Here is a 115343-nt window from a genome sequence, read left to right as displayed (position 1 = left end):
AATTTATTTATAATATTAAATCTCATAATTATATCAAAGCTTTTAATGAATTTTATCCTTTAATTAGACAAAATAATAAGGAGGCATTTTCGTTGATTGCTGAAGTTTATCAAAGCAATTCTTATGGTATAGAAATGGATTTGATAAAATCTAAAATATGGAATGAGAGATATAGGGTAGGTAGTTTTGATACAGGAGTTTTAGAATATAATCAATATCATCATTTTTTGAAAAAAGGGGACCTTAGTATGGCATCTGTCTTTTTACAAAAATCAGCAGAAAAGGGAAATAAAAATGCAATTGATATTTTAAAAAATAAAGATTTTATAAATAAAAATAGTTTATATGTAGATATTAGGTGGAGTAAATACTGGGAACAATTTGATTATGATGAACTATATCCATTTTGTATGAAAATAAAAGAATGTAGTTAGTAAGTAATTTGGGGATAGATATGGGTAGGAAAGAATTATTAGAACTTTTTAATAAATATCAAAAACACCCTGATTTCTTAGAAGAAATTTCAGATATTAATCAAAAAAATATAGATGGCGATAATATGTTACATATAGCAACAAGAAAAAAAGATATTCATGATATTAAAGTTCTTATTGAGTATGGAATTAATATTGATGACCAAGGGGATTTAGGTTATACAGCTATTCATTATGCTTGTATTAATGGATATCAAGATATTGTTGAATTGTTATTATTTTATGGAGCAAATCCTAACATTAAAGATGAATTTGGGCAAACAGCCTTAGATATTGCATTTTCATCAAATGAACATAATAAAAAGAAAATTATTTCTATATTAAAGAAAAACATAAAAAATAAAAAGTATGGGGATAAATCTTATTAATCATAGTATTACTACAAGGCTATGAAGATTGCAGGATCTCATTAATAACTTGGTTAAGTAGATGTAACAAATATTAAAAGAGAAACCTATATAAACAAGGTTTCTCTTGAACCTTTAGAGAGATTTTACTTTTCTATTCTAGTTATTTGTTAGAACGGTTGTTTCTATATTTATATAAAGTGTAAATTATAAAATAAATTTATATCAAATAGTTAAATGAAGAATATCTAATTTTTTATGTAAATATGTAAAAAATAAAAATGCAAAAGGTTAGATTTCAGATTTTATTTTTACACAATGTACTTACTATGAAACATCAAGCAGACAATATTTGTCCATAAAGTCATTGAAAGCACGAAAAAATTGGCATCTGTCGCGTTCATCCCTATAAGAAGTATCACTAAATTTGATTATGCCGTTTTTACACTTATTGATCATGTTTGTTTAATCTTATCATCTGCCTTATTCTACCTCTACCCGTTTCCCAATATCCTTCAACTTCGACAATTCTTCCATCAATCTTGGTGATAGGCTAATAGCGAAAGTCCAAAGATAGATAATCACCGCATAAATATGCCCTGCGGTTATACCTTGTTTTAGGGTTAAAACCGTCAATGTTACGCCAAACAGCAGGCACATCGCGACGCCAATACACAAAAAGCTTAATGCCTCTTGGTTGGAAATCAGAATACGGAAACGTTCCACCAAGCGATAATGTTTAATCAGTTCACTGTTTTTAGCACGTTCCACTCGGTCTACTTCTTTTTCTAGGCAGTTATTGAGTTGAAATAATGACGGTCATTGACCTTCACATAACTGGGTAACAGAAAGCCAAATTCCACCACAATCAGTAACGCCACGACGCCCGACCAAAATTCAATCAACAGCAACATCAGTACCGCCCCAATAATCGAAAACGCAGATGTGATCAAGGTCGGCAAATGGTGTTCAAAGAAATTAACGAACTCACGGGATAGAGCCACGCGTGCGGTGCTAGTTGAAGTATCAACGCCTTTAACCCGCTGGGTCAAAATCACTGGCACGGCAAGTTCTGTGTAAATACGAGTGAAGGCACGAGTATCCACCGCACGACGAGCTGAACCTACCCCAAAAATAATCAGTACTATTAAGGCATAAGCTAGTGCGGAAAGCAGTTTCCCGTTTAACACCGCATCCACCGCAAAACTACCCATCAAAGGATAAACCAACAACAATAAATTTTCCGCCGCTACCAAGCCGAATGTATCAAACAGGCGCTTTTTATGTTGTAAAGCAAGAGTTTTGAGCGAACGGAGCATTGTCGGTTCAATATTTTCTAAGGACATCACGCCCCCTTATCCGTTACACCAATTTTATCAATTTGCTCACGGCAAACCATGCAGAACTCCACCAACAAAGCAAACAGTTGAGCGGTCTTTTTCTCGTCTAATTTTGTAAAGGTTTTATCCGCCAACTGCTGTGTTGCCTGCCAAACAGGTTCCTCTTTCGCCTTGCCGTCTGCGATTAAACACATCATTTTCCCCATTTATCCACCGCACTTTCGCTAAATTCAATCCAGCCTTTTTTCTTATATTCCTTGCAAACGTTGAATACCGTCCGATTCGGCAACAGACATTCATCGTAAATCTGCTTTTGCGTACACGCCCATTTTCCGCCGCTGCCAACGAATATAGCATCACAAAATAGTTATAGCCCAAGCCTAATTTAGCGATCCAAGCGTCCTTGTGGCATCCACTTCACTGATTTGTTGCCTAATTTGTCGAAGTTGCTTATATTTAAAGTCCTAAAATTTACTAAATTAAGTGCTGTTTTAGGTGTGATCAAGAGAAAAGGTAAGGGATATTGGCATTAAAATTTACTTTTTTGATTTGGTATAGCCAGTATTATCAAGGGGTATGCTGATATTCTCTTATTTGTGAGACAAAGTATTCAATAAAAAAGTGCGGTCGTTTTTACCTCACTTTGTAATGTGATTTATTTTTAACGCAGGTTGCCAAAAACTATCTTGATACCACATAGCCGGCATCCCCATATTAAAGAGAGAGATTTTTGGGTGTTTGTCCATTAATGCTTTTAATCGTTTTGCCCAGCTAGACTTTGGACTGACAGCATAAAGCATAGTCTGCAATGCTACGAGAATAGAATAAATACGGCGTTCGAACTGAACGTTATTAAGCTGCGAACGTTGTGGTGTTGCCGAAAGCCATTTAATTTGTGTTGATTGAGGGATTTTTATAGCAATGCCTAACTCTCTATTCCAAAGACGGCTATGATGAGCGCAAATATTGCGAATACTGTTAAATGCTTTTAACCAAGATTCTAAAATTTCAGCATTTAATCCTAAATTTGTAGCGATTTGTTTCTTTAACGCAGAAGATTGCAAATTGGCATATAAATGACTTAATTCTCCCCAAGTTAGCATTTCCATCATCATCCAGCAAGGTGGAAGTCTAGGTTCATCGTATTGGGATAAATAATGACGCAAGAAGTTTTCTTTTTGGGCGTTTGAAATGAGTGTTTGTCGTTGTGTTTGTGACAGTTTTTTTCTTTGAGATATATGATGAATATCTTGCTCAAGCCTCTCTTTTTCTTCTAATAGCTGTTTTTCAAGGTTGGCTAAAAATCGGAAATGTGGAAATTTACGAAGAAAATGTTTTCCGTTAAGATACCAAAATGCACCGAAAGCATTGTTATTTTGATCTTTTGCGAGAGAAATGACATTACAAATTTGTGTTCTGATCGCAACTTCAATACGTTCAATTGCATCCATAATAAGTAGGCGCAACTCTCGGTCAAAAATATATAAATCTAAAATATCGTCAAAACTCGTATTTGTTCGAAATTGATGTGATTCTGAAATTTGAAAAGGAATAGAATAAGCAGAAAGGCAGTAATAGCTGATAAAATCCAAATAGCGTTGCGCTCGTTGTTTATCAGGAATGAATAAACCTCGCTTTTTCCACTCAATAATGAGTTCTGAATTACTTTTTTCTGGTTTGTTAAAAGTCGTCATTTCAACCCTCAATATAAAAAACTCGCCGATTTGTGCATTATCACAGAACAGATAAGAGGCATGGCGAGTGTGTTGCTCGGAATTCTACAGGAATCCGTGATAATTTGCAAGCATTGATTTTTAAACTGCTTGCCCCTTCCTACATGCAATCTTATTTTTCGTTTACAATCAAATATTACCCTTGTGAATGCATGTACTAATCGGTAATTGTGTTAGCTTGAAAATCCACAATTGTTGTACTGTCAGAGTTGTTCGGGATTTCAGATGATTTTGTAAAACGACTCCTATTGAATGTAGAGGAAAAAGATTATTTTGATTATGTAGAGAAAATTGAATAGGGTTGTAGTGGTATTCAACAATGATAAAAAATAATCGAACATCTCACCGTATTTTTGCTTTTTATACACTTTATTGATGGCGTATGAACAGGATTTTTCTAAACATATTTCCGATGGGCAAACGGTGAAAAAAGTGCGGTCAATTTTGGCATCCATTCCTGAAAAATTGGAGAAATAAAACAAAAAATTTATGTGTGCACAAATGCAAAAAGGCGAGAAGTAAAGATTATGAAATTGCCTTGCAATGGCTGAAAGGCAGCGGTTTAGTTCAGGTTGTACCGCGAGTGAAAAAGCCACATTTGCCTTTGTTTGCCTCTCAAGGTAACGCCTTTAAATTATATGGTTTGGATGTCGGTTTACTTGCCGACCAAAGTTATTTAAATGCAACTACGCTATTGGAAGGCAATCGCATTTTTACCGAATTTAAAGGTTCTTTAACTGAGCACTATGTATTGCAACAAACTGATTGAAACCCAAGAAAACCCTATATTTTACTGGACAACGGAAAAAGGTACAGCAGAAGTGGATTTTGTGCTACAATGCAAACAAACAGTCATTCCGATTGAAGTCAAAGCCAAAGAAAATCTGAAAGCGAAAAGTTTGAAAGTGTATGTAGAACAGTTCCAGGCTGAATAGGCTTTTCGTTTCTCTATGGCGGATTTTAGGGAACAGGACTGGATAGAGAATGTACCGTTGTATGGTTGTGTATAAAGGAGAATATATGTTTAAAAATGAAATTAGAATTTATACGCCATTTTTGGAAGATGATAACATTAATTCTTTAATTTCCTATGCAAAGTCAAAAAATATACAAAGAGAAGCTATTCAGATAAATTTAGATAATTGTAGCATTCAACGAATGGAGCAATTAAATGAATATTCCACTTTAGATGATGTAAGAGAAATGGGATTATATCCATTATATAGATTATTAAATGAATGTCCCAATATGCTTATGTCTGCATTGGGCATAAAGGAAATGCCAGGAATTTATATTCCTAAGGCAAGAAAAGCATATAATTTATTTTGTAAAAAATTCTGGAAAACATCATCAGATGATCCTTTGGCAACAAATAAAGAAATCGTTGAAAATGAACAAGTATTTAGTTTTCATGAATTATCTGAAATTTCTAAAAAGGCATTAGGCTGTTTTTATTTACCTTATTTACTTATTCAACAAATCTATAAGTCGGATAAAACTATATCAGGTGCTAAAAAATTCGAGAAATATTTATATGGAATAGCTTACTATTTAGATATGGTATCTGGTTTTGAAATGGAAATTGCTAAATATGCTTTTTGGGATATAAGCGAAAAAGAAATCCATTCATTACCCGAGAATATACGAGAACGTCGCCGACGAATTAGAAATAATTTTTGTAAAGAAAGAAATTCCTTACAAGCTATTCGAGTAGCAAGCATGAATGCTGCAATGGATACATATTGGATTAGAAGCATTGGGTTTGGCACAGAAAAAAAGGAAGTGCTAAGTAATGGCTATACGATATCTGAGCATTGGCTAGCAACTAATGATGACAAACTCTATGTTATAGCAAATGATATAAAGCCCAAGGAAAAATCTGGACAATTTGGATATTTTTTAGAAACTGTTAGAGAGTCTGAACTATTAGCATTTCAATACTGGAAAGATGTTGATTTACTATCTGATACAGTTTTGGAATATAGGAAAAATAAAATAAACAAATTTAATGACAAGATCGAAGATATTGAAAGAGCAATATTAAAAATAGAAACTGAATTGAAGAAACACATTGATTAATTTGGAGTATATTCCACAATTTATCTAAAATTTATTACTGATAAAAAATAATTTAAGAAAAATATTATGATTGATAACACATTTATTGTATCAGCATCGGCTATTTTAGCTGATACGAATGAAGGACTAAGCGGGAATGAAATATGTAAATATTTATCGAACTATGCAATGGAATATGGGGTTGATATTCCATATTCATCTTATCCGTTTCCTAAAACTCTCCCAAATAAAAGAACCGCATTAAAAGAAAATTTAATGTGCTTTTCTCCCGAACAGCAATATAAAATTATTAAAGATTTATGTAGTTTGCCAAAATTTACTGATAATGAGAAAGCTAAAGATATACAGAATAAATTAGCCAGCAGATATTATCAATACTCTAATGGAATTGATGATATACCAGAAGTCGCAATAGAAACAAAAGAGTGGCTAGATAACTATCCAGAAACTAAAAAGCATTATGAAAGTGCTTTAGCCAAAAAATCTAATCAAATTTTCACAAGAAATTTATTAGACGACTTGAGATGTGCATTCGAATCGTTAATTCAACAGATTTTGCGTAATCCTAAATCCTTAGAAAATCAAAGAAATGAATTAGGTAACTTTCTTGATAATAAAGGAATTTCAAAAGAAATAAAAAATTTTTATAATGATAAAGTTATAAAATTTTTTACTACATATCAAAATAATAATGTCAAACATCAAGATAATTATAAAGAACAAGAGGTTGATTATATACTTGAGCAAACAACTGTGTTGATGAGATTTCTCATACGACTTTACGAATCAAAATAAAAAAACACCGTTTGAACCCAAATTTCAGATAGTATTTAATTTTGGAGCTGTATTAGATTAGCAGTTATGATAGACTGCAAAAATGAAGATAACTCATTGTAAATTAAAAAGAAAAGTACAACTAAAACTTCTTGAGTTTTTTGTTCTTGAAGTGACGGCAAGAGCAGCAGCTAATCTATTAGGAATAAACCCTAATTCTTCGGCACTTTTTTACCGTAAAATTCGCCAAGTGATTGGCTATCATCTTGCCCTACAAGCTCATGAAGTTTTTGAGGGCGAAGTTGAATTAGATGAAAGTTATTTTAGTGGTGTTAGGAAAAGAAAACGAGGACGCGGTACAATAGGTAAAATTGCTGTATTCGTGCTTTTAAAGCGTCATGGTAAAGTTTATACCGTTTGCCCCTAATACAAAATCAGCGACATTACGGCCCATTATTCGAGAAAAAGTAAAACCTGATAGTATTTTACACCGATACTTATCGCAGTTATGATGTACTTGATGTGAGTGAATTTAGTCATTTTCGCATCAATCATAGCACACATTTTGCTGAACATCATAATCATATTAATGGCATTGAGAATTTTTGGAGTCAAGCAAAACGTTATTTGCGTAAGTTTAATGGCATTCCTAAAACCCATTTTGAGCTATATTTAAAAGAATGTGAATGGTGTTTTAATCACAGTAACATAAAGTCTAAAATTTCCATTTTAAAACAATGAGTTAAAAGTAATTTGCTCTAGTTATCTAGTACAGCCCCTAAAATTATGTATAAATACTGCTCTTTAAGGTTAACTATGTCAATAAAAGTGTAAAAAAGAGAAACTTTATTTTGTAATGTTTCCCTTTGAGTTTTATGATGTATTTTTACAGAATTTATGTATATAGAATTCAGAACGGAATATCATCATCAAAACCATTCATATCAGGTTCTGCTGGCGTTGATGGTTTTTGAGGTGCCGATCTGGTAGGTTGTGCTTGATAGCTTGGTTGTGGAGATGATTGTTGTGGTGCATAACCTGTTTGTGCTCTGTCGCTGCGACTATCTAGCATTTGTAATACGTCACCTTGAATTTCTGTGGTATAGCGATCTTGTCCATTTTGATCTTGCCATTTTCTTGTTCTTAAACGTCCTTCTACATAAACTTTGGAGCCTTTACGTAGGTATTCGCCGACAATTTCGGCTTGGCGACGATAGAATACAATTCTATGCCATTCAGTGATTTCACGACGTTCACCAGTATTTCTATCATTCCAACTTTCACTGGTGGCAACGCTAATGTTTGCGACAGCTTCGCCGTTTGGCATTGTTCTAATTTCTGGGTCGTTGCCTAAATTTCCTACAATAATAACTTTATTTACTCCAGCCATAATATCCTCTTTATTTGAAAGTTAATAACTGCGTTATTTTGCCTGAAAAAGAAAAAAAGATCTATTAAAATCCACTGGATATTTGAACAGTCGTTGCAAAAATGCGATAATTATTCCAATTTTTAAATTTTTTTGTCAAAAGGTTTAGCTGAAAATGGATAAAATTGAGATTCGTGGGGCGAGAACACATAATTTAAAAAATATTAATTTAACTATTCCAAGAGATAAGTTAATTGTGATTACAGGATTATCAGGTTCTGGTAAGTCTTCATTAGCTTTTGATACGCTATATGCAGAGGGGCAACGGCGTTATGTAGAGTCTTTGTCAGCTTATGCACGTCAGTTTTTGTCTTTAATGGAAAAACCTGATGTTGATCATATTGAGGGGCTATCACCTGCCATTTCTATTGAGCAAAAATCAACTTCACATAATCCTCGTTCTACGGTGGGGACTATTACGGAAATCTATGATTATTTACGTTTGTTATTTGCTCGAGTTGGAGAACCTCGTTGTCCTAATCATCATATTCCATTAACTGCTCAGACGGTAAGTCAAATGGTGGATAATGTGCTTACTTTGCCTGAGGAAAGTAAAATGATGTTACTTGCGCCAGTGGTTAAGGCTCGTAAAGGAGAGCATGTTAAATTATTAGAGCAAATTGCCTCTCAGGGGTATATTCGAGCAAGAATTGATGGCGAAATTTGTGATTTATCTGATCCGCCGAAGTTAGAATTACATAAAAAGCATACTATTGAGGTTGTGGTTGATCGTTTTAAAGTGCGGTCTGATTTAGCACAACGTTTAGCCGAGTCTTTTGAAACCGCTTTAGAGCTTTCTGGAGGAACGGCGATTGTGGCAAGTATGGATAATTCTCAAGGGGAAGAGTTGGTTTTTTCTGCTAATTTTGCTTGTCCTCATTGTGGTTATTCTGTGCCAGAACTTGAACCTCGTTTGTTTTCTTTTAATAATCCCGCCGGAGCTTGTCCTACTTGTGATGGCTTGGGTGTTGAACAATATTTTGATGCAGCAAGGGTAATACAAAATCCGTCTATTTCTTTAGCAAATGGGGCAATAAAAGGTTGGGATCGGCGTAATTTTTATTATTATCAAATGCTTACTTCATTAGCAAAGCATTATCATTTTGATATTGAAACACCTTTTGAGGAACTTCCTAAAAAAATTCAGCAAATTATTTTGCAGGGGTCAGGTAAAGAAGAAATTGAATTCCAATATGTGAATGATCGTGGTGATGTAGTGCTACGTCGGCATAGTTTTGAAGGTATTTTGAATAATATGGCACGCCGTTATAAAGAAACGGAATCTATGTCAGTGCGTGAAGAATTGGCAAAAAATATTAGTACACGTCCTTGTGCTGATTGTTTAGGATCGCGTTTACGTCCTGAGGCTCGTAATGTATTTATTAATGAAATCAATTTACCTGCTATTGCGGAGATGAGTATTGGTGGAGCATTAGATTTTTTTGGGATGTTAAGTCTAGAGGGACAACGAGCAAGAATTGCGGATAAAATTTTGAAAGAAATTCGTGAGCGGTTGGCATTTTTGGTCAATGTTGGACTCAATTATTTATCCTTATCTCGTTCTGCTGAAACCTTGTCTGGTGGAGAAGCACAACGTATTCGCCTTGCTAGTCAAATAGGGGCTGGGCTTGTAGGAGTAATGTATGTATTAGATGAACCTTCTATTGGTTTGCATCAACGTGATAACGAAAGATTATTAAATACCTTACTCCATTTACGTAATTTAGGTAATACCGTTATTGTGGTTGAGCATGATGAAGATGCTATTTTAGCCGCCGATCATATTATTGATATTGGTCCTGGGGCTGGTGTGCATGGTGGGTCTGTGGTTGCTCAAGGTAATGCTCAAGAAATTATGCAAAATCCAGCGTCATTGACAGGGAAATTCTTATCAGGCAAAGAGAAAATAGAAATTCCTGAAAAACGCACCGCACTTGATAAAAAGAAAATGTTAAAACTTATGGGAGCAACGGGAAATAATTTAAAAGGGGTAAATCTTGAAATTCCAGTAGGATTATTTACCTGTGTAACAGGGGTTTCTGGTTCAGGAAAATCCACTTTAATTAATGATACTTTATTTCCTTTAGCTCAACATAAGTTAAATCGTGCGGAACAAGGGCAACCAGCCCCTTATAAAGAGATTAAAGGTTTAGAATTTTTTGATAAGGTAATTGATATTAATCAAAGTCCTATTGGTCGTACACCCCGTTCTAACCCTGCCACTTATACAGGGTTATTTACCCCTATTCGAGAATTATTTGCAGGTGTGCCTGAAGCTCGAGCAAGGGGCTATAATCCTGGACGTTTTAGTTTTAATGTGCGAGGTGGACGCTGTGAGGCTTGTCAGGGCGATGGGGTAATTAAGGTTGAAATGCATTTTTTACCTGATGTTTATGTGCCTTGTGATCAATGTAAAGGTAAACGCTATAACCGAGAAACCTTAGATATTCGTTATAAAGGAAAAACCATTGACCAAGTATTAAATATGACAGTGGAAGATGCACGAGAATTTTTTGATGCTATTCCCGCTATTGCACGTAAATTACAAACATTAATTGATGTTGGTTTGTCTTATATTCGTTTAGGGCAATCATCAACAACCTTATCTGGTGGTGAAGCTCAGCGTGTAAAATTGGCGACAGAGCTTTCTAAACGAGATACAGGAAAAACCCTTTATATCCTTGACGAGCCTACAACAGGGTTGCATTTTGCCGATATTAAACAATTATTAGAAGTATTGCATCGTTTACGTGATCAGGGCAATACCATTGTTGTGATTGAGCATAATCTTGATGTGATTAAAACCGCTGACTGGATTGTGGATCTTGGACCCGAAGGGGGAAGTGGTGGAGGACAAATTATCGCCACTGGTACACCTGAACAGGTCGCTAAAATTGAGGGGTCACATACGGCGAGATTTTTAGCGCCGATATTGCAGAAAAAATAGGTTATAGTTGTTTATTATAAAGTGGCTGTTATTGCCACTTTTCTTATGATAAAACTTTAGGTGTAATGGACAAAATGGTTGCTAATAATAATTTTCTTAAATTGTTAGCAACTCTTTTTGTTAAAAAATCCTTTATAAACATGATATTACGTTTTTTCTTAATCCATTGTGATTAATTAATTTGGGGCTGAAGTAGATTAGGTCCTAAATTTCATACTATTTTCGTAGGATTTTAAGTTGCTGAGAAGGTTTCCCAAAGTTAAACCGCACATTCAAGAATCAAGAGAAATATTTTCGGCTAATACATGATATTTTCTTAATATACGTTTTTCTTGATTCTACAAATTTTTAATGCTATTGATGTGATTTTTTAATTTACAATGAGTTATTTTCATTTTTACAGTCGATCATAACTGGCTCATCTACTTCAGCTCTAATAATTTTTTCATAAAAACTTCTCTATTTGGTTAAAAGGAAAGATTGTTGTACAAAAAAACAATTTGCAATCTAATTAAGGAATTGACATAAAGTAAATCGTTTCCCCACTAAATTTCTTTTTTAGCCAGAAAATGCAAATGGATTTGATTAATTAACAAAATACCTAGCACAATCAAACTTGCACCAATAAAAAATTGATGATTAGGTATTTCTTGTAAAAACCACCAAGCAAGTAAAACCGCAAAAATAGGTTCAGATAATTCAATCACTTGTACCTTAGTCGCCGTTAAATAAGATAAGGCTTTGGTTGTGCAATAGAAACCTAAAATGGTGGGTAAAATAGCTAAAGCAACAAGGTAAATAACAACTTCTAAATGCCACTGAATGTGATTTCCTTTCCACCAATAAGGAAAAAATAAATATAAACTCCCGAAAAACAATAAAAAACTTGTTAAATGCCAGCCACCGCGTAAACCAAATTTTCTTAAGCAGACGGAAAATAAACCATATCCAGTCCCCGCAATAACGGCATTTAAAATCATAAAAATATGACTATCACTACCACCTGCCCAAGAAATCACAAAAATACCCATGACCGCAAATAACACACCCAGTACGGAAGTCATTTTTAACGGTTCTTTTAACAAGAATACTTCAAAAATTAATGCGGAGATGGTGGCTGACGCCATTAAAATAACCACAACATTAGAAGCAAACCCATAGCCATAAGCCAGAGTTTCAAAGAAAAACAGGACAAAAATACCAAGAAAAGCACAAATTGCCACTTTCCATAACCAAGCTCGAGAATGTAATGGCGTTTGAATGATTTGTTGTTTTTGATAAGCAAGCGGTTTACGCCAACATAAACTGCTCAAAACAAAAAAAGCTATTAAGGTCTTAAAAAATGCAATATCTTGTGCATTTAATCCATTCTGCATTAGAATTTTGCTAAAAATACCAATAGAACTATTTAGCAATGCCGCAAACAAAGCAAGGATAATGCCTAAGAGTAGGTTATTGGTTAGCATATCATTGTGTCCTTTCATTAATTTCTTATCAATTTTACATTACTTAACAATTCTATAACAAATAAAAATTACTCACAATATAATGAATTTAATCTCGCTAATATACTTAATTTAGTAACAAAGTGCGGTTTATTTTAAGATTTTTTTGCTGTTAATTCTCCGCCTTGGTTAACAGTTTTTTCCCGTTGGACGACTTACTTTCTTTGCTTATCAGAGGACAGAGGACAGAGAACGGAAGACAGAGGACAGAATAATAAAAACGCTAATTTATTGATATTAAAAGTGAATACTGTCTTCTGTCATCAGTCCTCTGTTATCTGACCAGCAGAAATATGCCTATGGTTCTAAGTTTTACACAGGGAATTTTTAAGGAGGAAAGATCGGAAAATTAAGATTTTTGGAAAATTATGCTAAATTTGACCGCACTTATTAACAAAACTAAAAATTGAAAAATAATTTATTGCCTAAAACATAAAACGCCTCCTTGCAAAGAGGAGGCGTTACATGAAATAAAATGCTCAAAACATTGACAATTATTCCTCAATATCCGCTATTCCCCCAGTATTAAATAGCTCCATATAAATTTGCGTTGTTGGAATACCTAATTTGCGCAGGGCTTGATATTGTTGTTGCATAAAGGCTTTTGGTCCACAAATATAGTAATCTGCTTGAGCGGGTAAATATTTGCGATCAATTTGGCTTAGATCTAAACGTCCTACGCAATCTATGTTTACTTGATCGGAAGCAGTTTCACAAGCTAAATAAGTATATAAATTATTATGTTGTGCTTGTAATTGTTCAATATGTTGGTGCATTGCCAAGGCTTCAACATTACGGCAAGCATGTAAAAAACTAATTTGCATAGGATTATGATGAGCTAATAAGGTATTTAGCATAGCAATCATTGGTGTTACGCCCACACCTGCACTGATTAAGACGGTATCTTTATCTTGATGTTGTAACACAAAATCCCCCGTAGGGTGCGTAACCTCTACAATATCGCCAATATGATAATCACGATGTAAGGTGGTGGAAACATAGCCTTCTGCTAAACCATCGTGAGCTACTTCATTTTTGACTGAAATACGGAAATAATCAGGATGATAACGATCAGATAAGCTATATTGGCGAGGTTGTTTTAAGCCTAATTCTGGCACAGAAATACGCAATGAAATATATTGCCCTGCTTGATATTGTGGCAATTTTCCGCCATCTACGGGAGCAAGGTAAAAAGAGGTAATTTCATTGCTTTCTGCTTGGCGATCAATAATTTTAAAGGCTTTCCAACCATTCCAGCCGTAAGGGGTTTGCTGTTGCTGACAATAAAGTTCTGCCTCCGCATTAATTAAAATATCCGCTAATTGTTGATAAGCCGCTGCCCAAGCGTCAATTAATTCATGCTCCATTGGAATATTTAACACTTCGCTAATGGAATGTAATAAGTTTTCGCCCACAATCGCATATTGCTCTGGTTGAATGTTTAGACTCACATGCTTATGTGCCATTAAGCTCACCGCCGAACCTAATCGCTCTAAATGTTCAATATTTTCTGCATAAGCAAGTACCGCTCCAGCTAAAGAACGAGCTTGTGCACCACTGCGTTGATGACCTAAATTAAAGGTTTCTTTTAACGCTGGATTATTACCTAACATTCTTTGGTAAAAATAAGCGGTAAGATCTGCACCATTTTCTTTTAACACAGGAATAGTAGATTGAATAAGCTCAATTTGATGTTTATTTAATGCCATAATAAGACTCCATTTATTATTAAAAAATATTGCCATTTGGTAGCAAATGGCAATAAATTAGCAAGTAAGTATTCGCTTGTTAATACCTAAAAATAATTAAAAAAGAGACCGCACTTTTTCCAATTTTTCACTAGATTATTCAAGGGTACGCCGCCCTAAAAAGGAATGGGTTAGAGTTGTGCCATCAACCATTTCTAATTCGCCACCAACAGGAATACCATGGGCAATACGGCTAACTTTTATGCCCTGTTGTAAACATAATTCCGCAATATAATTTGCCGTTGCGTCCCCCTCAATGGTGGGATTGGTGGCTAAAATGACTTCGTTAAACTGTTCTTGTTGTAAACGCTGTTGCAATAAATCAAGCCCAATTTCTTTTGGCCCTATGCCATCTAGGGGCGATAAATGCCCCATTAGGACAAAATAACGTCCAGAAAATTGCCCTGTTTGTTCAATGGCTTGAATATCCGCAGGCATTTCCACAATACAAAGCAAGCCTGTATTTTGTCGGCGTGGATTGTTACAGATATTACAAATTTCTTGTTCAGTGAAAGTACGACAATGTTCACAATGTCCAATTTGCGACATGGCTTTGGTTAACGATTGAGCAAGATTCATACCACCACTGCGATCACGTTGCAATAAATGATAAGCCATACGCTGTGCCGATTTCGGTCCGACACCGGGCAAGCAACGTAACGCTTCAATGAGATTTTCAAGTAAAGGACTAATTTGCATAAAATTTTAAAATAAATGACCGCACTTTAACAAACAGCTAAAAAGTGCGGTGAGATTTTGTATTATTTTTTTGTTGAAAATGACGAATTAGAATGGCATTTTAAAACCCGGTGGTAATGACATACCTGCGGTAACTGATGCCATTTTTTCTTTTTGTAACTCTTCCGCCCGGCGAACCGCATCATTAAATGCTGCTGCAATCAGATCTTCTAACATTTCTTTATCGTCTTCCATTAAAGAAGGATCGATTTCAATACGGCGGCAATTATGTGCTCCATTTACCGTTACTTTCACTAATCCCGCACCAGATTCCCCTGTTACTTCCAACTGTGCAATTTCTTCTTGCATTTTTTGCATACGATCTTGCATCTGTTGTGCTTGTTTCATTAAATTGCCTAAGCCACCTTTTCCAAACATAATTTTTCTTCCATTGTTGTTAATTAAATTAAAACGACTATAAATGATTAATCGAGCTATTGTAACGAAAATTTTAGCTTGTGCAACGCCTTTCTTTTTATGAGCTTACACTGGGCGAATACTTTCAAGATCTAATGTGCCATCAAATTCCTTAATCAGCAATGCCACCTTTTCATCGGCTAACAAATGTTGCTTCGCTTGCTCTTGCAATTCACGATAAATCTGCTGACGATGTTCCATAGGGGTTAATATTTCCATTTCTTCATAGGGTTGCACTATTAAGCGAAGATCCCGTTGATAATAATGAACAACTATTTGTTGCAACTGCTGCACTAATTTTTCTTTGTTTAAATGTGCTTGTACAGGACGAATACCTAAGGTAATTTGCTGATCCTGTTGCTCCAATAATACCGAATGTAACGCTAATTGCTTAACAAAGCCCTCTAATTGTAAATCCTCAATCATTTTTGCCCAAGGATCACGTTGTGCAGTTAAATTAACCACTTTATCAATCAATTCTTGGGTTTTTTCCTGTAAAATCGCTCGCTTAATTTCTGAGGGGCGCATACCCTCATCAACTTGTGCCATTTCTGGATTAATCCATTCCCAGCGATAATCTTGCTCAAGCTGTGTTTCGTTATCTAATTCTTCATCTTGTTGATTTATCTGTACATCTTGTTTTAATAATGCCTGTTTGGAATTGAGATTATTGGTTTTATGATTTTTGGCTTGCTCCGCTAAATGACTTAACCTTGCCACTAAATCATTTTTTGCAGTAGATTGCCCCACATCGATCACAGGCACATCAAGCAAAGCCTTATCATTTATAGGAGAGTTACTGTTTTTTTTTTCCTTTTGTGCCATATTCCTTGATAAACCACGCAGGCTTTCTATGGCTGATAACGCAGGATTAGAGGGGCTATCTTGTAACGCTTGTTGATTAATAACGGGAACATCAGGCATCTCAGACTTTTGCATCGTTGCAACTTGGTTATTTTCTGTTGCTATCTGCTTTGTAGATGAAGAAGTTGGATTTACCGCTGAGATTGTTGTTTGCTCAAGGCTACTCTCCTGTTGAGGTGAAGATTGATAAGCAAGATATTTTGGGTGAAAAGCTAAAGCACGCAATAGCGTCATTTCAACCCCTGTACGATAATCAGGGGCTAAATTTAATTCCTTACGCCCCGTAATAATAATTTGATAGTAAAATTGTACATCTTCAGGGGATAACTGTTTTGCCAATAAAATTAACTGATCTTGAGCCATATAATCACTGTTCGGCAATAATTGGCACAATGCGATCTTATGCAATAATTCACTAATCTCTATTAAAAACTGCTCCCAATCTCCCCCTTTTGAAGCAACCTCTTGCACCACTTGCATAAGTTCATCACCCGCCGCACGATGTAAGGCACGAATTACATTTAATGCTTGATTTTCATCAAGTAAACCAAGCATTTGATTGACCATATCAAGGCGTACTTCACCATTCCCCATAGCAATCGCCTGATCAGTCAAACTCAAACTATCACGAATACTGCCTTGTGCTGATTTGGCAATTTTTTCTAGGGCTAACATATCAAAATCAATATGTTCTGCGGTAAGAATTTTTTCTAAATGCAAGCTAATTTGTGCAGGTTCTAAGGCTTTTAAATGAAACTGCATACAGCGGGAAAGGATCGTAATGGGTAATTTGTGGGGATCAGTGGTCGCCAATAAAAATTTGACATATTCAGGCGGTTCCTCCAAGGTTTTTAACAACGCATTAAAAGAATGACGAGAAAGCATATGCACCTCATCAATCAAATAAACCTTATAACGCCCCTCTACGGGTTTATATTGCACATTGTCAAGCAATTCCCTGGTATCTTCAACCTTAGTGCGTGATGCCGCATCAATTTCAATTAGATCGATAAAACGCCCTTGTTCAATGGCTTTACAATGCGCACACTCGCCACAAGGCTCTGCTGTAACCCCTTTAACGCAATTTAACCCCTTGGCAAATAAACGAGCAATAGAGGTTTTTCCCACCCCTCTAGTGCCTGAAAAAAGATAAGCATGATGTAACCGATTTTGTTTTAAGCCATTTGCTAACGCTGTTAAAATATGCTGTTGTCCCACCACCTCGGCAAAGGTTTTTGGACGCCATTTTCTTGCTAAAACTTGATAACTCATGCCTATCCTTATTTAAGAGTAATAATTAATGCCCTGCAAAATTGACCAAGACAAAAGGTTCAATCCCCATATTACGCAAACGTTGTTCGCCACCTAACTCAGGCAAGTTAATCACAAACGCACAATGTTTTACTTCGCCCCCTAAACGTTGCACCAATTTCACCGTTGCCTCAACCGTTCCCCCTGTTGCTAATAAATCATCAATAATTAGCACATTATCACCTGCTTGAATGGAATCCGTATGAATCTCCAAAGTATCTTGCCCATACTCCAATTCATAGCTTTGTGATAGGGTTTCTCTTGGCAATTTATTTGGTTTACGCACCAATACAAAAGGACAATTTAATGCTAAAGCCACAGGTGCACCAAAAATAAAGCCCCTTGACTCCGTACCAATTACTTTAGTAATGCCCATCGATTTAAATTTCGCCACAAATAACTCCACCACACAACGAAATGCCTCAGGATTTTCCACTAAACTGGTAATATCACGAAAAATTATCCCTTTTTTAGGGTAATCAGGAATGGATTTAATTGAAGATTGAATCAAACTTAATTGTTGTTCTGTCATATTCTTTGCCTAATGTCAGAGTAACTGCCAAAACACGAAGTTTAGCATAAATAGGCGAAATACACAGTATTATTTTTTATGGGCAAAGCAAATAGAAATATCAAATAATTATGATAATGTTAAATTCTTAATTAAGCATGAATACTGTCCTCGGCTAGGGATATTTGTTAGAATAATTATATTTTATGACATCAAATTTCGCTTGTTTGGTATAAACAGCTCTTAATAAAAGGCAATATATGGCATTAATTCATCTTAGCAACGCTTATCTTTCCTTTGGCGATTACCCTTTATTAGATCATTGTGAACTTTATATTGAAAAAGGCGAACGGGTTTGTTTAGTCGGACGTAACGGTGCGGGTAAATCATCATTACTCAAAATTCTTGCTGGTGAAATAAAGCTTGATGATGGACTGTTACAATATGAAAAAGAAACCGTTATTGCTCGTTTAGAACAAGATCCACCGCGTCATAGTAACGGAACGGTATTTGATTATGTAGCAGAAGGGATTGGACATTTAGCTGAGTTACTCAAACAATATCATTCCCTTTCGCTTCAATTAGAACAACAATATAGCGAACAAAAATTAAATGAATTAGCTTCATTACAAAGTCAATTAGATCATCTTGGTGCTTGGCAATTTGAAAATAAAATTCATGATGTACTAACTAAATTGTCCTTATCCGCTCAAACCCCATTATCAGCACTTTCTGGCGGTTGGTTACGCAAAGCCGCTTTGGCTCGTGCTTTAGTTTGCGATCCTGATGTATTATTACTTGATGAACCTACTAACCATTTAGATGTTGCCACCATTGAATGGCTAGAAGAGTTTTTGCTGACGTTTAAAGGAGCGATTGTGTTTATTTCTCACGATCGTGCCTTTATCCGCAAAATGGCAACTCGTATTGTGGATTTAGACCGAGGCAAATTAGTTTCTTATGCAAGTAATTATGATGATTATGTACAAAGCAAAGAAGAAAACTTGCGAGTTGAAGCCTTACAAAATGAATTATTTGATAAAAAACTTACTCAAGAAGAAGTCTGGATTAGACAAGGCATAAAAGCACGCCGTACTCGCAATGAAGGGCGTGTAAGAGCATTAAAAGCTCTACGAGAGGAAAGACGCCAGCGGCGAGAAGTGATGGGCAATGCCAAAATCCAATTAGATCAATCTCCCCGTTCTGGCAAAATTGTCTTTGAATTGGATAAAGTAAATTACCAAATTAATGATAAAGTCTTACTTAAAGATTTTTCTACCACCATTTTACGTGGCGATAAAATTGCCTTAGTGGGCGAAAACGGCTGTGGAAAAACTACCTTTATTAAATTGTTATTAGGACAATTAACCCCCACCAGCGGTACAATTCGTTGTGGTACTAAACTGGAAGTGGCTTATTTTGATCAATATCGTGCCGAATTAGATCCTGAAAAAACAGTGATGGACAATGTGGCTGATGGCAAACAAGATATTGAAGTAAATGGGGTTAAACGCCATGTATTAGGTTATTTACAAGACTTTTTATTCCCACCAAAACGTGCAATGACCCCGGTAAAAGCTTTATCAGGTGGCGAGCGTAACCGTTTATTATTGGCAAAACTCTTGCTAAAACCCAATAATTTATTAATTCTTGATGAACCAACCAACGATCTTGATGTGGAAACCTTAGAGTTATTAGAAGATATTCTAACCCATTATCAAGGTACATTATTGATTGTTAGCCACGATCGTCAATTTATTGATAATACCGTAACTGAATGTTATTTTTTTGAGGGCGAAGGTGTAGTTAATCAATATGTTGGTGGCTTTGCTGATGCCAAACAGCAACAACAGCAATATTTTGCTCAAAAACAAACTACTTCCGTAACAAATTCAGTAACAGATAAAGACAAAGAAAAAATAAGTGCGGTCAAAAACAAAAAAGTTTTCTTACAAGAGAAAAAAGTTAAACTAAGTTATAAAGAACAACGAGAATTAGAACAATTACCGCAATTATTAGAACAATTAGAACAACAAATTACCGTATTACAACAAGAAGTAAGCCAAGCCGAATTTTTCCAACAGGAGCATCAATATACTTCGGCTAAATTACAACAGCTAGCCGATTTAGAAACGGCGTTAGAGCAAGCCTTTGAGCGTTGGGAATACTTAGAGGAAAAAAATAGTCAGGCAAAATAAGAATATTATTTAGGCAGATTACAATCATTTTATGGTTAATTAAAAATAGCCCTGTTTTTTTGTTCTCAATTCTTTGATTCCATGCTTATGTCTCTAAATTTTCAGAGTATTTTTTTAGGAAAATAATCGGAAATACTGAGTTTACGGAAAAAAATTATTTCAAAACTGACCGCACTTTGCTGTTTGAGGGGGGATTGCTTTACCTTATTTCAACATGAAACGATGATAAATTAGTGAATTTCCTGAATAATGTCAATTTCTAACGTTTTAACCTGATAAGAAAATTGTTAGAATAACTGTTCGTTTGACTTGAGAGGAGTGGCTATGTATTGTCCATTTTGTTCTGCCGAGGAAACTAAAGTTATTGATAGCCGTTTAGTGGCGGAAGGTTATCAAGTTCGCCGTCGTCGTGAATGTACTCAATGCCATGAGCGTTTTACTACCTTTGAAGAGGCTGAGTTAATTATCCCGAGAATTATCAAGAATAATGGTACAAGAGAACCTTTTAATGAAGACAAATTAAGAGGGGGTATGCAACACGCTTTAGAAAAACGCCCTGTTAGTGCCGATGATATTGAACAAGCTATTGGGCGAATTATTCATCAATTAAGGACGTCAGGCGAGCGTGAGGTGCCGAGTAAATGGGTTGGGACGTTAGTGATGAATGAATTAAAACATTTAGATAAAGTGGCTTATATTCGTTTTGCTTCCATTTACTTGAGCTTTGAAGATATTAATGAATTTAGTAAAGAAATTGAGAAATTAAAGGATTGAGATGACATTTCGTCAGCAAGATTATCAATTTATGCAACTGGCTTTGGATTTAGCTAAGCAAGGGGAGTTTACGACAAGCCCAAATCCTGCGGTAGGTTGTGTGATTGTGAATAAAGATGAGATCGTTGGACAGGGTTTTCATGTAAAAGCTGGTGAGCCTCACGCAGAAGTCATGGCATTGCGTATGGCTGGGCATAAAGCTAAAGGGGCGACTGCTTATGTTACTTTAGAGCCTTGTGCCCATTTTGGGCGTACACCGCCTTGTGCTATGGGGTTAATTGGGGCTGGGGTAAGCAGGGTAATCGCGGCAATGCAAGATCCTAATCCACAGGTTGCAGGCAAGGGATTAGCGATGTTAGAAAAGGCAGGGATTGCAACTCAAGTGGGGCTATTGGCAGAGTCTGCGGAATGGTTAAATCGTGGTTTTTTAAAACGTATGCGAACAGGCTTGCCCTATGTGCGATTAAAAATGGCGATGACCATTGATGGTAGGACGGCGACAGCCACAGGGGAGAGCAAATGGATTACGGGGCAACAAGCACGAGCTGATGTGCAAGTGGAACGTGCGAAAGCGAGTGCTATTCTTTCTACTAGCCAAACTGTTTTAATGGATAATGCTCAGTTAAATGTACGTTGGCAACAATTACCTGAGGGGGTAAAACAGGGGTATCCTGATAAAACTTTACGCCAACCTATTCGTATTATTATGGATCGTCATCATCAATTAAGTGCTGATTTGGCATTATTTCAAACTAATTCGCCCATTTATGTGGTTAGCCAAACGGAAAAAAAATCGCAAAATCTACCGCACTTTTGTCAAGCCATTTCCTTACCAGCGCTATCTGGCACTCAGCAGTTAGTTTATTTAATGGAGCAATTAGGGCAACGACAAATTAATTCTGTTTGGGTTGAGGCAGGGGCGACTTTTGCTGGGGCTTTAGTTGAAGCCGATCTTGTTGATGAATTAATTGTTTATATTGCCCCGAAATTATTGGGGGATCAGGCGAGGGGATTATGCCATTTACCTCACTTAACCCAACTTGCCCAAGCACCACAATGGCGTTTGCAAGAAGTAAAACAATTCGATCAGGATCTCAAGTTAATTTATGTTAAGGATAAATTATGTTGAAAAAACTCTTGCAAGCCGCTGGTATAGGATTAGCGGTTGCTTTGCTCATTTTATTTGTATTGCCACAATTAAACGTTAACCGAAATAGTGAGCCTATGAGCTTTAAAAATGCGGTGAGAAATGCTTCGCCTGCGGTGGTTAATGTATATAGCCAATCCTTTTCATTACAAAATAATGCACGTCAAGGATTACAAATTAGTAATTTAGGCTCAGGTGTGATTATGTCAAAAGAAGGCTATATTTTGACTAATCGCCATGTGATTAATAATGCCGATCAAATTGTGGTGGCATTGCAATCAGGGCAAATTTTTAATGCTAATGTGATAGGTTCGGACAGTTTAACGGATTTGGCAGTATTAAAAATTAAAGCCAATAATTTACCGACCATTCACTATAATCCTGCACGTCAAGTTTATGTGGGTGATGTGGTGTTAGCCATAGGTAATCCGTATAATCTTGGGCAAAGTGTTTCACAAGGCATTATTAGTGCCACTGGGCGTAATGCGGTGGGTGATGCCATTGGGCGACAAAATTTTATTCAAACTGATGCTTCTATTAATCGGGGTAATTCAGGGGGGGCGTTAATTAATTCTCTGGGAGAGCTGGTTGGGATCAGTACTCTAAGTATTGGCAAGGATAGTAATGAAATTGCCGAGGGGTTGAGTTTTGCCATTCCTACGGATATTGCCATTGATGTGATGAATAAAATTATTCGTGATGGACGTGTTATTCGGGGCTATATTGGGATTGAAAGCGATTTATATACCCTTGGGCAGCGAGCGAGCAATGCGGGGGTATTGGTTACCAATGTTGCCACAAATGGTCCAGCCTATAAGGCAGGAATTCGTCAAGGCGATATTATTTTAAAATTTAACGGTCAACCTGTTACATCGCCAACCAATTTAATGCGTTTGGTGTCGGATATACCACCGAATACTCAAGTTAAAGTGTTAGTGGCACGTTTAGCACAACAATTAGAATTTAATGTTACCTTGGCAGAATATCCGAACTAAAAGAGGGAAATTATGCTACAACAAATAAAACCCAGTCATTTTTTTGCCTGCCTTGACCGTTTGCGTTTGATTTATCGTTGGTCATTAATGCGAACCATTGAAAAAGAAAATCTCGCTGAGCATAGCCTACAAGTGGCTTTTGTTGCCCATGCATTAGCGATTATTAAAAATAAGTATTATGCTGGTAAGGTAAACCCTGATCGTATTGCGGTTATGGCAATGTATCACGACAGTTCTGAAATTTTTACAGGCGATTTGCCTACCCCTATTAAATATTTTAATCAAAATATTACCCAGGCTTATAAACAAATTGAGGAAGTGGCAGAAAAACATTTACTCAGTTTTTTACCTCAAGAATTACAACAAGATTTTGCCCCTTATTTAGATAGTGGGCTGTTTAGCGAGCAAGAAAAAAATATTGTCAAACAAGCTGATATTTTATGTGCTTATATTAAAGCAAAATTTGAATTAGAGCAGGGTAATCTTGAATTTTCTTCAGCCAAAGCACGCTTAGATCAACTTATACAGCAATGGTATAGTGAAGAAATGCGTTATTTTCTAGAGGTATTTGTACCAAGTTTTGGACGAAGTTTGGATGATATGACCTTATAGTGATGATAGATAATGCTATGGTCGTTTCAATTTAAAATAAGGCGAGGCGTGCCAACACTTTATTATTTTATATATTTGATTTCAATCTCTATATCCTGTTCAACAAGACAGCAGCAAAGTAAGATTTCATTAGGTTGTAAAAAGGCAAGGGGCGTTTCTTGATAGGATACCTTGCCTTTAATGAGTTTTGCTCGACAAGCACCGCAATAGCCGCTGCGACATTGGTATTCTGGATATATGCCATGTTGTTCCAAATTTTCCAATAGGGATATTTGGTTATTATGTTGCAAGGTTATTTTTTGTGGTAAAAGAGAAATTTTGGGCATAAGGGTAAATATATAGCAAACCACAGAACGGATTTGCTATTTTCTTGCGAATACTAAGGATTAAACCTTGTCTTTGGTTTTTTTATTCCAAACAAATAAAGCGAAAAACAGCACCACAAAAGCTAAAGCGATAATTGACGTGATAAGATAGCCTGGGTGGTTATCTAGAACTTCAATGACAATAAATATTTCGGCTAAAACAGCGATAACTAACCAAACGCCGAGAAAAGAAATGAGAAATTCTTTGGTATGGCGTTTTTGTTGGCGTTCTAATTTGCTGAGTTTATGTTGTTTGTTCATATAGCTTTACCTTTGTATTTGTTCAATATGTGTGTTGTCTAAACTATGCGATTTAGTCTAAATACGCAAATACTTTTACCACTTTTTGTACACCTGCAATATTTCGTGCAATTTCTGCGGCAGCATTGCCTTGTTGTTGAGTAACATTCCCCATTAGGAAAACCTCGCCATTTTCGGTAATCACTTTAATATTAGAGGCTTTTACTTCAGCACTCACTAGCATTTTAGATTTAATTTGGGTAGTGATCCAGCTATCTTTGCTGATTTGTCCAATGGTAATGGGGTTACCAATGCGGATTTCATTGTAAACATCGGTTACGCCATTTACGCCCATCGCAAGATTCTTAGCCATTTCTTTTAGGCTTTCCTGAGGAACTTGTCCGATTAATAAAATGCGTCCATTATAGGATACCACTTGAATACGTCCCTCTTGTTTAATTTGTTCATCAGAGCGTATTTGTGATAATACCCGTTCTTCTAAAGTTTCATCATCAATTTGAGTGCCTAATGTGCGTGGATCAGTGGCAACTTTGGTGGCAACGGCAGCGGTTGTACCAACTACGGCGGCGGTTACACAAGCCTGTAAGGCAAAAATACTGCCAATAATAACAGTCAGTTTGAGCAAATTGCTTTTTTTCATGATAACTCCTTGGCAAATAGGGAATTGAGATAAATTGCGATAATTTAGTGAGCTAGTATATAACAAAAACCCTTTTACCGCATTATCATCTTTTAACTTGTTAGTTGTTATTCTTTAATCTATTAAAATAGAATGGCTATATTAATGGCTATAATGCTCTGATGAAAATAAAATACCATGATCGATAAGTTCACAAAGCACATTAATCACAAAAGTATGGCTTTCTATAATTCGGCTTTCTTTACTTGTTGGTGGGGCGATTTCTACATCATCATCAGCCAATAGCCCTTGAATATGGTCATTTTGGGCGCTGGTTAGGGCGATAACCATAATGTCTTTACTGGCGGCGTTATGGATAAGGTTTAAAATCATCTCTTCTTTTCCATAGGGCGAAAAAACCACCAAAATATCCCCTTGTTGAATGACGGCGTTAAATTGGCGTTGATATAAACAACTTGGATCGCTATCAAAAATAATTGCAGAACCAACCGCACTTTCTAGTGAAAGTAATACCGCTGGAAAACTTGGGCGTTCTAATTCGTATCTATTGAGGAGGTTTGCTACCAGTAATTGAGCATTGATATGTGAGCGTCCATGACCACAGACAATAATTTTATTCCCACGAATAAGGCAATTTACCATATTTTGGGCGGCTTGCTGAATTTTTTGCGGAAGTAATTCAGCTGCCGAAATTTGGGTTTGTAGGCTTTCTGTATAAAGATCTTTAATTTTTTCTAACATAAAACTAATTGTTTAATTCAATAAAATTTTGCAACCATTGTAGTTGTTGTGGATTTGCACCAAAAGCAACTAAATCAAAACGACAATCGGTATCTTCAAGGCTACGTTCATATTGAGCAAGCCAAAGATTAGCAGCTTGGATCCATTTTTGCCGTTTACGATAGTCAATACTTTCAACGGCATTACCAAATTGGCTGGTGGAGCGTTGGCGTACCTCAACAAAAACAAGGGTATGCTGATCTTGCATAATGAGATCCAATTCACCACATTGAAAATATTGGTTCGCTGCAATGAACGTTAATCCTTGAGATTCTAAAAAGAGGCGAGCTTGATATTCAAACTCTGCCCCTTGTTGTCGTTTATTGATTTTTTTCATTAATTAAGAATACGAATATCGCCATTGACATATTGGAACCAAGTCATACCACGCTCAATATTACAATTTGGACCTGCACTTAGTACGCCTGTTAAGCCATTAATGCTATAACCTGGAATTTGGCGTAATTCGTTAAATTGATTAATCAACAACCAAGCATCAGAACCCATGGCATATAAACGCATAAGAGAATAGTCGCCATGGGTTAAATTATCAACTTTTTTGTATTGTTCCGATTGTGTATCTCGGAAAAATGGAATATCGCTGAATGTTAATCCGTCCATAATCATACGATATTCAGGCCCATTGTTGCCGGAATGACTTCTTGAACTCGCATAAAGTTTAACCTGACGATTGCTATTATCCACCGCATTTTTGATCATTGGTAAGCTGTCACTTAATGCCACAATATAGAGGGCTTGTACATTTTCGCCACTTTGTTCTAATAATGGCAATATATCATCAGGATTGTTATAGAAACGAGTATTGGCATCGGTGGCCGCCAGTTGTTGCCAACGTAAGTTAAAGGCGGAGGCGGTACGTTGTCCTAAGTCATTTTGCGGCACGATCACCAAAGGTTCACGAATACCATCATTCCACATTTTATTTGCTGCTGATTGCGCTTCATCTTCAGGGGCTAATCCATAATAACAGACTTGGCTCAAGGCACGCGAGTTTGGCGTTGAATTTAAGGCAAGAATATTAAAACCTTGTAGATTATTGCTGTTAAGTAAATTATCTACATTGCTTTTGATTAATGGACCGATTAATGTAGTAATACCTGCTTGTTGTGCTTGGGCAATGATTTCAGGCATAGTATTTGTCATCGTGTCAAAGATACGCACATTTTCAGGGCTATTGCCTTTGGCATCATCAAAGCCTGCTTTTACGGTAGAACCAATTAATTGGGCATTGCCACTTAATGGCAAGAATAAACCGATATTCCCTAAATGAGTTTGTTGGAAGTTGAAAATACCTTGCAATTCAGTAGGTAATAAATAAGCGGCACTGTGGTTTGGATAAGAAGCTCGCCAATTTTGTAATGCGGTAGCAAGGTAACTCGGATTAGAGAGATTATCATTATAAGCTCGGGCTAAATCTAACCAGCCAGCTAAACCAGCATTGCCTTGTGGGTTAGTATTATTGATCATTCCACGATTAGCATTGCGTAATAATGCCCAAATACGATCATTATTTTCTTGTTTTCGTTGGGTATCTGATAATTCGGTATCCATTTTAATTCTGGCTTGGATCGCCGCTAAAATATCATATTGGTTTTCAGCTATGCGAGCTTCTGTTTGATAATAGCGTGATTTTTGTGATGGGCTAAGTTGAGATAAATCAAGGGTTCTTAGTAAGTTTGTGGCTTTACTGTTTTCTTTTTTCGCTGCTGCGATTTCTGCTTCCACAAGGTTTTTATCCATTAATTGTATTTTGTCAGAAATAGCACCTAATTCGGTTAATAATGCTTCTGCTTGAGGAATTTTGTTTTCGCTGACTAATACTCGTGCCGCTAAAAGTTGATAAGTGATTTTGTCTTCAACATTTTGTTGGCGTTGAATTTGATTGAGATAAAATTCAGAATTGTAATTAGCATCATTTTTTAGTAGGTTACTGCTATTGTTGCCAAAAATGCCATTTGCAGTACAACCAGCAAGTAAAAGTGCGGATAAAAAAAGCATTAATAGATTTTTAAAATTAATGCGTTGTAATAAAATAGCGAACATAATTACTCCATAAGGATTGTTAAATCAATGATTATGTTTATAACTAATTGTTAGCAAAATATGGTCGTTTTAAGTTGAAAGAAGATAAGGCGACAAGCCGAAAACAGTACAATGGGTACGGAGAGGCTTATCAACACAGTATTATTTCAAAATATAACGACTATAATATGACCTTATTTTGTTGCTAATTAGTTATAATATCACTAAATTTTTTAGAATTTCCAGAATTGGTGGAAATTTTAGCAAATTGAGTGGCAAAATCATCAGTGATCTTAACTTTCTCAATGATTAAAAGCAAATTAAAGACAAAAATATGATGAATAATTCAACAGGAACACTTTATATTGTGGCTACCCCTATTGGGCATTTACAAGATATTAGCCAACGAGCCTTGCAAGTTTTACAGCAAGTGGATTTAGTTGCCGCAGAAGATACTAGACATTCAGGTTTATTACTTAGCCATTATGGTATTGATAAAAAATTTTTTGCTTTGCATGATCATAATGAACAACAAAAAGCGGATTTATTAGTGGAAAAACTTAAACAAGGACAGCATATTGCCTTAGTATCTGATGCGGGAACACCATTAATTAGCGACCCCGGATTTCATTTAGTGCGCAAATGCCGACAAGCAGGCATTACTATTGTGCCTATCCCGGGGGCTTGTGCCGCCATTGTTGGGCTTTGTGCCTCGGGAATTGCCTCTGACCGTTTTTGTTTTGAGGGATTTTTACCAGCCAAAAGCAAAGCCCGTTGCGATAAATTAAAAAATTTAGCCAAAGAAGACCGCACTTTGATTTTTTACGAATCTACGCATCGTATTTTGGCTTGTTTACAGGATATGATGAATATATTTGGTGGCGATCGTTATGTGGTATTAGCGAGAGAATTAACCAAAACTTGGGAAACCCTTTATGGCGATAATTTGGCAAATTTGCTTAATTGGTTGCAACAAGATCCTTATCGTACAAAAGGCGAAATGGTGTTGATTGTGGAAGGTTACCAACAGACGGAAGAACAAGCGTTTTCTAATCAAGCTATTCAAGCTTTGCAGTTAATTAGTGAAGAATTGCCGTTGAAAAAAGCGGCCGCCATTGTGGCACAATTATATGGATATAAGAAAAATGCTTTATATCAATTTGGGTTAGAACATTTTTGAATAATTTATTGTGGTTTCAATTTATAGTCATTCCACTTTAAAATGATACAGCGTTGGTACGCCTCGCCGTACTACTTGTACTGTCTTCGGCGTACCGCCTTGTCTCATTTTAAATTGAAACGACTATAAAATGGAATGAGGATATTAGCAAAATCATTGAGGAAAGTATGACAATTCAACGTTTTCAAGCAAATTCACGTTTATGTGAAATGACAGTTTATCAAGACATTGCTTATTTGGCAGGACAAGTACCAGAAGATACAACGGCAGATGCTTATGGGCAAACCCAACAAGTGTTACATTTGATTGATGGTTTATTGGCTTCGGTGGGTTCAGATAAAGGAAAAATTTTATCCGCACAAATCTTTTTAGCGGATATGCAAGATTATGCTTTGATGAATCAGGCTTGGGATCAATGGGTTGATCCTACTTCTCCACCAGCTCGAGCTTGTGTCCAAGCGGCTTTAGCCGATCCAGCTTGGAAAGTGGAAATTGTGGTAACTGCCGCAGTATAAATGGGGTTTGCTGTGACGATGATAAACAAAAGTGCGGTGCTTTTTACCATTATTTTTACTCTATTAACCGCTTGTGAGCCGGTGTCGCAATCTTCTATTGAGCATCAGGAACCGCAATCCGCTCAAGCTAGCCGAACCTTATTAACTCGAGGGGTTTATGGTGATTTGACTTTAGATGTTTATCAGCTTGAACGACAAGAACAAGCACAGTTTTTGCGTGATTTATTTGAAGGTTTGGTGGGGCTTGACCCTACTGGGCAGGTTATTCCTGCCTTGGCAGAAAGTTGGCATACAGAAGATTATCAACAATGGCGATTTACCTTGCGTGAGGGTTTATCTTGGTCTAATGGCACACCATTGGTGGCACAAGATTTTGTGCAAAGCTGGCAACAATTAGCTCGTTCAGAAACGGCGTTAAAGCAATATTTAGCCTTAATGAATATCAATAATGCTCAAGCGGTGATTGCTGGGCATTTACCTGTGCAACAACTTGGGGTTGTGGCGATTGATGAGCGTATATTGCAATTAACCCTAGATAAACCCACCCCTTATTTGGTAAAAATGTTATCCAATGTGGCATTATTTCCCCATTATCAAGGGCAATTAAAGGAGGGAGAATTTGTTAGTAATGGGGCTTATCAGTTGTTATCTCAGCAGGACAATGTGATCCATTTAGGTAAAAATCCCTATTATTGGAATGAAAAGGCGGTGGCATTTAAGCAGGTAGATTATCATAAAATTAATGCAACGCAGGATATAACTACGCTAGATCTCGTTGAAGAACCACGACAACCAGTTGCTAACCTGCAATATTTTGATCGATTATGTACCTATTATTATGAATTTAATTTCCGCCACCCTTTATTAGCACAACAACGCATACGCAATGGTTTGACATCTTTGCTGGCGTTGACCCATATAGAGGGGCTACCTGCTACATTGCGTGTTCATCGTGATTTTTTACCACAAAATTTGCAACAACAATTTATGGATCATTGGCAAGGGAATAGTGTAGAGCAGTTATTATCTCAACAGGGGATTAGTGAGCGAAATCCTTTAACCTTACGTTTAACTTATGATACCGAGAGTATCCATCCTTTAATCGCTGAACAGTTGATCCGAATGTGGTCGCAATCGGATATGATCAGAATAAAGCCAGAACCAGTAACTTGGCAGCAATTACAGCAAAAGCGTAATCAAGGCGATTTTGATTTAATCCGTTCGGGCTGGTGTGCGGATTATAATGATCCTATGGCTTTTTTTAGCCTTTTGTATTCCCATAGTCCAGATAATAAAATGGGCTATCAAAACGCACAGTTTGATAAATTTTTGGAACAAGCTTTGCTTGCTCAACAGGAAAATGTAAAGGCGCTTTATGTTCAATTAGAAAATCTTGTACAAGAGGATAAGGTAGTTTTACCGTTGTTCCAATATCGTTATCCTGTTTATTTTAGCCCAAGTATCGCAGGCTATCAGCAAGATAATCCCACAGGTGTTATTTATAGCAAGGACTTATTTCGCCGTGTTATAAGTCGTTCCACTTTGAAATAATACCGTGTTAGCACGCCTTGCCGTACTATCTGTACTGTCTGTACTGTCTGTACTGTCTTCGGCGTGCTGCCTTGTCTTATTTCAAATTGAAACGACTATATTAGTCCATGGCTTTTATAGCCGTTCTTCTTTGAAATAACACAGTGTTTGCCTTGCCTTATTTTAGAAAAGGCTAGCGTTGTTGAGCTGTTGGTCAATACAGTGTTTGAGTTGATCAACCTGCTGATAGGTTTTTATTTGCTGAAAGAGTTCATTGGCTTCAGGGTAAACTTGTTTTAAATATTGAAGCCATTGTTTAATACGTGCAATGTGATAAAAACCTGTATCATAAGGGTTGTGTAAATAAGCATATCGTTGTAATAATTGCATCACTTCACACCATGAGGCTTTAGTTTGTTGATATTTAATCACTAAGCTCAAATTAGGAATATTCAATGCACCACGCCCAATCATTAAATCTTGGCAACCTGTGATTTGTTGGCAACGTTGTGCCGAGTCCCAATCCCAAATTTCGCCATTAGCAATAACGGGGATTTGTAGTTTTTCACGAATTTGCTGGATTTTATGCCAATTTATTCGATCGGCTCGATAACCGTCCGTTTTGGTTCTAGCATGAATAGTAATTTCATTTGCACCACCTTGTTGTACCGCATCGGCGATTTCCCAAGCAAAATCTGCACTATCCCAACCTAGTCGTACTTTGACGCTCACCACCTGTTCTTGCGGTACAGCTTGGCGAATGGCTTTGGTCGCTTGATAAATTAATTCAGGCTGTTTGAGCAGACTTGCCCCACCTTGGCTACCGTTTACGGTTTTTGAGGGACAACCACAATTTAAATCAATACCTTGAGACCCTAGTTCAATAGCGTGTTCGGCATTTTCTGCCAACCATTGAGGATATTGCCCCAGTAATTGCACACGTACAGGCGTGCCAGAGGGGGTAAAACCTTGATTGGCTAATTCTGGACAAAGACGATAGAACACCTTACTGGGCAAGCGTTGATCCACTACACGGACAAATTCAGAAATGCACAGATCGTATTGATTAATGGCAGTTAATAATTGGCGTACAAGGGGATCCAAAACCCCTTGCATGGGGGCGAGAATAATACGCATAGCAAAATTTATTTCCAACCTTTGCTTTTGCAAATTAAATCATAAGCGGCTTGAATTTGTTGGGCTTTTTCTTTTGCCATTTCCATCATTTCTTCTGGTAAACCTTTAGAAACCAATTTGTCAGGGTGGTGTTCATTCATTAAACGGCGATAAGCCCGTTTAACGGTTTTTTGATCATCTTGTGCGGTTACCCCTAAGACTTGATAAGCGTGTTCAAGGGTTGCTCCCTGTTGATATTGATGTTGCTGATAGCCTTGTTGGTTTTGTTGATGATGGCGATGTTGTTGATAATAACCACCACGAGCAAATTGTTGTGAGGCATAGACCATGGCTAACATACGCTCAAATTGTAAGCGAGATAGCCCTAATTCTTCCGCCACCACAAATAAGACATCTTTTTCGTTATCGTGTAAATGGGCATCGGCAAAAGCGGCTTGCACCTGAATTTCTAAGAACATACGCAACAAATCGCCACGTTGTCCGCAAGCGACACGAAATTCACGTATAACTTGGCGAATAGGGAAATCCGCTTGTTTACCACGATTAAAGGCTTGTTGAGCGAGTTTGCGGTTTGCATCATCAAGTTGCATCTGTGCCATTAAATTGGTGGCGAGCTGAATATCGTTTTCGGTTACACGCCCTTTGGCTTTACTTAAATGCCCTAATACTGCAAAGGTAGATTGCATAAAGAGCGATTGGCGAGTAAGGGGTTTTGGGAAAAAACTGGAGCTGACAGAGCCTAATTCATAAATCTTTTTATCCGCTAAATGCCCTAAAATCGCCCCAAAAATTGCACCGAAAAAACCGCCAAAGCGGTATCCCACAATAAAACCTAATAATTTTCCAATAAAATTCACCTTAAATTTTCCCTCTTTATTTTGTTATGGTTTCTTATATGCCTTACCATAATGATAATGGTTAAAACTTAATAAATTATTAATCTTTGTCTTAAATTAAAACAAGGATATAACGCATAAAAAAATCTTACCTACATAAAGTAGGTAAGAGTATGATACAAAAAAATTTAAAAACGTACCGCACTTAATTTATTGGTTATCGCCAATTAATACCGATTCTAAAGCAATTTCAATCATTTCGTTAAAGGTTAATTGACGTTCTTCGGCGGAGGTTTGTTCGCCAGTACGAATATGATCAGAAACGGTACAAATAGACAACGCTTTAGCACCAAATTCTGCGGCAACACCATAGATCCCTGCAGCTTCCATTTCTACGCCTAAAATGCCATATTTTTCCATCACATCAAACATTTCAACATCAGGGGTATAGAATAAATCCGCAGAAAAAAGATTGCCCACGCGTACATTAATCTTTTTCTCTTGTGCTGCTTGCACTGCCGCCGAGGTCATTGCGAAGTCAGCGATAGCAGCAAAATCATTATCTTTAAAGCGAATACGATTTACTTTAGAATCAGTACAAGCCCCTAAGCCAATGATAATATCGCGGATCTTGACATCGCTACGCACCGCACCACAAGAACCTACACGAATAATTTTTTTCACGCCATATTCGGTAATTAATTCTTTGGCATAAATAGAGCAAGAAGGGATACCCATACCATGCCCCATAACAGAGATTTTTCTGCCTTTATAAGTGCCAGTATAGCCTAGCATATTACGTACATTAGTGACTTCTTTGGCATCTTGTAAAAAGGTTTCGGCGATATATTTGGCACGCAATGGATCGCCCGGCATTAATACAACATCAGCGAAAGCACCAGCAGGTGCATTAATATGTGGAGTCATTTTTTTATCCTTATTTTGTCAGTTAATCTAAAATATTTTTTCCGTAATCCATTGGCGATAAATGAAAATAGCTTGCGATAGTCTGTCCAACATCAGCAAAGGTTTCTCGTTTCCCCAAGAATTGTTTAGGCACATTCGCCCCATATAATAACACAGGAATATGCTCTCTGGTATGATCTGTTCCTTGCCAAGTAGGGTCGCAGCCATGGTCTGCGGTAATAATTAATAAATCTTGATCTTGAATTAAAGCCAATAATTCAGGAAGACGTTGATCGAAATATTCTAAGGCAGCGGCATAGCCTGACACATCACGGCGATGGCCATAATCGGAATCAAAGTTGACAAAATTGGTAAAGACGATTGTATTGTCACCTGCTTTTTGTACTTCTTCTAAAGTTTTATCAAATAGTTCCGCTAATCCTGTGGCTTTTACCTTTTTCGTTATTCCCGTATGAGCATAAATATCTGCAATTTTACCAATAGAAACTACTTCCCCTTCTTTTTCTTGCACTAATTTTTGTAATACCGTTGCTGAAGGTGGTTCAATGGAATAATCTTTGCGGTTACCTGTACGTTGAAACTCGCCAGCTTTTTCTCCGATAAATGGGCGAGCAATAACACGCCCAATATTGTAATCCGCTAATTCTTCTCTCACAATTTGACAAAGCTCGTAGAGTTTTTCTAAACCAAAGGTTTTTTCGTGGCAGGCAATTTGGAATACGGAATCCGCCGAAGTATAAAAAATCGGTTTGCCCGTTTGCATATGTTGCTCGCCAAGTTGATCTAGAATGACTGTACCAGAAGAATGGCAATTACCAAGATAGCCAGAGATCCCCGATTTTGCTACGATACGTTGCAACAGTTCTTCTGGAAAGCTATTTTGTTGCTGAGGAAAATATCCCCAATCAAATAAAACAGGCACACCCGCAATTTCCCAATGTCCAGAGGGAGTATCTTTGCCTGAGGAAATTTCCTTGGCATAGGCATAGCCCCCTATTAACTCAGGATTAGGGTTGAAGCCTGCGGGTAAACCTCGAGATTGTTGAGCGGCAAGTCCTAAGCCTAATTTTTCTAAATGGGGTAATTGTAATGCCCCTGAGCGGTTTTGCTCAGCTTGTCCTGCAAAGCATTGTTCAGCGATATGTCCTAAGGTGTTTGAACCTTTATCGCCAAACTTTTCTGCGTCATCAGCGTAACCGATACCGAATGAATCTAGCATCATGACAAATACACGTTTCATATTCTCCTCCTACGCAAACGTTTTCGTTAGCTTAAATAGAACAACACCACGCTAGGCGTGGTGTAAAATTTTATCAAAATTGACCGCACTTTATCTTTAGACTAAGGCAGAGCCACTTAATTCAATAAATAAGCCTGCAATGGTTGCACTCATTAAATTGGCTAAAGAACCTGCAATCACCGCTTTGATCCCCAAGCGAGCAATATCGCCACGACGATTTGGAGCCATTCCGCCTAATCCGCCGATAAGAATGGCGATTGAGCTAAAGTTGGCAAAACCACAAAGCGCAAAGGTAATAATGGCTTTAGTTTTATCGCTTAATAACACAGGGGCTTCTGGCGATAAATATTTAGAAAACTCAAGGTAGCCTACAAATTCATTAATGGCTAATTTAGTACCAATAAGTTGCCCTGCAATTTCAGCCTCTGACCAAGGAACACCAATGATCCAAGCAAGGGGTTTGAAAATCCAACCAAGGATTAAACCTAAGGATAATTGTGGGTAATTGAACCAGCTTCCTACACCGCCTAATATACCATTAAGTAAGGCGATTAAGGCAACAAAAGCCAATAACATTGCCCCTACATTAAGGGCTAATTGCATACCTGCTGAAGCACCAGAAGCAGCGGCATCTAAAATATTAGCAGGTTTTTCTAATTCCACTTTTTGAATATCATCATTGAAAATTTGGGTTTGTGGATACATTAATTTCGCAAATAATAATCCCGCTGGCGCTGCCATAAATGATGCGGCAATTAAATAAGTAAGTGGTACACCCATACTTGCATAGCCAGCCATCACTGATCCTGCAATAGAGGCTAAGCCCCCACACATAATGGCAAATAGTTCAGATTCCGTCATTTTACTAATAAAAGGTTTAACCACTAAAGGGGCTTCGGTTTGTCCCACAAAAATATTTGCGGCGGCAGACATGGATTCAGATTTTGATGTGCCAAGTGCTTTTTGTAATGCGCCACCAATAATTTTGATGATCCATTGCATCACGCCGATATAGTAGAGTAAGGATATTAATGCAGAGAAAAACACAATGGTGGGTAATACACGAACAGCAAAGATAAACCCTTCACCGCCAAAGACCTCAAAGGCTTTATCAGTGGCGAGACCACCAAACAGAAATTGAATACCTTCATTACCATAAGCGATGACTTCACTGACACCATTTGCCATGGCTAAAAGCACATCACGACCAACAGGCACATATAAAATTAATGCCCCTATGGCAATTTGAATCAATAATGCACCACCAACGGTACGCAAATTAATGGCTCGACGATTATTAGAAAATAATGCCCCAAGGGCGAGAAGAACGAAAATACCAACGATACTGATTAGGGTATCCATAGATAATTACCTATTGAAGTTTAAAATGTGGCGCCATTCTACTTTTTTTGCCAATGCTAAGCAATCAATCACAAGGTTTTTATGATAAAAAAATATGACTAATAAAATAAATATATTGGTGATTTTATCGGTTTACTTTTATTATGTGCTTAATCAATAAAAGTAACAGGCTTATGACGAAAAAATATTCTGTATTACCCACCACAAAATGGACAGCGGCACATCTTTATGCTTTAGATCCTAAACCTCTGGCAATGTTGATTAGTGCATTAGCCTTGATGGGATTAGGTGATGGCTTATTGGTATTAGCTGATTTAGGTTCTTCCCCTTGGACAGTATTGGCACAAGGTATTTCCTTGCAAGCCCATATTGATATAGGTTGGGCATCATTTTGGATCAGTGTGGTTGTGATGTTACTTTGGATTCCGCTAGGATTACGAGCAGGTTTGGGGACGATTCTAAATATTATTGTGATAGCATTAGTCTTAAGCCTCACAGTGGATAATTTACCTGCACCGCAACAATATTTAAATCAATTAGCTTATGCGGGCTTAGGTGTATTGCTTTTTGGCATAGGTTCAGCACTTTACCTCACTTGCCACATGGGAGCAGGCCCAAGAGATGGTTTAATGGTGGGACTTTGTTACCACTTTCGTTGTCCTGTGGGGATTGTTCGTACTACAATAGAAGTTGTTGTTTGTGCTTTAGGTTTTTTTCTTGGTGGTACTATTGGTATTACTACGTTAATATTTGCTCTCGCCGTAGGTTGGATTGTGCAATATACCTTACGTTTTATCAGAATTTGTGATCACTAATATCGCTTATTTACTTTTTATTTTGTACTACTATAATAGTGCGAAATAAAGAACAAATAAGGAAATCCCTATGCAAACAAAATCTCCATCACTGTTAGGTGGTGCAATGATTATCGCTGGCACTGCCGTCGGTGCAGGTATGCTAGCTAATCCAACCGCAATGTCTGGTATTTGGTTTATTGGCTCAATTTTTGTCTTGCTCTACACTTGGTTTTGTATGACCACCTCAGGTTTAATGATTTTAGAGGCAAACTTACATTACCCAACGGGAGCAAGTTTTGACACCATTGTTAAAGATCTACTGGGTAATGGTTGGAATATCATTAACGGACTTTCTGTCGCCTTTGTGTTATATATTCTTACCTATGCTTATATTACCTCTGGTGGCAGTATCACCGAAAGTTTGATTAATCAATATTTTGCCAGTACAGAACAAGGGCTAATAGGACGTACCACAGGCTCGCTGATTTTTTGCTTGCTCCTTGCTTTCTTTGTTTGGTTTTCTACCAAAGCAGTGGATCGTTTCACTACCGTATTAATCGCAGGTATGGTCATTTCCTTTTTTATCTCCACCGCAGGGCTATTAAGCGATGTGAAAATGGATATTTTGTTTAATCATATTGCCCAAGGCGAGCAACAATATTTACCCTATATTTTGACCGCACTTCCTGTTTGTCTAGTGTCTTTCGGTTTCCATGGTAATGTACCAAGTTTAGTGAAATATTATGATCGCAATGGCAAACGTGTGGCTTATAGTATTTTTATTGGCACAGGGATTGCCTTAGTGATTTACATTCTTTGGCAACTCGCTATTCAAGGCAATTTACCACGAGCCGAATTTGCCCCTGTGATTGCACAAGGTGGCGATATTTCGGCGTTATTACAAGCCCTAAATACCTATATTCAAACGGATTATATTGGTTTAGTGTTAAAATTCTTTGCCTATATGGCGATAGCCAGCTCTTTTTTAGGCGTAACCTTAGGGCTATTTGATTACATTGCGGATATGCTCAAATTTGATGATAGCCTAATGGGTAGAACTAAAACCACCTTAATCACCTTTTTACCGCCATTATTGCTTAGTTTACAATTTCCCTATGGCTTTGTGATTGCTATCGGCTATGCAGGCTTAGCTGCCACCATTTGGGCAGCCATTGTGCCTGCTTTACTTGCCAAGGCAAGTCGCCAAAAATATGCCAATGCCAGTTATCGCGTTTATGGCGGTAACTTTATGATTTATTTCATTATTTTATTTGGCATATTAAACATTGTGGCACAAATTGCTGATCAACTCGGTATTTTGCCACAATTTAAAGGATAAATAATGACAGAAAAAAGCGTTTATGATAGTGCAGGCTTTTTTGCCCGCTATCAACAATTACGGCAAAACCCTATCAGCATTAATGAAATCATTGAAAAGCCCACTATGTTGGGCTTATTAGGTAATATTCAAGGCAAAAAAATGCTCGATCTTGGTTGTGGAACAGGGGAACATATTGCCCTCTATTTACAGCGAGGGGCAAAATTTGTGGTTGGACTAGATTTATCGCAAGCCATGTTGGCACAAGCACAAAAAAATCTCGCCCAAAACGCACCGCACTTTGCTTTATATCAATTATCTATGAACCAACTTGCTCAATTACCCGAGCAAGATTTTGAGATTATTACCAGTTCCTATGCTTTTCATTATATTGAAGATTTTGCCCAATTAACTCAACAAATTTATGGAAAACTTAAACCCAACGGCTTATTGATTTTTTCTCAAGAACACCCCATTACCACCGCTCACCAACAAGGCGAACGTTGGCAAAAAGACGAACAAAAACAACAAATTGCTTACCGCCTTAATCATTATCAACAAGAGGGCATACGTCATCGTAATTGGTTTCAACAATCTTTTACCACCTATCATCGCACAATGGCGACAATTATGAACCAATTAATTGCCACAGGATTTTGTATAGAACAGATTGCCGAACCTATGCTGGCAGATCAACCACAATGGCAGCAGGAATTTAAAGATCTTAAACACCGCCCACCGTTGTTATTTGTTAGGGCAAGGAAAAGATAGCTGTTTAGAGGACAGAATACAGTATTAACTTTAAATATTAATAAATTAGCGTATTTATTTCAGTCCTCTGTTTTCCGTCATCTGTCCTCTGATGAGCAAAGAAAGTAAGTCGTTCCCTTTATAAAAGGGGGCGAAACCCGTTCGCCAAGACGGAAAAATAACAGGAAAAAATAATCTCAAAACTGACCGCACTTTCATTAAAAGCACTGTATTTTGTATTCAAAGTGCGGTCAAATATTGCAATAATTTCTTAAAAATATTGATTTTCCGATTATTCCCTTAATTATTATATTAATTAACACCGTATTTTGTCCTCTGAACAGCAAAAAAAGATAAGTAGCCAAGCCCAGGATTTCATCATATACTTAACATTTTTATTTTACCAAGAAGAGAATTATGTCTGTATCAGCATCATCTTTACCACAAACAGAAAGAAAACAATTTACCCATTGTGGTGAATGTGATGCACTTGTGGCAATTCCGCAGCGGTTAAGCAAACAGCAACGAGCGTTATGTCCACGTTGTCATCATACTCTAGCGGTAGGCAATCATTGGAGCTTACAGCGTTGTGCTATTATCGCTTTATCTATTTTGATCTTAATGCCTTTTGCCTTGACTTTTCCTTTATTGAGTATTGAATTATTGGGCATATCTGTACCTGCCTCGGTATGGGGCGGTGTTTGGAAAATGGCAACAGAAAATTACCCCTACACCGCTTTTTTGGTTTTTATTTGTGCAGTGGTAATGCCGATCTTTTTTGCTTTATTGGTAATAATGTTACGCCTCGCACAGCTATTCAAGATTAAACCAAGAAATGTGTTATTAACCATTAATCGGATACAACCTTGGGTTATGTTAGATGTTTATTTGGTTTCTCTTGCGGTTGCTGCTTTTAAAGTTCGGGAATATGCCAGTTTGGAAATGGATATTTATTTAATTGCTTTTGTATTTACTGCCTTATTAACTACCTTGTTATTTATTAAAATTGATAGCAAAGCCCTTTGGAATACCTTTTATCCCTCACAGCAAGCGACAATAATTGAGGAAAAAAATTATTTACAAAACCCACCGCACTTTTGTCATCATTGTGAATATAGTTTTGAGCAACCTTTATGGGATAAAAAACATAGACCCATTTGTCCTCGTTGTCATCAGCATACCGAGAGAGATAATAATTTAATGCTACAAGCAACTTGGGCAACGCTTATTGCGGGATTGATTATGTTAATTCCTGCAAATTTATTACCGATTTCTACGGTTTACCTTAATGGCGCACCTTCTTCTGATACCTTGATGTCAGGGGTTATTTCCTTTATTGAGATGGGGAGTTATTTTGTTGCCTTTGTGGTTTTTACCGCCAGTATTTTTGTGCCAGTGGGCAAAATTTTGATTATGCTCTATTTGCTTTGTTGTGTGCATTTTCGTTGGGCACATTCTATTAAATGGCAAATGAAATTATTGCATATTGTGCATTTTGTTGGGCGTTGGTCTATGTTAGATTTATTTGTACTTTCACTAATGATGTCATTAGTGTCAAGAGGACAAATTATTAGTTTTTCGGTAGGACCAGCGGCACTTTACTTTGGTATTGCCGTTTTTCTTACTATGATTTCAACTTCACTTTTTGATAGTCGTTTACTTTGGAAAATTTATGACAAGTCATCACAATCACACGAAAAAAAATGATTCTCAAACATACCAAAATGCGTATATTCGTCAAATTAAACGTATCTCGCCATTTTGGTTACTTCCTGTAATTGCTTTATTTATTGGAGCAACTTTATTCTTTCAAATTATTAAAGAACAAGGCACGAGTATTACCATTATCTTTAATAATGGCGATGGTTTAGTGGCAGGTAAAACACAAGTGCGTTATCAAGGCTTACAAATCGGCGAAGTGAAAAAAGTGAATTTTGCTGATGATTTAAAGCATGTGGAAGTAACGGCGAATATTTATCCTGAAGCACGTTCTATTTTACGGGAAAATACCAAATTTTGGATTGTGCAACCTAGTGCATCACTGGCAGGGATTTCGGGATTAGATACGCTCGTATCGGGCAATTATATTACATTGCAACCCGGCGATGGTGAACCAGCGGAACATTTTATAGCGGAAAATGAAGGACCAATTGCGGAAGTGCATCAAGGGGATTTATTAATTCATTTAATTTCTGATGATCTTGGCTCAATTTCGGCGGGTGCTTCGGTCTATTTTAAAAAAATGCCAGTGGGGAAGATTTATGATTATCGTTTAACCGATGATCAACAAAAAGTAGAAATTGATGTGGTTATTGAGAAAAATTATGCCAATTTAGTAAAAAAAGACAGCCGTTTTTGGAATATTAGTGGTATTCAAGCTGATGTGAGTTTAGCAGGGCTATCGGTAAATATTGATAGTTTAAACGCAGTGGTACAAGGGGCTGTTTCCTTTGATTCGCCACAGGAAAGCCCTGTTGCACAAGCAAATGAGATTTATACCCTTTATCCGAATTTACAAGCGGCTAAACGCGGGATCAGTGTTAAGGTTAAATTACCGAATATTACAGGATTAGAACCGAATAAAACCTTGGTTTTTTACCAAAATATGCCCGTTGGTTTATTGTCAGAGTTAAAAATTAATGAACAAGAGCAAGATCAAAATATTATTCAGGGAACATTATTAATTGATCCTAATATGGGGAATTTGCTCAGACAAAGTACTGAAATTGTGTTAAGAGATAAGAAAATGGGCTTAGCAGATCTGACTAACCTTGAGGAATTATTTAAAGGGCGTTCTTTTGAAATTTTGCCCGGAGAAGGGAAAGCCAGATATGATTTTGAGGTAATTAAACAATCAGAGTTACTACTCAAAAGACCTAATACCTTATTACTCACACTCACTTCGCCAGAAAGTTACGGGGTTGATGAAGGGCAACCTGTTTATTATCATGATATAACTATCGGTGAAGTGATTAAACGTCAAAGTGATATTGAACAAGTTAAATTTACAATTGCCATTGCGGCGGAATATCGTCATTTGATTGGGAAAGATAGTAAATTTATTGCGGGTTCAAACTTTGATCTTTCTTTAGGATTAGATGGGGTTAAAATAGAAGCAGCTACCCCTAGTAAGTGGTTAGAGGGTGGAATTCGTTTAGTCAAGGGACAGGCGAGTGAGGATACGGTTCTTACTCATTATCCGTTATATAAAAATCAAAGTTATGCGGATATGGGAATGACGGGCAATCGTTTAACCCCAACAATTAGTCTTACCACTACAAGTTTGCCTAATATTAATCCTGATTCATTGGTGCTTTATCGTCAATATGAAGTGGGTAAAATCCTTGATATTCGTCCAATGGCGAAGAATTTTGAAGTTGATGTATTGATTTATCCTAAATATCGTCATTTATTAACTAAACAAAGCCGATTTTGGGTAGAAAGCCCAACTCAAGTGGATATTACGCCGAAAGGGATTAGTGTACAAGCCTCTCCACTAGGGCGAGCTTTAAAGGGAGCGATTAGCTTTGATAATATGGGACAGCCACAAGCCAGTAACAAAACCCTTTATGCTAATGCCTTATCAGCTCGTTCAGCAGGACAGGAAATTACCTTAATTACGGATAATGCGAGTAATCTTGGTAAGGGTATGAGCTTGAAATATATGGGGCTAACTATCGGCGAAATATCACAAGTGAATTTTAATCAAAAGAGCAAGCGTATTGTGGCAAAAGCATTAATTCAACCTGAATACCTTGATATTGTTGCCAGAGAAAATAGCAAATTTAAGATTATTTCACCGCAAATTTCGGCAGGGGGTATAGAAAATTTAGATAGCTTATTACAGCCCTATATTGATGTTGAAGCAGGGACAGGCGTACGCAAAATGGAATTTAAATTGTCGCAAATTACGCCAACCGCGAGCAAATATAATAATGGATTTCCATTAATTTTAGAGGCATCAAATGCGATGAATCTGACGACGGGGGCCCCTATTTTATATCGTGGTGTAGAAGTGGGAATGATTCAAAATATTGAAATTAATAAACAGGGGGATCGAGTTTTAATCCATATTTTAATTGGTAATAAGCATCGCTATTTAGTTCGCCAAAATTCTGAGTTTTGGCTTGCCTCAGGTTATAACTTTGAGCTTGGTTGGTCAGGAGCAGAGTTTAATACAGGTTCTATTCAACAATTATTGAAAGGCGGAATTTCTTTCTCTACCCCGTCTGGTACGGTTGTGCAACCTGAAGCCAAAGCCAATCAGCGTTTTCTATTAAGACAACAACGTCCAGAAGATGCAAGACAATGGAATCAGGCAGTAATGCCTTAATCTTTTATATCTAAAATAAGGTAAAGCATACTGATTGCTTTGTCTTATTTTAAAGTGGAACGACTATAAATTGAAATGACTATAAAAGGGCTAATTTATTTAGCTCTTTTTTTATGTTGGCAACCAATGAAATTATCAATAATCGGGCAATCTTGCGAATCATTACCGGGGCATTGTTGTGCTAATTGATAGAGATAGTCTTTCATATGGCTTAGATGTTGGATTTGCTGATCGATCTCTGCTATTTTTTGTAAGGTGTATTCTTTAACTTCTGCACTACGCCGCTGTGGATTACGATAAAGTTGTAAAAGTTGTCTTGCTTCTTCCAGAGAAAATCCCACCGTTCTTGCTTGATGTAATAAGGTTAATTCATTGATATGTTGTTGATTATATTGACGATAACCATTTGTTGCGCGGATTGGAGGAGTAATTAAGCCTTTTTGTTCATAAAAGCGGATTGCTTTGGCACTGAGTTGGGTAAGTTTGGCAATTTGAGCAATATTCATATAAAAATACTTGACCTTAACCTTAGGGGAGGGTTTATCTTATGCCAAACTTAATAAAATAGAAAGGAGTTTTTATGAATATTATTAGACTTAATTTGGCAGGGTTATCCTGTGGACATTGTGTCAAAGCGGTAAAGCAACGCTTGGAAAATATTGAGGGCGTTGCTGAAGTTGAAGTAGATTTAACTTCAGCCACAGTGAAAGGCAATGTTGAGCCGCAAGTGTTGATTGAGGCGATTAAACAACGAGATTATGATGCCTCATTGGCCGAGGAAAATCACCCAAAGGCTAAACTACTACCTAATGAAACCATGTTGACAAAACCTGATCCTGAGGTAGTAGGGCAGGCAAAGGATCAGGTACATTTGTTATTAACAGGATTGAATTGTGCTGCTTGCGTGTTAAAGGTGCAGAAAGCCTTAGAGGAAGTGGAGCAGGTTACTTCTGTACAGGTTAATTTAGCCGATCAAACTGCTTTAGTGATTGGTAAAGCAAATCCGCAATCTTTGGTTGCGGCTGTGGTGCGAGCTGGTTATGGGGCGGAAGTTATTGAAGATGAACAGATAAGACGGGAAAAACAATATCACCAAATTCAGCAAGAAATTTATCAACGAAAACACCAAGCTATTGTTGCTTTAGGGGTGGGACTAGCGTTGATGATATGGGGATTGTTTACAGGCGATATGGCATTAACCGCTAGCAATCGTGTTTTCTGGTTCATTGTCGCTGTGGTAACTTTGATCATTTTAGTTTATGCCGGCGGGCATTTTTATTTGCGAGCTTATCAAGCCTTGCGAAATAAAACGGCTACAATGGATACCTTAGTTGCATTGGGAACAGGAACGGCTTGGTTATATTCTTTTATGATTGTAGTGAAGCCAATGTGGTTTCCGTTAGAAAGTCGTCATCTTTATTTTGAAGCCAGTGCAATGATTATTGGTTTAATCAATTTGGGGAAAATGTTAGAGGTCAAGGCGAAACAACGTTCCTCAAAAGCTCTTGAGCATCTTATTGATTTAACCCCTAAAACAGCACGAGTGTTGCTGGACGAACAAGAGAAAGTCATTCCCTTGGAGCAGGTCATTACAGGTATGAAATTGCGTTTACAAACAGGGGATCGCATTGCCGTTGATGGGGTTTTGCAACAGGGGAGGATTTGGGTTGATGAATCTATGCTAACGGGAGAACCTTTAGCGGTGGAAAAACAAAAAGGCGATAAAGTGAGTGCTGGAACTATGGTTCATGATGGAAGTGCGGTCATTTTAGCCGAAGAAATTGGCCATAATACCAGATTAGCTAATATCATTAAATTAGTGCGTCAAGCACAAAGTAGTAAGCCTAAAATTGGGCAATTAGTAGATAAAATTGCTAGTATTTTTGTTCCCATTGTATTAATTATCGCCCTATTCACCGGCATTATTTGGTATTTTATTTATCCAAATTATGCTTTAGTAACCTTTACTACCGTATTGATTATTGCTTGTCCTTGTGCATTAGGGCTTGCTACGCCAATGTCAATTATTGCTGGGGTAGGGAGAGCGGCGGAGTTAGGCATTTTAGTAAGAGATGCAGAAGCTTTGCAAAAAGCCGCAGCAGTGGATACTCTCGTTTTTGATAAAACGGGAACTTTAACCCAAGGTATGCCAAAGGTAACGGCTATTTATTGTTGTCAGGATTTTCCGCAACATAAAGCTATTCAATTAGCCGCCAGTTTAGAACAAGGAGCTAATCACCCTTTAGCAAAGGCATTATTAAATTTTGCTGAGGAAAATCAACAGCCGTTATTGCCCCTTTCTGATTTTACCACCTTAAAAGGGTTGGGAGTAAAAGGACAAGTTGAACAGCAAAAATTATTACTTGGTAGTGAAAAATTACTACAACAACAGCATATTGCCACAGAGAATGCCCAAGATTTTATTGACCAACAGCAAGCGTCGGGGGCAACGGTGGTATTTCTTTGCATTGAACAACAGCTTGTAGCACTTTTTGCTATTAGTGATCCCTTGCGTGAAGAGAGTAAAAATGCCATTGCTCGTTTACACCAACAAGGTTATCAGTTGATTATGCTTACAGGTGATCAAACAAAAACTGCCCAAGCGATTGCTGAGCCATTAGAGTTAGATCAAGTGATTGCAGGTGTATTGCCAGAACAAAAAGCTCAAGTCATTCAACATTTGCAGCAACAGGGGCATCAAGTGCTAATGGTAGGCGATGGGATTAATGATGCCCCCGCACTTGCACAAGCTAACGTAAGTATTGCTATGGGCGAGGGGAGCGATATTGCTATTGAAACCGCAGAGATTACCTTGATGCGACCAAGTATCAATGCTGTTGTTGATGGTTTGCTTTTAGCAAAAGCGACATTGCGTAATATGAAACAAAACTTATTTGGTGCTTTTGTTTATAATAGTTTAGGCATACCTATTGCCGCAGGGATTTTATACCCTTTCTTGGGGATTTTATTAAATCCTATGTGGGCAGGATTAGCAATGGCATTGTCTTCTATTACTGTTGCGGTAAATGCGAATCGGTTAGTAAATTTTAACTTAAATCAATAATGAATATTGTTAAGTAAAATAAAATAGCTTAGTATGTTGGGTTTTATTGTTGTTTCAATTTAAAATGAAACAAGACATACAGTACAAGTAGTACGGCGAGGCGTACCAACACTGTATCATTTTAAAGTGGAACGGCTATAATAGAATAGCGAATAAAAGCTATTCTATTTTGATTAATTATTTTAAGGATATTCAAATGAAAAAGATCATTGTAGCAGTATTAATGAGTGTAACTATGCCTTTTATGGTACAAGCTGAAACCTTAGATTTAAATAAATCGGTAGTCAGTGTAAACGGGCAATTTATTAAGGAAAGCGATTTGCAAGAAGCAATTAATTTGGCTGTGACAAGAGGGGCGGAAAATAATTCTCAGCTGAGAGAAAATGTGTTAAATACATTAATTAACCAAAAATTGTTAGAGCAACAAGCACAAAAAGAGGGAGCAGATAAAAACCCACAGGTGCAAGCACAAATAAAAGATGCTGAAACGATGATTTTAATTGATTACGCTTTACAGCAATATATTGAAAAAAATCCTATATCTAATGAAGAAGTGCAAAAGATCTATGATGATTTAGCTAAACAAGTGGCAGAGCAAAAAGAAGTGAGAATTCGCCATATTTTGGTTAAAGATGAAAAAGAGGCAAATAAATTGCTTGTGCAATTAAGTAAAAATCAAATTGACTTTATGAAAGCTGCAGAGAAATCAGAAGATACAGGTACAGCACAAAATGGTGGTGAATTAGGTTATCAATTATTAGCCAATTTGATCCCAGAAATTCAACAAGCGGTAGCAAATGCAAAAGTTGGTCTGATCAATAAACCAGTCAAATCAGAATTTGGTTGGCATATTATTGAGGTAGAAGATCCTGTTAAACCTGTGAGTATTGCAAGTTTTGAAACCTTAGTACCGCAAATTCGCCAACAATTAGTTCAGCAAAGCGTACAACGTTATGTACAAGAATTAAGAGATGCGGCGAAAATTGAGCGTAGTAAATAAAAAATCCTAATACATATAAAGATAAAGAATGTAGGCAAGGAAGATATTCCTTGCCTTATTTTTTTACTGAGTCATTTTTTCTACGGTGGATAAAAAACCTTGGGCAGTGCTATAAATATCGGCTTTATTTTGTGCCTGTAAAATCATATCGGCAACTTCACGAAAAGCACCTTGTCCGCCTTGTTGTTTGAGTACATAGGTTGCCTGTTGTTGAACATAATGAGGGGCATCAGCAACGGCAAAGGATAATTCACAGACCGCAAAAGCGGGTAGATCTATGCTGTCATCACCAATATAAGCGGTTTGTTCAGGGGTTACTCCTGCTTGTTGTATTAATTCATAGCAGGCGGTTTGTTTTTCTAATTTACCTAATAGGGCAAACTTAATACCAAGATCCTGTATTCGTTTACGCAAAATAGCGGAATCACGCCCAGAGAGAACAGCGACTTCAATGCCATTTTCAATAAGCATACGCATACCTAATCCATCTCTCACATGGAAACTTTTAATCGCCTCGCCTTGTGCATCATAATGTAATAAGCCGTCAGTCAATACGCCGTCAACATCGGTAATGACTAACTTGATATTTTCTAATTTTTTCTGCATTAGTTTGAAAACTCCATTAAACCAACCACTTTATTATTTTGATCTAATACAATTAGGGAATGAATTTTGTGTTCACGCATAAAATCTTCCGCTTTGCCAACAAATTCTTCTTGATAAACGGTTTTTGGCGATGCGGTCATTAATTGCTGTGCTGTTTGATTAAAGGTTTCTGCCCCTTGTTTGGCTAAGGCTCGGCGAATATCGCCGTCAGTGATAATTCCTTTTAATTGTTGATTTTCCATAACGATAGCAACCCCCATTCTGCCCTTATTGATAATGGTTAGGCAATCAGTAAAGCTATCCTGTGGGCTTACTAATGGTAATTTAGTTTGCATTTGATCTTTTACTTTGCAAAGTAAACGCCGTCCAAGACTACCACCGGGGTGAAATTTGGCAAAATCTTCAGGTTGAAAATGGCGAGCCGTAATTAGGGAAACCGCTAAAGCATCGCCTAGAGCAAGGGTAACCAAGGCGGAAGTTGTGGGGGCAAGGTTGTTGGGGCAAACTTCACGCTCAACACTGATATTGAGCCAATAATCAGCGTGTTTAGCTAAGGTTGAATTTGGATTAGCAGTTAAGGCGATAATTTTATTACCAAAGTTTTTTAAGCTAGGAATGAGCTTATTCACATCATCGGTTTCGCCACTGTAAGAAATTAACATTACAATATCAATGGGTTTGAGCATACCCAAATCGCCATGAAAAGCCTCTGTGGGGTGTAAGAAAAAACTGGGTGTACCTGTGGAAGCGAAGGTGGCAGCCATTTTCTTGCCGATTAAACCTGATTTACCAATCCCACCAATCACTAAACGTCCTTCTCCTTGTAAGATTAAGTCTACCACTTGATTAAAGGTTTGATTAAGGTTTGTGCTAAGTTGGGAAATGGCTTGTTGCTCAACTTGTAGGCAAGATTGTGCGATAGGTAAATAATTCATATTGATCTCTCTATATCAATAATAAAAGTGTGGTTATTTTATAATAAGTTTTGCTTTTTCTCTATCTTTTCTCGCTGAACGAGTAGCGATAGCCTTGTTTTTACAGTATAATGCCGCCCGAGTTGGTTAGGCAATCGCTGGTTTATTGAAGCCCTTAACTTCAGTTTGCTGAAATGAGTGGGACAAATAGACGAGAGGAAAGTCCGAGCTACATAGGGCAGAGTGCCAGATAACGTCTGGGCAGCGTGAGCTGACGACAAGTGCAACAGAGAGAAGACCGCCTGCATAGCAGGTAAGGGTGAAAGGGTGTGGTAAGAGCGCACCGCATAACTGGTAACAGTTTATGGCAAGGTAAACTCCACTCGTAGCAAGACCAAATAGGAATCCAACGTGTTGCCCGCATGGGATTCGGGTAGGTTGCTTGAGCGGTAAAGTGATTTATCGCCTAGAGGAATGATTGTCCACGACAGAACTCGGCTTATCGACCAACTCATTCTTTTTAACGCCACTTGTCTTTTGGCTTGATACAGTAAAGCTATCCCTTAAGTTTTTGCTGAGAAAATCGTGAAATAACCATAAAATCATCTGTTGTTCCTATCATTTTATGCCATAATAGATAGCGATTATTTTAATAAAAGTGAGTATTCAGTGTCCTTATCTTTATCTAACCAATATAGCTTAGATTGGCAGCAATTAGTGCCACAATTAATGTTTTCCGAGCAAGAATATCAAAATGTTGATTATATGGCGTTGCAACCACGTGCAGTGTCTAGCTTGCGTTATTTTTTGCAAAATCCGACAACTAACTTATTGTTATTAAAAACCAATGAATTAGCAGAGAATAGCCAATTTATTGAAAAATTTGTTGAGCAACATTCAGCACTTTTTTTGGGACAATATGCAGATAAAAAACAAAGGGTAAATGGCGTAAAATATGTGGTAACACAAGGCGATGAAGCCCATTTCCCACAAGTTAATGTGATGCCAGCACAGTCTATTGAGGATAATTTTGCCAGTAAATATAAAGTGGCAACCGCCTTATATTTTGATCGTAGTAAGTTATTGGGTTGTTTGCGTCAGCACCCTCAATCAAAACATATTGAGTTACAGGCAGGATTGGTGCATCAAGTTAATCAAGGCGTGTTAATCCTTAGCCTATCAAGCCTATTGGCACAGTTTGATTTATGGCAACCTTTGAAAAGTATTTTGCAGACCCAACAATTTGATTGGTATTCTCTCGACCCTCGTTGTCCTTTGCCTTGTGAGATACCAAGTTATCCTTTACGGTTAAAGTTGATTTTATTGGCAGATCGTGAAGAGTTAGCCAGTTTCGCTGAATTAGAACCTGAATTAAGTCATCAAGCTGTTTATGGCGAAATGGACAGCTATTTTGAGGTGGAGCAGGCAGAACAGCAACAGTTATGGGCTAATTTTGTTCGTTCTTTTGCCCAGCAACGTGGTTTTCCTGCTATTGATCAAGCGGGATTAAATAAACTTTATCAGTTGTTAGTACGAGAAAGTGAAAATCGTTATTTAGTGAATATTGATTTGACAGCGTTGCAACAATGGTTAGCGGGAGCAAGTTTGTATGCAGATGCACAAGGGATAAGTGCGGTGCATTTTGAAAAAGTTTTTCAACAGCGACAATATCAACAGAGCTTTTTGCCAAGTCAAACCTATGCTGATATTTTGCACGAACAAGTATATATTGCCACAGAAGGGGAAATGGTTGGGCAAGTGAATGGGCTTTCTGTGATTGAGTATCAAGGTACGCCGATTGTCTTTGGCGAACCCTCGAGAATTAGCTGTGTAGTAAATTTTGGCGATGGCGAAATTGTTGATATTGATCGTAAAAATGAATTAGCAGGCAATGTGCATGGAAAGGGAATGATGATTGCCGAGGCTTGTTTAATGGGCTTACTCAATTTGCAATCACAATTACCTTTTTCTGCTTCCTTGGTATTTGAGCAATCTTACACTGATATTGATGGTGATAGTGCTTCGTTAGCGATTTTTTGTGTGTTATTAAGTGCCTTAGCAGATTTACCTTTACCACAGTCTATTGCCATTACAGGGGCAATAGATCAATTTGGTTTGGTACACCCAGTGGGGGGTGTAAATCATAAGGTTGAGGGATTTTTTAAACTGTGCCAACAACGAGGACTGACGGGACAACAAGGGGTCATTATTCCTGCGGTAGCGTGCCAGCAATTAAGTTTATCTGATGATCTAGTAAGTGCGGTGAAAAATAAACAATTTTTTATTTGGGCGGTGGACGATGTTTATCAAGCCATAGAAATTTTGTTTAAACGCGATTTAATTGAGCTGAAAGAGAAACGTTATTCTCGTGAGCAACAGCCTTTGTCTTATTTTATTGGGCAGCGAATTGAGTTGCGAGGAGAAATAAGCCATAAAAAACCTTGGTTTGGTTGGTTTAAGTAGTTGGTTACTCTTTTATCGCCATTCTATAGTCGTTTCAATTAAAAATGAAACAAGGTGGTACAATGAGGTTGTTAAAGTGCGGTTGGTTTTTGAATTATTTTTTCACTTTTATTTCTCCGTTATTGCTAACGGTTTTCGCCTTTGGCGACCTACTTTCTTTACTCGTGTAAAGAAAGTAGGCAAAGAAACACGCCCCCTAGAAAAAATCTTATCCAGTCTTTCGCTAAGAACGATATACGAATAATTTTGGAACTCGCTACGCTCAAACAGCCAAAATTATTCTATCGTTCTAAGCTCAGGCTGGGATTTTTTAAGGGGGTAAAGGAGCGTTATTCTCTTTATTTTTTTGTATAGTCATTCCACTTTAAAATGATATAGCGTTGGTACGCCTCGCCGTACTACTTGTACTGTCTTCGGCGTACCGCCTTGTCTCATTTTAAATTGAAACGACTATATCACTGTCTCACCTTGTCCTATTTTGAATTGAAACGACTAGGTTTAGGGTAAGCCCTTAGGGCTTGCCCTTTTTTATACTGATCGGACAAGTCAGCTTACAAGTGTTAGCTATTTTATTTTTAGATTAACTCTGTTAGAATGCAGAAATATTATGATTATTATGTGTTTTTATTAATAAGAGGAAAGTAAAATGATGAACAGTTGTACCTCAAATAGAAAAAGTTCATATTCTTATGAAGATTTATTGGCTTCTGGACGGGGGGAACTTTTTGGCGAAAACGGGCCTCAGTTGCCCGCACCGAGTATGCTAATGATGGATCGTGTGGTGGAGATGAATGAAACTGGGGGAAAGTTTGGCAAGGGGTATATTGAAGCTGAATTAGATATTCACCCAAAACTGGATTTTTTTGGTTGCCATTTTCTAGGCGATCCTGTGATGCCGGGGTGTTTAGGGCTTGATGCCATGTGGCAATTAGTGGGTTTTTTCTTAGGCTGGATTGGCGGACAAGGAAAAGGACGAGCGTTAGGTGTGGGAGAAGTGAAATTTACTGGGCAAGTATTGCCGACGGCGAAAAAAGTAACCTATCGTATTTATATGAAACGAGTGATTAATCGTAAATTAGTGATGGGTATGGCTGATGGCGAAGTGGAGGTTGATGGGCGAGTGATTTATACGGCAACCGATTTGAAGGTAGGTTTATTTCAAGATACTTCAACGTTTTAACGGTGTGAGCCATTTGATTTTAGTCCCCTTGTTGATTTATTCAACAAGGGGATTGTTTTTTATGCCATAGCTGATAAAAGCGTGTTAGAATAAACGAATTTTATTGAATTTAATAAAGGTTAATGAATGAAACCGAGTATTATTGCAAAATTAGAAAGTTTAAATGAGCGCCATCAAGAGCTTGAGGCATTGTTAGGTGATGCTAGTGTTATTGCAGAACAAGATAAATTTAGAGCCTATTCCAAAGAATATGCCCAATTAGAAGATGTGGTAAAGTGCTTTTCTCGCTGGCAACAATTACACAAAAATAAACAAGAGGCGGAATTGTTGCTTGATGATCCTGATATGAAGGAAATGGCAGAATTAGAAATTGAGGAATGTAACAGCGAAATTGAGAGTACAGAACAACAGCTCCAAATTTTATTATTGCCTAAAGATCCGAATGACGAGTATAACTGCTATTTAGAGATTCGTGCTGGAACAGGTGGCGATGAAGCGGGTATTTTTGCTGGGGATTTATTCCGTATGTATAGCCGTTATGCTGAGTCTAAACGCTGGCGAGTGGAAGTGCTTAGCGAAAATGAAAGTGAGCAAGGGGGTTATAAAGAGATTATTGCTCGTATTAGTGGCGACAATGTGTATGGACAGCTAAAATTTGAATCAGGTGGTCATCGTGTCCAACGTGTACCTAAAACGGAATCACAAGGGCGTATTCATACTTCTGCTTGTACGGTGGCAGTGATGCCTGAATTACCAGAAAGTGAGTTGCCTGAAATTAATCCTGCGGATTTGCGGATTGATACTTATCGTTCTTCTGGGGCAGGGGGACAGCACGTTAATACCACAGATTCAGCGGTGCGGATTACCCATATTCCCACAGGTATTGTAGTGGAATGTCAAGATGAACGTTCACAACATAAAAATAAAGCCAAAGCCTTATCCGTCCTTGCTTCTCGCATTGTGCAAGTAGAGCAAGAACGCCAAGCGGCGGAACAAGCAAGTACTAGACGTAATTTATTAGGTTCAGGTGATCGTTCCGATAAAATTCGTACTTATAACTATCCGCAAGGACGTGTAACCGATCATCGCATTAATTTAACGGTTTACCGTTTAGATGAAGTGATGAATGGGAAAATTGATGAATTAATTGAACCTATTATTACCGAATATCAAGCTGATCAGCTAGCCGCTTTGTCGGAACAAGCCTAATGACCTATGCACAATGGTTAGCTCAAGCAGTATCTCAGTTACAGCAAGCACAATTAGTTGAGAGTGCTAAGCTAGATGCTCAATTATTGCTTGAGCAAGTAACGGGGAAAAATCGTGCTTATCAGCTTGCTTTTGCCGATAGCTTATTGAGCGAGCAACAACAGGCAATATTAACTACACTTTTAGCTCGCCGTTTGAGGGGCGAGCCTATGGCATATATTCTTGGCGAGAAAGAGTTTTGGTCGTTACCCTTATTGGTATCGCCTTATACCTTAATTCCTCGTCCAGATACGGAATGTTTAGTGGAAAGTGCGGTGGATTTGGCGAAAGTTTTTCTTGTTAATTCCTTAGTGAAACCACAACTACGTATTTTGGATTTAGGCACAGGAACAGGTGCTATTGCCTTGGCGTTGGCGAGTGAATTAACCCCTTGGGCAGAGCATTGTGGCATTGCCTTGGAAATTTATGCCGTTGATGTGGTGGAACAGGCAGTGGCTTTAGCGCAACAGAATGCACAACGGCATAATTTAAACATTAAGGTAATCCAAAGTCATTGGTTCGATCAACTTGATCCTGAGAATAAGTTTGATTTAATTGTGAGTAATCCACCTTATATTGATGAAAATGATCAACATTTACAACAGGGCGATGTGCGCTTTGAGCCACATTCTGCTTTAGTTGCATCACAACAAGGATTAGGGGATTTGCATTGGATTGTGAACCAAGCGCGTTATTTTTTACGCCCTCAGGGATACTTGATCCTTGAACATGGTTGGCAACAAGGGGAAAAAGTGCGGTCTTTTTTTAGCAAAGATTATTGGCAGCAAGTGGAAACTCGGCAAGATTATGGACAGCGGGATCGTATTACCTTGGGTTGTCTTAAAGCATAATAAGAGATTGAATAAATACAGTGAATATGAAGAAATATAATCAAAAAGCATTGTTTGATACCTTAGTGAGTTTTTATTTAATTACGGCGGAAGATGAAGGGGAGTTATTGGGGCATATTCGTTCCTCTATTGGTGCGTTAGTACGTAAAGCACGTAAACAAATTTCAGCAGAATTAAACACTAAACAACAAATAGATAGCTTACTACATTTAATTTATCAAGAATGGGGATTTCATTGCGATCCCGATCAGTATTTTTATGTGGATAATCTTTATTTAGATAAGGTATTGCATAGTAAGCAGGGTATGCCAGTGAGTTTAGGAGCGATAGTGCTTTACTTAGCTTCTTCCTTGCAATTACCTATTTATCCTATTAATTTTCCTACGCAATTAGTTTTACGAGTGGAATTAGAGAATGAGGTCTTATTTATTGATCCTTGGGACGGACGCTATATTTCTCGTGCAATGTTAGCCACTTTATTTGAAGGTTATTTAGGTTTTGGTCATCAACTGAGCGAAGAGGATCTGGCAATAAGCTCTGAGCAAGAAATTGATTATCGGGTAAGGCAAGTGGCGAAACACGCCTTAATTCGTGAAGGACGTAATATTTCGGCGTTACAATTAATTGAAAACCTATTATATTCAAACCCCGATGATCCTTATGAAATTCGTGATCGAGGTTTAGTGTTAGCGAATATGCAATGTATTGATGCGGCTGTTGCGGATTTAGATTATTTTGTGGAAAAATGCCCAGATGATCCTACTGCAGTTTTATTAGTGGCACAATTAGCCGAATTAAAACAGCAGCATTATGTACTTCATTAAAATAAACAATAAAAAAGGAATAAGAAATGCAACAAAATAAAATAGTAAAAATTGGTCAAATAGAAGTGGCAAATGATAAGCCTTTTGTCTTATTTGGTGGTATGAATGTGTTAGAAAGCCGAGATATGGCGATGCGGGTATGTGAGGCTTATGTAGAAGTAACGGATAAGCTCAATATTCCTTATGTATTTAAAGCCTCTTTTGACAAAGCCAACCGTTCCTCAATTCATTCTTATCGTGGTCCGGGAATGGAGCAAGGCTTAGCTATTTTTGCTGAATTGAAACGAGAATTTGGGGTTAAAATCATTACTGATGTACATGAAATTTATCAATGCCAGCCAGTGGCAGAAGTTGTTGATGTTATTCAATTACCTGCATTTTTAGCTCGCCAAACGGATTTAGTAGAAGCAATGGCACGCACAGGGGCAGTGATTAATGTAAAAAAACCGCAGTTTTTAAGCCCGGGGCAAATGGGCAATATTGTTGAGAAAATCGCCGAATGTGGTAATGATCAAGTGATTTTATGTGATCGTGGTAGCAATTTTGGTTATGACAACTTGGTTGTGGATATGCTTGGCTTTAGTATTATGCGTAAGGTATCTAAAGGTTGCCCAGTGATTTTTGATGTTACCCATTCATTACAATGTCGTGATCCTTTTGGCGCGGCTTCTGGTGGTCGCCGAGGGCAAGTTACTGAATTAGCCCGAGCGGGAATGGCGGTAGGACTTGCAGGACTGTTTTTAGAGGCACACCCTGATCCGAACAGTGCAAAATGTGATGGACCTTCAGCGTTGCCATTATCAGCATTATCTGGTTTTGTAAGCCAAATGAAAGCCATTGATGATTTGGTTAAAAGTTTTGCCCAATTAGATACTGAAAGTTAATCAAGAGATAGCCCATTGATGAATGGGCTTATCAGAGAATAAGCCAAATAGCCCCATAAGGAGAGCCTATGAAAATTGTCTTTTTAGATCGTACTGCTATTCCGCCGCATATTGATATTCCTCGACCGCAATTTGTGCATGAATGGATTGAATATGATTATACTTCAGCGGATCAAGTATTAACCCGATTACAAGGGGCAGAGATTGCAATTACTAGCAAAGTGGTTTTTTCTCGTGAGCTTATGCAGCAGTTACCGCAGTTAAAATTAATTGCGATTACCGCCACAGGAACAAATAATGTGGATCTTGAGGCAGCGAAACAGCTTGGTATTTGTGTTAAAAATGTTACAGGGTATTCTAGCGTTACCGTTCCTGAGCATGTGTTAGCGATGATTTTTGCCTTAAAGCACAGTTTAGTAGGTTGGATTAAGGATCAACTTAGTGCTAAATGGGGGCAAAGCCAGCAATTTTGTTACTTTGATTACCCTATTACTGATGTTCGTGGTTCAATCTTAGGAATTTTTGGTAAAGGCTGTTTAGGCAGTGAGATTGGGCGATTAGCACAGGCATTAGGTATGCAAGTGCTTTATGCGGAGCATCAAGGGGCAACACAATGCCGAGCAGGTTATACTCCCTTTGAAGAAGTATTAAAACAAGCGGATATTCTGAGTTTACATTGTCCCTTAACGGAAACCACCAAAAATTTAATTAATGCTGAAACCTTAGCCCTATGTAAAAAAGGAGCATTATTAATTAATACTGGGCGTGGACCTTTGGTTGATGAGCAGGCGTTACTTGCTGCATTAAAATCAGGGCAATTAGCAGGTGCGGCGATTGATGTGATGGTAAAAGAGCCGCCTGAACAGGATAACCCATTGCTTCAAGCGGCAACAACCATGCCAAATTTACTGATTACCCCACATATTGCTTGGGCAAGTGATTCAGCGGTGACGACCTTAGTGAATAAAGTGAGCCAAAATATTGAGGAATTTGTTGCTACAGGTAAATAAAGGGATTTGTCATCAATGTTTAACAGCCGAGGGACGGCTGTTATTTATTTTATCATCATTATTTGCATAGGATAATCAGATTGAATATTTCTTTGTATATTGCTTTACGTTATTGGCGTGCGAAAAGTGCGGAACGTTTTGGGCGTTTAGTTACTTACCTTGCCAGTGTTGGTATTATGTTAGGTGTGATGGCATTAATTATTGTGCTGGCAATTATGAATGGCTTAGAACGTCAGCAAAAACAACAGGTATTGGCGAATATTCCCCATGCGATTTTGACCCCTCCACAAGGTTATGTTCGCTACGATGAGCAGCCACTAGAATTACCCAATAGTGTAGAGAAAGCAATCCCCATTAATCAGACGAATGCGATTTTACAAAGTCATCATAGCGTGAGTGCAGGCTTAGTCATTGGTATTCGAGCATTTAGTGATGATCCATTATTGGCGAATCTTCCCGCCCAAGATTTTGACCATTGGTTACCCGCTGGGCAATTTAATATTATGATAGGTTCAAGATTAGCCCAGCAACTCCAGTTGAATGTTGGCGATAAAGTGCGTGTAATGCTAACGGAAAATAGCCAATATACCCCTTTAGGGCGTGTGCCAACTCAACGTTTATTCACGGTTAGCCAGATTTATTATTCCAACGCTGATGTTTCAAGTTATCAAGTGTTTACCAATTTAGCGGATATTGGGCGTTTAATGCGACTTTCTAATGAGCAATTTCAAGGTTATCGTCTTTTCTTATCTGATCCCTTTGATATTGTTAAATTACCAGAACTTATTGCTCAAGATTGGCATATTAGCGATTGGCGATCCCAAAAAGGCGAATTTTTCCAAGCGGTACGTATGGAAAAAAATATGATGGGGTTATTAATTAGCCTAATTATTATTGTGGCGGTGTCTAATATTGTTACTTCTTTGAGTTTAATGGTAATGGATAAACAGGGGGAAGTTGCCATTTTACAAACGCAGGGGATCACAAAAGCACAAGTACGCCATATTTTTATTTATCAAGGTATGTTCGTCGGCTTAGTAGGGAGCTTGATTGGTACATTATTAGGCGTAGTTATCAGTATAAACCTTGCAGATATTTTACAATGGTTTAATCAAGATATTATCCATTTGCCAACTTTAATTCATTATCCACAAATCATTGGGATCTTTTTATTTTCCCTCTTATTATCCCTTTTATCTACGATTTATCCTGCTTATCGAGCGTCTAAAATTGAACCTGCAGAGGCACTACGTTATGAATAATGCAAAAATACATGAAAAATCCACCGCACTTTTAACTTGTCATCAATTATCAAAATCCTATCTTGAAGGCGATAAACAAACGCAAGTCTTAAAAAATGTGAGTTTCTCTATGCAGGCGGGCGAGTTGGTGGCGATAGTCGGAAGTTCTGGTTCAGGAAAGTCCACTTTATTGCATTTATTAGGTGGATTAGATAAGCCCAGCGCAGGCGAAGTGGCAATTAATGGACAAAATTTATCGGCATTATCCGAAAGTAAGTTAGCTAAATTACGCAATCAATATTTAGGTTTTGTCTATCAATTTCATCATCTTATGGCAGATTTTAATGCTTTAGAAAATGTGATGATGCCTTTATTCATTGGAAAAATGAATAAAACGGAGGCAGAGCAACGAGCGGAACAAATGTTGATTTCGGTAGGATTAAAGCATCGCATAGATCATCGTCCCGCAGCTTTATCAGGTGGCGAGCGTCAACGGGTTGCTATTGCACGAGCTTTGGTCAATAATCCTGCTTTAGTGTTAGCTGATGAACCCACAGGCAATCTGGATCGTGCCACTACGGAAAGTATTTTTGAATTAATTCAACAGCTTAATCAACAACAAAATATCGGTTTTTTATTGGTAACCCATGATTTACAGTTGGCACAAAAATTAAACCGCCGTTTGGTGATGCAAGATGGCGTGTTACAACCTGAAAGTGCGGTGTATAACCGTTCCACTTTAAAATAATACTGTGTTGGCACGCCTCGCCGTACTCTCTGTACTGCTTTCAGCGTGCCGCCTTGTCTTATTTTAAATTGAAACGGCTACCAAATAGGAAAATTTTTATGAATACAGCATTTTTTATTAGTTGGCGTTATCAACGAGGGCGACAAAAAAATCGCTTAGTATCTTTGATTTCTGCTTTTTCCACCATTGGTATTGCCCTTGGGGTAGCAGTGTTAATTTTAGGTTTAAGTGCAATGAATGGTTTTGAACGAGAGCTAAATCAGCGTATTTTAGCGGTTGTTCCCCATGTGGAAATATTGCCTTATAACTCCGAGGGAGATAATGATCGTTTGTACCATTATCAAAATTTAGTGGAATTATTACAACAATCGCCACAGATTAAAGCGGTTTCCCCCTTTGTGAGCTTTACTGCTTTAGTGGAAAATGGGGCAAAGTTAAAAGTGGTACAAGTGAAAGGTGTTGATAAACAACAGCTTGACCAAGTGAGTGCTTTAGGGCATTTTGTACTTGATAACGCATGGCAGAATTTTAATGCTAATAGTGGACTTATTTTGGGCTATGGTATTGCTCAGGATTTAGGTGTCAAGGCAGGGGATTGGGTCAGCTTATTGATTTCGCAACAACAGACGGGTACACAGCTTAGTCAACCTTTAAGACAACGTATTCAAGTGGCTGGCATTTTACGTTTAGATGGGCAATTAGATCATAGTTATGCCCTAATGCCGTTGGCACAGGCACAAAAATTATTAGGTTATCAATCCGATCAAGTGAGCGGGGTAGAATTTGCAGTCCAACAGCCTTTTGCTGTACAACAATTAGATTATTCTCTGCTCGCTAATTATCCACAAACCTTAACCGCACAAAGCTGGATCAGTAAATTTGGTTATATGTATCGAGATATTCGTTTGATTCGTATGGTAATGTATATTGCCATGGTATTGGTTGTGGGCGTAGCTTGCTTTAATATTGTTTCTACCTTAATTATGGCGGTAAAAGATAAGCAATCCGACATTGCCATTATGCGAACCTTAGGGGCAAATAATGCTTTTATTAAACGCATTTTTATTTGGTATGGTTTGCAGGCTGGAATGAAAGGTTGTTTGATTGGCATTGTATTAGGTATTGGATTATCCCTGAAATTAACCGAACTAATTAAAGGAATAGAGTTTTTATTAGGACATAAATTATTATCAGATGGTATTTATTTTGTGGATTTCTTACCCAGTGAGTTACATTGGCAAGATGTTGTACTGGTTTTTAGTTCCGCATTAATTTTAAGTTTGCTTGCTAGTATTTATCCTGCTAATCGGGCGGCTAAATTACAACCTGCTCAAGTATTAAGCAGTCATTAACAAAAAATCAAATTTAAACATAAACTAGTTTACTAGTACAGTAATAAGTGTTAGATTAGGACAAATTTTAATTCTTATCATAGCATAACAAAAATGAGGCGTAGTATGACCGAAAAGCATAATAATGATCTTTTAATTGAAAATGATGATACCCGCATTGAACGTGTTGATCAAGTTCTTCCGCCAGTGGCATTAATTGAACGTTATCCTGCCACAAAAGTCGCCGCTAATACGGTAAAAGAAGCACGTAAAGAAATCCACGATATTATTCATCGTAAAGATGATCGTTTATTAGTGGTTATTGGTCCTTGTTCTATTCATGATCCTAAAGCAGCTTTGGATTATGCACAACGTTTATTAAAAATGCGTGAACAATATGCTGATAATTTACAAATTGTTATGCGTGTTTATTTTGAAAAACCTCGTACTACTGTAGGTTGGAAGGGCTTGATTAATGATCCTCATTTAGATGGTAGCTATGCGTTAAACGATGGGTTGCGTATGGCACGCAAACTCTTGTTGGATATTAATGAATTAACTGTGCCTACCGCAGGGGAATTTTTGGATATGATTACTCCACAATATGTGGCTGACTTTATGAGCTGGGGAGCAATTGGGGCAAGAACTACCGAATCGCAGGTGCATCGTGAATTAGCCTCAGGTTTATCTTGTGCGGTAGGCTTTAAAAATGGAACGAATGGTGGGGTACGCATTGCCCTTGACGCTATGGGGTCAGCAGAATCGCCACACCATTTCTTATCCGTTACCAAATTTGGACATTCTGCCATTGTGAGTACCAAAGGAAATAAAGATTGCCATATTATTTTACGTGGTGGCGATAAAGGTCCAAATTACAGTAAAGAAGATGTAAGTGCCGTTTGTGCTGACATTGAAAAATCAGGGCGTATTCCCCATGTTATGGTGGATTTTAGCCATGCGAACAGTAATAAACAATTTAAGAAACAATTAGAGGTTTGTGCTGATGTGGTTGAACAAATTGCACAAGGCTCAAACCAAATCTTTGGGGTAATGATTGAAAGTAATTTAGTAGAAGGTCGCCAAGATTTAATTGAAGGACAAGCAGATAAGCTTACTTATGGACAAAGTATTACCGATGCTTGTATCGGTTGGGAAGATACTGAACAAGTCTTAAAAGCCTTGTCTGACGCTGTGGTTGCTCGTCGCCAGCATAAGGGGTAATTAAGATATCGTCTTTCAATTTAAAATAAGGCAAGGCATACCAATGCTGTATTACTTTAAAGAGGAACGACTATAATGATAAAGGGCATAGGATTATGCCCTTATATATGCAAAAATTTTTTCAAAATCCACCGCACTTTTCACATTTCAATCTTGCTTGAATTTGCTATTATATAGCCTTTCAATTTGACAGATAGACATACTTATTATGGCACAACAAAAAACAACCAATAGCATAGAACAAGAAGCAATATCGCCCCATTCTTTGGAGGCGGAGCAAGGTGTGCTTGGTGGTATTTTATTAGCCAATAATGAATGGGATAATATTACCGATCATCTTGTGGCGGAAGATTTTTATCATAGCGCTCATCGGGCGATTTTCCAACAAATGGAAAATTTAATGCGAGCACAAAAACCTGTTGATTTAATTACCTTAGAACAAGCATTAAAAGACCAAGGTATTTTGCAAGATGTGGGGGGATTTGCCTATTTAGCAGAGTTATCTAAAAATACCCCAAGTGCAGCAAATATTGTGGCTTATGCGGAAATTGTGCGAGAAAAAGCAGTGTTAAGAGAGCTAATTGCCACAGGACATAGCATTGCTAAAAGCGGTTATCAATATAAAGGCGAAGATATTCGCGAAGTTTTGGACAAAGCAGAACGTGATGTTTTTGCTATTGCAGAACGCCGAGCTAATAAGAATGAAGGACCACAAAATATTCTTGGCATTTTGGAAGATACCATTAATAAGGTGGAAATGCTGGGTAAAATGAAAGATCATGATGGGGTAACAGGTGTGAGTACAGGCTTTCGTGATTTGGATCGGAAAACTGCGGGCTTACAACCCTCAGATTTGATTATTATTGCTGCTCGCCCTTCTATGGGAAAAACCACTTTTGCCATGAATTTATGTGAAAATGCGGCAATGTTAAGCGATAAGCCTGTGTTAGTATTTAGTTTAGAAATGCCCGCAGAACAAATTATGATGCGTATGCTCGCCAGTCTTTCTCGCGTGGATCAAACTAAAATCCGTACAGGACGTATTACTGATGATGAAGAATGGGCGAGATTAGCCAGTACCACAGAAATGCTTAATAATAAGCCCAATATGTATATTGATGATACTCCGGGATTAACACCAACAGAGTTACGTTCAAGAGCAAGACGAGTGTATCGTGATCATGGTGGTTTAAGCCTAATTATGGTGGACTATTTGCAATTAATGCGAGCCCCGGGCTTTTCTAATAACCGAACCTTAGAAATTGCCGAGATTTCTCGTTCTTTAAAAGCCTTAGCCAAAGAATTAAATATTCCTGTAGTGGCATTAGCACAGTTAAACCGCCGTTTAGATGATCGACAAGACAAACGTCCTGTAAATTCTGATTTGCGTGAATCAGGATCTATTGAGCAAGATGCGGATTTAATTATGTTTGTATATCGTGATGAGGTTTATAATGAAACCTCAGAGAACAAAGGCATCGCCGAAATTATTATCGGAAAACAGCGGAATGGGCCTATTGGTAAAGTGCGTTTAACCTTCTTAGGGCAATATTCTAAATTTACCGATTATGCTGGCGAGGCTTATAGTGATGAGTATTAAAGATTTTTATGAAACCAGCAACAGCTAAAATTAGTTCGTCAGCCTTAAAGCATAATATCCAAGTTATCCGCCATAAAGCACCAAAGAGCAAGATTATTGCGGTGGTCAAAGCCAATGCTTATGGACATGGTGTGGTTTTTGTGTCTTCAACATTAGCCCCTTTGGTTGATTGTTTTGGCGTGGCACGCTTAGAAGAAGCACTCGCCTTACGTTCCAATGGTATTATTAAACCTATTGTGTTGTTAGAAGGTTTTTTTTCCGCCAAGGATCTTGCCATTTTGGCGGTCAATAATTTACAAACTATCGTGCATTGCGAAGAGCAAATGCAAGCCTTAGAACAAAGTACGTTACCTAACCCCATTAAAGTTTGGCTAAAAATTGATACAGGAATGCACCGTTTGGGTGTGCATTTGGAACAAGTGGAGCATTTTTATCAACGCTTAAAAAATTGCAAAAATGTGCTACCTCAAATTGGTTTTATTAGCCATTTTAGCCGGGCAGATGAATTACAATCTGATTATACCCAACGTCAACTTGATCGTTTTTTATCGGTAACGCAAGGGAAAGAACAAGAACGTAGCATTGCCGCCTCAGGGGGCATTTTATTTTGGCAACAATCCCATTTAGAATGGATTAGACCGGGTATTATTATGTATGGCATTTCGCCGAATGATATTGTGGGACAACAATATGATTTAAAGCCAGTGATGACCTTAACTTCATCATTGATTGCAGTGCGTAGCCATAAAAAAGGCGAGCCAGTGGGCTATGGCGGTAGTTGGATTAGCCCACAAGATACCCAAATTGGTGTGGTTGCCATTGGTTATGGTGATGGTTACCCAAGAAATATTCCGATGGGAACACCTGTTTATTTAAATGGACGCTTAGTGCCGATTGTTGGACGTGTTTCTATGGATATGCTTACGGTGGATTTAGGGCAAGGCTGTCAAGATAAGGTGGGCGATGAAGTAATTTTATGGGGTAAGGAATTACCGATTGAAGAAATTGCTCGGCAAACGGGTTTACTAAGTTATGAATTAATTACAAAATTAACCCCACGGGTCATCACCGAATACATTGATTAAATTTAATAAAAGGAAATATTATGCAAAATATTAATCCAACTCAAACTAACGCTTGGAAAGCCTTAGAACAGCATAATGCTGAACAAAGTGCGGTAACAATTCAACAACTTTTTGCTTTGCAAAATGATCGTTTTGAACAATATTCATTAAATTTTAATGATGAAATTTTAGTGGATTTCTCAAAAAATAAAATCAACCAAGATACGCTAAAATTATTGCGTCAATTAGCCCAAGAATGTGCCTTGCCACAAGCTATTGAAGCAATGTTTAATGGCGAAAAAATCAATCGTACCGAAAATCGTGCGGTGTTACATACCGCTTTGCGTAATCGTGATAACTCGCCAGTAATGGTGGACGGTAAAGACGTGATGCCAGAAGTGAATGCTGTATTGGCAAAAATGAAATCTTTCTGCCAACGTATTATTGATGGAGAATGGAAAGGTTATACTGGCAAAGCCATTACCGATGTGATTAATATTGGTATCGGCGGATCAGATTTAGGACCTTATATGGTTACCGAAGCATTACGCCCTTACAAAAATCACCTCAATATGCACTTTGTGTCTAATGTGGACGGCACACATATTGTAGAAACCCTAAAAAAAGTCAATCCAGAAACCACATTAATTTTGGTGGCGTCCAAAACCTTTACCACCCAAGAAACCATGACTAATGCCCATACCGCAAGAGAATGGTTATTAAATGCGGCTAAAGATGAAGCCCATATTGCCAAACATTTTGCCGCGCTTTCTACTAATGCCAAAGAAGTGGAAAAATTTGGTATTGATACCGACAATATGTTTGAATTTTGGGATTGGGTAGGCGGTCGTTATTCCTTATGGTCAGCCATTGGTTTATCCATTGCTTTATCCATTGGTTTTGACCATTTTGAACAATTATTGGCAGGGGCTAATGCGATGGATAAACATTTCCGCAACACCCCGGTTGAACAAAATATTCCAACTACATTAGCTTTAGTGGGCTTATGGAACACCAATTTTTTAGGAGCTCAAACAGAAGCAATTTTACCTTATGACCAGTATTTACACCGTTTTGCTGCTTATTTCCAACAAGGCAATATGGAATCCAATGGTAAATATGTCGGACGTGATGGCAAAGAAGTAGATTATCAAACAGGGCCGATTATTTGGGGTGAACCGGGTACTAATGGGCAACACGCGTTCTATCAGCTTATTCATCAAGGTACAACCTTAATTCCTTGTGATTTTATTGCACCAGCACAAAGCCATAACCCAATTGGTGATCATCATAGTAAATTGTTATCCAATTTCTTTGCGCAAACCGAAGCCCTTGCCTTTGGTAAAAGCCAACAAGAGGTAGAACAAGAATTTGTTAATGCAGGCAAGCCATTAGCGGAAGTAAAAGAGATTGTGCCGTTTAAAGTCTTTAAGGGCAATAAACCAACCAATTCTATTTTATTGAAAAAAATCACACCATTTTCCTTAGGGGCATTAATTGCCATGTATGAACATAAAATTTTTGTACAAGGGGTGATTTTCAATATTTACAGCTTTGACCAATGGGGCGTGGAGCTAGGTAAACAACTGGCTAATCGTATTCTTCCTGAGCTAGAAAATAACCAAAAAATTACTAGTCATGATAGTTCAACCAATGGGTTAATTAATCAATTTAAACAATGGCGTTAATGTTTAAGTGTTAAAAGGGTTGTAAAATAGGGGCTATATTGCCCCTTATTTTTTATGCTTTCTTAACGGATTTAATGGTTAAGTGCGGTGGGTTTTGAGATTGTTTTTTTACTTTTATTTCTCCGTTTTTGCTTTTTGCTAACGGGTTTCGCCCCCTTTTACAAAGGGGACGACTTACTTTCTTTGCTTGCACAAAGAAAGTAAGCAAAGAAATGCACCCCCTAGAAAAATTCTGCTCCTGTGTTTCAACTTGAACCATCACGCCACATTTCTGAACTCGCCTTGCTCCGCAAGGCTCAGACAGCAGAAATGTGCCTATGGTTCTAAGTTTTACACAGGGAATTTTTAAGGGGGAATGATCGGAAATATTTCTATTTTGGGAAAAAATTAAAAAATTGACCGCACTTTTGAACAAAGCTAAAAGTTAAAAATAATTTGTTATCAATAATTTACCGACAAAATAACAATAACGCTCCTTTACCCCCTTAAAAAGCCCCAGCCTAAACTTAGAACGATATAGTAAAACCCATTAAAAATCGCCACATAACCACATAAAATAAAAGAATAAACGGTCGATGCAATTTAACCGCCATTCTTTACGTTTTTGCTTTATCCAAGCCCAAGTACGTTCAATTGGATTAAGGTCAGGGCTGTAAGGTGGGAGCCAGAGAATGGTGTGCCCCGCAGCTTCTATCAATGCTTTTGTGTCTGAACCTTTATGAAAAGCGGCATTATCATCCATCACAATAACACTGTTATCAGGAAGTTGCGGAAGTAATAACTGCTCGACCCAACCACGAAAAACATCGCTATTGATACTGCAATCATACAGCCCCACAGCAAAGAGCTGTTGATTAAGCACAGCACCGATGGCATTGCTCTGGTTTTTAAGTTGCCAGTTGGATTGGCTAAGACAAGGCTTACCTCTTTGAGCATACCCATGCGGTCTGTTGTCATGCATTTTAAAGCCGCTCTCATCTAAATAAATGATTTTTCTTCCCGCTTTTTTAAATGCTTTTAGCGCATTAAGAAAAGACTTTCGTTTTTCAGTATTTGCTTGAGAATGCGCTAACGTCTTTTTTTACGTGTTATTCCGAGCCTTTTTAAAGCCGTACAAATGGCGTTTTGGCTACAACCTAAACGCTGTGCTCGCTGCCATTGATAATCATCGGGATAAGCTTCAACATCGGCTTTGAGGAGCTCGTTATCAATCTTATAAGGTTTAACAATACGTTTCTTTCGTTCAGGGTTTTTCTTCCATCTCTGGATGGTATTGGTACTGAGCTGAAATTCTTGTGCCAATTCTCGAAAGCTTGCGCCACCTTTGAGTTTGGCTAATATCATTTGTCGGTAGTCTTTTGAGTATGCCATGTGAATATTGTAGCGTATTTAATTAGATTTTACTATATTATGGATAATCAAATGTAACTCTATGCTTATGATAAACAAGGCAGTTTGATTATGGTTAGCAACCCTTTAGAAGAAATATTATTTCCATTGCGATCAAATCGGAATACCGAGAGAGCTTACTGATGAACAAGGAAAACTCTGTTGGTATGGGGATTATCAAGGCTGGGGGGCGGTTAAACATCAAACTTCATTGATTGAAAATATACATCAACCATTCCGCTTACAAAACCAATATTACGATCAAGAAACAGGCTTGCACTATAATTTCTACCGTTACTACGATCCCGCATATGGGACGCTTTACTCAGCGTGATCCGATAGGGTTATTGGGTGGGGAGAATTTGTATCAGTTCGCCCCAAATACAGTTAGCTGGGTTGATCCGTCTGGGTTGGCGGTTATATGTACTAGACCTTTAGATTTCAATCAAGGAAACAAAATTTATAGTGATTTCGATCCTTCATCTAGAGATGGTTTTGATTTAGGATTTTTTCATGAGCAAATTATGTTTAAAAATGGTTCTAATATTGGTTATTCAGGAATCAAAGATGATAAAGGGAAGATTTTAGGAATTTATGAAGAAAAAGATCCACGTTTATTATCACAATATAAATGTTCAAACGTTCAATATGATGATGAGATTATGTTAAAAGCAGTAAAAAACGTAAAAGAAAAGCAGGTTCCTGTATATTCTTCCGTAGGACAATATGGAGTAAAAATATCTGGATTTAAACCTAAATATGCTCCTGAGCAATATAATATTCTCTTTAATAACTGCCAAGATTTTGTGACTGATGTGTTAAAAGAGTATAAAAAAATTAAAATGCAAATAAAATAATTAAGGATAGAGATATGAAAAAAAAGTTAATTTATCAAGATACAATAGTAGTTATATATGTTTTTATTATGATACATATATTATTTTTTTGTGAAGATGAGATAATTGGAGAATATATATCTTATCTTCTTTTTTTTAGATATAATGGAGTTACATTCTTTATCTATACACCTATTATTTTATTAATTTTTCAACTATATTATAAATATATTAATAGAGCTATGAAAGATGTTAATTTATTAGTCATTATAGTGAATTTCTTAATAATGATGTTCCTTTGTTGTTCAATTATATATATTTTGCTTGCTATATATTATCCTTATCTTTAATTTGGTTATAATCTTAATTTTTAGGTAGCAGGCAAAAGTATCGCCAAAGTGCGGTCAGAAAATGGCAAGTTTTTAGAAGAAAGCCGGATTGAGTTTATTTGGGACGGCAGCCATTTATTGCAAGAAAAACATCACAAAACTGACCGCACTTATCAGTATATTTACAGCCACCCAGCGAGCTATGAGCCTTTGGCACAGATAGAAAATGATGGCGAAAAGCAAACCATTTATTACCTCCATTGTGATCAAATCGGAATACCGAGAGAGCTTACTGATGAGCAAGGAAAACTCTGTTGGTATGGGGATTATCAAGGCTGGGGATCGGTTAAAAACGAGTATGCTTTAATACCGCATATTCATCAACCATTCCGCTTACAAAACCAATATTACGATCAAGAAACAGGCTTGCACTATAATTTTTATCGTTACTATGATCCGCATATGGGACGCTTTACTCAGCGTGATCCGATAAAGTTATTAGGTGGTAATAATTTATATCGGTTTGAAGGTACGATACAGAATGTTTTTGATCCTTTAGGATTAATGCCTTTATTATTAGTTGGCTATGGCGTTGCTATTATGGCGATGGGAATAATAGGTGCTCAAATAATAGCTATGGGAACTTCAATTTCTACGACAAGAAGACAAGAAAAAGAAGAAGATAGCATAATGTTGGAGGAAATTGTGGTAAGTGAGAAAGCCATAGAGTTATCAGAAGCACATCATAGTGGAACAAATCTTGGAGGGAATTGTACGCCAGGTGAATTAGATGATTTACAAAGAAATAAGAATTATTATTGTAATAAAAAGAGAAATTGTAATGAGCAAGGTTTAACTATAGATCAAATAAATTACAGGATGCTTTTAAATCAGCAATGTGCGATGACAAGAGATAAAATTAATAAGAAATGTTTTGCTGGAGGAGATCTTAAACATCAAGAAGAAGCAGAAAGAGCATGGACTACTTATGCATATTGCCAAGAAAAAGCAAAAAAGATTTTTAATTAAATAGGTTATTATGATGGAAATAAAAATAAACTTTCAAGATATGAACGAAGTTGAAGAAGTTGTTTTTAAATATTTTGAATCAGATTATGTCTTATATAATGTACCTAATGAATATATTGCTAGATATGAAGGTTCATATGATACGGAAACAATGTATATTTTTAACGGAAGAAGTACGAAAGATATTATAAAAGATTTAAACCTAAGAGAAATTAGCCATTTTGTAAATGATCCACCATTTTTATTATATGGATTGTTATGTGACTATTATTCAGATTTTAAGCAGGGGCGAGATGATTTTTATTATTTATATTATATTAAGTTTATGAGTTTATTTTATATTTTATCAGTATCTGATATGTTAGATGTAAAAAGGGAAGGAGATCGTCCCTTTTTTCTAGTAACTTTATTAGATCCTAATCAATATATTAACCCATATTATTCATGTTGGAAGAGAGATAATGTCGAAATTAATGAGTTGATTAGCAAGTTTAATAATACACAATTATATTTAATTAGTGAGCTAATTGTATATTTAGATAAAAATAATATTTGTGATGTGAGTGATATTGCAAAAGAATTTTGGGGATATGTAAATAAAAACGTGTTATAAAATTATTTAATATTATTTTGAGTAAAAAGTGCGGTAAGAAATAGAAAGTTTTTGATGGAAAGCCGGATTGAATTTATTTGGGACGGCAGCCATTTATTGCAAGAAAAACATCATAAAACCGACCGCACTTATCAGTATATTTACAGCCACCCAGCGAGCTATGAGCCTTTGGCACAGGTAGAAAATGATGGTGAAAAGCAAAGCATTTATTACTTCCATTGCGATCAAATCGGAATACCGAGAGAGCTTACAGATGAGCAAGGAAAACTCTGTTGGTATGGGGATTATCAAGGCTGGGGAGTGATTAAACATCAAACTTCATTGATTGAAAATATACATCAACCTTTCCGCTTACAAAATCAATATTACGATCAAGAAACAGGCTTGCATTATAACTTCTACCGTTACTATGATTCGCATATGGGGCGTTTTACCCAACGTGATCCGATAGGGTTATTGGGTGGGGAGAATTTGTATCAGTTCGCCCCAAATACAGTTAGCTGGGTTGATCCGTTGGGGTTAAATCCTATTGTATATTTTATAATTGTAGGAGCTATATCTGGAGCAGCGGTAGAAACAGGAACGCAAATGTATGATAATGTTTTAGAGGATGATAAGAAATGGAATGATTTTGATTATTCAGAAATTGCGATAAGTGCAGGGATAGGGGCTATTACGGGACCAGCAGTAGGTAATGTTGCTAAATGTGCCAAATTAGGGAAAGAATTAAAAATAGGAAAAAATATGAGAATAGCTCCTTTTGGAAATAGGACGAATCACCCTATTGGGAAATATCCTCATTATCATAGAAGAGGAAAACCAGTAAATGGAAAAACTCCTGATGCGCAAGGAATAGGTCGGCATAGACCTTGGGAAACGAAGCAATCAGATAGCTCTTGATGGGATAGGTTCTAATGAAAAATACTTATATTGTTAATGAAAATGGTGATATTAATATATTTTCCAGTCTTAATTTTTTAGAAAGATATTTAGAAATATATGATATAGATTGTTATGAAGTATTTGATTCTATAGGGAATAAACTAAAATTATCTATAGCTTATAAAACATGTAATTTTTTATTTATGAAAAGTACTGTTCCTATAGTGAAAGCATCATATTATATTCCTAATGTTAATAGTGAAACATATTTAAAGACAATATTGATTATTGTAATAGGATTGGAGTGGTTAATGAAAAAGGAAATTATTCTTTATTATACTTAATTAATGCTATATTAAAGTTTCAAGGATATACATGCTAAAAAATGATTAATTTTTCAATAAAAAGAATATTGATTGTTGATATAATAATTTTATTATATATCTTTAATGTGTTTTTAATAGGTTATTATTATGGAAATAAAAATAAATTTTCAAGATATGAACGAAGTTGAAGAAGTTGTTTTTAAATATTTTGAATCAGATTATGTTGTATATGATGTACCTAATGAATATATTGCCAGATATGAAGGTTCATATGATACAGAAACAATGTATATTTTTAACGGAAGAAGTACGAAAGATATTATAAAAGATTTAAATTTAAGAGAGATTAGTCATTTTATTAATAGTGAGCCTTTTTTATTATATAAATTAATGAGTGATTATTATAAAGAATTTGATGAAGATGAAGATAGTTTTTATTATTCATATTATATTAATTTTATGAGTTTATTTTATATTTTATCAGTATCTGATATGTTAGATGTAAAAAGAGAAGGAGATCGACCATTCTATTTGGTAACTTTATTAGATCCTAATCGTTATATTGATCCATATTATTCATATTGTAAATGGGATAATGTTGAAATTAATGAGTTGATTAGCAAGTTTAATAATACACAATTATATTTAATTAGTGAGTTAATTGTATATTTAGATAAAAATAATATTTGTTATATGAGTGATATTGCGAAAGAGTTTTGGGGATATGTAAATAAAAATGTGTTATAAAATTACTTAATATTATTTTGAGTAAAAAGTGAGGTAAGAAATAGAAAGTTTTTGATGAAAAATCATATTGATTTTATAGTGGACTATTTAATAACTGTCAGGATTTTGTTACAGATGTCTTAAAAGAGTATGATAAAATAAAAAATAAATATTAGAGGATAGTATGAGAAAGTTAATTATTCAAGATATAATAGCAGTTATATATGTTTTCATTATGATACATATATTATTATTTTTTGGTGAAAATAAGATAGTTATGGATTATTTATTTCCCCTTCTTTTTTTAGACTTGAAGGAATTACTGTTTTTATATATACTCCAATAATTTTATTATTGATACAGTTATATTTAAAATATATACATAGATCCATGGATAATGTTAGTTTAATAATTATTTTAATTAATTTTATTATTATGATGTTTATTTGTTGTGCATTGTTATATTTTTTAATTTCTATATATTATAATTATCTATTCTAATTTTATTATTATAATAAAATTAGATAAATTTAAAGGTAATCTTATACTTAATTCAATTTGTTGAAGTTTATTTGGTGAAATATTTTTGTCTTGACTAAAGTTATATTAAAGTGCGGTCAGAAAATATAAAAATAAAGAAAAATATGAGTTTTGGATTGAAAAGTTAAAGTAAATTGATTTTAATTTTAGCGTTAATTTTAACATATAGGAAGAAAACATGAAAATTTTGGTTATGCGTCATGGGGAAGCCGAAGTTATGGCTAAAAGTGATCAGCTGCGTCCATTAACGTTGTTTGGACAGCAGCAGAGTGGGGAGCAAGGGGAAAAATTATTTAAGGCGGGGATTTATCCTCAGTATGTGTTGGTTAGCCCTTATTTGCGGGCTCAGCAAACTTTTGTTCAGGTTAATCGGAAATTTGTTGATGGGCTTAAGCAAGAAACTTGGCAGGAATTGACACCTTATGGGGACGCGAATTTGGTGCGAGATTATGTGGCGTTGCTTAATCAGCAGGGGGTAGATTGTTTATTAATTATTTCTCATTTACCTTTGGTGGGGAGTATTGTTAATGAATTTTGTGCTAACCAATTCGTGAGTTTTTATCCTGCCACCATTGCGGAACTTGATTGGGACGGGCAGCGGGGCAAGTTAATAAGGGTTTACCAAGGGGGATAATTAGCCTTTATCCTAATCCTTGCATAATGGGTTTTTCAAATAGATCATAATCCACGAGGAAAGCATCGTGTCCATAATCAGAAGAAAATTCGTAGTAGTGAAGATTAACACCACTTTGTTCTAATAATGTTTTGGTTTTATGTAAGTCATTTAACTTAAATAATTGATCATTTGCTACGGCGACTAAGGTGTAACGTGCTTTTATACGTGCTAATGCTTGTTTGCTGTCGTTATAGCCTAAAGCTGGATCATAGAGATCTAACGCTCGTAGTAGATATAAATAGCTGTTGGCATCAAAGCGTGTTAAGAATTTTTTTCCTTGGTAACTAAGGTAAGATTCTACTTGGAAGTAATCTCCCCAAAATTCCCCATCATTTTTGGTAGCACGTCCAAAGGCTTTTGCTAATTGTAAATCGGTGCGATAAGTTAGCATACCCAACATACGAGCGGTAGCTAATCCCTGTGCTGGAGGGGTTTTTCCATAATAATTACCATGATGAAAATGCGGATCGTTGATGATTGCTTGACGCATAATGTGGTTAAAACCAATAGCTTCTGCACTTAATGTCAGTGAAGAACAGAGATTAATCACATTATCCATAAAATTCGGATAATCAATTGCCCATTGGTTAGCTTGCATGCCACCAAATGAACCGCCAATTACGGCATGTAAATGGGGAATATTTAGGTATTGTAATAGGGCTTTTTGGACATTGACAATATCTTGTACTGTAATGGCTGGAAATTGGCTTGCATAGGGTTGCTGGGTTTGTGGATTGATCGAGGCAGGGCCTGTACTACCTTTGCAGCCACCCAACACATTAGAACAAATAAAAAAATAACGGGAAGTATCCAATGCTAGCCCTTCTCCCATAAATTGTTGCCACCAACCAGATTGTTCCGCAGTGTTAAAATAAGGTTCAGCATCTCCCGTTAAGGCATGGCAAATTAATACCACATTGTCTTTATTGGTAGCTAATTGTCCATAGGTTTGATAAGCCACTTCAATTTGGCTAAGTTGCCCACCTAATTTTAGTTCCAATGGCTGATCGGTGAAAAGCAGGGCTTTTTTTAGCTTATTCATTATGTTCCCTATAAGATTTTATAATGGCGTATAAACTACCGCTAGCTAATCCGCTTGTCAAGAAATTTTAGACGTCTAAACTTCTAGATAGTCAAACATCTATACGGCTTAATTTTCAGTTGAAATCTCTATTTATTTTCTCTATGCTAATCATTTCTATTTATTATCATTGATTATTGCCCTTGTGCCGTTATTTTGTATGACAAAATCACAAAAGCCTGCAACTTCTTGTTTATCTCAAGACCATCATCAAACAATAAAAACAAGGTTGGTGAAAAGTTGGTTTGTGACAAAAATAAAGCGATTATTTGCTCTAATATTGGCGATGTTGGCATTATTGTTTTTATTATTGATTATTGTGGATCAGGCTATCAGTTTTTATGTGCGTAAACAAATTTATCAAGATATTGATAGCCTACCATACCGCCCTTATGGTGTGGTGCTAGGGACGGCAAAATATGTGGCGAAAAATACCCCTAATTTGTTTTATCATTATCGTTTGCAAGCGGCAGAACAATTATTTAAACAACATAAAGTGGATTATTTGTTGTTAAGTGGTGATAATCGTACATTACAATATAACGAACCTCGCACAATGTATCGAGATTTACGTCAAATGGGGATTCCTGCGGAATTTTTATATATGGATTTTGCGGGATTTCGTACCTTGGATTCGGTCATTCGGGCGGATCAAGTTTTCAAAGCACATTCCATTACCATTATTACGCAAAAATTCCATTGTGAGCGAGCATTATTTATTGCGAAATATCATCATATTGATGCCATTTGCTTTGCGGCGGATTACCCTGAACGTTATAGTTTAGTAAGAGTGCGAGAGTTTTTTGCCCGTTTATTAGCCTTATGGGATTTATTAACCGAAAAAGAACCGCACTTTTTAGGCGAGGTTGAGCCTTTGCCGCCTCCAATCTCACGATAATTAACTTTTTGTTATATTACCTCAATTTAAGTAATATCGCGATAAACTATTGTCCTTAGCGGTGAAAATGGGGATAATATACCGCTTAACTATCCTGACGACATTTATGATTGAATATATTTTATTATTAATTAGTACCGCCCTTATTAATAACTTTGTGCTAGTTAAATTTCTAGGACTTTGTCCTTTTATGGGGGTATCAAAAAAAATTGAAACTGCAGTAGGTATGGGGTTAGCTACCACTTTTGTGCTGACGGTGGCATCACTTTGTTCCTATTTAGCGGACACCTATTTACTCGCTCCTTTTGAAGCGAGTTATTTGCGTACCTTAGTCTTTATTTTAGTGATTGCGGTGGTGGTACAATTTACCGAAATGGTTATCAATAAAACCAGCCCAACCCTTTATCGCTTATTAGGGATTTTTTTACCGCTAATTACTACCAATTGTGCGGTATTAGGTGTTGCTCTGCTTAATGTCAATTCCGCCCATAATCTAACCCAATCGGTGGTTTATGGCTTTGGTGCTTCTGTGGGATTTTCTTTAGTATTGGTGTTATTTGCCGCATTGCGTGAACGTTTAGTTGCCGCTGATGTTCCAACACCTTTCAAAGGCGCGTCTATTGCGTTAATTACTGCTGGGCTTATGTCATTAGCCTTTATGGGATTTACAGGGCTAGTAAAATGATCTCGCAACTTTCTACAACGGGCTATATTTTTATTATTGTTGCCCTTATCGCTTTATTAGCCTTAATTTTTGGTGCGATTCTTGGTTTTTCTTCTACTAAGTTAAAAGTTGAGGCCGATCCTATTGTAGAAAAAATTGATGCGCTTTTGCCACAAAGCCAGTGTGGGCAATGTGGCTACCCGGGTTGTAAGCCCTATGCCGAAGCTATTGCCAATGGCGATGTGATAACCAAATGTGTGCCGGGTGGGCAACCGTTAGTGGTCAAATTAGCAGATTTGCTTGGTGTTGATGTGCCACAAACGGAATTTGAAGAACAAGCACCTTTGCCTAAAGTGGCGTTTATTGATGAAGAAATGTGTATTGGTTGCACAAAATGTATTCAAGCCTGTCCTGTTGATGCCATTATTGGTAGTAATAAAGCAATGCATACCATTATCCCTGATCTTTGTACTGGTTGTGAACTTTGTGTTGCACCTTGTCCAACAAATTGCATTAGTATGGTAACAGTGAAACCTGATATTGAGCATTGGAATTGGAAATTTGATCCTAATTTAGTTATCCCAGTAGTGAATACAGAAACAAATAAGCGAGTAGTAGGGAAATGACGGATATATTAACAGCGTTTAATTCAGGGCAATTATGGGATTTTCCCGGGGGTATTCACCCACCAGAAATGAAATCTCAATCCAATGGGCTACCTATAAGCCAATTACCCTTAGCACAGGATTTTTATATTCCCGTCAAACAGCACGCAGGGCAAGCTGGTAATCTCTTAGTGCAAGTGGGCGATAAGGTCCTTAAAGGACAAGCACTAACCCAAGGAAATGGTTTGCGAGAGTTGCCTATTCACGCCCCAACTTCGGGAGAAATTGTGGCTATTGCCCCCTATGTTGCTCCACACCCATCGGGTTTATCAGAATTGACTATCCATTTAAAAGCCGATGGTAGGGATCAATGGCAAACACAAAACCCTATTGAGGACTTTCTTAGTCAAAGCCCAGAACAATTAATTGATAAAATTTATCTCGCAGGTATTGCCGGTTTAGGTGGGGCGGTTTTCCCGAGTGCTGCTAAAATTAAAGGGGCTGAAAATCAAGTTAAATTATTGATTATTAATGGGGCAGAATGTGAACCCTATATTACTTGTGATGATCGCCTAATGCGGGATTATCCGCAAGAAATTATTGAAGGCGTGCGAATTTTACGCTATATCCTACGCCCTGAGAAAGTGGTTATCGCTATTGAAGATAATAAACCCGAAGCCATTCAAGCTATTCAACAACAACTTGAAGGGGCAAATGATATTGAATTGCGTGTTATTCCTACCAAATATCCCTCTGGTGCATCAAAACAACTTATTCAAGTGCTTACGGGAATGGAAGTGCCTAAGGGGCAACGCTCCTCTGCTATTGGGGTATTAATGCACAATGTAGGGACAGCCTTTGCGGTAAAACGTGCGGTCATCAATGATGAACCCCTTATTGAACGTGTAGTAACTCTAACTGGCGATAAAATTCCTCAACCGCGAAATTACTGGGTAAGATTGGGAACACCAATTTATCATTTATTACAGCAAACAGGCTATCAATATGATGATCGTTTACCTGTATTTCTTGGTGGACCGATGATGGGCTTTATGTTGCCAAATTTAAATGCCCCGGTCACCAAAATTGCCAACTGTATTATTGCCCCCGATCATTTTGAATATCAGCCTGCGCCAGATGAGCGAGCTTGTATTCGTTGTTCCGCTTGTTCCGATGCTTGCCCTGTTCAGCTTATGCCACAACAATTATACTGGTTTGCTCGTGCAGAAGAACATGAAAAATCGGAACAATATAGTTTATTTGATTGTATTGAATGTGGCGTTTGTGCTTATGTTTGTCCAAGTAATATACCTTTAATCCAATATTTTCGCCAAGAAAAAGCTAAAATTTGGGAGATACAGCATAAAGCAAAACTTTCCGAAGAAGCTAAAGAACGTTTTGAGGCTCGCCAAGCACGTTTAGATAAAGAAAAAGAACAACGTCTTGCCAGAGCTCAAAAAGCAGCAGAGCAACGGCGTGAGGAACTGGCAACCCAACAAGGTATCGATCCTGTGCAAGCAGCCTTGGAACGTTTAAAAGCGAAAAAAGCTACTTCTGAGCAGCATCAAACAGAGCAAAAAACGATAACAACGGCTCAAGGGGAAATTGTGCCAGATAATGCGGATATTATGGCACAACGTAAAGCTCGCCGTTTAGCGAAACAACAAGCACAAGTAAGCAAGGATAAAGCTACCTCATCACCGACAAAAGAGGATAAAAAATCTACCGTTGCCGCCGCCATTGCTCGAGCTAAAGCGAAAAAATTAGCCCAACAGGGAGCGGAGCAGGTTGCCGAGCCAAGTGCGGTGCAAAATGAAAATGTTTCTGTTGCAAATGAGCAAGCAAGTGATCCACGCAAAGCCGCTGTTGCCGCCGCCATTGCTCGAGCTAAAGCGAAAAAATTAGCACAACAAGGGGCGGAGCAGGTTGCCGAGCCAAGTGCGGTGCAAAATGAAAATATTTCTGTTGTGAATGAGCAGGCAAGTGATCCACGTAAAGCCGCTGTTGCCGCCGCCATTGCTCGAGCTAAAGCGAAAAAATTAGCCCAACAGGGAGCGGAGCTGATTGCCGAGCCAAGTGCGGTGCAAAATGAAAATGTTTCTGTTACAAATGAGCAAGCAAGTGATCCACGCAAAGCCGCTGTTGCCGCCGCCATTGCTCGAGCTAAAGCGAAAAAATTAGCCCAACAGGGAGCGGCGCAGGTTGCCGAGCCAAGTGCGGTGCAAAATGAAAATGTTTCTGTTGCAAATGAGCAAGCAAGTGATCCACGCAAAGCCGCTGTTGCCGCCGCTATTGCTCGAGCTAAAGCGAAAAAATTGGCACAGCAAATGCCACAAAATCAAGATAAATAGGTAAGAAAGATGTTTAAAATAGCAAGTTCTCCCCATACCCATTCAGGTAAATTAACGGCTCGCATTATGCTTTGGGTGATGTTGGCAATGTTGCCCGCCATAGGTATGCAAGTGATATTTTTTGGTTATGGGGTGTTGATCCAAATTGCTCTTGCCATTAGTTTTGCATTATTGCTTGAACTGATTGTAACTAAATTGCGTGCCAAACCCCTTTGGTTTTACATTTCAGATCTTAGTGTCAGCCTAACGGCTTTAATTCTTGCGGTAGCGATTCCCCCTTATGCTCCTTATTGGGTAATTTTAATTGGAACATTTTGTGCTGTGATTTTTGGTAAGCACGTTTACGGCGGCTTGGGGCAAAATATTTTTAATCCTGCCATGGTTGGTTATGTGGTATTGCTTATTGCCTTTCCGCTACAAATGACCTCTTGGTTACCTCCTATTCAATTATTAAATGAACCGCCAAATTGGGCAGATGCTTACCAACTGATCTTCTTGGGGCATACTAGCGATGGCTTTAGTTTATTACAATTAAGCACCAATATTGACGGTGTGAGCCAAGCAACGCCATTAGATGCGGTAAAAACAGGACTAAAAACCACCGCACTTACACAAATTGAGCAATCACCTATTTTTGCACAATTTGCCGCTATGGGGTGGTGGCAAGTGAATATGGCTTTTTTACTCGGGGGACTTTTTCTCTTATGGAGAAAAATTATCCATTGGCAAATTCCTGTGGCAATGCTAGTGAGTTTTGCTTTGCTTGCCTGTATAACTTGGTTGGTTGCACCGGAACAATTTATGTCGCCGTTACAGCATTTTTTTAGTGGGGCAATAATGTTATGTGCATTTTTTATTGCCACTGATCCTGTTACAGCTTCTATTACGCCAAAAGGAAAGCTATATTTTGGTTTATTAGTGGGGATTTTACTCTATATTATTCGTTTTTATGGTAATTATCCTGATGGCGTGGCTTTTGCCATTTTATTAGCCAATATTTGTGTTCCATTAATTGATCATTATACTCGTCCAAGGGTATATGGTCGCCCGATTAAGTAAGGAAAAACTATGCGATCCATTACCTTAGGTTACGCCTTTATTTTGGCGTTAGTGGCGTTAATTTGTAGTGCTATTTCAAGTGGCATTTATTTTTTAACCAAAAATCCTATTCAGCAATCGGTGGAAAAACAACAAAAAGCCTTATTGTTGGAAGTCTTGCCACAACGCTATTTTGATAATGATTTATTGGCAAGTTGTATCAAACCCCATATACCTTATATTGATAAACTTTATATTGCTAAACAAGCGGATAAAATCAGTGCTTATGCCTTTGAAACCGTTGCACCTGACGGTTATTCTGGCAATATCTATTTATTGGTAGGGGTAACGCCAGCGGGTGAAGTTTTGGGGGTACGAGTGATTGCCCATAAAGAAACACCAGGGTTAGGAGATAAAATAGAAACCCGTATTTCCGATTGGATTTTATCCTTTAATCATCGTATGTTGGATAAAGCCAATTTGTCCTCTTGGGCGGTAAAAAAAGACGGTGGAAGTTTTGATCAATTTGCTGGGGCAACCATAACACCTCGAGCCATTGTTAATCAGGTTAAGCGTTCAGCCTTAACCTTGTTAGAACAATTTGATGCTAATGACCAAATGAAGAGTTGTAGTTTATGACAAATAATGAAAATATTGATGATGAACCATTAACAATCAATAGCGAGCCAGCGACGAAAACGCACTCTGTGTGGAAAAAAATTCTATTACAGGGCGTTTGGAGTAATAACTCTGCTTTGGTGCAGTTATTGGGATTATGCCCTTTGTTGGCGGTGTCCAATACGGCAACTAATGCTTTGGGCTTAGGGCTTGCCACCTTGTTAGTATTGACTTGTACCAATACCATTGTATCGTTGTTTCGTAAGCAGATCCCCAATGAAATTCGTATTCCGATTTATGTAATGATCATTGCTACTACTGTAACCATGGTGCAATTATTGATGAACGCCTATACTTATACCCTGTATCAATCCTTAGGAATTTTTATTCCATTAATTGTAACCAATTGTATTGTGATTGGGAGAGCAGAGGCATTTGCCTCAAAAAACAGTATTGCTCAGTCCGCTTTTGATGGTTTTGCCATGGGGTTAGGGGCAACATTAAGCCTATTTTTATTGGGAGCATTGCGTGAAATTTTAGGTAATGGCACGTTATTTGTTGGCATTGAAAATTTATTGGGTAACTGGGCAAAAGGCTTAAAAATTGAGTTTTTTCATGTAGATAGCCACTTTTTATTAGCTATTTTACCGCCCGGAGCATTTTTAGGTTTAGGGCTATTATTAGCGTTAAAAAATATGATTGATAAAAAATGAATAAACAAAAACGTATTGAAATTTTAACTCGGTTACGAGCGGATAATCCCAAGCCGACCACCGAATTAAATTATAAAACCCCTTTTGAGCTATTAATTGCGGTTATCCTTTCTGCTCAAGCCACAGATAAAGGGGTAAACAAAGCGACTGCGAAATTATTTCCTGTTGCTAATACACCACAAGCCATTTTAGATCTGGGTTTAGAGGGCTTAAAAGACTATATTAAGACCATTGGGCTTTATAACAGCAAAGCAGAAAATATTATCAAAACCTGCCGCACTTTATTGGAGAAGCATCAAGGCGAAGTGCCAGAAGATCGTGAAGCATTAGAAGCATTGGGTGGTGTGGGACGCAAAACCGCCAATGTGGTATTAAATACCGCTTTTGGACACCCTACTATTGCGGTAGATACCCATATTTTTCGTGTATGCAACCGTACAGGGTTTGCCCCCGGCAAAAATGTGGTTGAAGTGGAAAAAAAATTGCTTAAAGTCGTACCTGATGAATTTAAATATGATGTTCATCATTGGCTGATTTTACTAGGTCGCTATACCTGCATTGCCCGCAAACCACGTTGTGGATCTTGTATTATTGAAGATCTTTGTGAATATAAACAAAAAACAGACATTTAACTCGGGATTAAACATAGATTATGACAATAAAAAAAACTGAACGACAAACTTGGTCAAGCAAACTTACCTATATTATGACTGTTGCAGGGGCGACTGTTGGCTTTGGGGCAACTTGGCGTTTTCCCTATTTAGTGGGGGAGAATGGTGGCGGTGCTTATGTTTTATTATTTTGTATAGCCATGTTAGTTATTGGTATCCCTATGATTTTAGTGGAAAATGTTATCGGACGGCGATTGCGGGTTAATTCTGTTGATGCTTTTGGCGACAAATTACAGGATAAAAAAATCTCTAAATATTGGAAAATACTCGGCTATATGGGGCTATTAGGGGCTTTTGGTATTATGGCTTATTACATGGTGCTAGGTGGCTGGGTATTAAGTTATATTATTAATTTAATCACTGGGCAACTGGATATTTCCATACCAATTAATAAAGAAATAGCTCAACATTTTTATGATAATAGTATTCAAAATAGCCCACTGGCAATTATTGGCTACACCTTTATTTTTGTGATAATTAATTACATTATCCTTGCTAAAGGCATTATTGGCGGTATTGAACGTTCAGTAAAATATTTAATGCCTTTACTCTTTATCTTTTTAATCGGTATGGTTATTCGTAATATAACTTTACCGGGGGCAGCGGAAGGTATTATTTATTACCTTAAACCTGATTTTTCTAAAATTACCCCACAATTATTTGTGATGGTATTAGGGCAAGTATTTTTTGCCTTAAGCCTTGGTTTTGGCGTATTAATTACCCTATCAAGTTACCTAAGTAAAGAAGAAAATTTAATTCAAACAGCGATTATCACAGGCTTTACTAATACCATTATTGCGGTATTAGCAGGCTTTATGATCTTTCCTTCTTTATTTAGCTTTGGCATTGCCCCGAATGCTGGGCCGACTTTAGTGTTCCAAAGCCTACCTATTGTGTTCTCCCATTTATGGGCTGGAACCTTTTTTGCTGTGATTTTCTTTAGCTTATTATTTATAGCCGCCCTTACTACTTCCTTAACTATTTATGAAGTGATTATTACTGTATTACAAGAAAAACTCAAAATGCGCCGTAGCAAAGCCATTATTTTAACGCTAGGGGGCATTTTTATTTTCGGCAATATTCCTGCTATTTTAGGTGATAATCTCTGGAAAAATGTAACTTTATTTGGACGTAGTATTTTTGATAGTTTTGATTATATTAGTGGCAATATTCTATTTATGCTCACCGCCCTTGGCTGTACCATTTTCGTGGGATTTGTGTTAAAAGATGATGCCAAAAAAGAACTCTCACCCACCCCAAACTCTCGTTTTACGCGTATTTGGTTTAACTATGTAAAATATGTTGTTCCCCTAATTATTTTGCTGATTTTTATTAGTAATCTTATTTGATGCTTATAATAAAAAGGTAAGTATTAATTAAATAGATAAACTAGGGGACAAAGACATATCTCCTAGAAAGTCTTGTCCAGCCTTTCACTAAGAACGATGTACGAATAATTTTGGAACTCGCTACGCTCAAACAGCCAAAATTATTCTATCGTTCTAAGTTTAGGCTGGGGCTTTTTAAGGGGTAAGGGAGTATTATTTTCTTTGTTACTGAATTAAAGTGCGGTCAGTTTTGAAAAAATTTTACTGACCGCCAATAATGATTAGGCTTGTGTTTGATTAAGCAAGAATTGTACTAATAATGAGACAGGGCGTCCTGTTGCACCTTTATTTGCACCTTGTAGCCAAGCTGTGCCTGCAATATCAAGGTGAGCCCAAGGGTAATTTTTAGTGAAGTTGGCTAAAAATGCGCCAGCGGTAATCGCACCGCCCCAACGTCCGCCGATGTTGGCAAGATCGGCAAAGTTAGATTTGAGTTGTTCTTGATATTCTTCACTAAGAGGTAAACGCCATGCTTGATCGGTGCTTTGTTGAGCAGCTTGTTGTAGAGCTTGGGCGAGATCATCTTGTGGGCTGATTAAGCCACTGTTATGTTGTCCTAATGCCACTACGCAAGCTCCTGTGAGGGTGGCTATATCAATGACTAATGCAGGGTTGAAACGTTCTACATAAGTGAGGGTATCTGCAAGTACTAAACGCCCTTCGGCATCGGTATTTAATACTTCAACGGTTAATCCTTTCATGGTGGTAAGAATGTCGCCCGGACGATAGGCGTTGCCATCAGGCAGGTTTTCACAGCCTGCTAATACGCCAATAACATTGAGCGGTAATTTTAACTCAGCAAGAGCTTTCATTACCCCATACACTGTTGCCGCGCCGCACATATCATATTTCATTTCGTCCATTGCCTCGGCGGGTTTTAAGGAGATACCGCCTGCATCAAAGGTTAATCCTTTACCCACTAAAACAATGGGTTGAGCATTGCTATCAGGGTGATTTTTATATTCCATAATGGATAAATAAGATTCGTTATTTGAGCCACTGGCTACGGCTAAATAAGCATTCATACCTAGCTGTTGCATTTCTGCTTGATTAATCACTTGCGTTTGGATTAAGGCACTAGATTTTGCCAGAGCATAGGCTTGATCCGCAAGGTAAGCGGGGTTGCAAATATTGGGTGGCATATTGGCAATATCTTTGGCGGTTTTAACCCCTAAAGCAATGGCGTTAGCGTGCTGGATTGCTTGTTCAGCCTTTGTGATATCTTGTTGTGCAATGTGAAATGTACATTGGGTTAAGGCAAGTGGCGGATTTTTTTCTGATTTAAATGGGTCAAAGCAATAGGCTTGCTCTGCAAAGGTTTCAATTAGCCAACGAATATTCCAATAACAATCACGTTGTGGAATGGTAATATCGGTTAAGGCATTGATGATTTCTTTACAACCTATTTGTTTGATTTGAGTAAAGGTATGTTGTATTAGTTTTTTATATTGGCGAGGGGAGAGAGTATTTTCTTCTCCACAACCTATTAATAAAATATGTTGCGGTTTAACCTCTGGTAAATATTGTAATAACAAATGTTCGCCTTGTTCACCGCTAAAATGTGAGCGAGCAAGGATATTGCTGAGAATATGTTGATGTTGTTGATCAAATTGATCGGCTGTTGGCGAGAGTTTTTTCTCTTGATAAACCGCTAAGATTAAACATTGTTGGTCTAATTGATTAAAATCGGTATTTTTTACATTGTATTGCATTTTTATTCCTCTTTTCCTCTGTTTCTGTTGTAAAATAGGCAACCCCATTATTATAGCAAATTGAATAATAATATTAAGTTTTGATGATACAAGGTTAGTTTGTGATTTTAACAAGATATTTGATTAAAGAAATCTTTAAAAGCCAGATTGCGATTTTATTTATTTTATTATTGATTTTTTTCTGTCAGCAGTTAGTTCGTGTATTAGGTTCTGCTGCCAGTGGTAATGTGCCAGCGGATTTAGTGGTTTCTTTGTTGGGATTAGGTATGCCCACTATGGCACAGTTGATGTTGCCGTTGTCTTTATTTATTGCGGTACTTCTTACGTTAGGGCGATTGTATGCGGAAAGTGAAGTAACGGTAATGCGTGCTTGTGGCGTAGGGCAACGGATTTTGGTTCGTGTCGTTTTAATGTTATCTCTCTTTACTGCGGGCATTGCTGCCTATAATGCCTTATGGCTTTCTCCTTGGGCAATTCAGCAACAAGCACAAATCATTGAAGAGGCGAAAGCAAATCCTCGTATGGCGGCATTAACGGCAGGGCAGTTTATGTCGTCAAATAATGGCGATTTTGTGTTGTTTATTGATAAGCTAGAAGATAACAAAATAAAAGATATTTATTTATTTCAAATGCGAGAACGAGGTAAAACCAAGCCCTCGGTGGTGGTTGCAGAAACGGGGGAAATGCAATCGTTGCCAAATGGTGATCAGATTTTAACTTTAAGTCATAGCCAACGTATTGAAGGAAGTGCGGTATTACCTGATTTTAAAATTACTGAATTTGATCAATACCAAGCCTATTTAGGGCATCAAGATGTTACTGCACAGGATAATGATACGGATTTACTTGATTTTCACAAATTGATTAGCGATAACTCAAGTATTGTAAGAGCGGAATTAAATTGGCGTATAAGTCTCATTGTTGCAGTGCCTATTATGGCATTGTTAGCAGTGCCTATGAGTAAAGTCAACCCTCGGCAAGGACGTTTTGCCAAAATATTACCTGCGTTATTACTTTATTTAATTTATTTCTTATTACAAAGCTCGCTAAAATCAGCGGGGACAGCGGGTAAACTTGATGTTGGATTATTAATGCCATTGGTTAATCTAGTATTCTTATTGTTAGCAATATGGCTAAATAGTTGGGATACGGCATTAATGTACAAAATTCGCCATATCATACGCAATAAAGTGGCATTAAAAGGATAATAAATATGCTGAATGTATTAGATCGTTATATTGGTAAAAGCATTTTAGGGGCGATTTTTGCCACCTTATTTACCCTTGTGGGATTATCAGCCATTATTAAATTTGTTGAGCAATTTCGTAGTGTTGGTAAAGGCAGTTATGATACTTTGCAAGCAGTATTATATACCCTATTAACCATTCCCAAAGATATTGAAACTTTTTTTCCTATGGCTGCGTTATTGGGGGCATTAATTGCGTTAGGTAATTTAGCTAGCCGTAGTGAATTAATTGTGATGCAAGCAGCAGGTTATTCTCGTTTAAAAATTGGTGCATCAGTGATGAAAACCGCTTTACCATTAGTAATTTTTACCATGATTATTGGCGAATGGGGCATTCCACAAACAGAACAATTTGCTCGAGATATGCGAGCAAAAGCCTTAGCTGGTGGTTCATTGTTGTCAGTAAAACAAGGTGTTTGGGCGAAAGATGGGGATAATTTTATTTATGTGCAACGGATCAGTGAAGATAATTATTTACAAAATTTGTATATTTATCAATTCCAAGATCGTCAGCTTAAATCGGTAAGCCATGCAAATTCGGCAAAATATGAAAATGGAGAATGGCTTTTAAGCCAAGTAAACCAATCACAAATTTTGCCTGATGAAATTCAAACCACAAGCCGTTTAAATCAAGTTTGGCAAACCAATTTAACCCCAGATAAATTAGGGATTGTTTCTTTACGTCCAACCTCTTTATCTATTACGGGGTTATCTAATTACATTAGCTTTTTAAAACAAACGGGGCAAGATGCAAAAAAATTTGAATTGACCTATTGGCGTAAATTATTTCAACCCATTTCGGTAGGGGTAATGATGTTACTCGCCCTTTCTTTTATTTTCGGCCCGCTACGTGGCGTTACCGCAGGGGCGAGAATTGTAACAGGGATTTGTTTTGGCTTTTTGTTTTATGTGGTCAACGAAATTTTTGGACCATTGAGTTTAGTGTATAACGTTGCCCCTATTGTAGGGGCATTAATTCCAAGTTTGTTATTTTTAGTGATTACTTGGTGGTTATTAAGCCGTAAACGAGATTAAAAGTTTTTCTAAAATGCACCGCACTTTTAGTTTATCGCCATTTTAAATTGAAAGATAAGGTGTACGAACGAAGTATTCCTTTCGTAGAATGGCTATATTACCTCAAAGGAACTTGGGGCTATGAATCCTTAGCCCTAATCTCTCTCGCCCAACAAACATAATCTGCTGGAAAGAAAGGTTTTTCTGCAATACCTGAACGTTCTATATCAATATTTAATAGCAACACCAATGCCCCCGCCTCAAATGACCAATAACCGAAAAAGAATTTTCCATCATTTCGCTTATGTCTATCATACCAATAAGTGTTTTTATTACTTTTATACCAATCTTTTAAATATTGGATTAATAGCTTTTCACATTCAGAATCAATTTTGCTTTGTACTAATTCAGGAAAATAACGATAACAGGCTTTTGGAAAAAAAGGCTTATCTGCCACTGCCAAAGCTCCTTGATAACCTAAAAAATCAAGTAAGGCTTTCATTGGCGGATCGACATAAGGTAAAGAGTCATTTTCATCACTACCGCCAAGCCATTGTGGAATACGCATTAAGGTTTCTTGATCATTGACTAAAACGGCTAGCCCTAATAGCCATAAAATATAAGCATAACTGTCTGGCGAAGACAAATATAATTTTCGTTTTGGAAAATCAATATCAAAATGACGATGAAAACGTTGTAACATTTGACAAGTTTCACTAATAACGATCTCTTTACTTTCTCCTGCTGAATATAACAATTGACAAAACTCTAATTGATTACTAGTTTGGTTCCAACTTAATCTACGATAATAGGAGTTCAAACTATTCGGATCATTAGGGTCATTTTTTATATAATCAGGAGCCTCAATAGTAAATATATCTTTCTGTTTATTTTCTATAAAATAATCTTTATATTCTCGCATATAATTATTTTTTAAAAATATAGCTCGTTTTTTGGCTTCAAACTCATTCATTAATTACTCCTTAATTGGAACTGTACCTATAACTTTTGCTTCGCTTGATAATTTATAAATTTCAACTACTTTACCATTTTCATCAACGATCATAGCCATTTTCCATCGCCGTATAACAAAAAGAGAAAGCCAAGCTCCCTCTAATAATATTACCCCCTAATCTCTCTCGCCCAACGAACATAATCTGCTGGAAAGAAAGGTTTTTCTGCGATACCTGAACGTTCTATATCAATATTTAATAGCAACGCCAATGCCCCTGCTTCAAATGACCAATAACCAAAAAAGAATTCTTCACAATCTTTATGGTAATTATACCAATAAGTGTCTTTATTACTTTTATACCAATCTTTTAAGTATTGGATTAATAACCTTTCACGTTCAGAATCAATTTTGCTTTGTACTAATTCAGGAAAATAACGATAACAGGATTTTGGAAAAAAAGGCTTATCAGCCACGGCTAAAGCCCCTTGATAACCTAAAAAATCAAGTAAGGTTTTCATTGGCGGATCGACATAAGGTATAAAGAGTCATTTTCATCACTACCGCCAAGCCATTGTGGAATACGCATTAAGGTTTCTTGATCATTGACTAAAACGGCTAACCCTAGTAACCATAAAATATAAGCATAACTGTCTGGCGAAGACAAATATAATTTTCGTTTTGGAAAATCAATATCAAAATGACGATGAAAACGCTGTAACATTTGACGAGTTTCACTAATAACAATATCTTTATTTTCACCCGCAGAATAGAGTAACTGACAAAGCTCCATTTGACTATTTATTTGACGCCAACTTAATGAACGGTAATAAGAATTTAATCTATTCGGATCATCAGGATCCTCTTTTATATAATCAGGGGCAATTATTGAAAATACATCTTTTTTCTTATTTTTAATTAAATAAGTTTTGTAATCTTGCATATGATTCTCTTTTAAAAATATAGCCCGCTTTTTCATTTCAAATTCACTCATTAATTTACTCCTTAATTGGAACTGTACCTATAACTTTAACATCACTATATAATTTATAAAATTCCACAATTTTAGCATTTTCATTAAAAAGCATTAAAGACTATCATAAAATTTTTATTTATTTTTAGAAAGAGAGAAGATTAAGTTGCTAGATATATTGAGTTATAAGAAATTTGCCCCTTAGTCAGTTTTTTCTAACTATTGGGGCAATTATTAGAGTAGATTATCTTTGATAAATCAATTAGTTATTAATCGGCGTAGCTAATTGATAAGGCGAATAATAGCCACCCATTGCACTATATACGGCATTTTCATCTTGAATTAGGCTATATTTGGCATTAAGTATTGATAACTCTGAGGCTTTTTCGGTGTTAATGGCACTTAACCAATCGCTTAATTCTGATACACCTGCATCATAGCGGTTTTTATAGTATTGGCTGATACGTTTGTCGTAATCATATTTTTTCTGTAAGTTAGCAAAATTTTGCAAGGCTTGACTGTAACTATAATAATTGGTGTCAATTTCATTTAATGCGGTGGTAATGGATTGTTCAAAGTTGACTTTTGCCGTTTCATAAGCCGCTTCTGAAATTTTCACATTCCATTTTACCGTATTCCAGCTTAAGAATGGTAAGCTAATGGATACGGTTCCCCCTGCGATAGGTGTATTGAAAGCATTGTCCACTTTATTGCCACTGTAGCTGAGTGAGCCACCAAGGGTAATGCTTGGGAACCAGCTTTTTTGGGTGGCTTTGGCATCTTTAAAGGCACTGCGTAAACGGTATTCATAACCTTTTACGTCAGGGCGGTTAGCGATTGCGGAGACAGGTACATTAAGGTTTACCCCTGCTAATTTGACATTAAGGATTTCAGGATAAACCACATTAAGCGGTTCATTTGGTTTTAAATTCAATAGGTTACGCAAAGTTTGCTCAGCAGTTTTTAATTGAGTTTGATAGCTGATTAGGGTATTGCGAGCGGTGAGAACGGATTGTTGTGCTTGATCGCTACTCGCACGATCCGCTACCCCTTGTCGCCATTTATTTTGCATTACGTCATTGATTTGGCTGTAATATTTAATGGTTTGCTCGGTAACCTTAATGGCATCTTTTAGGTAAGCAATTTGATAGTAGCTAGTAATTACACTATTAATTAATGATAAGCGAGTTGCCGCCAGATCTTCTACGGTAGCGGCGTGTGTCCATTCAGCAGCATTGGCAGCATCAGCTAAACGTCGCCATAAATCTAGGGTATAGCTAACGGATAATGAACCACCATGACTAATGGTTGATGCACCGCCTGTATTAATATTTTTTTGTGCAGATGAACTGACTGAGCCACTAAAGGTTGGTACTAAATCAGCCCCTAATAAGTTGGCATTATATAATGCGGTATTAACGCTAATAGCAGCTTTAGCCAGATCTTTATTGTTTTCTAGGGCAAGATTCACGAGGCGATCTAATTGTGGATCTTGGTATAAACTCCACCAGTTTTCATTAACTTCATATTGTTTGCTAATAGCCTCATATTGTTGGAAATTTTGTTCAGTGGCATTGAAGGAATCGTCTAAATTTGCACAGCCTACCAGCGCGGTAGAAAGGGCTAAAGCAAGGGCGATTTTATTTAATTTCATAACTTTCTCTCTTTAGGTTAATAATAGTAAAGTGCGGTCAGTTTTACCGCACTTTTGTGGATAATCTTAGCAAAATTTTCTTTTTTTTGCTTGTTTTTTGTTGCATAAATATTGTAATGATATTGATTTATTCTCTTGCTAACGCAGTAATTGGATTGAGCTGGGCAGCATTTTTGGCGGGCATATAACCAAAAATTACGCCAATTAAGGTAGAGCAAATTACGGCTGTTACAATAGAAAAGGTAGAAAATACCATAACAAATTCAGAACTAAATTGATTAAAAATTACACCAATAATTACCGATAAAACAATCCCTGTAACCCCACCAATTAAACAAATTAAAATGGCTTCAATTAAAAATTGCTGTAAGATATTGGATTGTCTTGCCCCAATCGCCATTCTTACTCCAATTTCTTTGGTGCGTTCTGTGACGGAAACGAGCATAATGTTCATCACACCAATACCGCCCACTACGAGGGAAATTAAAGCAATGGACGAAATTAACAGTTTCATTGTATTGGTGGTGTTTTCTACGGTTTGTTTAATGGTATCAGAGTTCATTACAAAGAAATCTTTTTTGCCATGTCGTACCGTAAGCAAATGGGTTAAATCTTTTTCTGCCACTTGGGTATTCACATCGTCTTTAATTTTAACCGTAATGGAATCAATATGGCGATCGCCAGAAATTTTATTCATTGCGGTGGTATAAGGAATCCAAACATTGAGGCTATTACTTTGCATACCCATAGTTGATTGCAATTCGGCAACGCCAATAATGCGTAAAGGTTTTTTGTTGACTAAAATGATTTTGCCCAATGGCGAGCTGTCTTTAAACAGTTGTGTAACGGTATTTTGATCCACAACGGCAACTTGTTCGCTATGTTTTACTTGATCCGCATTAAAAAATTGCCCTTGCAAGGCTTTAATGCCCTTGACATCAAAATATTGTTCACCGACACCACGAATTTGTGCGGTAAGGGTTTGATTGCCATAGGTAAGGTTACCACTGACCGAACTGTTAGGGGTAGAGCTTTCAATATAACTTTGTTTGGCTAAAATATCGGAATCGGCAACGGTAAGATTTTTAGTGCGATCTGCTCGCCGATCGCCAAAACCTGTACCATTATAAATATCCATCGTATTTGTACCTAAGGCATTAATATTAGACAGAATTTTTTGTTGTGAGCCATTACCTAACGCCACCACACATACCACAGAAGTTATACCAATAATAATGCCTAACATCGTTAATAAGGAACGTAATTTATGGGCGATAATGGCGGAAACCGACATTTTAAAGGATTCAATAAATTGATCACGATAAAAGCTCAGACCTCGTTTTACGGGGGAAAGTGCGGTGGATTTTTCAATAATTTTTTCTGATTTTTGTTGATCACGAATAATGCGTCCGTCTTTAATTTCAATAACACGATTAGCAAACTCAGCGATATGCTTATCGTGGGTAACCAAAATAATGGTATGCCCCTCTTGATGAAGTTGGGTCAAAATTTCCATGACGGTTTCGCCACTTTTAGAATCTAACGCCCCAGTGGGTTCGTCAGCAAGAATAATTTCGCCGCCGTTCATTAAGGCACGAGCGATACTGACACGCTGTTGTTGTCCGCCTGATAATTGGCTCGGTTTATTGTTTAACTTATCGCCAAGCCCTAATTTAGTTAATAATTGTTTTGCTCGTTCAAGACGGCTTTTCTGATCCATACCTGAATAAATGGCAGGTAATGCCACATTTTCTAGGGCAGAAAGGGTAGATAATAAGTTATAACGTTGAAAAATAAAGCCGAATTTCTTTTGGCGTAAATCGGATAGGGCATCAGCATTTAAATGGCTCACTTCCTGCTGTTCAATTTGATATGAACCTGATGATGCGGTATCTAAACAGCCAATAATGTTCATTAAGGTGGATTTGCCTGAACCCGAAGTACCGATAATCGCCACAAAATCGCCTTTTTTAATCGTAAGATTAACGTCTTTTAACACCTGTGTGCGATTATCATCTTGACCAAAATATTTGTTGATTTGCTTAATTTCAATAATATTCATTGCTACCACCGCCATTTAGAATAGACGAGGTCCACGACCTGTGTTGCCCACTTGCTCACCATTTGCCACTTGAGAAGAAATGACTTTTTCGCCCGCTTGTAAGCCAGATAAAATTTCTGTATTCATTTCATCACTTAACCCCGTAGTAACCTCACGTTGTTCTACTTGATGATTAGCATTTAATACTTCAACAAAGGTTTTATTGCCTTGTTTTTTCAGGGTTAAACTCGGAACAAGTAATACATCTTGCACATCAGCAATGGTAATCACATTGGTGGTACTCATACCGATAAATAATTTATTGTCCGAATTATCAATCAAAATGTTGGCATAATAATATACCGCATCAGTGCTACTTACCGATTCACTGTATTCATCATCAGTAAGTGTACTCATCGCAGGATCTACGGAATGAATGGTGGAATGATAGTGAATATCAGGATCAGAGAGTGTGGTAAAGCTTACTTCCTGACCAGCTTTAATTTTTGTAATATCGCCCTCAGAAATCTCCGCTTTAATTAACATTTTGCTTAAATCTGCCACTTGCACAATGGTTGGAGTGGTTTGATTGGCATTAACCGTTTGCCCTTCAGAAACAGGAATAGAAATAATCGTGCCATTAATAGGGGAAGTAATGGTGGTATAACCTAAATTAGTTTGAGCGGTATTCACTTCAATTTCAGCTTTTTTAATACTGGCTTGAATATCCTCAATATCCGCTTCTGCCGCAGCTAAGTTATTTTTTGCTGTATTAAAATCATCTAAGCTCGCTGATTTACGCTGATATAAGGTTTGAGTACGATCAAAGGCGGATTTTGCCACCTCATAAGCGATTTTTTTCGCTTTTAATTGAGCGGTATAAGAATCCAATTCCGCTTGAGCGGTATTTAAATTATTTTGCTGAGTGGTAGAATCAATTTCCGCAATCACATCACCTTGTTTAACCTGTTGCCCTAATTGTACATAAATTTTCTTAATTTGCCCCGATACCTGCGCCCCCACTTCAACACGATTAGCACTACGCACCGTACCATTGGCAATGACTGTTTTTTGTAAGTCGCCACGACTAACGGTTTCTGTTAAATAGGTAATTTGATTATTGTTTTTGCCATAGAAAAAATAGTAGCCTAGTAAGAGCAAGACAAGCACTATGATTATGGTTAAAATGCGTTTTTTGTTCATAAATATTCCAATCATAAAAAATTTAGTGAGCGATAGTCTAAGCTAAATTTCTTAACTAAATCTTAAGCATAAAGAATTACAAAATGAATGAATGTTCATTCAGGTGGCGTATTTTAAAGATTCTGCTTTGCAAAAGAAATAGTCAAAGCAAAGTTTTGCAGAAAATTACATTAGATGAAGTTAGTGTGGGGAATAACTTAAGCTTTTAATATATAATGACAGGCATTTATTCAAATTTTTTATGAGCGAGATCATATTTTTGGATCTTTCAGCTTGTCTTTATCAATAAGATTTTTAGAATGAATGATCTGTTTAACATTTATACTAAGGTTTAGTTATGTTTTCAACAATCTTCTCGCCATTATTGATTGGCAGTCTTCTCGGTTTTATTTTCCAGCGTTCTCGTTTTTGTTTGACAGGCGGCTTTCGGGAAATGTATCTCAGTAAAAATAATCGTATATTTTATGCATTTTTAATTGCCATTTTGCTACAAAGTATTGGCGTACTATGGTTAATTGAAATTGGCTATATCACTTCTCCATATAAAGATTTTTCACTGTTTTCTACCATTATTGGCTCATTGATCTTTGGTGTAAGTATTGTGCTTGCTAGTGGTTGTGCTACAGGGACTTGGTATCACGCGGGCGAAGGCTTGATAAGTAGTTGGATTGCACTCTTTATGTATATGTTAAGTGCGGCAATGATGCGTTATGGTGCATTAAATGATATGCAAAAATTTATGGGACAATATTGGCGAATGAATGATAATCTTGCACAAAGTTTACAAATTTCTGTTTGGTGGCTTGTTGCTATTTTAGCCATTATTACTGCTTTTGGGGTTTATACAACATTGCGTAAACCTAAGTTAAAAATAGCTAGTTTACCTGCAAAATATCAAGGTATTCGCCATTTTTTATTTGAAAAGCATATTCATCCATTTTGGGCAGCAATATTTATTGGAATTTTGGCATTGTTAGCTTGGCTATCAAATGCTGTGGTAGGTAAAAGTGCAGGATTAGGTATTACAGGTCCTTCTGCCAATATTATTACTTTTTTAATAACAGGCGATACTTCTCGTATAAATTGGGGCGTATTTTTAGTACTTGGTATTCTAATAGGATCATACCTTGCCGCTAAAGGGAGTAGTGAGTTTAAATGGCGTTTACCAGATTTGGCTACTGTAAGAAATAGTGTAATTGGCGGCTTATTTATGGGCATTGGTGCGTCTCTCGCTGGCGGCTGTACCATTGGCAACGGTTTAACAGCAACGGCGGTAATGAGTAGTAAAGGCTGGATTTCTTTATTTTTTATTATGTTAGGTGTTTGGGCAATGAGCTATTTTGTTTATGTCCGCCCACAAAAGTTATAGTTGCCCCATTTTAAATTAATATGGCGTTGGTATGTCTTGTTGTACGATTTGTACTGTATTTCAGTGTATCGCCGTCTTATTTTAAATTAAACGACTGTATCATAACCAAGAGGAGAAAATTATGCGTTATGAATTAGATACCAAAGGGCATTTATGCCCTTACCCATTAATGCAAGCTAAGAAAAAAATTGTTGAGTTACAAATTGGCGATGAATTAGCGATACAATTTACTTGTGCAGAAGCTACTGAAAATTTACCTCGTTGGGCTGCCGAAAATGATTATCCTGTTATTCATTTTGCTCAAATTGGTGATGCTACTTGGGAGATTGTAATAAAAAAGGCATAATAACAACATATTATTATTGATGATTATCCCTCTTAATAAGAGGGATTTTTACTATTTTAAAGATAATGGCTCTACAGGTTGATTTAAGGAAATAATATGGCAAAAATCGGTCCTCACGAGGGTATTGAATTACAATTAATGTTACAAGGCAAAAAACAAGTAGCGCTGTTTTTTGATGGCATTATTCCTGATGAAATGTTGACTTATATTGAAAGTCGTTATTTTTCTACTATTGAGAAATATTATTGCCCGCCTAATGGTTTTTATACCATCGTATTTAAGGAAGAATATCGTCAACAAGCCGAACATCTTTCCTCTTTAATAGGAATATCGGGATTTGATCCCGAGCGAGAACGAGAAATTGGTAAAATTTTGGGTTATGACTCAGAAGATATTGAATTTTTTATTGCTCTCTGTCAGCAAAGGTTGATAGAGTAGAGGAGTGAATAGAATTAAAAAATAGTATTAGTTTACTATAATTGGTTTTACCTTATACAAAAGTGCGGTGTGTTTTTTTGCTTTTATTTATATGAAATAAATTTTTATTTTACGATTATAATTTATCGAGATATTAAACATTTCAAATGTGTAAAAAAGACTTTTGCTTTTAGAGGATTATGAAAGGATAATTTTATTATAAATGGTGCCTAGGGTCGGACTCGAACCGACACGTTTATTCAACGGCGGATTTTGAATCCGCTGCGTCTACCAATTTCGCCACCCAGGCAATTAATGGCAGTGATTATACAGTGGTAAGTGATGATTGCAAGAAAAAAATGAAGTAAGTTATTTAATTGCATTAAATTTCAGCAGTATTTAAGCCAGTAGATTAGACTGGATTTATTATAATCGTCCTACTTTAAAATAATACGGTGTTGGTACGCCTTATTGTACTTTTTGTACTGTCTTCGGCGTACCGTCTTGTCTTATTTTAAATTGAAACGACTATAATTAAAAAACAATGGTTTTATTTTGGAAAACAAAAATTCTATCTTGTAAGGCAAGATCTAATGCTTTACTTAAGACGGTTTTTTCTACATCTCTGCCCGCTTTCATCATAGCTTCTGCATTATAGGTATGATCAACATTGATGACATTTTGCAAAATAATTGGGCCTTGATCTAATTCGTTATTAATAAAATGTGCTGTTGCCCCAATAATTTTTACTCCTCTTTCATAAGCCTGATGATAAGGTTTAGCACCAATAAAGGCAGGTAAGAAAGAATGATGAATATTAATGACACGATTAGGGTAACGGCTTACAAACTCAGGATTAAGCACACGCATATATTTAGCCAATACAATATAATCAGGCGAATATTCATCAATTTTATCAGCTAATAATTTGTCGTGTTCAACACGTGTGAGATTTTGATGACTAATGCAGAAGAATGGAATATCAAATTTTTCTACTAATGATCTTAATGTATCGTGATTACCAATGACCGCAGCAATTTCAACATTTAAGCTACCATAATAATTTTTCATTAATATATCGCCAAGGCAATGAGCTTCTTTGGTAACTAAAATTACAATGCGTTTCTTTTGTTTACTAATTAGTCGGCAATTTGTACCTTGTGGGAGAGCAAGATTAAGATCTTCTAATAAGGTTTGTTCGTTAAAAATACCTTGTAATTGGGTACGCATAAAAAAGTGTTTGGTTTCAAAATCAACAAATTCGTTATTATGTAGAATATTTAATTGATGTTTATAACAAATATTGGTTATTTTGGCGATTAAACCTTTATCATCTGGGCAATCAGTTAATAAAATTTTATTTTCAATCATAATGTTATTTTTCCGAATAAAAACAATAAAACCCATATATTATGGGTTTTATTGTCAAAGATTTTATGGATTAAATTTCAAAAGAAGATAAGGATTTTCCAGCATCTACGGCTTGTTTGATGACTCTAGGCATTCTTCCTTGACCAGTCCAAGTTTTGACAATGCCATTTTCTTCGTATTGGTATTTAGCTGGTTTTGGTTCTCTTTTTTTACGTTTAGGTGTTTCGCCACCTAATAATTCAATCAAATCTTCAGCATTAATACCATCTTGCTGTAATAATTCTTTATATTTTTCTAATTTTTCTAAGCGTTGTTGTTCTTTGGCTTGTAATTCAGCGGCTTCTTGATGTTTTTCTTTTACCACTAAAGTTAATTTTTCTAAAATAGATTTTAATTCTTCTAAAGAAAGTTCACGGGCTAAAGCTCGTAAGCTACGAATATTAGTAAGTGTTTTTAATACGTCAGACATAAAATTCCTCCTATGATTTATTCATTACGCTAAGCAATTATAATTATAATAATTATAATAGGCAATAAAAATATGCTTATTTAGGATTAATTTATCTTATATTGCTTAACTAATTAGATCTAAATTAAATGGAATAATGAAAAGTTGTCTTTTTATAATAGGAGGAACAATGAATATTTAGCATATCAGATTAATCAATAATTTCTATTGTCATTTGATGAAGATTATCGTAATCTTAGCACTTCCGCATATGTAGAGGCGCAAATGTTATAAGTATTTTTTCTGAGCGGATAGCAATGAGGAAAAAAGAAAGGAATATTTGCCGAAATCAATCAAAAGTCATTTTGATTGGTTGGGGGCGTTATTGAAAGGTACGTCACTGCCATAGTATGTTTATGTTCACTATGGAGCGCTACTGTTAGGTGGTTCAATTAACCGACCTGTTATAATCAATTTGATTATTTCATTCAGTAGATCTCCCTTATTTTTTATATTTAGGTAGAGGTCATGCAACTTATTAATTATTCTACGTCAATATGGTCAATTATTCCGCCGTTATTGGCACTGAGTTTGGCGATTGTTACACGTAAAGTTATTTTTTCATTAAGTATTGGTATTCTGGTTGGGGCGTTAATGCTCGGCGGTGGTCATTTGCTTACTTCTTTAATTTATCTTAAAGAGAATATTTTATCCTTAGTTTATGATGTAGAGGCACAGGGATTAAACGCCGATAATATTAATATTTTAATTTTTCTATTATTATTGGGAATATTGACCGCACTTTTTACTGTATCAGGCAGTAATCAAGCCTTTGCAAATTGGGCAAAAAAACGCATAAAAGGACGGCGAGGGGCAAAATTAATGGCTGCATCATTAGTATTTGTTACCTTTATTGATGATTATTTCCATAGTTTAGCGGTTGGCGCTATTGCTCGTCCTGTTACTGATAAATTTAAGGTATCTCGTGCTAAACTTGCTTATATTTTGGATTCAACCGCCGCACCAATGTGTGTATTAATGCCTGTATCTAGTTGGGGAGCTTATATTATTACCCTAATCGCAGGATTATTAGCCACTTATTCTATTACCGAATATTCTCCGATAGGCGCATTTATGGCGATGAGTGTGATGAACTATTACGCTATTTTTTCCATTATTATGGTTTTCTTAGTAGCATATTTTTCCATTGATATAGGTTCAATGGCAAGGCATGAGCAAGCAGCATTAGCGAAAAATAATGATGACAATGAAGAGATTATGGTAACAGGGAGAATGCGTAATTTAGTGTTTCCTATTGTTACCTTAATTGTTGCGACGGTTTTTATGATGCTCTATACAGGTAACCAAGTTCTTAGTGCAGAAGGAAAACCTTTTAGTGTGCTAGGTGCGTTTGAAAATACCACTGTTGGGATTTCTTTAGTATTTGGTGGGGTAAGTGCTTTAGTTGTATTAACCCTTTGTATTATAGCAGGACGCCATGTTGATATTGCCACTTATTTTCGTGCTTGGGTTTTAGGTATGAAATCAATGTCAGGGGCAATTTTAATTTTATTTTTTGCTTGGACAATTAATAATGTAGTAGGGGATATGAAAACAGGGGAATATTTATCCACCCTTGTTTCAGGCAATTTTGCCATAGAATTATTGCCGGCCTTATTGTTTGTACTTGCTACCGCAATGGCATTTGCCACAGGAACAAGTTGGGGAACCTTTGGGATTATGTTGCCGATAGCGGCAGCTATTGCGGCGAATGCAGCGCCTGAATTATTGCTCCCTTGTTTATCTGCGGTAATGGCAGGGGCGGTTTGTGGCGATCATTGTTCGCCTATTTCGGATACCACCATTCTTTCTTCTACTGGGGCAAAATGTGGTTTAATGGATCATGTTACTACACAATTACCTTATGCTATGTTAGTGGCGCTATCTACTGTGGTAGGCTATTTGGTGATTGGTTTTACTTCTTCAATGTTATATGCTTTTATTGCCACAGCCATAGTTTTTACTATTCTTATTCTACTTTGTAGAAAGAAACAAATTTAATGTAACGATAAAAAACCTGCTAATTGGCAGGTTTTTTATTAAGTGCGGTGCAATTTTCTAAAATATTCTTTATTCATTTTATAGTATAGTTATTCCCCATTGCCTTTTTTAAATTATAATGTATTATATTTATTACATTTAGTGTAATTATTATTTTACAACAAGAACAACGGTATTAATGGAGTGAAAAATGAATAAAGATAGCTTGCATAATGTACATATTATTGATGAAAAAGTTTTAGTAACCCCTTATGAACTCAAGCAAAAATTGCCATTATCCCCAGAGCTACGCCAACAAATTCAGCAATCACGTCAAGATATTGCTAAGATTATTCATAAACAACAGGATAAGTTATTAGTGGTGGTTGGGCCTTGTTCTATTCACGATCCTCAAGCTGCCATTGAATATGGTAAAAAATTGGCTCAACTTGCCACTGAATTGTCAGATAATCTTTACATTGTAATGCGAGTTTACTTTGAGAAACCTCGTACCACAGTGGGCTGGAAAGGGTTGATTAATGATCCTAAAATTGACGGTTCTTTTGATGTAGAGCATGGTTTACATATTGCTCGTGCATTATTAATTGAGTTAGCCGAATTAGGCTTGCCATTAGCCACAGAGGCACTTGATCCCATTACCCCACAATATATGGCAGATTTATTTAGCTGGTCAGCCATAGGGGCTCGCACCACAGAATCGCAAACACATCGTGAATTAGCCTCAGGATTGTCTATGGCGGTGGGTTTTAAAAACGGTACTGACGGAAGTTTAGCCACCGCGATTAATGCTATGAAAGCGGCATCTATGGGGCATAGTTTTATTGGCATTAATCAGCAAGGACAAGTGAATTTATTGCATACAGAAGGTAATCCAGATGGGCATGTTATTTTGCGTGGTGGAAAAATTCCTAATTATCAAGCGGAATTTGTGGCACAATGTGAAATTGAATTAGCTAATGCAGGATTAGAGCAAGCCATTATGATTGATTGTAGTCATGGTAATTCCAATAAAGATTATCGCCGCCAGCCTCTTGTGGCAGAAGATGCTGTACAACAAATTGTTAATGGTAATCAATCAATTATCGGCTTAATGTTAGAAAGTCATCTTTATGCAGGTAATCAAAGTGCTGAGCAACCTGTTACTCAAATGAAATATGGCGTTTCTATTACTGATGCTTGCATTGACTGGCAAACAACTGAAACCTTATTACGCAATATTGCTTCTAAATTAGCAAAAAAGGATAAAAAATGACCGCACTTAAAGCATTACGCGATGAAATCGATCAGACCGATCAAGCCTTATTACAACTATTAGCAAAACGTTTAACCTTAGTGAGTAAAGTTGGCGAAGTCAAGCATCAGCAGGGATTGCCCATTTATGTACCAGAACGTGAAGCGGATATGCTTAAGGCAAGGCGACAAGAGGCTGAAAAACTTGGTGTGCCACCTGATCTTATTGAAGATATTCTACGCCGTATTATGCGAGAGTCCTATACTAATGAAAACCATTATGGTTTTAAAAAACTCAATCCAGCTATTCAAAAAATAGTGATTGTTGGCGGAAGAGGCAAACTCGGTGGATTATTTGCCCATTATTTCCGCTTATCAGGTTATCAAGTGGATTTATTAGGGCGAGAAGATTGGCAAAATGCCGAACAAATTCTAGCTAATGCTGATGTGGTGGTGGTGTCTGTGCCTATTGCCAAAACCCTTGAAACCCTCGATCGTTTGCAGCCTTACTTAACGGAAAATATGTTATTAACAGATTTAACCTCGGTAAAATCTGCTCCTTTAGCCAAAATGTTGAGCATACATCAAGGGGCAGTAGTGGGGTTGCACCCTATGTTTGGACCTGATATTCCAAGTATGGTAAAACAAGTAGTAGCTCGTTGTGATGGGCGATTTGCCGAACGTTATCAATGGCTTATAGATCAAATTGCCATTTGGGGAGCAATTATTTATCCTGTTGATGCCAAAGAGCATGATCATAGTATGACTTATATCCAAGCGTTACGTCATTTTGCTACCTTTGCTAATGGTTTGCATCTTTCACAACAACCTGTTGAGTTAGCCCAATTATTAGCCCTTTCCTCGCCGATTTATCGTTTGGAATTAGCAATGATTGGACGTTTATTTGCTCAAGATGCCAGTTTATATGCGGATATTATTATGGATAAACCTGAAAATTTAGCGGTGATTAAATCATTACGTGATAGTTATGATGAAAGCTTAACATTCTTTGAACAAGGGGATAAACAAGGTTTTATTAAGGCATTTGAAAAAGTACATCAATGGTTTGGCGATTATTCTGAACTCTTTATGAAAGAAAGCCGTAATTTATTAAAGCAGGCAAATGATTTTAGATAATATCTAATTTATTAGATTTTTTATTATGACAAATAGCCTATAGTCATTATTATGATTATAGGCTAATTATTATATTTGTTATCAAAGTATGCCAGATTTATGTGAAAAATAGAAAAAAGCAACAACAAATACAATGGCACCTATGATCAAGGATTGTTTTACATTTTTTTTCATATTAACCTCAATGAATAATGATTTGCTGTGAAATACTGGCTTTACAGTATAAGTAAGAATATTGATAAATTCAAGCGTGGTGGTAGTTTAGTAGTATGATCGTTATGGCGATTATGTATAGTCGTTCCACTTTAAAATGATACGGCGTTGGTACGCCTCGCCGTACTACTTGTATTGTCTTCGGCGTACCGCCTTGTCTCATTTTTAATTGAAACGACTATACAATTAAAAAAACAATAGTCTTTCCATTTTAAATAGCATATCTTGCTGTACTCTTTGTATTGTCTTTTCGGCTTGTTTTTTAAACGATTATAGAAGAATTAAGCCACCTTAAAGGTGGCTTGCTAAATTTATTCTTGCCAATATTTATTTTTTGATGTTTGTCCTATACCCGGGTTGAAACTGTTAGTTGGATCTAATTGTTGATAGAAATTTTTCAATTCAGGTTTTGCTACATATAAATGCCCAACATTATGTTCAGCAGGATATTGTGCTCCACGTTGATCCAATAATTTCCACATTTCATGTTCTAATTGCATACAGTCGTTGCCTTTTTTCACAATATAATCCTGATGAAAAACATGACACATAAAATGCCCATAGTACAATTTATGGCTAATTTTATTATCAATTTCAGTAGGTAAGGTTTCAAACCATTCATTATCATTACGGCGTAATGCAATATCAAGGGCAACAATATCCTCAACCTCTTTATCATGAATTGCTCGATAACGCACAGCCGCTGAGGCAACGGCAAAACGATGGAGCATAGCGGCTTGGCTTTGCTCTGGGTTACATTCAAAATAATTACCTAGGCTAGAGTCTTTAAAATAATCCTTGAGGTAATCTCTTGCTTCTTGTACCCCTGTACCACCCATTTTAATAATAAGATGATGTTCATATTGATCACGATATTGGCGTAAACTCTCGGGTAAATGCTGCGGCAATAATTTAGAAAACAGTTGTAATGCTTTATCACTTAAATTTTTAGGTAGGAATGTAAATTTTTTCGCTAGCCTATCTACTTTGGCTTTTAGGGCAAAGAGTTTAGGGAGATGTTGAGTACCTAATTTTTTGATAATCCAATAGGTATCTTTGCCATAAACAGCGGCGATATCAAAGGCATCTCGGTGAATATATTCGCCTGAAATAGGTAATTGCTGGAAGTTAGTTAGCATATGACGGCGGAGATCATTTAATACCTGAGTTTGGTTTGTGCCAATATAAAATACTGCAGTATTTTTTTCTAATGGAAAGGTATCTAGGCGAACGGCAAAAATCGCTAATTTACCCGCACTTCCTGAAGCTTCATAATGACGAGCAGGGTCAGCATTAAAACGAGCAGGGGAGTTTTCATCAACTTGGCGAACATGATCGCAGTAACTATGATCATGACCTTTACCGCAATTTTGTTGAATATCTTTATTTTGATAACGATGTTGTTGTAAATTGAATAAGATTTCTTCTGGGGTTTCGCCAAGATCAATACCTAAATGGTTTTTAAGTTCTAATTCGCCTTGTTCATTTAATTGAGCAAATAATGCCATTTCGGTATAGGCTGGTCCACGTTGCACTAAAGCCCCACCCGAATTATTGCAAACGCCACCAATGACAGAAGCTCCAATACAAGATGAACCGATCACTGAATGAGGTTCTCGTCCATGGGGTTTTAATTGTTGCTCTAATTCGTTTAAGGTTGAGCCAGGTAAACATACTACTTGCTCTGCATTATTAATTAATTGAATACCATCAATTCGCATGGCATTGATTAAGACAATATCACGATCATAATCATTACCATTAGGCGTAGATCCACCGGTCAACCCCGTATTCGCTGCTTGGCTAATCACGATAACGTCGTGTTTAACACAGGCTTGTAATACTTGCCAATATTCTAATAGGGTAGCAGGGCGAACCACCGCTAAGGCTTTGCCTGAGCCAAAACGATAGCCACTGCAATAGGCTTCGGCTTTACTTTGATCGGTAATAATATAACGTTGACCAACAATGTCGGTAAGTTGTGTAATAAGTTGTTGTGCTGACATAAATACCTCGTTTGAGAATAGATGTTGTTTTCATCAAAATATGACGTCATTATAACAGAGTTTATCATTTTTATAACAAATCTTAAAATCTGACGGCTTTGCTATGCCTTATATTAAATTAAAACGGACAAGATTGTTCAGAGAAAAAATTTTAAAAACTGACCGCACTTGGTGGGAATAACACAGAGAAAAAAGCCCTCAAAAATGAGGGCTTTTTATTTATTCATTTATCAATTATTGAGTAGCTTGAATGGCGGTTAAGGCAATGGTGTAAACAATATCATCAACTAATGCCCCGCGAGAAAGGTCATTAACAGGTTTACGCATACCTTGTAACATAGGACCAATAGATACCAGATCCGCAGAACGTTGTACTGCTTTATAAGTGGTATTACCTGTGTTTAAATCAGGGAACACAAATACCGTTGCTTTTCCTGCCACTGGCGAGTTTGGTGCTTTAGAACGGGCTACATCTTCCATAATTGCCGCATCATATTGTAATGGACCGTCAATAATGAGATCTGGGCGTTTTTCTTGGGCTAAACGTGTAGCTTCTTTGACTTTTTCTACATCAGCACCCGAACCCGACGTCCCCGTAGAGTAAGAAATCATAGCGACACGAGGTTCAATACCAAAGGCTTTAGCAGAATCCGCAGATTGAATCGCAATTTCAGCTAATTGCTCAGCAGTTGGATCAGGATTAACCGCACAATCGCCATAAACTAAAACTTGGTCAGGCAATAGCATAAAGAAAATGGAAGAAACGATAGAACTACCGGGAGCGGTTTTAATGATTTGCATTGGTGGGCGAATGGTATTAGCGGTGGTATGTACTGCACCTGATACTAAACCATCAACCTCGTTTGCCTCTAACATCATTGTACCAAGCACCACATTATCTTGTAATTGCTCTTTGGCAATAATTTCCGTCATACCTTTGGCTTTGCGTAATTCCACTAAACGATCCACATAGTTATCACGCACTTGGGCAGGATCAATAATGCTAATACCTTTGCCTAATTGAACCCCTTGTGCTTCAGCCACACGTTGAACATCATCAGGATTTGCAAGCAAGACACATTCTGCGATACCACGTTCTGCACAAAGGGCAGCTGCTTTGACGGTACGAGGTTCATCACCCTCAGGTAACACAATACGTTTTTTCGCTTGGCGCGCTAATTCGGTTAATTGGAAACGGAATGCTGGTGGTGATAAACGGCGTGAACGAGCAGTACCTGCACTTAAACTATTAATTAAATCGTTACTGATTTCGTTGCTTACATATTCTTTAATATGATCAATACGCTCTTTATCATCAACGGGTACTTCTAGGCTAAAACTTTGTAAACTTAATGCGGTTTGCCAGGTATTTCCCTCTACACGGAAAATAGGTAATCCTGTGCTTTCAATGGCATATTCACAGAGTTTTTTAATTTGAGAATCTAATTTATAACCCCCCGTTAATAGAATTGCACCAATTTTTACCCCACTAATTGCGGCTAGGGAAGCGGCAACAATCACATCAGGGCGATCAGCAGAGGTAACTAATAAACTGTTGGCTCGGAAATGTTCCACCATATTCGGTAAACTTCTTGCACAGAAAGTAATGCTTTGAATACGGCGAGAATTAATTTCGCCCTCGTTAATAATGGCTGCACCAAGGTGTTTAACCAAATCAATAGCACGCGTTGCAATTAATTCAGCTTTCCAAGGAATACAAGCTAAAACTTTAATTGGACTATTTTCAAATAACTTATAAATTTCAGAAACTTGGTTATGATTGTGATTAAAGGAATCAAAGATTTCGGTAAGATCTGGGCGAGTGCGTCCAGATTGATCCACAGGGGCATTGAATTTATTGATAACTACACCTAATAGATTTTTATTATTTGCACCACCAAATTGAGAGGTTGCCGCTTGGATACGTTTTTGCATTTCCGCAGGTGTATCGGTTAAAGGGGCAGCGATCAAGATAATTTCCGCATCTAATGCTTGGGCAATTTCATAATTGAGGTTGCTGGCATAAGCATTATTACGGGTTGGAATTAATCCCTCTACAATCACAATTTCATTGTTTTTACTAATAGCTTGATGATGAGCAACAATTTTTTCTAATAAAACATCAGATTGGTTTTGTCCAATTAATCCCTCAGCATAGCTCAGCATTAAGGGTTCTGCGGTTTCAATATTGGTACTGCTACGCACAATAGACGTAGTGCGATCAATTTTATCTTCCCCAGAAACAGGCTGAGAAATAGGTTTCATAAAACCTACTTTTGCCCCCTTTTGTTCTAATGCGTGGATTAAACCAAGGCTAATACTGGTTAAACCCACACCAGTGCTGATTGGAATAAGAATAATGGTTCTAGACATAATACTTACCTTAATTATTTAGAGATAAAATAAAAACTGCCGATAATATCGGCAGTTATCTGAGATTACTTACTTGATACAAAGACGAGCTGTATCTTGTGCAATAACATATTCTTCGTTGGTAGGAATAACCATAGCAACAGGTGTACCCTCTTTAGTAATTACACCTTCTTTACCAAAACGTGCTGCAAGGTTTTTATCGTTATCTAATTGATAACCGAAAAGTTTTAAGTGAGCTAAGGTTAATTCACGCACATGTGCAGAGTTTTCACCAATACCACCAGTAAACACGATAGCATCTAAACGTTCACCAATGACTGCCATATAAGAACCAATGTATTTGGCTAAACGATAGCAGTAAACGTCTAACGCACGTTTAGCAGGCTCTTCGCTGTCGTAATTATCTTCCGCATAACGACAATCGCTAGTTACTTCGGTTAAACCCAATAAACCTGATTTTTTGGTTAAGGTTTCATTGATTTCTTTCACAGACATACCAAGGGTATCGTGCATATAGAAAATAATGGCAGGATCAATATCGCCACAACGTGTTCCCATTACCAAACCTTCTAATGGGGTTAAACCCATAGAGGTATCAATACATTCGCCATGGCGAATCGCTGCCACTGAGCCACCATTACCTAAATGGCAAGTAATCACATTAACTTGATCTTCTGCCACATTAAGACGTTTTGCCGCTTCACGACTTACAAAGTAATGGCTAGTACCATGTGCGCCATAACGGCGTACACCATGCTCTTTATATAAAGCGTAAGGTAACGCATATAAAAAGGCTTCTTCAGGCATTGTTTGATGGAAAGCGGTATCAAATACTGCCACATTTTTATCTTTTAATTCAGGGAAAATTTTGAAGGCTTCTTGAATACCGATTAAGTGGGCAGGGTTATGTAACGGTGCAAATTGTACCGCATCTTCAATGCCTTTAATTACTTCATCATTAATGATAACCGAAGAGGTAAATTGTTCACCACCATGTACGATACGATGCCCGATCGCCACAATATTATTTTTTAATGCAGGATCAAGGGAGAAAATATTATCAACAATAAATTTTAACGCCTCGCTATGTGCTGCACCCGCACCAAGATCCGCTTGACCTTTTTCACCGTGTAATTTCCATTTAATACGGGCTTCTGGTAAATAAAATGCCTCAGCAAGACCAGATAATTTCTCTTCGCCTGATTGAGGCTCAAGAATTGAGAATTTTAATGAAGAGCTACCGCAGTTTAAAATAAGAACTAATTTTTCAGACATGTAAATAACCTATATTTTATATTGGGTTAAAAAATAATTCGCTCTAAATATAGTCGTTCCACTTTAAAATAATACAGCGTTGGCACGCCTCGCCGTACTACTTGTACTGTCTTCGGCTTGCCGCCTTGCCTTATTTTAAATTGAAACGACTATAATATAACGAATGGCTTAAAGTCATAACCTGTATAGGATACACTTTTCAGCTAATAAAATAAATTCTGATCGGCAGAAAAAATCCGATTTTATTCAAAAAAAGTTGAATAATTAAAAAATATTATGGGAATAAAAGCAGTGAAGTGCTATGATTTGCCAAATTTTTCACTGTGAGTTGTTGATAATGTCAATATTTAAGATATGGACTAAAGGACGAAAATATTTAGAAACTTGGCCACTGGAAAGCAAGTTAGGTATGATTTTTCCCGAAAATCGGATTATTCGTGCCACCAAATTTGCCCAAAAAATCATGCCAATGTTTGCCGTTTTTGCCCTATGTTGGCCGTATTTTTATGGTTATAACTTGATGACAATCAGTGCAGGTGTATTAACCGCATTAGTCGCCCTATGTTTACCCTTGCAAGGATTATATTGGTTAGGAAAACGAGCCATGACAACCTTGCCTACACAAAGTGCGGTATGGTTTGACAAAATTTCAGCTCAACTTGCTCAACAACATATCGCCCTAATTCCCCCACAAGGGCAACCCACTTATCAAGATTTAGCGGAATTACTCAACAAAGCCCAACAGCATCTGCCACGCAGTTTTTGGCAAGAGCTATAAAAAAATCGCAAAAACTCACCGCACTTAATAGGGTTATCAAGCTATTTATGAATACATTTAAATTGCCGATTAAAATAGCCTAACGCATCTTGGCTATTGACCTCAATATGATCTAATTCCACAAAAAAGACCGAATGTGAACCCACAATATTTTGCCCAATAATTTTGCCATTCAAATTGGCAACCGCCTGCTTTAACACAGGAATACCTTGTAAATTGTCCTGCCAACAATCCCAAGCTAAACGTTGTTCCATGGTGCTATCCGCCATATTGGCAAAATGCAACGCCAGATCTTGTTGTTGGCTATTAAGAATATTGATACAAACCTGTTTGTTAATATGCAGAATATCGTGAGTATCGCTTTGTTGATTAATGCACATTAATAGGGTAGGCGGACTGTCTGTTACCGAACAAACCGAAGAAATAGTCAAGCCGACTTTGCCTGCTTTACCTGAAGTCGTTACAATGCTTACCGCACTGGTTAAATGTGCCATAGCCTCACGAAAACGTTGTTGATGCTGATCTAACATAAAAAATAATAAAAATGGGGTAGTCAAAGAGCAGATAATAGCATTTTTAATAGGGAATGTTAATGATTTGTAATAAAATTCCTTTAATAATGCTTCTATCCTTTGTTTAACAAAACAGAGAGATAAGCGTAAAAATAATTGCAAAACTGACCGCACTTTTAGCAAAGCTCAAATCACCACCTTAACCGCCAAACCAAGCCAAATTTTATCTTTCCATTTTAGCCTGAGTTTAATTTCCAATTTCATTGACTTTCCCCTATTTTTATCCCTTGAAATTTTACGCAAATTTTTGCAAAAAATTGTGATTTTTATCTTGACACAAATCGTTTTTTTTTTTCAATAGGAAAGTTTACCTAATGCCATTGGGTAAATAAAAACGTTGATATGAATAGATAAACGGAGATTTTTATGAAAAGAGAGCAAATTTTCTTTAATCAGTTAAAGAAAGTTCACTTATTTTTTAGTTTAACGCTAATGAGTGCATTTGTTATGCTGAGTTTGCCTAGTCAGGCTAACGAAAACGAAATAGAGCTTGTAAAGTTACAGCAACATGCAGAACGAGGTAATAATTATGCACAACTTCTATTAGGAAGTCGTTACAAAGAGGGACTAGGCGTAAAACAAGATTATGTTCAAGCCGTAGAATGGTATCGTAAAGCAGCTGAACAAGGTAATATTAAGGCACAATATAATTTAGGAATTATGTATGCTCAAGGACAAGGCGTTAAACAAGATCTTACTCAAGCTAAGAAATGGTGGAAGAAAGCCTGTGATATTGGTTATCAAAATGCGTGTGAGAATTTAAAACAATTAGAGTAATATCCCTTTAATTCTTTTTATCTTGATCCCAAAGTGCGGTTAAAAAAATGATTTTTTGCCTTCACATTTTTAATAGGCACATTATCTAATATCTATTAAGTGAATTAATATATAACGGAGATTTTTTATGAAAATATATCAATTTTTCTTTAATAAGCTCAAGAAAGCCAACTTATTTTTTAGTTTAATGCTAATTAGTACATTTGTTGTTCTGAGTTTACCTAGTCAAGCTAACCAAACAAAGATTACTCAGTTACAGCAACGGGCAGAACAAGGTGATGTTACTGCACAAGTTCTATTAGGTTTCTTCTATTATAGAGGTGAAGATGTAAAGCAAGATTATATTCAAGCAGTACAATGGTTTCGTAAAGCCGCTAAACAAGGTGATATTTCTGGACAGTTTGCTTTAGCCATTGCGTACTCTGAGGGGAAAGGGGTAAAACAAGATGATACTCAAGCAGTGGAATGGTTTCGTAAAGCAGCGGAGCAAGGTCATGCTAATGCACAATTTAATTTAGGAGATATGTATAGACAAGGAATAGGTGTAGAACAAGATGATGTTCAAGCAGTAGAATGGTATCGCAAAGCTGCTGAGCAAGGTCATGCTTTTTCACAATATATTTTAGGTATAGCTTATGAAGAAGGTGTAAGTGTAAAGCAAGATGCTGCTCAAGCAGCAAAATGGTATAGCAAAGCGGCGGAACAAGGTCATGCTAAAGCACAATATAATTTAGGGAATATGCATTATCATGGACGAGGAGTAAAACAAAATTATGCTCAAGCAGTGCAATGGTATCGCAAAGCGGGGGAGAAAGGCTATGTTGATGCACAAACTCGGTTAGGGGCTATATATGTTTTAGGAGAAGTTGTTAAACAAGATTATGCTCAAGCAGCACAATGGTATCGCAAAGCAGCGGAGCAAGGTGATGTTTCTTCACAATTTATGTTAGGTGATATGTACTTTAATGGTAAAGGGGTAAAACAAGATTATGTTCAAGCAGCGCAATGGTTTTACAAAGCGGCGGAACAAGGTCATGCTCTGGCGCAAGCTAGATTAGGATTTATGTATGCTTTAGGACAAGGAATTAAAGAGGATCTTGTTCAAGCTAAAAAATGGTTGAAGAAAGCCTGTGATAATGGCAACCAAAATGGGTGTGAGGGGGTAGAAATATTAAAGTAATATCCTTTAATCCTTTATTCTAAATTTATCTTTATTTCAAAGTGCGGTTAAAAAAATGATTTTTTGACCGCACTTTTTACGGCGAAAGCGTTATTGATTTACTTAGCAAGTTACTAAATTATCATCTACATTTCGCTAAACCTTTGTACCCAACTTCCCCGCTTTTCATAATACTGCTATAATCCCCCTTTTGATTTTACGGAAAATAATCACTTATTTTTGACGCAAACGTTTTCTTTTTTGGTGGAATTGATTAGAATAGCCCTGCCAAAAAACGGTTTTTATTAGAGATATTGGCATGATTGATTATATTATTATTGGTATTGTTGCATTTTCTATTATCGTTAGTTTATTGCGTGGTTTTGTGCGAGAGGTAATGTCCTTAGCCAGTTGGTTAGTGGCGTTTTTCGTGGCAAGCCATTTTTATCCTTATCTCGCAAATTTTCTCACACAAATTGAATCGGATTATATTCGTAACGGTACAGCCATTGCCATTTTGTTTTTTGCGACCTTAATCATTGGGGCAATGATTAATTATATTATTGGGCAGCTAGTGGATAAAACAGGGCTATCAGGCACCGATCGCGTTTTGGGGGCGTGCTTTGGCTTATTAAGAGGTGTGCTAATTGTTGCTGCCCTATTATTCTTTTTAGATACCTTTACCAATTTTAGCCAAAGTGAATGGTGGAAAGAATCCAAATTAATTCCGCACTTTGGTTTTATTGTTGAGTGGTTTTTTCAGCAACTACAAACTAGTTCAAGTTTTTTAAAATCAACCCCTTTAATGTAACAACATTAAATTAACAAATAAGGAAGGCACTATTTATGTGTGGTATTGTTGGCATCGTCAGTTATCAACCTGTTAATCAAACGATTTATGATTCTTTAACGGTCTTACAGCATCGTGGGCAAGATGCGGCGGGTATTGTAACCATTGACGATGAAAATCGTTTCCGTCTGCGTAAAGCTAATGGACTGGTGATGGACGTTTTTCAGCAGATCCACATGCTAAGGTTACAAGGTAACACCGGAATTGGTCATGTGCGTTATCCTACTGCGGGCAGTTCTAATGTGTCTGAGGCTCAACCCTTTTATGTGAATTCCCCTTATGGTTTAACCCTAGTGCATAATGGCAATTTAACCAATTCAGCGGAATTAAAAGATAAGCTATTCAAGCGAGCTCGCCGTCATGTGAATACCAATTCAGACTCAGAGGCTTTGCTCAATATTCTAGCTTATCATTTTGATCAAATTGATAAAGATCAGTTATCCCCAGAAGATATTTTTAATGCCATTAAGCAAACGCATCGGGATATTCGTGGTGCTTATGCTTGTATTGCGATGATTATTCAACATGGTATGGTGGCATTTCGTGATCCCCATGGTATTCGCCCTTTAGTGTTAGGTAAGCGTGATGACGGCGAAAAAACAGAATATATGTTTGCCTCAGAAACCGTTGCTTTAGATACCGCTGGTTTTGAATTAGTGCGTGATGTAGAGCCGGGCGAGGCGATTTATGTTACCTTTGATGGGCAATTATATTCGGCACAATGTGCAGAAAATCCAACGTTAACCCCTTGTATTTTTGAATATGTGTATTTTGCTCGCCCTGATTCTTGTATTGATGGCGTATCGGTATATGCGGCTCGTGTGCATATGGGCGAACGTTTAGGGCAAAAAATTGCCAAAGAATGGCAAGATGTTGATGATATTGATGTGGTTATCCCTGTGCCTGAAACCTCTAACGATATTGCTTTACGCATTGCCCATGTATTAAATAAACCTTATCGGCAAGGTTTTGTGAAAAACCGTTATGTGGGACGCACCTTTATTATGCCGGGACAGGCACAGCGTATTAGTGCAGTAAGACGTAAACTTAATACTATTTCCGCTGAGTTTAAGGATAAAAACGTCTTATTGGTTGATGATTCTATTGTACGAGGTACAACGTCCGAACAAATTGTTGAAATGGCAAGAGCCGCAGGGGCAAAGAAAATTTATTTTGCTTCCGCCGCGCCAGAAATTCGTTATCCTAATGTGTATGGTATTGATATGCCGACCAAACACGAATTGATCGCTTATGGACGTAATGTAGAACAAATTGCACAATCTATCGGCGTGGATAAGCTGATTTTCCAAGATTTATCGGCTCTTACGGAATCGGTGCAACAAGAAAATCCAGCGATTAAAGACTTTGATTGCTCGGTGTTTACGGGGGTCTATGTTACAGGTGATGTTACCCCAGAATACTTAGAAAGCATTGCTGAGTTACGCAATGATGCCGCCAAGAAAAAACGGGCAAAAGATGCCAGTAATTTAGAAATTCATAATGGATAAAATTAAAGCAAAGCCATTAATTATTGGGATAACAGGGGCATCAGGGGCGATTTATGCCATTCGTTTATTACAGGTATTACAGCCCTTAAAGCAAATTGAAACCCATTTAGTTATTAGCCAAGCCGCTAAGCAAACTATTAAGGCGGAAACGGATTATAGTTTGTCAGCGGTTAAAGCCTTAGCGGATCATTGTTATGATAGTCGTGATATTGGGGCAAGAATTTCTTCAGGATCTTACCGCACTTTAGGTATGGTTGTGGTGCCTTGTTCCATTAAAACCTTATCAGGCATTGCCCATAGTTACACCGATGATTTAATCACACGTTCTGCTGATGTGTGTTTAAAAGAGGGCTTGCCCTTATTGCTTTGTG

At 37.1% G+C, this 115343-nt stretch carries 103 protein-coding genes, 1 tRNA gene, 1 other RNA gene, 4 pseudogenes and 1 riboswitch (2 of these 110 only partly in view); of the genes and pseudogenes, 68 read left to right on the top strand and 41 right to left on the bottom strand.

Annotation, left to right across the window (positions count from 1 at the left end):
• Together A6A20_RS01400 and A6A20_RS01395 are read left to right on the top strand one after the other, a co-directional pair.
• On the top strand, nt 1-434 hold the 3' portion of the coding sequence (locus A6A20_RS01400; RefSeq protein WP_279571795.1) for a hypothetical protein. The gene continues 103 nt to the left of window position 1, outside the view; the window shows 434 of its 537 coding nt (coding positions 104-537); its start codon lies off the left edge, out of view; its stop codon occupies nt 432-434.
• Between the two features lie 20 nt (nt 435-454).
• Nucleotides 455-862 carry an ankyrin repeat domain-containing protein gene (locus A6A20_RS01395; protein WP_279571794.1) on the top strand — a complete coding sequence of 136 codons (408 nt, stop codon included), beginning with the start codon at nt 455-457 and terminating at the stop codon, nt 860-862.
• A 462-nt stretch (nt 863-1324) separates the two neighbouring features.
• Here A6A20_RS01395 and A6A20_RS01390 read toward each other — a convergent pair.
• The 3 genes and pseudogenes from A6A20_RS01390 to A6A20_RS01380 all read right to left on the bottom strand — a co-directional run bounded on the left by A6A20_RS01390 (nt 1325) and on the right by A6A20_RS01380 (nt 3875).
• Nucleotides 1325-2160, bottom strand: a pseudogene (locus A6A20_RS01390) (ABC transporter six-transmembrane domain-containing protein).
• A gap of 26 nt (nt 2161-2186) precedes the next feature.
• On the bottom strand, nt 2187-2387 hold the full coding sequence (locus A6A20_RS01385) for a MarR family transcriptional regulator (protein WP_279571793.1): 201 nt from the start codon (nt 2385-2387) through the stop codon (nt 2187-2189).
• Nucleotides 2388-2819: 432 nt separating this feature from the next.
• The gene (locus tag A6A20_RS01380; protein ID WP_279571792.1) at nt 2820-3875 is read right to left on the bottom strand and encodes an Abi family protein; all 1056 of its coding nucleotides are present in this window, start codon (nt 3873-3875) and stop codon (nt 2820-2822) included.
• 408 nt (nt 3876-4283) lie between these two features.
• On the opposite strand from A6A20_RS01380, the pseudogene A6A20_RS01375 reads away from it, so the two are divergent.
• The 4 genes and pseudogenes from A6A20_RS01375 to A6A20_RS01360 form a co-directional block, all read left to right on the top strand.
• Nucleotides 4284-4924, top strand: a pseudogene (locus A6A20_RS01375) (DUF4143 domain-containing protein); the annotation flags it as partial.
• Between the two features lie 10 nt (nt 4925-4934).
• Nucleotides 4935-5993, top strand: a complete 1059-nt coding sequence (locus A6A20_RS01370) for a hypothetical protein (RefSeq protein WP_279571791.1) — start codon at nt 4935-4937, stop codon at nt 5991-5993.
• Nucleotides 5994-6059: 66 nt separating this feature from the next.
• Nucleotides 6060-6788: a hypothetical protein gene (locus A6A20_RS01365; protein ID WP_279571790.1), complete on the top strand. Its 729-nt coding sequence runs from the start codon at nt 6060-6062 to the stop codon at nt 6786-6788.
• A gap of 82 nt (nt 6789-6870) precedes the next feature.
• Nucleotides 6871-7508, top strand: a pseudogene (locus tag A6A20_RS01360) (IS1595 family transposase).
• 169 nt (nt 7509-7677) lie between these two features.
• On the opposite strand, the gene A6A20_RS01355 reads toward A6A20_RS01360, so the two are convergent.
• A complete protein-coding gene (locus A6A20_RS01355) occupies nt 7678-8157 on the bottom strand; it encodes a single-stranded DNA-binding protein (protein ID WP_279571789.1) in 480 nt (159 codons plus the stop codon).
• Between the two features lie 154 nt (nt 8158-8311).
• Between A6A20_RS01355 and uvrA the strand changes: the two genes are divergently transcribed.
• Nucleotides 8312-11143 (top strand): excinuclease ABC subunit UvrA, encoded by a 2832-nt coding sequence (gene uvrA, locus A6A20_RS01350; protein WP_279571788.1) that lies wholly within the window; start codon nt 8312-8314, stop codon nt 11141-11143.
• Nucleotides 11144-11688: 545 nt separating this feature from the next.
• On the opposite strand, the gene A6A20_RS01345 is transcribed toward uvrA, so the two are convergent.
• The 6 genes from A6A20_RS01345 to apt all read right to left on the bottom strand — a co-directional run bounded on the left by A6A20_RS01345 (nt 11689) and on the right by apt (nt 18258).
• Nucleotides 11689-12627 (bottom strand): DMT family transporter, encoded by a 939-nt coding sequence (locus tag A6A20_RS01345; protein WP_279571787.1) that lies wholly within the window; start codon nt 12625-12627, stop codon nt 11689-11691.
• 515 nt (nt 12628-13142) lie between these two features.
• Nucleotides 13143-14357, bottom strand: coding sequence for an NO-inducible flavohemoprotein (hmpA, locus tag A6A20_RS01340; protein ID WP_279571786.1), 1215 nt, complete (start codon nt 14355-14357; stop codon nt 13143-13145).
• Between the two features lie 135 nt (nt 14358-14492).
• Entirely contained in the window at nt 14493-15095 is a 603-nt protein-coding gene (gene recR / locus A6A20_RS01335; protein ID WP_279571785.1) for a recombination mediator RecR, read from the bottom strand.
• Nucleotides 15096-15182: 87 nt separating this feature from the next.
• Nucleotides 15183-15512 (bottom strand): YbaB/EbfC family nucleoid-associated protein, encoded by a 330-nt coding sequence (locus A6A20_RS01330; protein WP_100287874.1) that lies wholly within the window; start codon nt 15510-15512, stop codon nt 15183-15185.
• A gap of 105 nt (nt 15513-15617) precedes the next feature.
• Nucleotides 15618-17687, bottom strand: a complete 2070-nt coding sequence (gene dnaX / locus A6A20_RS01325; protein WP_279571784.1) for a DNA polymerase III subunit gamma/tau — start codon at nt 17685-17687, stop codon at nt 15618-15620.
• Between the two features lie 25 nt (nt 17688-17712).
• Entirely contained in the window at nt 17713-18258 is a 546-nt protein-coding gene (gene apt, locus A6A20_RS01320; RefSeq protein ID WP_279571783.1) for an adenine phosphoribosyltransferase, read from the bottom strand.
• 239 nt (nt 18259-18497) lie between these two features.
• Between apt and A6A20_RS01315 the strand changes: the two genes are divergently transcribed.
• The 5 genes from A6A20_RS01315 (at nt 18498) to yfbR (ending at nt 23963) form a co-directional block, all read left to right on the top strand.
• A complete protein-coding gene (locus A6A20_RS01315; protein WP_279571782.1) occupies nt 18498-20435 on the top strand; it encodes an ABC transporter ATP-binding protein in 1938 nt (645 codons plus the stop codon).
• A gap of 324 nt (nt 20436-20759) precedes the next feature.
• Nucleotides 20760-21209 (top strand): transcriptional regulator NrdR, encoded by a 450-nt coding sequence (gene nrdR / locus A6A20_RS01310; RefSeq protein ID WP_279571781.1) that lies wholly within the window; start codon nt 20760-20762, stop codon nt 21207-21209.
• A 1-nt stretch (nt 21210) separates the two neighbouring features.
• On the top strand, nt 21211-22338 hold the full coding sequence (ribD, locus tag A6A20_RS01305) for a bifunctional diaminohydroxyphosphoribosylaminopyrimidine deaminase/5-amino-6-(5-phosphoribosylamino)uracil reductase RibD (protein ID WP_279571780.1): 1128 nt from the start codon (nt 21211-21213) through the stop codon (nt 22336-22338).
• Nucleotides 22332-23351, top strand: a complete 1020-nt coding sequence (degS, locus tag A6A20_RS01300; RefSeq protein ID WP_279571779.1) for an outer membrane-stress sensor serine endopeptidase DegS — start codon at nt 22332-22334, stop codon at nt 23349-23351. Before ribD ends, degS begins: the two co-directional genes overlap by 7 nt.
• A gap of 12 nt (nt 23352-23363) precedes the next feature.
• Complete coding sequence (yfbR, locus tag A6A20_RS01295; protein ID WP_279571778.1) at nt 23364-23963, top strand: 5'-deoxynucleotidase; 600 nt, start codon at nt 23364-23366, stop codon at nt 23961-23963.
• A gap of 62 nt (nt 23964-24025) precedes the next feature.
• On the opposite strand, the gene yfaE is transcribed toward yfbR, so the two are convergent.
• The 6 genes from yfaE to A6A20_RS01265 all read right to left on the bottom strand — a co-directional run bounded on the left by yfaE (nt 24026) and on the right by A6A20_RS01265 (nt 28073).
• Nucleotides 24026-24289 carry a class I ribonucleotide reductase maintenance protein YfaE gene (yfaE, locus tag A6A20_RS01290; protein ID WP_279571777.1) on the bottom strand — a complete coding sequence of 88 codons (264 nt, stop codon included), beginning with the start codon at nt 24287-24289 and terminating at the stop codon, nt 24026-24028.
• Between the two features lie 60 nt (nt 24290-24349).
• On the bottom strand, nt 24350-24589 hold the full coding sequence (locus A6A20_RS01285) for a hypothetical protein (protein ID WP_279571776.1): 240 nt from the start codon (nt 24587-24589) through the stop codon (nt 24350-24352).
• 52 nt (nt 24590-24641) lie between these two features.
• On the bottom strand, nt 24642-25229 hold the full coding sequence (gene dolP / locus A6A20_RS01280) for a division/outer membrane stress-associated lipid-binding lipoprotein (RefSeq protein WP_279571775.1): 588 nt from the start codon (nt 25227-25229) through the stop codon (nt 24642-24644).
• A gap of 141 nt (nt 25230-25370) precedes the next feature.
• Nucleotides 25371-25970, bottom strand: coding sequence for a D-sedoheptulose-7-phosphate isomerase (locus A6A20_RS01275; protein ID WP_279571774.1), 600 nt, complete (start codon nt 25968-25970; stop codon nt 25371-25373).
• A 4-nt stretch (nt 25971-25974) separates the two neighbouring features.
• Nucleotides 25975-26346, bottom strand: coding sequence for a YraN family protein (locus A6A20_RS01270; RefSeq protein ID WP_279571773.1), 372 nt, complete (start codon nt 26344-26346; stop codon nt 25975-25977).
• Complete coding sequence (locus tag A6A20_RS01265; protein WP_279571772.1) at nt 26346-28073, bottom strand: penicillin-binding protein activator; 1728 nt, start codon at nt 28071-28073, stop codon at nt 26346-26348. Before A6A20_RS01265 ends, A6A20_RS01270 begins: the two co-directional genes overlap by 1 nt.
• A gap of 316 nt (nt 28074-28389) precedes the next feature.
• Here A6A20_RS01265 and rsmI point away from each other — a divergent pair, with 316 nt between their 5' ends.
• The 3 genes from rsmI to A6A20_RS01250 all read left to right on the top strand — a co-directional run bounded on the left by rsmI (nt 28390) and on the right by A6A20_RS01250 (nt 31298).
• On the top strand, nt 28390-29232 hold the full coding sequence (gene rsmI / locus A6A20_RS01260) for a 16S rRNA (cytidine(1402)-2'-O)-methyltransferase (protein WP_279573716.1): 843 nt from the start codon (nt 28390-28392) through the stop codon (nt 29230-29232).
• Nucleotides 29233-29399: 167 nt separating this feature from the next.
• Nucleotides 29400-29747, top strand: coding sequence for a RidA family protein (locus A6A20_RS01255; protein WP_279571771.1), 348 nt, complete (start codon nt 29400-29402; stop codon nt 29745-29747).
• A gap of 18 nt (nt 29748-29765) precedes the next feature.
• Nucleotides 29766-31298 carry a peptide ABC transporter substrate-binding protein gene (locus tag A6A20_RS01250; RefSeq protein WP_279573715.1) on the top strand — a complete coding sequence of 511 codons (1533 nt, stop codon included), beginning with the start codon at nt 29766-29768 and terminating at the stop codon, nt 31296-31298.
• A 162-nt stretch (nt 31299-31460) separates the two neighbouring features.
• Here A6A20_RS01250 and dusC read toward each other — a convergent pair whose 3' ends face one another.
• The 5 genes from dusC to A6A20_RS01225 form a co-directional block, all read right to left on the bottom strand.
• Nucleotides 31461-32414 (bottom strand): tRNA dihydrouridine(16) synthase DusC, encoded by a 954-nt coding sequence (gene dusC, locus A6A20_RS01245; protein WP_279571770.1) that lies wholly within the window; start codon nt 32412-32414, stop codon nt 31461-31463.
• Nucleotides 32415-32422: 8 nt separating this feature from the next.
• Nucleotides 32423-33271, bottom strand: coding sequence for a co-chaperone DjlA (gene djlA / locus A6A20_RS01240; RefSeq protein ID WP_279571769.1), 849 nt, complete (start codon nt 33269-33271; stop codon nt 32423-32425).
• Between the two features lie 189 nt (nt 33272-33460).
• Complete coding sequence (gene deoD / locus A6A20_RS01235) at nt 33461-34177, bottom strand: purine-nucleoside phosphorylase (RefSeq protein WP_279571768.1); 717 nt, start codon at nt 34175-34177, stop codon at nt 33461-33463.
• Nucleotides 34178-34199: 22 nt separating this feature from the next.
• Entirely contained in the window at nt 34200-35417 is a 1218-nt protein-coding gene (locus tag A6A20_RS01230) for a phosphopentomutase (protein ID WP_279571767.1), read from the bottom strand.
• A gap of 96 nt (nt 35418-35513) precedes the next feature.
• Complete coding sequence (locus tag A6A20_RS01225) at nt 35514-36779, bottom strand: NupC/NupG family nucleoside CNT transporter (protein WP_279571766.1); 1266 nt, start codon at nt 36777-36779, stop codon at nt 35514-35516.
• A 173-nt stretch (nt 36780-36952) separates the two neighbouring features.
• Between A6A20_RS01225 and yczE the strand changes: the two genes are divergently transcribed.
• From yczE to A6A20_RS01200, 5 genes are all read left to right on the top strand, one after another.
• A complete protein-coding gene (gene yczE, locus A6A20_RS01220) occupies nt 36953-37594 on the top strand; it encodes a membrane protein YczE (protein ID WP_279571765.1) in 642 nt (213 codons plus the stop codon).
• 70 nt (nt 37595-37664) lie between these two features.
• Nucleotides 37665-38915 (top strand): tryptophan permease, encoded by a 1251-nt coding sequence (gene mtr, locus A6A20_RS01215; protein ID WP_279571764.1) that lies wholly within the window; start codon nt 37665-37667, stop codon nt 38913-38915.
• A gap of 3 nt (nt 38916-38918) precedes the next feature.
• Complete coding sequence (locus A6A20_RS01210) at nt 38919-39665, top strand: class I SAM-dependent methyltransferase (protein WP_279571763.1); 747 nt, start codon at nt 38919-38921, stop codon at nt 39663-39665.
• A gap of 396 nt (nt 39666-40061) precedes the next feature.
• Nucleotides 40062-41351, top strand: a complete 1290-nt coding sequence (locus tag A6A20_RS01205) for a paraquat-inducible protein A (protein ID WP_279571762.1) — start codon at nt 40062-40064, stop codon at nt 41349-41351.
• A complete protein-coding gene (locus A6A20_RS01200; RefSeq protein WP_279571761.1) occupies nt 41317-43977 on the top strand; it encodes a PqiB family protein in 2661 nt (886 codons plus the stop codon). The genes A6A20_RS01205 and A6A20_RS01200 overlap by 35 nt, the downstream gene beginning before the upstream one ends.
• A gap of 95 nt (nt 43978-44072) precedes the next feature.
• Here A6A20_RS01200 and cueR read toward each other — a convergent pair whose 3' ends face one another.
• Nucleotides 44073-44483 (bottom strand): Cu(I)-responsive transcriptional regulator, encoded by a 411-nt coding sequence (gene cueR, locus A6A20_RS01195; RefSeq protein ID WP_279571760.1) that lies wholly within the window; start codon nt 44481-44483, stop codon nt 44073-44075.
• A 74-nt stretch (nt 44484-44557) separates the two neighbouring features.
• Here cueR and A6A20_RS01190 point away from each other — a divergent pair, with 74 nt between their 5' ends.
• Both A6A20_RS01190 and A6A20_RS01185 read left to right on the top strand, forming a co-directional pair.
• On the top strand, nt 44558-47041 hold the full coding sequence (locus tag A6A20_RS01190) for a copper-translocating P-type ATPase (RefSeq protein WP_279571759.1): 2484 nt from the start codon (nt 44558-44560) through the stop codon (nt 47039-47041).
• Between the two features lie 196 nt (nt 47042-47237).
• A complete protein-coding gene (locus A6A20_RS01185) occupies nt 47238-48041 on the top strand; it encodes a peptidylprolyl isomerase (RefSeq protein ID WP_279571758.1) in 804 nt (267 codons plus the stop codon).
• A 63-nt stretch (nt 48042-48104) separates the two neighbouring features.
• Here A6A20_RS01185 and A6A20_RS01180 read toward each other — a convergent pair whose 3' ends face one another.
• Together A6A20_RS01180 and A6A20_RS01175 are read right to left on the bottom strand one after the other, a co-directional pair.
• Complete coding sequence (locus A6A20_RS01180) at nt 48105-48647, bottom strand: KdsC family phosphatase (protein WP_279571757.1); 543 nt, start codon at nt 48645-48647, stop codon at nt 48105-48107.
• Nucleotides 48647-49582 carry a KpsF/GutQ family sugar isomerase gene (locus tag A6A20_RS01175; RefSeq protein WP_279571756.1) on the bottom strand — a complete coding sequence of 312 codons (936 nt, stop codon included), beginning with the start codon at nt 49580-49582 and terminating at the stop codon, nt 48647-48649. The genes A6A20_RS01180 and A6A20_RS01175 overlap by 1 nt, the downstream gene beginning before the upstream one ends.
• 118 nt (nt 49583-49700) lie before the next feature.
• Between A6A20_RS01175 and rnpB the strand changes: the two genes are divergently transcribed.
• The 15 genes from rnpB to pgi all read left to right on the top strand — a co-directional run bounded on the left by rnpB (nt 49701) and on the right by pgi (nt 66914).
• An RNA gene (gene rnpB / locus A6A20_RS01170) (RNase P RNA component class A) lies at nt 49701-50079 on the top strand.
• Nucleotides 50080-50290: 211 nt separating this feature from the next.
• Nucleotides 50291-52024 carry an AAA family ATPase gene (locus A6A20_RS01165; RefSeq protein ID WP_424585436.1) on the top strand — a complete coding sequence of 578 codons (1734 nt, stop codon included), beginning with the start codon at nt 50291-50293 and terminating at the stop codon, nt 52022-52024.
• 646 nt (nt 52025-52670) lie between these two features.
• On the top strand, nt 52671-53204 hold the full coding sequence (fabA, locus tag A6A20_RS01160) for a bifunctional 3-hydroxydecanoyl-ACP dehydratase/trans-2-decenoyl-ACP isomerase (protein WP_279571754.1): 534 nt from the start codon (nt 52671-52673) through the stop codon (nt 53202-53204).
• 126 nt (nt 53205-53330) lie between these two features.
• On the top strand, nt 53331-54413 hold the full coding sequence (prfA, locus tag A6A20_RS01155) for a peptide chain release factor 1 (RefSeq protein ID WP_279571753.1): 1083 nt from the start codon (nt 53331-53333) through the stop codon (nt 54411-54413).
• Nucleotides 54413-55303, top strand: a complete 891-nt coding sequence (prmC, locus tag A6A20_RS01150) for a peptide chain release factor N(5)-glutamine methyltransferase (RefSeq protein WP_279571752.1) — start codon at nt 54413-54415, stop codon at nt 55301-55303. The genes prfA and prmC overlap by 1 nt, the downstream gene beginning before the upstream one ends.
• Before the next feature lie 26 nt (nt 55304-55329).
• Nucleotides 55330-56127: a SirB1 family protein gene (locus A6A20_RS01145; protein WP_279571751.1), complete on the top strand. Its 798-nt coding sequence runs from the start codon at nt 55330-55332 to the stop codon at nt 56125-56127.
• A 26-nt stretch (nt 56128-56153) separates the two neighbouring features.
• Nucleotides 56154-57011, top strand: coding sequence for a 3-deoxy-8-phosphooctulonate synthase (gene kdsA, locus A6A20_RS01140; RefSeq protein ID WP_279571750.1), 858 nt, complete (start codon nt 56154-56156; stop codon nt 57009-57011).
• A 68-nt stretch (nt 57012-57079) separates the two neighbouring features.
• Complete coding sequence (locus A6A20_RS01135; RefSeq protein ID WP_279571749.1) at nt 57080-58021, top strand: 2-hydroxyacid dehydrogenase; 942 nt, start codon at nt 57080-57082, stop codon at nt 58019-58021.
• 74 nt (nt 58022-58095) lie between these two features.
• Nucleotides 58096-59283 carry a lipoprotein-releasing ABC transporter permease subunit gene (locus tag A6A20_RS01130; protein WP_279573714.1) on the top strand — a complete coding sequence of 396 codons (1188 nt, stop codon included), beginning with the start codon at nt 58096-58098 and terminating at the stop codon, nt 59281-59283.
• The gene (lolD, locus tag A6A20_RS01125; protein ID WP_279571748.1) at nt 59276-60010 is read left to right on the top strand and encodes a lipoprotein-releasing ABC transporter ATP-binding protein LolD; all 735 of its coding nucleotides are present in this window, start codon (nt 59276-59278) and stop codon (nt 60008-60010) included. Before A6A20_RS01130 ends, lolD begins: the two co-directional genes overlap by 8 nt.
• A 98-nt stretch (nt 60011-60108) precedes the next feature.
• Nucleotides 60109-61362: a lipoprotein-releasing ABC transporter permease subunit LolE gene (gene lolE, locus A6A20_RS01120; protein WP_279571747.1), complete on the top strand. Its 1254-nt coding sequence runs from the start codon at nt 60109-60111 to the stop codon at nt 61360-61362.
• 105 nt (nt 61363-61467) lie between these two features.
• Nucleotides 61468-62562: a 3-deoxy-7-phosphoheptulonate synthase AroG gene (gene aroG, locus A6A20_RS01115; RefSeq protein ID WP_279571746.1), complete on the top strand. Its 1095-nt coding sequence runs from the start codon at nt 61468-61470 to the stop codon at nt 62560-62562.
• A gap of 208 nt (nt 62563-62770) precedes the next feature.
• The gene (locus A6A20_RS01110; RefSeq protein ID WP_279571745.1) at nt 62771-64162 is read left to right on the top strand and encodes a replicative DNA helicase; all 1392 of its coding nucleotides are present in this window, start codon (nt 62771-62773) and stop codon (nt 64160-64162) included.
• A gap of 2 nt (nt 64163-64164) precedes the next feature.
• Entirely contained in the window at nt 64165-65247 is a 1083-nt protein-coding gene (alr, locus tag A6A20_RS01105; protein ID WP_279573713.1) for an alanine racemase, read from the top strand.
• A 20-nt stretch (nt 65248-65267) separates the two neighbouring features.
• Complete coding sequence (gene pgi, locus A6A20_RS01100; protein ID WP_279571744.1) at nt 65268-66914, top strand: glucose-6-phosphate isomerase; 1647 nt, start codon at nt 65268-65270, stop codon at nt 66912-66914.
• Between the two features lie 529 nt (nt 66915-67443).
• Here pgi and A6A20_RS01095 read toward each other — a convergent pair.
• Both A6A20_RS01095 and A6A20_RS01090 read right to left on the bottom strand, forming a co-directional pair.
• Nucleotides 67444-67971: pseudogene (locus A6A20_RS01095) on the bottom strand (IS630 family transposase); the annotation flags it as partial.
• Nucleotides 67972-67982: 11 nt separating this feature from the next.
• Nucleotides 67983-68285, bottom strand: coding sequence for an IS630 transposase-related protein (locus A6A20_RS01090; protein ID WP_279571743.1), 303 nt, complete (start codon nt 68283-68285; stop codon nt 67983-67985).
• Nucleotides 68286-68421: 136 nt separating this feature from the next.
• On the opposite strand from A6A20_RS01090, the gene A6A20_RS12715 reads away from it, so the two are divergent.
• The 8 genes from A6A20_RS12715 (at nt 68422) to sixA (ending at nt 74218) form a co-directional block, all read left to right on the top strand.
• Nucleotides 68422-68637 (top strand): RHS repeat-associated core domain-containing protein, encoded by a 216-nt coding sequence (locus tag A6A20_RS12715; protein WP_424585435.1) that lies wholly within the window; start codon nt 68422-68424, stop codon nt 68635-68637.
• Nucleotides 68615-69160 (top strand): RHS repeat-associated core domain-containing protein, encoded by a 546-nt coding sequence (locus A6A20_RS01080; RefSeq protein WP_279571742.1) that lies wholly within the window; start codon nt 68615-68617, stop codon nt 69158-69160. The genes A6A20_RS12715 and A6A20_RS01080 overlap by 23 nt, the downstream gene beginning before the upstream one ends.
• 377 nt (nt 69161-69537) lie before the next feature.
• Entirely contained in the window at nt 69538-70497 is a 960-nt protein-coding gene (locus A6A20_RS01075) for an RHS repeat-associated core domain-containing protein (protein WP_279571741.1), read from the top strand.
• 10 nt (nt 70498-70507) lie between these two features.
• On the top strand, nt 70508-71110 hold the full coding sequence (locus A6A20_RS01070; protein ID WP_279571740.1) for a hypothetical protein: 603 nt from the start codon (nt 70508-70510) through the stop codon (nt 71108-71110).
• 54 nt (nt 71111-71164) lie between these two features.
• Entirely contained in the window at nt 71165-72010 is an 846-nt protein-coding gene (locus tag A6A20_RS01065) for an RHS repeat domain-containing protein (protein ID WP_279571739.1), read from the top strand.
• Between the two features lie 14 nt (nt 72011-72024).
• Nucleotides 72025-72336 (top strand): hypothetical protein, encoded by a 312-nt coding sequence (locus tag A6A20_RS01060; RefSeq protein ID WP_279571738.1) that lies wholly within the window; start codon nt 72025-72027, stop codon nt 72334-72336.
• 129 nt (nt 72337-72465) lie between these two features.
• On the top strand, nt 72466-73065 hold the full coding sequence (locus A6A20_RS01055; protein ID WP_279571737.1) for a hypothetical protein: 600 nt from the start codon (nt 72466-72468) through the stop codon (nt 73063-73065).
• A 697-nt stretch (nt 73066-73762) separates the two neighbouring features.
• Nucleotides 73763-74218, top strand: a complete 456-nt coding sequence (sixA, locus tag A6A20_RS01050) for a phosphohistidine phosphatase SixA (RefSeq protein WP_279571736.1) — start codon at nt 73763-73765, stop codon at nt 74216-74218.
• Nucleotides 74219-74225: 7 nt separating this feature from the next.
• Here sixA and metX read toward each other — a convergent pair whose 3' ends face one another.
• Nucleotides 74226-75302 carry a homoserine O-acetyltransferase MetX gene (gene metX / locus A6A20_RS01045; protein ID WP_279571735.1) on the bottom strand — a complete coding sequence of 359 codons (1077 nt, stop codon included), beginning with the start codon at nt 75300-75302 and terminating at the stop codon, nt 74226-74228.
• Between the two features lie 325 nt (nt 75303-75627).
• Here metX and A6A20_RS01040 point away from each other — a divergent pair, with 325 nt between their 5' ends.
• The 9 genes from A6A20_RS01040 to A6A20_RS01000 all read left to right on the top strand — a co-directional run bounded on the left by A6A20_RS01040 (nt 75628) and on the right by A6A20_RS01000 (nt 84248).
• Entirely contained in the window at nt 75628-76239 is a 612-nt protein-coding gene (locus A6A20_RS01040; protein ID WP_279573711.1) for a SanA/YdcF family protein, read from the top strand.
• Nucleotides 76240-76345: 106 nt separating this feature from the next.
• On the top strand, nt 76346-76924 hold the full coding sequence (gene rsxA / locus A6A20_RS01035; RefSeq protein ID WP_279571734.1) for an electron transport complex subunit RsxA: 579 nt from the start codon (nt 76346-76348) through the stop codon (nt 76922-76924).
• Nucleotides 76921-77529, top strand: coding sequence for an electron transport complex subunit RsxB (gene rsxB, locus A6A20_RS01030; RefSeq protein WP_279571733.1), 609 nt, complete (start codon nt 76921-76923; stop codon nt 77527-77529). Before rsxA ends, rsxB begins: the two co-directional genes overlap by 4 nt.
• Nucleotides 77526-79859, top strand: a complete 2334-nt coding sequence (gene rsxC / locus A6A20_RS01025) for an electron transport complex subunit RsxC (protein WP_279571732.1) — start codon at nt 77526-77528, stop codon at nt 79857-79859. Before rsxB ends, rsxC begins: the two co-directional genes overlap by 4 nt.
• 9 nt (nt 79860-79868) lie before the next feature.
• Nucleotides 79869-80918 (top strand): electron transport complex subunit RsxD, encoded by a 1050-nt coding sequence (gene rsxD / locus A6A20_RS01020; protein WP_279571731.1) that lies wholly within the window; start codon nt 79869-79871, stop codon nt 80916-80918.
• Nucleotides 80919-80927: 9 nt separating this feature from the next.
• Entirely contained in the window at nt 80928-81536 is a 609-nt protein-coding gene (gene rsxG, locus A6A20_RS01015; protein ID WP_279571730.1) for an electron transport complex subunit RsxG, read from the top strand.
• Nucleotides 81533-82228, top strand: coding sequence for an electron transport complex subunit E (locus A6A20_RS01010; RefSeq protein WP_279571729.1), 696 nt, complete (start codon nt 81533-81535; stop codon nt 82226-82228). Before rsxG ends, A6A20_RS01010 begins: the two co-directional genes overlap by 4 nt.
• The gene (nth, locus tag A6A20_RS01005) at nt 82225-82860 is read left to right on the top strand and encodes an endonuclease III (protein ID WP_279571728.1); all 636 of its coding nucleotides are present in this window, start codon (nt 82225-82227) and stop codon (nt 82858-82860) included. The genes A6A20_RS01010 and nth overlap by 4 nt, the downstream gene beginning before the upstream one ends.
• Before the next feature lie 20 nt (nt 82861-82880).
• On the top strand, nt 82881-84248 hold the full coding sequence (locus A6A20_RS01000; protein WP_279571727.1) for a sodium-dependent transporter: 1368 nt from the start codon (nt 82881-82883) through the stop codon (nt 84246-84248).
• 260 nt (nt 84249-84508) lie between these two features.
• On the opposite strand, the gene A6A20_RS00995 is transcribed toward A6A20_RS01000, so the two are convergent.
• Nucleotides 84509-85999, bottom strand: coding sequence for a leucyl aminopeptidase (locus tag A6A20_RS00995; protein ID WP_279571726.1), 1491 nt, complete (start codon nt 85997-85999; stop codon nt 84509-84511).
• 101 nt (nt 86000-86100) lie between these two features.
• On the opposite strand from A6A20_RS00995, the gene lptF reads away from it, so the two are divergent.
• Nucleotides 86101-87207, top strand: a complete 1107-nt coding sequence (gene lptF / locus A6A20_RS00990; protein ID WP_279571725.1) for an LPS export ABC transporter permease LptF — start codon at nt 86101-86103, stop codon at nt 87205-87207.
• Nucleotides 87208-87212: 5 nt separating this feature from the next.
• Complete coding sequence (gene lptG, locus A6A20_RS00985) at nt 87213-88280, top strand: LPS export ABC transporter permease LptG (protein WP_279571724.1); 1068 nt, start codon at nt 87213-87215, stop codon at nt 88278-88280.
• Nucleotides 88281-88398: 118 nt separating this feature from the next.
• Here the strand turns inward: lptG and A6A20_RS00980 are convergent, their stop codons facing one another.
• From A6A20_RS00980 to A6A20_RS00955, 6 genes are all read right to left on the bottom strand, one after another.
• Nucleotides 88399-89232: a PoNe immunity protein domain-containing protein gene (locus tag A6A20_RS00980; RefSeq protein ID WP_279571723.1), complete on the bottom strand. Its 834-nt coding sequence runs from the start codon at nt 89230-89232 to the stop codon at nt 88399-88401.
• A gap of 149 nt (nt 89233-89381) precedes the next feature.
• A complete protein-coding gene (locus A6A20_RS00975; RefSeq protein WP_279571722.1) occupies nt 89382-89732 on the bottom strand; it encodes a PoNe immunity protein domain-containing protein in 351 nt (116 codons plus the stop codon).
• Nucleotides 89729-90205: a PoNe immunity protein domain-containing protein gene (locus A6A20_RS00970; RefSeq protein ID WP_279571721.1), complete on the bottom strand. Its 477-nt coding sequence runs from the start codon at nt 90203-90205 to the stop codon at nt 89729-89731. The genes A6A20_RS00975 and A6A20_RS00970 overlap by 4 nt, the downstream gene beginning before the upstream one ends.
• A gap of 241 nt (nt 90206-90446) precedes the next feature.
• Nucleotides 90447-91838 carry a toxin/drug exporter TdeA gene (gene tdeA, locus A6A20_RS00965; RefSeq protein ID WP_279571720.1) on the bottom strand — a complete coding sequence of 464 codons (1392 nt, stop codon included), beginning with the start codon at nt 91836-91838 and terminating at the stop codon, nt 90447-90449.
• A 127-nt stretch (nt 91839-91965) separates the two neighbouring features.
• Nucleotides 91966-93900, bottom strand: coding sequence for a MacB family efflux pump subunit (locus tag A6A20_RS00960; protein ID WP_279571719.1), 1935 nt, complete (start codon nt 93898-93900; stop codon nt 91966-91968).
• Nucleotides 93901-93915: 15 nt separating this feature from the next.
• Nucleotides 93916-95082: an efflux RND transporter periplasmic adaptor subunit gene (locus A6A20_RS00955; RefSeq protein WP_279571718.1), complete on the bottom strand. Its 1167-nt coding sequence runs from the start codon at nt 95080-95082 to the stop codon at nt 93916-93918.
• Between the two features lie 337 nt (nt 95083-95419).
• Here A6A20_RS00955 and A6A20_RS00950 point away from each other — a divergent pair, with 337 nt between their 5' ends.
• From A6A20_RS00950 to A6A20_RS00940, 3 genes are all read left to right on the top strand, one after another.
• Nucleotides 95420-96451, top strand: a complete 1032-nt coding sequence (locus tag A6A20_RS00950) for a YeeE/YedE family protein (protein ID WP_279571717.1) — start codon at nt 95420-95422, stop codon at nt 96449-96451.
• A gap of 121 nt (nt 96452-96572) precedes the next feature.
• Nucleotides 96573-96797, top strand: coding sequence for a sulfurtransferase TusA family protein (locus A6A20_RS00945; RefSeq protein WP_279571716.1), 225 nt, complete (start codon nt 96573-96575; stop codon nt 96795-96797).
• Nucleotides 96798-96893: 96 nt separating this feature from the next.
• A complete protein-coding gene (locus A6A20_RS00940; RefSeq protein WP_279571715.1) occupies nt 96894-97235 on the top strand; it encodes a hemocin immunity protein in 342 nt (113 codons plus the stop codon).
• Nucleotides 97236-97438: 203 nt separating this feature from the next.
• On the opposite strand, the gene A6A20_RS00935 is transcribed toward A6A20_RS00940, so the two are convergent.
• From A6A20_RS00935 to A6A20_RS00925, 3 genes are all read right to left on the bottom strand, one after another.
• Nucleotides 97439-97524 (bottom strand) — tRNA-Leu (locus A6A20_RS00935).
• A 224-nt stretch (nt 97525-97748) separates the two neighbouring features.
• A complete protein-coding gene (gene purU, locus A6A20_RS00930) occupies nt 97749-98585 on the bottom strand; it encodes a formyltetrahydrofolate deformylase (protein WP_279571714.1) in 837 nt (278 codons plus the stop codon).
• 70 nt (nt 98586-98655) lie between these two features.
• Nucleotides 98656-99054, bottom strand: coding sequence for an H-NS family histone-like protein (locus A6A20_RS00925; RefSeq protein WP_279571713.1), 399 nt, complete (start codon nt 99052-99054; stop codon nt 98656-98658).
• 245 nt (nt 99055-99299) lie between these two features.
• Nucleotides 99300-99477: riboswitch (Lysine riboswitch) on the top strand.
• 84 nt (nt 99478-99561) lie between these two features.
• On the opposite strand from A6A20_RS00925, the gene A6A20_RS00920 reads away from it, so the two are divergent.
• The 3 genes from A6A20_RS00920 to tyrA all read left to right on the top strand — a co-directional run bounded on the left by A6A20_RS00920 (nt 99562) and on the right by tyrA (nt 103461).
• Entirely contained in the window at nt 99562-101094 is a 1533-nt protein-coding gene (locus tag A6A20_RS00920) for a Na+/H+ antiporter NhaC family protein (RefSeq protein WP_279571712.1), read from the top strand.
• A 190-nt stretch (nt 101095-101284) separates the two neighbouring features.
• Complete coding sequence (locus A6A20_RS00915) at nt 101285-102346, top strand: 3-deoxy-7-phosphoheptulonate synthase (protein WP_279571711.1); 1062 nt, start codon at nt 101285-101287, stop codon at nt 102344-102346.
• Nucleotides 102343-103461, top strand: a complete 1119-nt coding sequence (tyrA, locus tag A6A20_RS00910; protein ID WP_279571710.1) for a bifunctional chorismate mutase/prephenate dehydrogenase — start codon at nt 102343-102345, stop codon at nt 103459-103461. Before A6A20_RS00915 ends, tyrA begins: the two co-directional genes overlap by 4 nt.
• A 524-nt stretch (nt 103462-103985) precedes the next feature.
• On the opposite strand, the gene dld is transcribed toward tyrA, so the two are convergent.
• The 3 genes from dld to A6A20_RS00895 form a co-directional block, all read right to left on the bottom strand.
• Entirely contained in the window at nt 103986-105680 is a 1695-nt protein-coding gene (gene dld / locus A6A20_RS00905) for a D-lactate dehydrogenase (RefSeq protein WP_279571709.1), read from the bottom strand.
• A 234-nt stretch (nt 105681-105914) separates the two neighbouring features.
• Nucleotides 105915-108053, bottom strand: coding sequence for a phosphate acetyltransferase (gene pta, locus A6A20_RS00900; RefSeq protein ID WP_279571708.1), 2139 nt, complete (start codon nt 108051-108053; stop codon nt 105915-105917).
• 69 nt (nt 108054-108122) lie between these two features.
• Nucleotides 108123-109328 carry an acetate kinase gene (locus tag A6A20_RS00895; protein ID WP_279571707.1) on the bottom strand — a complete coding sequence of 402 codons (1206 nt, stop codon included), beginning with the start codon at nt 109326-109328 and terminating at the stop codon, nt 108123-108125.
• Nucleotides 109329-109665: 337 nt separating this feature from the next.
• Between A6A20_RS00895 and yfbV the strand changes: the two genes are divergently transcribed.
• Nucleotides 109666-110106 carry a terminus macrodomain insulation protein YfbV gene (yfbV, locus tag A6A20_RS00890; protein ID WP_279571706.1) on the top strand — a complete coding sequence of 147 codons (441 nt, stop codon included), beginning with the start codon at nt 109666-109668 and terminating at the stop codon, nt 110104-110106.
• Between the two features lie 41 nt (nt 110107-110147).
• On the opposite strand, the gene hpaC is transcribed toward yfbV, so the two are convergent.
• The gene (gene hpaC, locus A6A20_RS00885; RefSeq protein WP_279573710.1) at nt 110148-110636 is read right to left on the bottom strand and encodes a 4-hydroxyphenylacetate 3-monooxygenase, reductase component; all 489 of its coding nucleotides are present in this window, start codon (nt 110634-110636) and stop codon (nt 110148-110150) included.
• Between the two features lie 408 nt (nt 110637-111044).
• Between hpaC and A6A20_RS00880 the strand changes: the two genes are divergently transcribed.
• From A6A20_RS00880 to A6A20_RS00860, 5 genes are all read left to right on the top strand, one after another.
• Nucleotides 111045-111455: a tetratricopeptide repeat protein gene (locus A6A20_RS00880; protein ID WP_279571705.1), complete on the top strand. Its 411-nt coding sequence runs from the start codon at nt 111045-111047 to the stop codon at nt 111453-111455.
• A 127-nt stretch (nt 111456-111582) separates the two neighbouring features.
• Nucleotides 111583-112635, top strand: a complete 1053-nt coding sequence (locus A6A20_RS00875; protein ID WP_279571704.1) for an SEL1-like repeat protein — start codon at nt 111583-111585, stop codon at nt 112633-112635.
• Nucleotides 112636-112933: 298 nt separating this feature from the next.
• Nucleotides 112934-113425, top strand: coding sequence for a CvpA family protein (locus A6A20_RS00870; protein ID WP_279571703.1), 492 nt, complete (start codon nt 112934-112936; stop codon nt 113423-113425).
• A gap of 35 nt (nt 113426-113460) precedes the next feature.
• Entirely contained in the window at nt 113461-114972 is a 1512-nt protein-coding gene (gene purF, locus A6A20_RS00865) for an amidophosphoribosyltransferase (protein ID WP_279571702.1), read from the top strand.
• Nucleotides 114965-115343, top strand: the 5' portion of a protein-coding gene (locus A6A20_RS00860) for a UbiX family flavin prenyltransferase (RefSeq protein ID WP_279571701.1). The gene runs 218 nt beyond the window's last position; the window shows 379 of its 597 coding nt (coding positions 1-379); its start codon is at nt 114965-114967; its stop codon lies off the right edge, out of view. Before purF ends, A6A20_RS00860 begins: the two co-directional genes overlap by 8 nt.

Origin of the sequence: Volucribacter amazonae (assembly GCF_029783845.1) — a bacterium.
GTDB lineage: Bacteria > Pseudomonadota > Gammaproteobacteria > Enterobacterales > Pasteurellaceae > Volucribacter > Volucribacter amazonae.
This window is presented reverse-complemented; position numbering and strand designations above follow the sequence as displayed.

Coding starts and splice junctions, on each gene's coding strand:
- A6A20_RS01200 (WP_279571761.1), top strand. CDS start 41,317: ATGACAAGTCATCACAATCACACGAAAAAAAATGATTCTCAAACATAC.
- rsxB (WP_279571733.1), top strand. CDS start 76,921: ATGATCTCGCAACTTTCTACAACGGGCTATATTTTTATTATTGTTGCC.
- A6A20_RS01060 (WP_279571738.1), top strand. CDS start 72,025: ATGAAAAATACTTATATTGTTAATGAAAATGGTGATATTAATATATTT.
- lolE (WP_279571747.1), top strand. CDS start 60,109: ATGAATACAGCATTTTTTATTAGTTGGCGTTATCAACGAGGGCGACAA.
- dusC (WP_279571770.1), bottom strand. CDS start 32,414: ATGCGTATTATTCTCGCCCCCATGCAAGGGGTTTTGGATCCCCTTGTA.
- A6A20_RS01070 (WP_279571740.1), top strand. CDS start 70,508: ATGATGGAAATAAAAATAAACTTTCAAGATATGAACGAAGTTGAAGAA.
- dnaX (WP_279571784.1), bottom strand. CDS start 17,687: ATGAGTTATCAAGTTTTAGCAAGAAAATGGCGTCCAAAAACCTTTGCC.
- A6A20_RS01270 (WP_279571773.1), bottom strand. CDS start 26,346: ATGAAAAAAATCAATAAACGACAACAAGGGGCAGAGTTTGAATATCAA.
- A6A20_RS01210 (WP_279571763.1), top strand. CDS start 38,919: ATGACAGAAAAAAGCGTTTATGATAGTGCAGGCTTTTTTGCCCGCTAT.
- A6A20_RS01345 (WP_279571787.1), bottom strand. CDS start 12,627: ATGAAAGGACACAATGATATGCTAACCAATAACCTACTCTTAGGCATT.
- nrdR (WP_279571781.1), top strand. CDS start 20,760: ATGTATTGTCCATTTTGTTCTGCCGAGGAAACTAAAGTTATTGATAGC.
- rsxA (WP_279571734.1), top strand. CDS start 76,346: ATGATTGAATATATTTTATTATTAATTAGTACCGCCCTTATTAATAAC.
- rsxG (WP_279571730.1), top strand. CDS start 80,928: ATGCGATCCATTACCTTAGGTTACGCCTTTATTTTGGCGTTAGTGGCG.
- purF (WP_279571702.1), top strand. CDS start 113,461: ATGTGTGGTATTGTTGGCATCGTCAGTTATCAACCTGTTAATCAAACG.
- A6A20_RS01135 (WP_279571749.1), top strand. CDS start 57,080: ATGAAAATTGTCTTTTTAGATCGTACTGCTATTCCGCCGCATATTGAT.
- A6A20_RS00920 (WP_279571712.1), top strand. CDS start 99,562: ATGCAACTTATTAATTATTCTACGTCAATATGGTCAATTATTCCGCCG.
- hmpA (WP_279571786.1), bottom strand. CDS start 14,357: ATGGCATTAAATAAACATCAAATTGAGCTTATTCAATCTACTATTCCT.
- A6A20_RS00970 (WP_279571721.1), bottom strand. CDS start 90,205: ATGAGTGAATTTGAAATGAAAAAGCGGGCTATATTTTTAAAAGAGAAT.
- aroG (WP_279571746.1), top strand. CDS start 61,468: ATGACCGAAAAGCATAATAATGATCTTTTAATTGAAAATGATGATACC.
- A6A20_RS01175 (WP_279571756.1), bottom strand. CDS start 49,582: ATGAATTATTTACCTATCGCACAATCTTGCCTACAAGTTGAGCAACAA.
- A6A20_RS01315 (WP_279571782.1), top strand. CDS start 18,498: ATGGCATTAATTCATCTTAGCAACGCTTATCTTTCCTTTGGCGATTAC.
- A6A20_RS01185 (WP_279571758.1), top strand. CDS start 47,238: ATGAAAAAGATCATTGTAGCAGTATTAATGAGTGTAACTATGCCTTTT.
- A6A20_RS01370 (WP_279571791.1), top strand. CDS start 4,935: ATGTTTAAAAATGAAATTAGAATTTATACGCCATTTTTGGAAGATGAT.
- recR (WP_279571785.1), bottom strand. CDS start 15,095: ATGCAAATTAGTCCTTTACTTGAAAATCTCATTGAAGCGTTACGTTGC.
- A6A20_RS00915 (WP_279571711.1), top strand. CDS start 101,285: ATGAATAAAGATAGCTTGCATAATGTACATATTATTGATGAAAAAGTT.
- A6A20_RS01255 (WP_279571771.1), top strand. CDS start 29,400: ATGACAATTCAACGTTTTCAAGCAAATTCACGTTTATGTGAAATGACA.
- yczE (WP_279571765.1), top strand. CDS start 36,953: ATGACGAAAAAATATTCTGTATTACCCACCACAAAATGGACAGCGGCA.
- A6A20_RS01275 (WP_279571774.1), bottom strand. CDS start 25,970: ATGTTAGAAAAAATTAAAGATCTTTATACAGAAAGCCTACAAACCCAA.
- A6A20_RS00895 (WP_279571707.1), bottom strand. CDS start 109,328: ATGTCTGAAAAATTAGTTCTTATTTTAAACTGCGGTAGCTCTTCATTA.
- A6A20_RS01055 (WP_279571737.1), top strand. CDS start 72,466: ATGGAAATAAAAATAAATTTTCAAGATATGAACGAAGTTGAAGAAGTT.
- A6A20_RS01365 (WP_279571790.1), top strand. CDS start 6,060: ATGATTGATAACACATTTATTGTATCAGCATCGGCTATTTTAGCTGAT.
- A6A20_RS01190 (WP_279571759.1), top strand. CDS start 44,558: ATGAATATTATTAGACTTAATTTGGCAGGGTTATCCTGTGGACATTGT.
- A6A20_RS00945 (WP_279571716.1), top strand. CDS start 96,573: ATGCGTTATGAATTAGATACCAAAGGGCATTTATGCCCTTACCCATTA.
- A6A20_RS01080 (WP_279571742.1), top strand. CDS start 68,615: ATGGGACGCTTTACTCAGCGTGATCCGATAGGGTTATTGGGTGGGGAG.
- fabA (WP_279571754.1), top strand. CDS start 52,671: ATGATGAACAGTTGTACCTCAAATAGAAAAAGTTCATATTCTTATGAA.
- A6A20_RS00925 (WP_279571713.1), bottom strand. CDS start 99,054: ATGTCTGACGTATTAAAAACACTTACTAATATTCGTAGCTTACGAGCT.
- A6A20_RS00875 (WP_279571704.1), top strand. CDS start 111,583: ATGAAAATATATCAATTTTTCTTTAATAAGCTCAAGAAAGCCAACTTA.
- nth (WP_279571728.1), top strand. CDS start 82,225: ATGAATAAACAAAAACGTATTGAAATTTTAACTCGGTTACGAGCGGAT.
- degS (WP_279571779.1), top strand. CDS start 22,332: ATGTTGAAAAAACTCTTGCAAGCCGCTGGTATAGGATTAGCGGTTGCT.
- A6A20_RS01090 (WP_279571743.1), bottom strand. CDS start 68,285: ATGGCATACTCAAAAGACTACCGACAAATGATATTAGCCAAACTCAAA.
- rsxD (WP_279571731.1), top strand. CDS start 79,869: ATGTTTAAAATAGCAAGTTCTCCCCATACCCATTCAGGTAAATTAACG.
- yfaE (WP_279571777.1), bottom strand. CDS start 24,289: ATGCCCAAAATTTCTCTTTTACCACAAAAAATAACCTTGCAACATAAT.
- A6A20_RS01395 (WP_279571794.1), top strand. CDS start 455: ATGGGTAGGAAAGAATTATTAGAACTTTTTAATAAATATCAAAAACAC.
- A6A20_RS01165 (WP_424585436.1), top strand. CDS start 50,291: ATGTTTTCCGAGCAAGAATATCAAAATGTTGATTATATGGCGTTGCAA.
- A6A20_RS00870 (WP_279571703.1), top strand. CDS start 112,934: ATGATTGATTATATTATTATTGGTATTGTTGCATTTTCTATTATCGTT.
- tyrA (WP_279571710.1), top strand. CDS start 102,343: ATGACCGCACTTAAAGCATTACGCGATGAAATCGATCAGACCGATCAA.
- dolP (WP_279571775.1), bottom strand. CDS start 25,229: ATGAAAAAAAGCAATTTGCTCAAACTGACTGTTATTATTGGCAGTATT.
- A6A20_RS00980 (WP_279571723.1), bottom strand. CDS start 89,232: ATGAATGAGTTTGAAGCCAAAAAACGAGCTATATTTTTAAAAAATAAT.
- sixA (WP_279571736.1), top strand. CDS start 73,763: ATGAAAATTTTGGTTATGCGTCATGGGGAAGCCGAAGTTATGGCTAAA.
- cueR (WP_279571760.1), bottom strand. CDS start 44,483: ATGAATATTGCTCAAATTGCCAAACTTACCCAACTCAGTGCCAAAGCA.
- lptG (WP_279571724.1), top strand. CDS start 87,213: ATGCTGAATGTATTAGATCGTTATATTGGTAAAAGCATTTTAGGGGCG.
- A6A20_RS01250 (WP_279573715.1), top strand. CDS start 29,766: ATGATAAACAAAAGTGCGGTGCTTTTTACCATTATTTTTACTCTATTA.
- yfbV (WP_279571706.1), top strand. CDS start 109,666: ATGTCAATATTTAAGATATGGACTAAAGGACGAAAATATTTAGAAACT.
- pgi (WP_279571744.1), top strand. CDS start 65,268: ATGCAAAATATTAATCCAACTCAAACTAACGCTTGGAAAGCCTTAGAA.
- A6A20_RS01040 (WP_279573711.1), top strand. CDS start 75,628: ATGTTGGCATTATTGTTTTTATTATTGATTATTGTGGATCAGGCTATC.
- A6A20_RS01355 (WP_279571789.1), bottom strand. CDS start 8,157: ATGGCTGGAGTAAATAAAGTTATTATTGTAGGAAATTTAGGCAACGAC.
- purU (WP_279571714.1), bottom strand. CDS start 98,585: ATGATTGAAAATAAAATTTTATTAACTGATTGCCCAGATGATAAAGGT.
- yfbR (WP_279571778.1), top strand. CDS start 23,364: ATGCTACAACAAATAAAACCCAGTCATTTTTTTGCCTGCCTTGACCGT.
- mtr (WP_279571764.1), top strand. CDS start 37,665: ATGCAAACAAAATCTCCATCACTGTTAGGTGGTGCAATGATTATCGCT.
- apt (WP_279571783.1), bottom strand. CDS start 18,258: ATGACAGAACAACAATTAAGTTTGATTCAATCTTCAATTAAATCCATT.
- A6A20_RS01010 (WP_279571729.1), top strand. CDS start 81,533: ATGACAAATAATGAAAATATTGATGATGAACCATTAACAATCAATAGC.
- A6A20_RS01205 (WP_279571762.1), top strand. CDS start 40,062: ATGTCTGTATCAGCATCATCTTTACCACAAACAGAAAGAAAACAATTT.
- A6A20_RS00880 (WP_279571705.1), top strand. CDS start 111,045: ATGAAAAGAGAGCAAATTTTCTTTAATCAGTTAAAGAAAGTTCACTTA.
- kdsA (WP_279571750.1), top strand. CDS start 56,154: ATGCAACAAAATAAAATAGTAAAAATTGGTCAAATAGAAGTGGCAAAT.
- rsmI (WP_279573716.1), top strand. CDS start 28,390: ATGAATAATTCAACAGGAACACTTTATATTGTGGCTACCCCTATTGGG.
- A6A20_RS01265 (WP_279571772.1), bottom strand. CDS start 28,073: ATGTTCGCTATTTTATTACAACGCATTAATTTTAAAAATCTATTAATG.
- pta (WP_279571708.1), bottom strand. CDS start 108,053: ATGTCTAGAACCATTATTCTTATTCCAATCAGCACTGGTGTGGGTTTA.
- A6A20_RS01285 (WP_279571776.1), bottom strand. CDS start 24,589: ATGAACAAACAACATAAACTCAGCAAATTAGAACGCCAACAAAAACGC.
- A6A20_RS01110 (WP_279571745.1), top strand. CDS start 62,771: ATGGCACAACAAAAAACAACCAATAGCATAGAACAAGAAGCAATATCG.
- dld (WP_279571709.1), bottom strand. CDS start 105,680: ATGTCAGCACAACAACTTATTACACAACTTACCGACATTGTTGGTCAA.
- A6A20_RS00995 (WP_279571726.1), bottom strand. CDS start 85,999: ATGCAATACAATGTAAAAAATACCGATTTTAATCAATTAGACCAACAA.
- A6A20_RS01330 (WP_100287874.1), bottom strand. CDS start 15,512: ATGTTTGGAAAAGGTGGCTTAGGCAATTTAATGAAACAAGCACAACAG.
- A6A20_RS00955 (WP_279571718.1), bottom strand. CDS start 95,082: ATGAACAAAAAACGCATTTTAACCATAATCATAGTGCTTGTCTTGCTC.
- prmC (WP_279571752.1), top strand. CDS start 54,413: ATGACCTATGCACAATGGTTAGCTCAAGCAGTATCTCAGTTACAGCAA.
- A6A20_RS01225 (WP_279571766.1), bottom strand. CDS start 36,779: ATGGATACCCTAATCAGTATCGTTGGTATTTTCGTTCTTCTCGCCCTT.
- ribD (WP_279571780.1), top strand. CDS start 21,211: ATGACATTTCGTCAGCAAGATTATCAATTTATGCAACTGGCTTTGGAT.
- lolD (WP_279571748.1), top strand. CDS start 59,276: ATGAATAATGCAAAAATACATGAAAAATCCACCGCACTTTTAACTTGT.
- prfA (WP_279571753.1), top strand. CDS start 53,331: ATGAAACCGAGTATTATTGCAAAATTAGAAAGTTTAAATGAGCGCCAT.
- hpaC (WP_279573710.1), bottom strand. CDS start 110,636: ATGTTAGATCAGCATCAACAACGTTTTCGTGAGGCTATGGCACATTTA.
- tdeA (WP_279571720.1), bottom strand. CDS start 91,838: ATGAAATTAAATAAAATCGCCCTTGCTTTAGCCCTTTCTACCGCGCTG.
- rsxC (WP_279571732.1), top strand. CDS start 77,526: ATGACGGATATATTAACAGCGTTTAATTCAGGGCAATTATGGGATTTT.
- A6A20_RS01230 (WP_279571767.1), bottom strand. CDS start 35,417: ATGAAACGTGTATTTGTCATGATGCTAGATTCATTCGGTATCGGTTAC.
- A6A20_RS00975 (WP_279571722.1), bottom strand. CDS start 89,732: ATGAAAACCTTACTTGATTTTTTAGGTTATCAAGGGGCTTTAGCCGTG.
- A6A20_RS01000 (WP_279571727.1), top strand. CDS start 82,881: ATGACAATAAAAAAAACTGAACGACAAACTTGGTCAAGCAAACTTACC.
- A6A20_RS01385 (WP_279571793.1), bottom strand. CDS start 2,387: ATGGGGAAAATGATGTGTTTAATCGCAGACGGCAAGGCGAAAGAGGAA.
- A6A20_RS01380 (WP_279571792.1), bottom strand. CDS start 3,875: ATGACGACTTTTAACAAACCAGAAAAAAGTAATTCAGAACTCATTATT.
- A6A20_RS01145 (WP_279571751.1), top strand. CDS start 55,330: ATGAAGAAATATAATCAAAAAGCATTGTTTGATACCTTAGTGAGTTTT.
- A6A20_RS00940 (WP_279571715.1), top strand. CDS start 96,894: ATGGCAAAAATCGGTCCTCACGAGGGTATTGAATTACAATTAATGTTA.
- A6A20_RS00950 (WP_279571717.1), top strand. CDS start 95,420: ATGTTTTCAACAATCTTCTCGCCATTATTGATTGGCAGTCTTCTCGGT.
- A6A20_RS01180 (WP_279571757.1), bottom strand. CDS start 48,647: ATGCAGAAAAAATTAGAAAATATCAAGTTAGTCATTACCGATGTTGAC.
- A6A20_RS01065 (WP_279571739.1), top strand. CDS start 71,165: ATGGAAAGCCGGATTGAATTTATTTGGGACGGCAGCCATTTATTGCAA.
- uvrA (WP_279571788.1), top strand. CDS start 8,312: ATGGATAAAATTGAGATTCGTGGGGCGAGAACACATAATTTAAAAAAT.
- A6A20_RS00960 (WP_279571719.1), bottom strand. CDS start 93,900: ATGAATATTATTGAAATTAAGCAAATCAACAAATATTTTGGTCAAGAT.
- metX (WP_279571735.1), bottom strand. CDS start 75,302: ATGAATAAGCTAAAAAAAGCCCTGCTTTTCACCGATCAGCCATTGGAA.
- deoD (WP_279571768.1), bottom strand. CDS start 34,177: ATGACTCCACATATTAATGCACCTGCTGGTGCTTTCGCTGATGTTGTA.